This is a genomic window from Bacillus sp. GW821-FHT11D08 (assembly GCF_058808515.1).
In genome coordinates, this window is sequence record NZ_JBXARS010000003.1 from 112,004 (window position 1) to 226,460 (window position 114,457).

General features: G+C 45.6%; 115 protein-coding genes, 1 other RNA gene, 8 pseudogenes and 2 other annotated features (2 of these 126 cut by a window edge). Of the genes and pseudogenes, 25 read left to right on the forward strand and 99 right to left on the reverse strand.

The window, feature by feature from the left end:
• The 15 genes and pseudogenes from recO to rpsU form a co-directional block, all read right to left on the reverse strand.
• Positions 1-515: the 5' portion of a DNA repair protein RecO gene (recO, locus tag AC1RRX_RS07455; RefSeq protein WP_007408287.1), read on the reverse strand. It extends 253 nt beyond the left edge of the window; 515 of the gene's 768 nt are visible here — the first part of the coding sequence; it begins with the start codon at positions 513-515; its stop codon lies beyond the left edge, outside the window.
• A gap of 36 nt (positions 516-551) precedes the next feature.
• Complete coding sequence (locus AC1RRX_RS07460) at positions 552-695, reverse strand: YqzL family protein (RefSeq protein ID WP_007408286.1); 144 nt, start codon at positions 693-695, stop codon at positions 552-554.
• Between the two features lie 155 nt (positions 696-850).
• Positions 851-1,756, reverse strand: coding sequence for a GTPase Era (era, locus tag AC1RRX_RS07465; RefSeq protein ID WP_007408285.1), 906 nt, complete (start codon positions 1,754-1,756; stop codon positions 851-853).
• A complete protein-coding gene (locus AC1RRX_RS07470; protein WP_003152976.1) occupies positions 1,737-2,147 on the reverse strand; it encodes a cytidine deaminase in 411 nt (136 codons plus the stop codon). The genes era and AC1RRX_RS07470 overlap by 20 nt, the downstream gene beginning before the upstream one ends.
• A 123-nt stretch (positions 2,148-2,270) precedes the next feature.
• Entirely contained in the window at positions 2,271-2,645 is a 375-nt protein-coding gene (locus AC1RRX_RS07475; RefSeq protein ID WP_003152974.1) for a diacylglycerol kinase family protein, read from the reverse strand.
• Positions 2,626-3,099 (reverse strand): rRNA maturation RNase YbeY, encoded by a 474-nt coding sequence (gene ybeY / locus AC1RRX_RS07480; RefSeq protein WP_003152973.1) that lies wholly within the window; start codon positions 3,097-3,099, stop codon positions 2,626-2,628. The genes AC1RRX_RS07475 and ybeY overlap by 20 nt, the downstream gene beginning before the upstream one ends.
• The gene (locus AC1RRX_RS07485) at positions 3,100-5,232 is read right to left on the reverse strand and encodes an HD family phosphohydrolase (protein ID WP_007408284.1); all 2,133 of its coding nucleotides are present in this window, start codon (positions 5,230-5,232) and stop codon (positions 3,100-3,102) included.
• Between the two features lie 80 nt (positions 5,233-5,312).
• A complete protein-coding gene (locus AC1RRX_RS07490; RefSeq protein WP_007408283.1) occupies positions 5,313-6,272 on the reverse strand; it encodes a PhoH family protein in 960 nt (319 codons plus the stop codon).
• Positions 6,236-7,460, reverse strand: a pseudogene (gene yqfD, locus AC1RRX_RS07495) (sporulation protein YqfD). Before yqfD ends, AC1RRX_RS07490 begins: the two are co-directional and overlap by 37 nt.
• 17 nt (positions 7,461-7,477) lie before the next feature.
• Positions 7,478-7,759 (reverse strand): sporulation protein YqfC, encoded by a 282-nt coding sequence (gene yqfC, locus AC1RRX_RS07500; RefSeq protein WP_003152966.1) that lies wholly within the window; start codon positions 7,757-7,759, stop codon positions 7,478-7,480.
• A 56-nt stretch (positions 7,760-7,815) separates the two neighbouring features.
• Entirely contained in the window at positions 7,816-8,250 is a 435-nt protein-coding gene (locus AC1RRX_RS07505; protein WP_007408281.1) for a YqfB family membrane protein, read from the reverse strand.
• Between the two features lie 27 nt (positions 8,251-8,277).
• On the reverse strand, positions 8,278-9,270 hold the full coding sequence (floA, locus tag AC1RRX_RS07510) for a flotillin-like protein FloA (protein WP_144464146.1): 993 nt from the start codon (positions 9,268-9,270) through the stop codon (positions 8,278-8,280).
• A 24-nt stretch (positions 9,271-9,294) separates the two neighbouring features.
• Complete coding sequence (locus tag AC1RRX_RS07515) at positions 9,295-10,611, reverse strand: NfeD family protein (protein WP_040237908.1); 1,317 nt, start codon at positions 10,609-10,611, stop codon at positions 9,295-9,297.
• A gap of 122 nt (positions 10,612-10,733) precedes the next feature.
• A complete protein-coding gene (locus AC1RRX_RS07520) occupies positions 10,734-11,180 on the reverse strand; it encodes a GatB/YqeY domain-containing protein (protein WP_007408278.1) in 447 nt (148 codons plus the stop codon).
• A 14-nt stretch (positions 11,181-11,194) separates the two neighbouring features.
• Entirely contained in the window at positions 11,195-11,368 is a 174-nt protein-coding gene (gene rpsU / locus AC1RRX_RS07525) for a 30S ribosomal protein S21 (protein WP_003152957.1), read from the reverse strand.
• Positions 11,369-11,539: 171 nt separating this feature from the next.
• Between rpsU and AC1RRX_RS07530 the strand changes: the two genes are divergently transcribed.
• The gene (locus AC1RRX_RS07530; protein WP_007408277.1) at positions 11,540-12,466 is read left to right on the forward strand and encodes a Na/Pi symporter; all 927 of its coding nucleotides are present in this window, start codon (positions 11,540-11,542) and stop codon (positions 12,464-12,466) included.
• A 37-nt stretch (positions 12,467-12,503) separates the two neighbouring features.
• Here the strand turns inward: AC1RRX_RS07530 and mtaB are convergent, their stop codons facing one another.
• From mtaB to gpr, 12 genes are all read right to left on the reverse strand, one after another.
• Positions 12,504-13,859, reverse strand: a complete 1,356-nt coding sequence (gene mtaB, locus AC1RRX_RS07535; RefSeq protein ID WP_014305444.1) for a tRNA (N(6)-L-threonylcarbamoyladenosine(37)-C(2))-methylthiotransferase MtaB — start codon at positions 13,857-13,859, stop codon at positions 12,504-12,506.
• On the reverse strand, positions 13,859-14,629 hold the full coding sequence (locus AC1RRX_RS07540; protein WP_015417848.1) for a 16S rRNA (uracil(1498)-N(3))-methyltransferase: 771 nt from the start codon (positions 14,627-14,629) through the stop codon (positions 13,859-13,861). Before AC1RRX_RS07540 ends, mtaB begins: the two co-directional genes overlap by 1 nt.
• A 22-nt stretch (positions 14,630-14,651) precedes the next feature.
• Entirely contained in the window at positions 14,652-15,587 is a 936-nt protein-coding gene (gene prmA, locus AC1RRX_RS07545; RefSeq protein ID WP_012118021.1) for a 50S ribosomal protein L11 methyltransferase, read from the reverse strand.
• 23 nt (positions 15,588-15,610) lie between these two features.
• Positions 15,611-16,738 (reverse strand): molecular chaperone DnaJ, encoded by a 1,128-nt coding sequence (dnaJ, locus tag AC1RRX_RS07550; protein WP_003152895.1) that lies wholly within the window; start codon positions 16,736-16,738, stop codon positions 15,611-15,613.
• A gap of 186 nt (positions 16,739-16,924) precedes the next feature.
• Complete coding sequence (gene dnaK, locus AC1RRX_RS07555) at positions 16,925-18,763, reverse strand: molecular chaperone DnaK (protein WP_064107155.1); 1,839 nt, start codon at positions 18,761-18,763, stop codon at positions 16,925-16,927.
• A gap of 24 nt (positions 18,764-18,787) precedes the next feature.
• Positions 18,788-19,363, reverse strand: coding sequence for a nucleotide exchange factor GrpE (grpE, locus tag AC1RRX_RS07560; RefSeq protein ID WP_003152892.1), 576 nt, complete (start codon positions 19,361-19,363; stop codon positions 18,788-18,790).
• A gap of 59 nt (positions 19,364-19,422) precedes the next feature.
• A complete protein-coding gene (gene hrcA, locus AC1RRX_RS07565) occupies positions 19,423-20,454 on the reverse strand; it encodes a heat-inducible transcriptional repressor HrcA (RefSeq protein ID WP_003152889.1) in 1,032 nt (343 codons plus the stop codon).
• A gap of 80 nt (positions 20,455-20,534) precedes the next feature.
• Positions 20,535-21,674 (reverse strand): radical SAM family heme chaperone HemW, encoded by a 1,140-nt coding sequence (gene hemW, locus AC1RRX_RS07570; RefSeq protein ID WP_053103973.1) that lies wholly within the window; start codon positions 21,672-21,674, stop codon positions 20,535-20,537.
• Between the two features lie 59 nt (positions 21,675-21,733).
• Positions 21,734-23,569, reverse strand: a complete 1,836-nt coding sequence (gene lepA, locus AC1RRX_RS07575) for a translation elongation factor 4 (protein ID WP_007408271.1) — start codon at positions 23,567-23,569, stop codon at positions 21,734-21,736.
• Between the two features lie 132 nt (positions 23,570-23,701).
• Positions 23,702-24,040 (reverse strand): YqxA family protein, encoded by a 339-nt coding sequence (locus AC1RRX_RS07580; RefSeq protein WP_020956096.1) that lies wholly within the window; start codon positions 24,038-24,040, stop codon positions 23,702-23,704.
• A gap of 16 nt (positions 24,041-24,056) precedes the next feature.
• Complete coding sequence (gene spoIIP / locus AC1RRX_RS07585) at positions 24,057-25,250, reverse strand: stage II sporulation protein P (protein ID WP_007612673.1); 1,194 nt, start codon at positions 25,248-25,250, stop codon at positions 24,057-24,059.
• A gap of 67 nt (positions 25,251-25,317) precedes the next feature.
• Positions 25,318-26,424, reverse strand: a complete 1,107-nt coding sequence (gene gpr / locus AC1RRX_RS07590; RefSeq protein ID WP_007408268.1) for a GPR endopeptidase — start codon at positions 26,422-26,424, stop codon at positions 25,318-25,320.
• A gap of 202 nt (positions 26,425-26,626) precedes the next feature.
• Here gpr and rpsT point away from each other — a divergent pair, with 202 nt between their 5' ends.
• Complete coding sequence (rpsT, locus tag AC1RRX_RS07595) at positions 26,627-26,893, forward strand: 30S ribosomal protein S20 (protein WP_003152876.1); 267 nt, start codon at positions 26,627-26,629, stop codon at positions 26,891-26,893.
• A 16-nt stretch (positions 26,894-26,909) separates the two neighbouring features.
• On the opposite strand, the pseudogene holA reads toward rpsT, so the two are convergent.
• Positions 26,910-27,951, reverse strand: a pseudogene (holA, locus tag AC1RRX_RS07600) (DNA polymerase III subunit delta).
• 34 nt (positions 27,952-27,985) lie between these two features.
• A pseudogene (locus tag AC1RRX_RS07605) lies at positions 27,986-28,142 on the reverse strand (hypothetical protein).
• 40 nt (positions 28,143-28,182) lie between these two features.
• Here AC1RRX_RS07605 and AC1RRX_RS07610 point away from each other — a divergent pair.
• Positions 28,183-28,317, forward strand: a complete 135-nt coding sequence (locus AC1RRX_RS07610; RefSeq protein ID WP_003152870.1) for a YqzM family protein — start codon at positions 28,183-28,185, stop codon at positions 28,315-28,317.
• Between the two features lie 18 nt (positions 28,318-28,335).
• On the opposite strand, the gene AC1RRX_RS07615 is transcribed toward AC1RRX_RS07610, so the two are convergent.
• The 3 genes from AC1RRX_RS07615 to AC1RRX_RS07625 all read right to left on the reverse strand — a co-directional run bounded on the left by AC1RRX_RS07615 (position 28,336) and on the right by AC1RRX_RS07625 (position 31,938).
• Positions 28,336-30,687: a DNA internalization-related competence protein ComEC/Rec2 gene (locus AC1RRX_RS07615; RefSeq protein ID WP_144464148.1), complete on the reverse strand. Its 2,352-nt coding sequence runs from the start codon at positions 30,685-30,687 to the stop codon at positions 28,336-28,338.
• Positions 30,688-31,257: a ComE operon protein 2 gene (locus AC1RRX_RS07620; RefSeq protein WP_003152868.1), complete on the reverse strand. Its 570-nt coding sequence runs from the start codon at positions 31,255-31,257 to the stop codon at positions 30,688-30,690. It abuts the gene before it with no gap.
• Positions 31,258-31,323: 66 nt separating this feature from the next.
• Positions 31,324-31,938, reverse strand: coding sequence for a helix-hairpin-helix domain-containing protein (locus AC1RRX_RS07625; RefSeq protein WP_144464150.1), 615 nt, complete (start codon positions 31,936-31,938; stop codon positions 31,324-31,326).
• Between the two features lie 58 nt (positions 31,939-31,996).
• On the opposite strand from AC1RRX_RS07625, the gene comER reads away from it, so the two are divergent.
• On the forward strand, positions 31,997-32,818 hold the full coding sequence (gene comER / locus AC1RRX_RS07630; protein ID WP_015240246.1) for a late competence protein ComER: 822 nt from the start codon (positions 31,997-31,999) through the stop codon (positions 32,816-32,818).
• 68 nt (positions 32,819-32,886) lie between these two features.
• On the opposite strand, the gene AC1RRX_RS07635 is transcribed toward comER, so the two are convergent.
• From AC1RRX_RS07635 to AC1RRX_RS07670, 8 genes are read right to left on the reverse strand one after another with little or no spacing between them, the layout of a single operon-like run.
• Positions 32,887-33,624, reverse strand: a complete 738-nt coding sequence (locus tag AC1RRX_RS07635; RefSeq protein ID WP_015417856.1) for a class I SAM-dependent DNA methyltransferase — start codon at positions 33,622-33,624, stop codon at positions 32,887-32,889.
• Positions 33,621-33,977, reverse strand: coding sequence for a ribosome silencing factor (gene rsfS, locus AC1RRX_RS07640; protein WP_007408260.1), 357 nt, complete (start codon positions 33,975-33,977; stop codon positions 33,621-33,623). Before rsfS ends, AC1RRX_RS07635 begins: the two co-directional genes overlap by 4 nt.
• Positions 33,978-33,994: 17 nt before the next feature.
• On the reverse strand, positions 33,995-34,555 hold the full coding sequence (yqeK, locus tag AC1RRX_RS07645) for a bis(5'-nucleosyl)-tetraphosphatase (symmetrical) YqeK (RefSeq protein ID WP_014418422.1): 561 nt from the start codon (positions 34,553-34,555) through the stop codon (positions 33,995-33,997).
• Positions 34,545-35,114: a nicotinate-nucleotide adenylyltransferase gene (locus AC1RRX_RS07650; RefSeq protein WP_032866687.1), complete on the reverse strand. Its 570-nt coding sequence runs from the start codon at positions 35,112-35,114 to the stop codon at positions 34,545-34,547. Before AC1RRX_RS07650 ends, yqeK begins: the two co-directional genes overlap by 11 nt.
• Positions 35,115-35,124: 10 nt before the next feature.
• The gene (gene yhbY, locus AC1RRX_RS07655) at positions 35,125-35,415 is read right to left on the reverse strand and encodes a ribosome assembly RNA-binding protein YhbY (RefSeq protein WP_003152858.1); all 291 of its coding nucleotides are present in this window, start codon (positions 35,413-35,415) and stop codon (positions 35,125-35,127) included.
• Positions 35,409-36,251: a shikimate dehydrogenase gene (gene aroE / locus AC1RRX_RS07660; protein WP_025285019.1), complete on the reverse strand. Its 843-nt coding sequence runs from the start codon at positions 36,249-36,251 to the stop codon at positions 35,409-35,411. Before aroE ends, yhbY begins: the two co-directional genes overlap by 7 nt.
• A 19-nt stretch (positions 36,252-36,270) precedes the next feature.
• Positions 36,271-37,371 (reverse strand): ribosome biogenesis GTPase YqeH, encoded by a 1,101-nt coding sequence (gene yqeH / locus AC1RRX_RS07665; RefSeq protein ID WP_032866684.1) that lies wholly within the window; start codon positions 37,369-37,371, stop codon positions 36,271-36,273.
• 2 nt (positions 37,372-37,373) lie between these two features.
• Positions 37,374-37,892 (reverse strand): YqeG family HAD IIIA-type phosphatase, encoded by a 519-nt coding sequence (locus AC1RRX_RS07670; RefSeq protein ID WP_007408254.1) that lies wholly within the window; start codon positions 37,890-37,892, stop codon positions 37,374-37,376.
• Between the two features lie 357 nt (positions 37,893-38,249).
• Between AC1RRX_RS07670 and AC1RRX_RS07675 the strand changes: the two genes are divergently transcribed.
• The gene (locus AC1RRX_RS07675; RefSeq protein ID WP_003152850.1) at positions 38,250-38,390 is read left to right on the forward strand and encodes a sporulation histidine kinase inhibitor Sda; all 141 of its coding nucleotides are present in this window, start codon (positions 38,250-38,252) and stop codon (positions 38,388-38,390) included.
• Positions 38,391-38,522: 132 nt separating this feature from the next.
• Here the strand turns inward: AC1RRX_RS07675 and AC1RRX_RS07680 are convergent, their stop codons facing one another.
• The 3 genes from AC1RRX_RS07680 to AC1RRX_RS07690 form a co-directional block, all read right to left on the reverse strand.
• On the reverse strand, positions 38,523-38,657 hold the full coding sequence (locus tag AC1RRX_RS07680) for a hypothetical protein (RefSeq protein ID WP_003152848.1): 135 nt from the start codon (positions 38,655-38,657) through the stop codon (positions 38,523-38,525).
• A gap of 75 nt (positions 38,658-38,732) precedes the next feature.
• Entirely contained in the window at positions 38,733-39,464 is a 732-nt protein-coding gene (locus AC1RRX_RS07685; protein ID WP_007408253.1) for an SGNH/GDSL hydrolase family protein, read from the reverse strand.
• Between the two features lie 69 nt (positions 39,465-39,533).
• Positions 39,534-40,268: a polysaccharide deacetylase family protein gene (locus AC1RRX_RS07690; protein ID WP_007408252.1), complete on the reverse strand. Its 735-nt coding sequence runs from the start codon at positions 40,266-40,268 to the stop codon at positions 39,534-39,536.
• Between the two features lie 228 nt (positions 40,269-40,496).
• Between AC1RRX_RS07690 and AC1RRX_RS07695 the strand changes: the two genes are divergently transcribed.
• Positions 40,497-41,123, forward strand: coding sequence for a TVP38/TMEM64 family protein (locus AC1RRX_RS07695; RefSeq protein WP_007408251.1), 627 nt, complete (start codon positions 40,497-40,499; stop codon positions 41,121-41,123).
• A 15-nt stretch (positions 41,124-41,138) separates the two neighbouring features.
• Here the strand turns inward: AC1RRX_RS07695 and AC1RRX_RS07700 are convergent, their stop codons facing one another.
• Together AC1RRX_RS07700 and AC1RRX_RS07705 are read right to left on the reverse strand one after the other, a co-directional pair.
• The gene (locus AC1RRX_RS07700) at positions 41,139-41,609 is read right to left on the reverse strand and encodes a GNAT family N-acetyltransferase (protein WP_129003672.1); all 471 of its coding nucleotides are present in this window, start codon (positions 41,607-41,609) and stop codon (positions 41,139-41,141) included.
• Entirely contained in the window at positions 41,575-42,831 is a 1,257-nt protein-coding gene (locus tag AC1RRX_RS07705) for an MFS transporter (protein WP_108724808.1), read from the reverse strand. Before AC1RRX_RS07705 ends, AC1RRX_RS07700 begins: the two co-directional genes overlap by 35 nt.
• Before the next feature lie 458 nt (positions 42,832-43,289).
• Between AC1RRX_RS07705 and sigK the strand changes: the two genes are divergently transcribed.
• The 3 genes from sigK (at position 43,290) to AC1RRX_RS07720 (ending at position 45,853) form a co-directional block, all read left to right on the forward strand.
• Complete coding sequence (sigK, locus tag AC1RRX_RS07710; RefSeq protein ID WP_007408248.1) at positions 43,290-44,012, forward strand: RNA polymerase sporulation sigma factor SigK; 723 nt, start codon at positions 43,290-43,292, stop codon at positions 44,010-44,012.
• 474 nt (positions 44,013-44,486) lie between these two features.
• Positions 44,487-45,329: a sialate O-acetylesterase gene (locus AC1RRX_RS07715; RefSeq protein ID WP_144464152.1), complete on the forward strand. Its 843-nt coding sequence runs from the start codon at positions 44,487-44,489 to the stop codon at positions 45,327-45,329.
• Positions 45,326-45,853: a PadR family transcriptional regulator gene (locus tag AC1RRX_RS07720; protein ID WP_099566964.1), complete on the forward strand. Its 528-nt coding sequence runs from the start codon at positions 45,326-45,328 to the stop codon at positions 45,851-45,853. Before AC1RRX_RS07715 ends, AC1RRX_RS07720 begins: the two co-directional genes overlap by 4 nt.
• Positions 45,854-46,135: 282 nt before the next feature.
• Here the strand turns inward: AC1RRX_RS07720 and AC1RRX_RS07725 are convergent.
• Positions 46,136-46,255 (reverse strand): annotated as a pseudogene (locus tag AC1RRX_RS07725) (endonuclease); the annotation flags it as partial.
• 146 nt (positions 46,256-46,401) lie between these two features.
• Between AC1RRX_RS07725 and AC1RRX_RS07730 the strand changes: the two are divergent.
• The 5 genes and pseudogenes from AC1RRX_RS07730 (at position 46,402) to AC1RRX_RS07750 (ending at position 51,013) form a co-directional block, all read left to right on the forward strand.
• Entirely contained in the window at positions 46,402-48,255 is a 1,854-nt protein-coding gene (locus tag AC1RRX_RS07730) for a T7SS effector LXG polymorphic toxin (RefSeq protein WP_042635368.1), read from the forward strand.
• 11 nt (positions 48,256-48,266) lie between these two features.
• Positions 48,267-48,722 (forward strand): SMI1/KNR4 family protein, encoded by a 456-nt coding sequence (locus AC1RRX_RS07735; RefSeq protein ID WP_003152829.1) that lies wholly within the window; start codon positions 48,267-48,269, stop codon positions 48,720-48,722.
• Positions 48,723-48,853: 131 nt separating this feature from the next.
• A complete protein-coding gene (locus AC1RRX_RS07740; RefSeq protein WP_039063334.1) occupies positions 48,854-49,696 on the forward strand; it encodes a hypothetical protein in 843 nt (280 codons plus the stop codon).
• Positions 49,697-49,796: 100 nt separating this feature from the next.
• A pseudogene (locus AC1RRX_RS07745) lies at positions 49,797-49,913 on the forward strand (sigma factor-like helix-turn-helix DNA-binding protein); the annotation flags it as partial.
• Positions 49,914-50,140: 227 nt separating this feature from the next.
• Complete coding sequence (locus tag AC1RRX_RS07750; protein WP_144464154.1) at positions 50,141-51,013, forward strand: AraC family transcriptional regulator; 873 nt, start codon at positions 50,141-50,143, stop codon at positions 51,011-51,013.
• Positions 51,014-51,223: 210 nt separating this feature from the next.
• Here the strand turns inward: AC1RRX_RS07750 and AC1RRX_RS07755 are convergent.
• From AC1RRX_RS07755 to AC1RRX_RS07795, 9 genes and pseudogenes are all read right to left on the reverse strand, one after another.
• A pseudogene (locus AC1RRX_RS07755) lies at positions 51,224-51,847 on the reverse strand (isocitrate/isopropylmalate family dehydrogenase); the annotation flags it as partial.
• Positions 51,848-52,111: 264 nt separating this feature from the next.
• Positions 52,112-52,648 carry an ATP-binding protein gene (locus AC1RRX_RS07760; protein ID WP_007408244.1) on the reverse strand — a complete coding sequence of 179 codons (537 nt, stop codon included), beginning with the start codon at positions 52,646-52,648 and terminating at the stop codon, positions 52,112-52,114.
• A 323-nt stretch (positions 52,649-52,971) separates the two neighbouring features.
• A pseudogene (tet, locus tag AC1RRX_RS07765) lies at positions 52,972-54,347 on the reverse strand (Tet(L)/Tet(K)/Tet(45) family tetracycline efflux MFS transporter).
• 33 nt (positions 54,348-54,380) lie between these two features.
• On the reverse strand, positions 54,381-54,443 hold the full coding sequence (locus tag AC1RRX_RS07770) for a tetracycline resistance efflux system leader peptide (protein WP_134816631.1): 63 nt from the start codon (positions 54,441-54,443) through the stop codon (positions 54,381-54,383).
• A gap of 112 nt (positions 54,444-54,555) precedes the next feature.
• Positions 54,556-55,077, reverse strand: a complete 522-nt coding sequence (gene satA / locus AC1RRX_RS07775; protein ID WP_032870506.1) for a streptothricin N-acetyltransferase SatA — start codon at positions 55,075-55,077, stop codon at positions 54,556-54,558.
• 161 nt (positions 55,078-55,238) lie between these two features.
• Positions 55,239-55,739: a DinB family protein gene (locus AC1RRX_RS07780; protein ID WP_007408241.1), complete on the reverse strand. Its 501-nt coding sequence runs from the start codon at positions 55,737-55,739 to the stop codon at positions 55,239-55,241.
• A gap of 217 nt (positions 55,740-55,956) precedes the next feature.
• Positions 55,957-56,310 (reverse strand): DUF2651 family protein, encoded by a 354-nt coding sequence (locus AC1RRX_RS07785; RefSeq protein WP_306461081.1) that lies wholly within the window; start codon positions 56,308-56,310, stop codon positions 55,957-55,959.
• A 152-nt stretch (positions 56,311-56,462) separates the two neighbouring features.
• The gene (locus tag AC1RRX_RS07790) at positions 56,463-57,266 is read right to left on the reverse strand and encodes an HAD-IIB family hydrolase (RefSeq protein WP_042635371.1); all 804 of its coding nucleotides are present in this window, start codon (positions 57,264-57,266) and stop codon (positions 56,463-56,465) included.
• A gap of 32 nt (positions 57,267-57,298) precedes the next feature.
• Positions 57,299-58,111, reverse strand: a complete 813-nt coding sequence (locus AC1RRX_RS07795; protein ID WP_042635372.1) for a Cof-type HAD-IIB family hydrolase — start codon at positions 58,109-58,111, stop codon at positions 57,299-57,301.
• 236 nt (positions 58,112-58,347) lie between these two features.
• On the opposite strand from AC1RRX_RS07795, the pseudogene AC1RRX_RS07800 reads away from it, so the two are divergent.
• Positions 58,348-59,072: pseudogene (locus AC1RRX_RS07800) on the forward strand (MurR/RpiR family transcriptional regulator).
• Between the two features lie 94 nt (positions 59,073-59,166).
• On the opposite strand, the gene manA reads toward AC1RRX_RS07800, so the two are convergent.
• The 6 genes from manA to AC1RRX_RS07830 form a co-directional block, all read right to left on the reverse strand.
• Positions 59,167-60,114: a mannose-6-phosphate isomerase, class I gene (manA, locus tag AC1RRX_RS07805; protein WP_129003660.1), complete on the reverse strand. Its 948-nt coding sequence runs from the start codon at positions 60,112-60,114 to the stop codon at positions 59,167-59,169.
• A 14-nt stretch (positions 60,115-60,128) separates the two neighbouring features.
• The gene (locus AC1RRX_RS07810) at positions 60,129-62,087 is read right to left on the reverse strand and encodes a fructose-specific PTS transporter subunit EIIC (protein ID WP_020956128.1); all 1,959 of its coding nucleotides are present in this window, start codon (positions 62,085-62,087) and stop codon (positions 60,129-60,131) included.
• A 152-nt stretch (positions 62,088-62,239) separates the two neighbouring features.
• Positions 62,240-64,192 carry a mannose transport/utilization transcriptional regulator ManR gene (manR, locus tag AC1RRX_RS07815; protein ID WP_053103966.1) on the reverse strand — a complete coding sequence of 651 codons (1,953 nt, stop codon included), beginning with the start codon at positions 64,190-64,192 and terminating at the stop codon, positions 62,240-62,242.
• Positions 64,193-64,421: 229 nt separating this feature from the next.
• Complete coding sequence (locus tag AC1RRX_RS07820) at positions 64,422-65,339, reverse strand: MBL fold metallo-hydrolase (RefSeq protein WP_144464156.1); 918 nt, start codon at positions 65,337-65,339, stop codon at positions 64,422-64,424.
• 44 nt (positions 65,340-65,383) lie between these two features.
• Entirely contained in the window at positions 65,384-65,866 is a 483-nt protein-coding gene (gene ybaK / locus AC1RRX_RS07825; RefSeq protein ID WP_012118054.1) for a Cys-tRNA(Pro) deacylase, read from the reverse strand.
• 67 nt (positions 65,867-65,933) lie between these two features.
• Entirely contained in the window at positions 65,934-66,818 is an 885-nt protein-coding gene (locus AC1RRX_RS07830) for a LysR family transcriptional regulator (RefSeq protein WP_015240269.1), read from the reverse strand.
• A gap of 124 nt (positions 66,819-66,942) precedes the next feature.
• On the opposite strand from AC1RRX_RS07830, the gene AC1RRX_RS07835 reads away from it, so the two are divergent.
• Complete coding sequence (locus AC1RRX_RS07835) at positions 66,943-68,151, forward strand: MFS transporter (RefSeq protein ID WP_007408230.1); 1,209 nt, start codon at positions 66,943-66,945, stop codon at positions 68,149-68,151.
• 149 nt (positions 68,152-68,300) lie between these two features.
• Here the strand turns inward: AC1RRX_RS07835 and AC1RRX_RS07840 are convergent, their stop codons facing one another.
• The 7 genes from AC1RRX_RS07840 to AC1RRX_RS07870 all read right to left on the reverse strand — a co-directional run bounded on the left by AC1RRX_RS07840 (position 68,301) and on the right by AC1RRX_RS07870 (position 75,271).
• Positions 68,301-71,462 (reverse strand): bifunctional cytochrome P450/NADPH--P450 reductase, encoded by a 3,162-nt coding sequence (locus AC1RRX_RS07840; protein WP_042635378.1) that lies wholly within the window; start codon positions 71,460-71,462, stop codon positions 68,301-68,303.
• Between the two features lie 27 nt (positions 71,463-71,489).
• Positions 71,490-72,056: a TetR/AcrR family transcriptional regulator gene (locus tag AC1RRX_RS07845; RefSeq protein WP_039063345.1), complete on the reverse strand. Its 567-nt coding sequence runs from the start codon at positions 72,054-72,056 to the stop codon at positions 71,490-71,492.
• 209 nt (positions 72,057-72,265) lie between these two features.
• Positions 72,266-72,805 carry a class I SAM-dependent methyltransferase gene (locus tag AC1RRX_RS07850; protein WP_007408228.1) on the reverse strand — a complete coding sequence of 180 codons (540 nt, stop codon included), beginning with the start codon at positions 72,803-72,805 and terminating at the stop codon, positions 72,266-72,268.
• A 172-nt stretch (positions 72,806-72,977) separates the two neighbouring features.
• On the reverse strand, positions 72,978-73,133 hold the full coding sequence (locus AC1RRX_RS07855; RefSeq protein WP_007408227.1) for a hypothetical protein: 156 nt from the start codon (positions 73,131-73,133) through the stop codon (positions 72,978-72,980).
• Positions 73,134-73,305: 172 nt separating this feature from the next.
• Entirely contained in the window at positions 73,306-73,446 is a 141-nt protein-coding gene (locus AC1RRX_RS07860) for a YrzI family small protein (protein WP_003152787.1), read from the reverse strand.
• Between the two features lie 389 nt (positions 73,447-73,835).
• Positions 73,836-74,636, reverse strand: a complete 801-nt coding sequence (locus tag AC1RRX_RS07865; RefSeq protein ID WP_007408225.1) for a formate/nitrite transporter family protein — start codon at positions 74,634-74,636, stop codon at positions 73,836-73,838.
• 266 nt (positions 74,637-74,902) lie between these two features.
• On the reverse strand, positions 74,903-75,271 hold the full coding sequence (locus AC1RRX_RS07870) for a Na-translocating system protein MpsC family protein (protein WP_007408224.1): 369 nt from the start codon (positions 75,269-75,271) through the stop codon (positions 74,903-74,905).
• 305 nt (positions 75,272-75,576) lie between these two features.
• Here AC1RRX_RS07870 and fdhF point away from each other — a divergent pair, with 305 nt between their 5' ends.
• Complete coding sequence (gene fdhF, locus AC1RRX_RS07875) at positions 75,577-78,519, forward strand: formate dehydrogenase subunit alpha (protein WP_144464158.1); 2,943 nt, start codon at positions 75,577-75,579, stop codon at positions 78,517-78,519.
• A gap of 17 nt (positions 78,520-78,536) precedes the next feature.
• Positions 78,537-79,028, forward strand: a complete 492-nt coding sequence (locus tag AC1RRX_RS07880) for a helical membrane plugin domain-containing protein (protein WP_144464160.1) — start codon at positions 78,537-78,539, stop codon at positions 79,026-79,028.
• A gap of 39 nt (positions 79,029-79,067) precedes the next feature.
• On the opposite strand, the gene AC1RRX_RS07885 is transcribed toward AC1RRX_RS07880, so the two are convergent.
• The 5 genes from AC1RRX_RS07885 to AC1RRX_RS07905 form a co-directional block, all read right to left on the reverse strand.
• Positions 79,068-79,298: a YrhC family protein gene (locus tag AC1RRX_RS07885; RefSeq protein ID WP_007408222.1), complete on the reverse strand. Its 231-nt coding sequence runs from the start codon at positions 79,296-79,298 to the stop codon at positions 79,068-79,070.
• 83 nt (positions 79,299-79,381) lie between these two features.
• Positions 79,382-80,524 (reverse strand): bifunctional cystathionine gamma-lyase/homocysteine desulfhydrase, encoded by a 1,143-nt coding sequence (locus tag AC1RRX_RS07890; protein WP_007408221.1) that lies wholly within the window; start codon positions 80,522-80,524, stop codon positions 79,382-79,384.
• 1 nt (position 80,525) lies between these two features.
• Positions 80,526-81,449, reverse strand: coding sequence for an O-acetylserine dependent cystathionine beta-synthase (locus AC1RRX_RS07895; RefSeq protein ID WP_007408220.1), 924 nt, complete (start codon positions 81,447-81,449; stop codon positions 80,526-80,528).
• Between the two features lie 47 nt (positions 81,450-81,496).
• Positions 81,497-82,192 (reverse strand): 5'-methylthioadenosine/S-adenosylhomocysteine nucleosidase, encoded by a 696-nt coding sequence (mtnN, locus tag AC1RRX_RS07900; RefSeq protein WP_003152774.1) that lies wholly within the window; start codon positions 82,190-82,192, stop codon positions 81,497-81,499.
• A gap of 20 nt (positions 82,193-82,212) precedes the next feature.
• Positions 82,213-82,854, reverse strand: a complete 642-nt coding sequence (locus AC1RRX_RS07905) for a class I SAM-dependent methyltransferase (RefSeq protein ID WP_015240278.1) — start codon at positions 82,852-82,854, stop codon at positions 82,213-82,215.
• 183 nt (positions 82,855-83,037) lie between these two features.
• On the opposite strand from AC1RRX_RS07905, the gene AC1RRX_RS07910 reads away from it, so the two are divergent.
• A complete protein-coding gene (locus tag AC1RRX_RS07910) occupies positions 83,038-83,241 on the forward strand; it encodes a YrzA family protein (protein ID WP_003152771.1) in 204 nt (67 codons plus the stop codon).
• Positions 83,242-83,280: 39 nt separating this feature from the next.
• Here the strand turns inward: AC1RRX_RS07910 and AC1RRX_RS07915 are convergent, their stop codons facing one another.
• From AC1RRX_RS07915 to AC1RRX_RS07975, 13 genes are all read right to left on the reverse strand, one after another.
• Complete coding sequence (locus AC1RRX_RS07915) at positions 83,281-83,997, reverse strand: YrrS family protein (RefSeq protein WP_015240279.1); 717 nt, start codon at positions 83,995-83,997, stop codon at positions 83,281-83,283.
• A 63-nt stretch (positions 83,998-84,060) separates the two neighbouring features.
• Entirely contained in the window at positions 84,061-85,815 is a 1,755-nt protein-coding gene (locus AC1RRX_RS07920) for a peptidoglycan D,D-transpeptidase FtsI family protein (RefSeq protein ID WP_015240280.1), read from the reverse strand.
• Between the two features lie 53 nt (positions 85,816-85,868).
• Positions 85,869-86,342, reverse strand: coding sequence for a transcription elongation factor GreA (gene greA, locus AC1RRX_RS07925; RefSeq protein ID WP_003152766.1), 474 nt, complete (start codon positions 86,340-86,342; stop codon positions 85,869-85,871).
• Positions 86,343-86,595: 253 nt separating this feature from the next.
• Positions 86,596-87,231, reverse strand: coding sequence for a uridine kinase (gene udk / locus AC1RRX_RS07930; protein ID WP_003152763.1), 636 nt, complete (start codon positions 87,229-87,231; stop codon positions 86,596-86,598).
• A gap of 6 nt (positions 87,232-87,237) precedes the next feature.
• Positions 87,238-88,506 (reverse strand): peptidase U32 family protein, encoded by a 1,269-nt coding sequence (locus AC1RRX_RS07935; RefSeq protein ID WP_003152759.1) that lies wholly within the window; start codon positions 88,504-88,506, stop codon positions 87,238-87,240.
• 17 nt (positions 88,507-88,523) lie between these two features.
• Positions 88,524-89,453 carry a peptidase U32 family protein gene (locus AC1RRX_RS07940; protein WP_007408214.1) on the reverse strand — a complete coding sequence of 310 codons (930 nt, stop codon included), beginning with the start codon at positions 89,451-89,453 and terminating at the stop codon, positions 88,524-88,526.
• A 6-nt stretch (positions 89,454-89,459) separates the two neighbouring features.
• On the reverse strand, positions 89,460-90,113 hold the full coding sequence (locus AC1RRX_RS07945; RefSeq protein WP_007408213.1) for an O-methyltransferase: 654 nt from the start codon (positions 90,111-90,113) through the stop codon (positions 89,460-89,462).
• Between the two features lie 151 nt (positions 90,114-90,264).
• The gene (mltG, locus tag AC1RRX_RS07950) at positions 90,265-91,356 is read right to left on the reverse strand and encodes an endolytic transglycosylase MltG (protein ID WP_015240281.1); all 1,092 of its coding nucleotides are present in this window, start codon (positions 91,354-91,356) and stop codon (positions 90,265-90,267) included.
• A 110-nt stretch (positions 91,357-91,466) separates the two neighbouring features.
• Complete coding sequence (locus AC1RRX_RS07955) at positions 91,467-91,748, reverse strand: DUF1292 domain-containing protein (RefSeq protein WP_003152751.1); 282 nt, start codon at positions 91,746-91,748, stop codon at positions 91,467-91,469.
• A 12-nt stretch (positions 91,749-91,760) separates the two neighbouring features.
• The gene (gene ruvX, locus AC1RRX_RS07960; RefSeq protein ID WP_003152750.1) at positions 91,761-92,177 is read right to left on the reverse strand and encodes a Holliday junction resolvase RuvX; all 417 of its coding nucleotides are present in this window, start codon (positions 92,175-92,177) and stop codon (positions 91,761-91,763) included.
• Between the two features lie 8 nt (positions 92,178-92,185).
• Entirely contained in the window at positions 92,186-92,452 is a 267-nt protein-coding gene (locus tag AC1RRX_RS07965; RefSeq protein WP_012118070.1) for an IreB family regulatory phosphoprotein, read from the reverse strand.
• A gap of 84 nt (positions 92,453-92,536) precedes the next feature.
• A complete protein-coding gene (gene alaS, locus AC1RRX_RS07970; RefSeq protein ID WP_007408211.1) occupies positions 92,537-95,173 on the reverse strand; it encodes an alanine--tRNA ligase in 2,637 nt (878 codons plus the stop codon).
• A gap of 80 nt (positions 95,174-95,253) precedes the next feature.
• Positions 95,254-95,461, reverse strand: a binding site (T-box leader).
• Between the two features lie 43 nt (positions 95,462-95,504).
• Positions 95,505-96,566: an AI-2E family transporter gene (locus AC1RRX_RS07975; protein WP_007408210.1), complete on the reverse strand. Its 1,062-nt coding sequence runs from the start codon at positions 96,564-96,566 to the stop codon at positions 95,505-95,507.
• 219 nt (positions 96,567-96,785) lie between these two features.
• Between AC1RRX_RS07975 and AC1RRX_RS07980 the strand changes: the two genes are divergently transcribed.
• From AC1RRX_RS07980 to AC1RRX_RS07995, 4 genes are read left to right on the forward strand one after another with little or no spacing between them, the layout of a single operon-like run.
• Positions 96,786-97,514 carry an amino acid ABC transporter ATP-binding protein gene (locus AC1RRX_RS07980; RefSeq protein ID WP_007408209.1) on the forward strand — a complete coding sequence of 243 codons (729 nt, stop codon included), beginning with the start codon at positions 96,786-96,788 and terminating at the stop codon, positions 97,512-97,514.
• A gap of 20 nt (positions 97,515-97,534) precedes the next feature.
• Entirely contained in the window at positions 97,535-98,362 is an 828-nt protein-coding gene (locus tag AC1RRX_RS07985; RefSeq protein ID WP_007408208.1) for a transporter substrate-binding domain-containing protein, read from the forward strand.
• A 56-nt stretch (positions 98,363-98,418) separates the two neighbouring features.
• A complete protein-coding gene (locus AC1RRX_RS07990) occupies positions 98,419-99,069 on the forward strand; it encodes an amino acid ABC transporter permease (RefSeq protein WP_015240286.1) in 651 nt (216 codons plus the stop codon).
• Positions 99,070-99,087: 18 nt separating this feature from the next.
• Positions 99,088-99,744, forward strand: a complete 657-nt coding sequence (locus tag AC1RRX_RS07995) for an amino acid ABC transporter permease (RefSeq protein WP_053103958.1) — start codon at positions 99,088-99,090, stop codon at positions 99,742-99,744.
• Positions 99,745-99,779: 35 nt separating this feature from the next.
• Here AC1RRX_RS07995 and AC1RRX_RS08000 read toward each other — a convergent pair whose 3' ends face one another.
• From AC1RRX_RS08000 to cymR, 8 genes are all read right to left on the reverse strand, one after another.
• Entirely contained in the window at positions 99,780-99,911 is a 132-nt protein-coding gene (locus tag AC1RRX_RS08000) for a YrzQ family protein (protein ID WP_003152741.1), read from the reverse strand.
• Between the two features lie 21 nt (positions 99,912-99,932).
• Positions 99,933-100,124, reverse strand: coding sequence for a YrzR-like zinc ribbon domain (locus AC1RRX_RS08005; RefSeq protein ID WP_003152738.1), 192 nt, complete (start codon positions 100,122-100,124; stop codon positions 99,933-99,935).
• Between the two features lie 12 nt (positions 100,125-100,136).
• Entirely contained in the window at positions 100,137-100,595 is a 459-nt protein-coding gene (locus AC1RRX_RS08010) for a PRC-barrel domain-containing protein (RefSeq protein ID WP_007408205.1), read from the reverse strand.
• 118 nt (positions 100,596-100,713) lie between these two features.
• On the reverse strand, positions 100,714-103,092 hold the full coding sequence (recD2, locus tag AC1RRX_RS08015) for an SF1B family DNA helicase RecD2 (protein WP_007408204.1): 2,379 nt from the start codon (positions 103,090-103,092) through the stop codon (positions 100,714-100,716).
• Between the two features lie 18 nt (positions 103,093-103,110).
• The gene (locus AC1RRX_RS08020) at positions 103,111-103,731 is read right to left on the reverse strand and encodes a tetratricopeptide repeat protein (protein ID WP_088461189.1); all 621 of its coding nucleotides are present in this window, start codon (positions 103,729-103,731) and stop codon (positions 103,111-103,113) included.
• An 87-nt stretch (positions 103,732-103,818) separates the two neighbouring features.
• Complete coding sequence (gene mnmA, locus AC1RRX_RS08025; RefSeq protein ID WP_015417906.1) at positions 103,819-104,934, reverse strand: tRNA 2-thiouridine(34) synthase MnmA; 1,116 nt, start codon at positions 104,932-104,934, stop codon at positions 103,819-103,821.
• Between the two features lie 36 nt (positions 104,935-104,970).
• Positions 104,971-106,110 carry a cysteine desulfurase family protein gene (locus AC1RRX_RS08030; RefSeq protein ID WP_007408201.1) on the reverse strand — a complete coding sequence of 380 codons (1,140 nt, stop codon included), beginning with the start codon at positions 106,108-106,110 and terminating at the stop codon, positions 104,971-104,973.
• Positions 106,111-106,128: 18 nt separating this feature from the next.
• Positions 106,129-106,545, reverse strand: coding sequence for a cysteine metabolism transcriptional regulator CymR (gene cymR / locus AC1RRX_RS08035; protein WP_003152730.1), 417 nt, complete (start codon positions 106,543-106,545; stop codon positions 106,129-106,131).
• A 194-nt stretch (positions 106,546-106,739) separates the two neighbouring features.
• Between cymR and AC1RRX_RS08040 the strand changes: the two genes are divergently transcribed.
• A complete protein-coding gene (locus AC1RRX_RS08040; RefSeq protein ID WP_015240288.1) occupies positions 106,740-108,008 on the forward strand; it encodes a replication-associated recombination protein A in 1,269 nt (422 codons plus the stop codon).
• A 115-nt stretch (positions 108,009-108,123) separates the two neighbouring features.
• Here AC1RRX_RS08040 and AC1RRX_RS08045 read toward each other — a convergent pair whose 3' ends face one another.
• From AC1RRX_RS08045 to AC1RRX_RS08065, 5 genes are all read right to left on the reverse strand, one after another.
• Positions 108,124-108,888 (reverse strand): tRNA threonylcarbamoyladenosine dehydratase, encoded by a 765-nt coding sequence (locus AC1RRX_RS08045; RefSeq protein ID WP_015240289.1) that lies wholly within the window; start codon positions 108,886-108,888, stop codon positions 108,124-108,126.
• Positions 108,889-108,959: 71 nt separating this feature from the next.
• Positions 108,960-109,151: non-coding RNA, 6S RNA (ssrS, locus tag AC1RRX_RS08050), on the reverse strand.
• 62 nt (positions 109,152-109,213) lie between these two features.
• Positions 109,214-110,992, reverse strand: a complete 1,779-nt coding sequence (gene aspS / locus AC1RRX_RS08055; RefSeq protein WP_020956140.1) for an aspartate--tRNA ligase — start codon at positions 110,990-110,992, stop codon at positions 109,214-109,216.
• A gap of 14 nt (positions 110,993-111,006) precedes the next feature.
• Positions 111,007-112,281, reverse strand: coding sequence for a histidine--tRNA ligase (hisS, locus tag AC1RRX_RS08060; RefSeq protein ID WP_007408198.1), 1,275 nt, complete (start codon positions 112,279-112,281; stop codon positions 111,007-111,009).
• Between the two features lie 63 nt (positions 112,282-112,344).
• Positions 112,345-112,577: a binding site (T-box leader), on the reverse strand.
• 60 nt (positions 112,578-112,637) lie between these two features.
• Positions 112,638-112,808, reverse strand: a complete 171-nt coding sequence (locus AC1RRX_RS08065; RefSeq protein ID WP_012118083.1) for a YrzK family protein — start codon at positions 112,806-112,808, stop codon at positions 112,638-112,640.
• Positions 112,809-112,938: 130 nt separating this feature from the next.
• On the opposite strand from AC1RRX_RS08065, the gene AC1RRX_RS08070 reads away from it, so the two are divergent.
• Positions 112,939-114,457: the 5' portion of an N-acetylmuramoyl-L-alanine amidase family protein gene (locus AC1RRX_RS08070; protein WP_015240291.1), read on the forward strand. It continues 44 nt past the right edge of the window; 1,519 of the gene's 1,563 nt are visible here — the first part of the coding sequence; its start codon is at positions 112,939-112,941; the stop codon falls past the right edge of the window.

Genomic DNA, 114,457 nt, shown 5'->3' on the forward strand with positions numbered 1-114,457 from the left:
ATAAACCCGTTATCTCTTATCGAAAAATGAAACGTTCCTTCCCCGCTTTTGCAGTGGACACAATGATTCAGCTCCGGATACAGCCCCATGACGCCGAGCATTTTCATCTGCACGATGAAGGTGATCACGTCCGGGTCAGTCCCGTCATTCAGCCTCTTAAAGGATTCGAGAATCAATTCGAATAAATAGGGGTTCGGTTTCTTCTCTTCCGTTCCTTTGTCAGTGAGTTCAGCGATAAAAGCGGCATACGCCGTCAAAAATAAATCTTCTCTGATCGTTCTCATGCTGAGAATCATTTCACCCTGCTGGAGCGTGCCGAGTCCGGATGTTCTTTGCATTAAAAATGACCCGTACAAAAACGGCTGGCTGACTGCTGACAGCCGGCTGGCTGACTTCCTGGCGCCCCTTGCCATGACGCCGATTTTGCCGTGTTCCCTCGTCAGCAATGTCACGATTTTATTCGTCTCCCCGTAGTCATTCGTACGGAGCACGATTCCTTCACATTTAGTCAGCATTTCCGCACCTTCCAACAATGGGAGGGGCCAAGAGGTTTACAAAATTGGAAAATCAATTCGGGCTAGCTCATCTTCCGGTTCTTCGGGTCTTTCCAGGTTCTCTTTTTCCAGTTCTTTAAAAAGAAGGTACGTATCAACACTTCCTGTTTGAGAAAATACGTTCCAGGTAAAATTCAACACAAAAAACCCACCTTTCATCATTAAACTAGCTTGCAAATCCAAATTCTTACCCTTATCTTGACCTGATGTCCTCCTTTTCATGTTAAACAAATTTTGCTAACGAATCCCTGCTTCTGTGAGGTAATCTCACACCTCAGGCATGCGCCTTAGATGAATTAATATTCATCCTCTTTGAAGCCGAAATCACGCAGCTGAGACATTTTATTCCGCCAGTCCTTCTGCACCTTCACCCATAATTCCAGGTAAACGCGTGAGCCCAAAAGAGCTTCAATATCAGCCCGCGCTCTTTTGCCGACTTCTTTCAGAAGCGCTCCTTTTTTGCCGATGACGATGCCTTTTTGAGAATCCCGCTCGACCACAATGGTGGCAGCGACATGGACGGAGCCGTTTTCCTGCCCTTTAATGGACTCGATAGCGACAGCGATGCTGTGCGGCACTTCTTCCCTTGTCAGATGGAGCACCTTTTCTCTGATCAGTTCAGAAATAATGAACCGCTCGGGGTGGTCAGTCACCTGATCGCTCGGATAGAACTGAGGCCCTTCCGGTAAATACGCTTCAATCTGCGCGAGAAGGGTTTCGACGTTGTTCCCTTCCAAAGCTGAGATCGGCACGATTTCTTTAAACGGATAGCGCGTACGGTACTCATCAATTAAAAGAAGCAGCTGGTCAGGGTGGATCTTATCAATTTTGTTTACGATCAGAAAGACCGGTGTAGACGTCTGTCCGAGCTTTTCAATGATAAACTCGTCGCCTTTTCCGTACCCTTCTTCGGCGTTAATCATAAATAACACCAAGTCAACTTCTTTCAGCGTATTCTGCGCCACTTTCATCATAAAGTCGCCAAGCTTGTGCTTTGGTTTGTGAATGCCCGGTGTATCAATAAAAATGGTCTGCGACGTGCCGGTTGTCAGCACCCCTTGGACTTTATTTCTTGTCGTCTGGGGTTTGTCGCTCATGATGGCGATCTTTTGACCGATGACCCTGTTTAAAAAGGTAGACTTTCCTACATTCGGCCTTCCGATGATAGATACAAATCCTGATTTAAAGCTTTCGTTCGTCATGTAAATCCTCCGATGAAAATGCGCCTGGTAATAATTCTTCCGCAGTCATTTCTTTTATTTGTCCTTGTAAGTTGGTCAGAATAACAAGCATATCCTTTGAGCACAGCTCGGAAATTACTTGTCTGCAGGCTCCGCACGGCGAAACCGGTCCCGGAGTATCCGCAGCCACGGCGAGCATCGCAAATTCCGTATCCCCCTCGGAAACAGCTTTGAATATCGCCGTGCGTTCAGCACAGTTGCACATGCTGTATGCCGCATTTTCGATGTTGCAGCCTCTGTACACTTTTCCGTCTTTGGTAAGAAGAGCGGCTCCCACTCTGAAATTTGAATACGGCACATACGCTGTGTCCCGCGCTTTTAATGCTTCTGCAATCAATTCTTGTCTGTTCATGTGTACTTAATTCCTCTCTTACCTTTATCCTGTATGATACCGCTGTCACTTTTATTTTACATAATTATGATTGGTTTTTCACGCCCATTTTTGGCAATGTAAAATAATTGTAAGAATCTTCTGCTAACATATCTTCGGCAAGAAGATGAGTAAACCAATGATACACGATATCACGGCAAAGACGCAAACGGCTCCGGCGGCCGCGTCCTTTGCCGCTTTTGCGAGCGGGTGATACTGATCGGTAACTAAATCCACAACATGCTCTATCGCCGTATTTAAAAGCTCCAAAGCAAGCATTCCTCCGATCAGCACCAAAACAACGGCCCATTCGGCTGTGCTCAGCCCGGTGAGAAAACCGCAAACGATAACGGCGCAGGCCGCGGTAATATGAAATTGAAAATTCCGCTCTGACCGCGCCGTTTTCCAGATTCCCCTCCATGCATGGACAAAGCTCTTCAGGAACCTGCTCCACTCGTTTTTATGATCTCGTGAGTCCATACTCATCCAGCAAATCCTTTTGCTTTGAAAACATTTCTTCCTCTTCTTCTTTTGTCATGTGATCATAGCCAAGCAAATGCAAAAAGCCGTGCACGGCCAGAAAACCGAGCTCCCTCATAAACGAATGGCCGTACTCTTCCGCCTGCTCTTTCGTTCTGTCTGCGCTGATGATAATATCTCCTAAAACAGGCGGCATGTCGGCGCCTACGATTTCAACCTCGTCTTCGCCTTCTTCTTCAAGCGCAAACGAAATGACGTCAGTCGGAGTGTCTTTTCCCCGGTAGTCTCTGTTGATTTCTCTGATTTCCTCATTTGTCACAATCGTGACCGATACTTCAGCCTGGTCCTGAACGCCTTCTTTTTCCGCCGCGAATTGGAGCAGCTTCTCCACTTCTTGGAGCGCATCAGCTGAGACGCTGTTCGTTTCATCAACAATATCTATGAGTAAACCCATTTATTTCACCTTCTTCGTAGCCTCCGGATATTCAATCCGGGAGTGGAAAATTCCTTTTAAAGTCGCACATAGTGTTTTTGCGATCGTATCCAGTTCTCGGAACGTGAGATCACATTCTGAGAATTGTCCGTCCTGAAGCTTATCGGATATAATTCCCCGCACCAGTTTTTCGATCCGCTCGGGATTGGGATTATGCATGGAACGGACGGCGGCTTCAACGCTGTCGGCCACTGAGATAATAGCCGCTTCTTTCGATTGCGGCTTCGGCCCCGGGTAGCGGAACTCTTTCTCTGTAATCTGGTCGCCCTTTTCTTTCGCTTTATAATAAAAGAATTTTAAAAGGGACGTTCCGTGATGCTGCTCCGCGATATCCACAAGCTCTTTCGGAAACTTATAGCTTCTGAGCATATTCGCACCGTCTGTCGTATGTGCGATAATGATATTTTTGCTGAGCTGAGGAGACAGCTTGTCATGCGGATTATCCATATTCATCTGATTTTCAATAAAATATTGCGGACGTTTCGTTTTGCCGAGATCGTGATAATACGCTCCGACCCGTGCTAAAAGACCGTTTGCCCCTACGGCTTCACAAGCCGCTTCCGACAGATTTGCCACCATGACGCTGTGATGATATGTACCGGGTGTTTCCGTTAAAATCTTTCGAAGCAGGGGATGATTCGGATTAGACAGTTCAATCAGCCTCATTGTTGAAAGAATGCCGAATCCCGTCTCAAAAAACGGCATCAGACCGATAATCAAAACGGATGAAGCAAGTCCCGAGACGACCCCCATCAGCATCAGCGTTCCGATTTCAACCGGTGACAGCGCCGTATTTTGTATTAATAAAAGCGACAGCACGATAATCATATTAATAAATGAGACGAACAGTCCCGTCTGCAATATTTTTGATCTCGCATTATGTTTTCCCAAAAACAGAATGCCTGAAATGCTGCTGATTAAATAGTAAATGCCGATGACGTAATTAAATGTTCCCGTCACACCCTGATTAAACATCATACTGCCGCAGATCGCCAGAATGATGCTTCCTAAAATGGCGAGCCTTTCATTGAGCAGCAGCCTGATTAAAATCGCGCCGGCGGCGATCGGCACAAGATAGCCGATATTGGTGTATTCAATCTTCTGAAAGAGACTGACGACTTCCATAATGACGAGAATAAGCGTTGTAATGATAGAAAACAGCAAAAGAGATTTATTTTTCAGCTTAAGCTCCTGCTGCTGTTTCTCAAAATAGTAGACAAGCGTGGCAATAAACAGGCCGATCATCAGAAGGAGACCGCTGATCGGTTTTAACAGGTTGGAATTATTCAAAAGACCCGTCAGTTCAAGCTTCCTGTATACTTCCCGGTCAATCAGATCATTCTCTTCCACGAGAACCTGTCCCTGTTTGATCTGTACCGGCTGGACGCTGTCTGACGCTTCCTGGCGTTTTTCATCGGTCGCTTTCGGATCAAAAACGTAATTCGGGATGACCGCGTATTTTCCGATTTCAGTCGCAGCCGCTAAATATTTTGACGGCACAGAAGCGCTTTTCAGCTCTTTTGCGACCTTATCCTTCGCTTCAGCAAGCTTTTCAGAAGGAATTTCACTGCTCATCACCGTATTCACCGCGGTAATGACGGAATCCCTCACAAATGAGAAATCTTCATTGTTTGCATGGAGAAGCGATTTAATGGCATCTTCCGAGACGGATTCATTGACATCCTGTGTCAGCTTGTTTTTCACCGATTTTACCAGTGATTTTTCCGAAGGTGACTTTTTGTCTTTTTCCGCATCTTTTTTCACTTCGCCGATACTGTCAAAAATGGAAGTGATCAGGTCAAGCCGGTTGTCGGTATAGCCTTTTTTCAGAGTGTATTGATCTTCCACCGCATCTTCGGCCGCCTGTTTTTTCGATTCCGTCGCCTGCTGATCTTCCACTGTGGCGGGCGCGTAAATCGTTTTATCACTGACTGCAAACAAATCCAAATTAAGTGATTCAGGTTTTACATGAATAAAGAGCAAACCAAACATGATCGCTGAAAGCAGCAGGTACAGCAGCACATGGGCTGAGCGGGCATGTCTGAAACTGCGGAACCGTTCCCGGGCGCTTTTGCCCTTTCCCTTCTTTTTCAAAACAAGAACCTCCTCCCTGAAACATCAGGAACACATCATATAAAAATGACCCGATAACGGGAGATCGGGTCATTTTTGCATTACTTTTGCTTATCATAAGCTTCAATAATTTTTGCAACAAGCGGATGCCTGACCACATCTGTCTGGTCAAGTTCAATCACGGAGATGCCGTTTACGTCCTTCAGCATGTCCTTCGCTACTGCAAGTCCCGATGTGACGCCTTTCGGCAGGTCAATTTGGCTTACGTCGCCCGTAATGATCATTTTAGAGCCAAAACCCAATCTCGTCAAAAACATTTTCATTTGAGCGGGAGTGGTATTCTGGGCTTCATCAAGAATCACATACGCGTCGTCAAGCGTCCGCCCTCTCATATAGGCAAGCGGGGCGATTTCGATAACCCCTCTTTCCATAAGACGCTCCGTATGGTCGCTTCCGAGCACATCATGGAGCGCATCATACAGCGGGCGCAGATAAGGATCTACTTTTTCCTTTAAATCTCCGGGCAGAAAACCGAGGCTCTCGCCGGCTTCCACAGCGGGTCTTGTTAAAATGATTTTTTTAATGTGGCCGTTTTTTAAAGCATGCACCGCTTTTACGACCGCCAAATAAGTTTTGCCGGTTCCCGCCGGCCCGATGCCGAACACCATGTCGTTTTTCTTCATCGCCGCCACATATTCTCTTTGGCCGATGGTTTTGACACGGATCGGTTTGCCTTTTGCCGTTTTCGTTATTTCCTCTTCATACATGCTTTCAAAATAGTCCAGTTCATCTTTTTTTGCCATTTTCACGGCATACAGCACATCACGTTCCGAAATCTCGATCCCCTTGCGAATTAAAGTAAGGAGCGAGCCCAATAATCTGTCAGCGATCTCAAATGTTTCATCATTCCCGGAAACGTAAATGGTTTCACCGCGTGTGATGAGGCTAATGCCCAGATCCTTCTCCATTAAATGTAAAAAGGCATCTTGGCTGCCGAACAAAGAAAGTGCTTCGTCCGGGCTTTTCAGTTTGTGATTAATCGCAAGTAAATGTTCTGCCATTCTTTAGTCTCCCTGAACAATAGGTGTGGTTTGAACGATATCTTCTATAACTTGGTAGAGAATAATCAACTTTACTTTACCATTCTCAACGGATTGGTGCAAAACTTTTTCACTTTCCACCTCTCCGCTGCCGTTTAATCGCTTTTCTACATCTTGTCTTCCCATTTTGATACCGGCCTGAACCGCTTCGCCTTTCGTATAAGTCCGCACGGATGTTTCACTTTCTCTTGTCTGTTCTTGAACGTAAGAAACCGGAAGCTTCATCCCCAGAAATTGAAACGGATGCTTTTCTTCCTCTGTTTTCGGATGTTTCAGCGGCTTCTCATTAAATTCAAAGCCCCAAAAAGGAACGCCCCATGATCCGAAAGACAGCTTGTGCTTCGTCCTTACTTTACCCGTATATAGCGTAAATGATGTTTCAAGAGGCACGGTTACTTCTGACTTGTACCATGTTTCTCCGTAAATTTCCGCTTTTGAGGCGACTTTCCGGTCTTCATTTCCGATCAGTCCTGAGACGAGGAGCTGTCCTTTGTCAACATGATCGTTCACAAAAGCCATCGGCTGCCCCTTTTGCACGAACATCCTTTTGATGACCGCCTTCTTTTTGGCAACGATATGGCGGGGGCTTACGTACTTTTCTTTTGTCGGTTCGTTCTTTTCGACCACTTTCATATGAAGGGCTGTCCCGTTCAATTCCACACCGACCCACGTAATATTATCGATGCCGTTTGTTAATGATTTTTGAATTTTTTCCGGCGTCATCATTAAAAATTGCAAACGGCCTTTTTTCACACCGATTTCTTCAAGGTGCTTTACCATCTGATGCTCGGTTTCTGGCTTGGCCCCTTTAATATCAATTTCCCAAATCATGTTGGACAAAAGAAACAATATAACAAAAAATATCACAAATCCCGCAGTGAAGCCCAGATTTAACTTTGATTTGAGAAGCAGAAAGGGAAGACCCTTTCTTTTTGTAAAGCTTGCTTTGCATTCATGTTTTCTGATGACTCTTCTGAAAGCATGTACATCTTGAAGCTGAATCATCAGCAGAACACAGTCTTGCTTTTTTTTCACCGCAAAGATGGCGATTCCGTTTCTCGTGCATTCATTCAGCAGCCGTTCAATCCCTTTTCCTTTGACTTCCATTTGGACTTTACCCGAAAAAAATGACAGCCATTTGTTTTTCACATTATTTCCCCCCGGCTTTATGAATCGACATATCGTACGTGATCTATCGTGCCTTCCAAAAGGATTTCCTCAGGAAGGATTGCCTTAATGACCAAGTTTTTTCCTGATATGATACACTGCCCCTGCTTGAGCATCAGCCTGACTTCTTCTTCACTGAACAGCAGGAGGCCTCTGTGATTCTCTATGTAGATATGAAGTCTGCCGACCATCGTAATACGAGGCAGATCCATCATAACGTCCGGGGGAATTTCCAATGCTCTTGTCAGCCATGCCTTTACACGATTCTTTCTTTGCCCCATAAAAAAAGAACCCCCTTTCATCTCATATGTATGATTTGAAAAGGGGTTCTAACACTTTATTTTTTACCGATGTTCCGCATGGTCCGGTGCGGTTTTTTTGCACGGGGCGGACCCAAAACCTCACTGAATATAATGCCTTGGACCGCAGTTTCTTTATTTATTTTGAGGGCTGATTTCTTCAGAGACGCGTTTCGTGCGCGTGCGGATGTCAGCTTATGTTCGAGCCCGTTAAACATCTGCTCCGTCTCCGCTAGGCGCTTTTCAGCTTCCCTTCTTTTTTGCTCAAAAGGGTTCTCTTCTGAAACGGCAGGCAATTCTTCCGCTTCCGGCTTATGCTCTTTCTGCGGCTGTTTTTGATCCTGCTTTTTTGCCTGATTTCCGGGACGTGTACCCGGCGGACGTTTTTCATCTTTGTTTTTCTTGCCGAATATTGCCGATATAATGCCGATGACGGCGGCAATGACGAGCGGATTTGTCAGAATCTCGTGCATATAGCGGCTCCCTCCTTAATAGAGAGGTTATTGTTGGTCTTCATCTTGCTGGTCATTCGTCAGCTTGCCGATAGAATCCCTCATGTCCGTATCCGCGTCGATATTTTTTATGTTCATATAGTCCATGACGCCGATGTTTCCTTCACGCAACGCTTCTGCCATCGCAAGCGGCACTTCGGCTTCTGCTTCTACGACTTTCGCACGCATTTCTTCTACGCGAGCGCGCATTTCCTGCTCTTGGGCGACCGCCATGGCGCGGCGCTCTTCGGCTTTGGCCTGCGCAATGTTTTTGTCTGCTTCTGCCTGATCCGTCTGAAGAATCGCTCCGATGTTTTTGCCGATATCAACGTCGGCGATGTCAATCGAAAGAATTTCAAATGCGGTGCCTGAATCCAGCCCTTTGCCAAGTACGGTCTGAGAAATCATATCAGGGTTTTCAAGCACTTTTTTATGATTGTGTGAAGAACCGATTGTCGAGACAATCCCTTCTCCGACACGGGCGACAACCGTCTCTTCTCCCGCTCCTCCGACAAGGCGCTCAATATTGGCTCTTACCGTGATTCTGGCTTTTGCTTTTACTTCAATTCCGTCCATGGCGACACCCGCGATAAACGGTGTTTCAATGACCTTCGGATTGACGCTCATCTGTACGGCTTCCAATACGTCACGCCCGGCCAGGTCAATGGCTGCGCAGCGTTCAAATGACAGCTCAATATTGGCGCGCTGTGCCGCAATCAGGGCATTGACCACCCTGTCGACATTACCTCCGGCCAGATAATGGCTTTCGAGCTGATTTGTTGTTGCGGACAGGCCGGCTTTGTGCGCTTTAATTAACGGATTGACAACGCGGCTTGGTATGACGCGCCGCAGCCTCATCCCGACCAAAGTGAAAATGCTGATTCTGACTCCTGCCGCAAGCGCCGAAATCCATAGCATCACCGGTACAAAGGTGAAGAATATGACTAACACAATAATGGCAGCAGCAACTAATGCTAAAATCGCCAAACTTGACAGTTCCATCTAATTCCTCCTCAAGGTTATCATCTATATTTCTCTCACGACAATGCGTGAGCCTTCCGCTTTCACTACTTTCACCTGTCTGTCTTTTTCAGTGAATGATCCTTCCGAGACGACATCCAGACGTTCATCATCAATTATGACGGTGCCTGACGGTCTGAGGGCTGTAGCGGTAACGCCGACTTTTCCCAACAGCTCCGTCCGGTTCTGATTTGAAACATAACCGCTCTCCGTGCTTGTTGAATCAGTTAATATTAATTTTTTAAAGAATTTCATTCGTTTCCCCAACACCCTTGTTAATATGATAAAGGCTGTAATAGACACAGCAATGGCGATCAAGAGAGAAACCGCCATTACGGTAAAGCTGCCCGCAGCGAGAAAGAGGCTCGCGATGACGCCTGCAATACCGATAAGACCGATTATGCCTCCGGGCAGAAATATCTCTAAAAGGATAAAAACCAAGCCCGCGCAAAATAAGAATACGCTGTCATAGCCGGCGAATCCGGCAGCGATATGCCCGGTGAAAAACAGCAGCATGGCTGTCAGTCCGACGGCACCCGGTATCCCGAGGCCCGGCGAGAACAATTCAATGGTCAAACCAAGCAAAGCAAGCGTTAATAAGACGGGGACAACAAACGGATTTGTCAGCCATCTGCCCAGTTTGCCGACGAAACCTTCTTCTGCATGGTGAACATCCGCTTTGTCAAAACCGAGCTTTGTATATAAAGCATCAAGGTCTGAAACCGTGCCCTCCGAATATCCGACTTCCTTGGCTTTTTCAGCTGTCAGTGTCAGCAGTTTTCCCTTTGGGGCGCCCGCTTCCTTTGCATTAATGGCGGGATCTGCCATGGCCAGGGCGTATTTCGGATTTCGGTTGTTTTTAACCGCTGCGTCCTCCATTTCTGCATGCCACAGTGATTGGGCCTTTTTGTCTGCCGCGTTTCCCTTTCCGTCGATGATGGCTGCGGCACCCATTTTTCCGCCCGGCGCCATATAGATTTCATCTGCCTGGAGCGCTATATACGCTCCGGCAGAAAGCGCCCGTTTATTAACGTAAGCGGTAACAGGCACATCCGCGCGGCCGATGATATCCGCAATATCCAAGGCTGATTGAACGGCGCCTCCCGGTGTATTGATGTCAAGAATAATGTGTGACGCGCCGGACTCTTTCGCTTCTTTGAAAGAACGCGATAAAAACGAGGCGAGCCCCTGTTCGACATTTTTCTCAACCGGGATGACATAAACCGATGGGTGATCAGCTTTCGCGTTCAATTGAACCCCTAATAAAGATAATACAAATAAGCCCAATAGAGCAACAGCAATTCCGGTTTTTTTTCGGAACAAGGCAAATATACCCTCCTTCCCGTTTCGTTCTTCTTTATATACGTAACAAATGTACTTTAGTTTCATTTTTTTATGTATAAAAAAAGACATCTCTCAAGGAAAGATGTCTTTTTTCTTGTCAATTAAGATAATTGACTGCTGACAAGTCTGTTAATTACGCTGCCGTCAGCTTTACCTTTTACTTTAGGCATAATAGCACTCATCACTTTGCCCATGTCCGCTTTGGAGCTCGCACCGACTTCAGCGATGGTTTCATTTACGATTGTCTGCAGCTCTTCTTCAGAAAGCTGCTTCGGTAAATAAACTTCTAAAATGTCCAGCTCTTTTTGAACTTTATCTACTAAATCTAAACGATTAGCGTTTGAAAATTCATGGAGGGAGTCTTTACGTTGCTTAAGTTCACGAGATAGGACAGTAAGTTCCTCATCCTCGGTCAAACTGTCTTTCTTAAGCTTAATTGCTTCGTTTTGAAGTGAAGCTTTCACCATTCGAACGACAGTCAGTTTGTCTTTCTCACGGCTTTTCATATACAGCTTCATATCTTGGTTAAGTCGCTCAAGAAGACTCATAAATCCACCCTCTTTTAGAATTTGCGTTTTCTAGCAGCTTCTGACTTTTTCTTGCGCTTTACGCTAGGTTTTTCATAAAATTCGCGCTTTCTTGCTTCTTGCAAAGTACCTGTCTTTGATACACTGCGTTTGAAGCGACGAAGAGCATCTTCAAGCGATTCGTTTTTTCTAACGACCGTTTTTGACATTCTCTTTCCCTCCCTCCGAATACACCAATCGACTACCTTTAAAAAGATACATATATAAACATGTACTTTGACATTATAATATAAGCCATCAGTCAGGTCAACTAAGCGAGCTCACTTTTCCGTCATGAATAAGGCTGCTTGTCTATATAATGATGGAAAGGGGTGTTTCGTTTGATGATACTGATTCTCTTTACCGCACTTATCCTGGTTTTTTTACTCGGAATGAGCCTGCTCAGGCAGGGGCTGATCGCATTAACGTATTCAAAAATTGAGAAAAGCCTGCTCTTATTTACCGACCACCCTTTGAAAGCTTTTCTCATAAGCATCGTGTTCACCGGTTTTCTTCAGAGCAGCTCAGCCTTCATGGTCATTGTCATCGGCTTTGTCAGCGCAGGCGCTTTATCTTTTAAACGGACCATTCCGATGATTCTCGGTACGAATGTCGGTTCCACGTTTACGACGGAGTTTTTAGCCATAAAGATGGATGTGCTCATTTGGGTGCTTTTTATCGGAGGCCTTGTGTTTATCCTCCTCCGTAAATATCCGTTCAGGCAGATCGGCATAAGCTTCCTCGGTCTCGGCATCATCTTTTTTTGCATCACATGCTTCAGCCGGCTCGCCGTTCCGCTGACAGAAATGAAGGCGGGGGCGGAGGTTTTGCGGCATGTGAATGATTCGAGCTGGTCCGCTCTTTTTATCGGCATGATATTGACGGCAATCATTCATTCAAGCTCCGTCTGCATCGGCATTTTGATGAGTTTTATGAACGAAGGGGTGATCGGCATTGAACAAGCGGTCAGCGTCGTTCTGGGATCTAATATCGGGACATGCGTCACGGCCGTCATGGCTGCTGTTTCAGGCGGTTATGCCGCCAGACAGACCGCCGGTGCTCACGTTGTGTTTAATATTCTCGGCGTGCTGCTCGTATTTCCCTTCCTGTCCGCATCAGCAGGTTTTACGGAGCGCCTGTCTGATGATCCCGCGCAGATGATTGCGCATTTCAGCCTGTTATTTAACGTAGTCACCGCCTTATTGTTTCTGCCGTTCACACATTTGTTTTACCGGCTGATTGACAGGCTGATTCCTCCGAAACCGTAAAAAAACCGATGCGGGAAGGCACCGGTTTTTTTATCTGTTATGAAGACATGCGCATGTTCCGGGTCATTTCATCCTCAACGACGCGGACGAATTGCCCTTCATTATACGGATAGCCCGCTTTTTGAATTTTGACTTTGACAAGTTTGCCGATTACATCTTCCGTGCCTTTGAAGACGACTTTCATGTAATTGTCCGTATAGCCGACGAACATGCCGTCTTCATCAGACTCTTTAAACGCCTCTTCCGGAATGATTTCCAGAACCTCTCCTTCATAATCGGAGGCGTATTCTTTTGCAAGCTGGTCAGACAGCGCGATCAGCTTATGCACCCGTTCGTTTTTCACGTTCTCGTCAACCTGGTCTTCCATTCTGGCCGCAGGTGTTCCGGTGCGTTTGCTGTAAGGGAATACGTGAAGCTCTGAAAACTTATGTTCTTTAATGAACCGGTATGTTTCCATAAATTCTTCTTCCGTTTCTCCCGGGAAACCGACGATGACATCAGATGTGACGGCAAGACCCGGCAGCGCTTCTTTCAGCTTATTTAAACGGTCCGCGAAAAATTCCATCGTATATTTGCGTCTCATCCGTTTCAGAACGGTGTTTGATCCTGACTGAATCGGGATATGAAGGTGACGGACGATTTTATCAGACGCATCCAGCACTTCAATCACTTCATCAGTGATTTGGCTTGCTTCAATAGATGAAATTCTGATCCGCTTCAGTCCTTCTACACGTGTATCAAGCTCGCGGAGAAGCTTGGCGAAATTATAATCTTTCATATCTTCGCCGTAGCCGCCCGTATGAATCCCCGTCAGGACGATTTCTTTATAGCCGGCATCCACCAGCTGCTGCGCCTGTTTAATGACTTCTTCCGGATCGCGGGAACGAAGCAGGCCGCGCGCCCAAGGGATAATGCAGAACGTACAGAAGTTGTTGCAGCCCTCTTGGATTTTTAACGACGCTCTTGTACGGTCAGTAAAAGCGGGAACATCCAGCTCTTCAAACACGCGTGCTTTCATAATATTGCCGACGCCGTTGATCGGCTGGCGCTCTTCCCTGTACTGCTCAATGTAACCGAGCATTTTTTCACGATCCTGCGTGCCGACGACGATGTCAACACCCGGGATGGCCATAATTTCCGCCGGAGAGGTTTGCGCATAGCACCCTGTTACGCAGATGACGCCGTCAGGATTTTGGCGGATCGCCCGTCTGATGACTTGACGGCTTTTTTTATCTCCCGTGTTTGTTACCGTACATGTATTAATGACATATACATCTGCTGTCTGTTCGAATTCTTTTCGTTCATAACCCGCATCTTTAAACAGCTGCCAGATTGCTTCTGTTTCATAATGGTTGACCTTGCAGCCAAGGGTATGAAAAGCAACAGTTGCCATTACTGATCACCTCTTAATAACTCTGTATGATAGGAAACTGCGCTTAACGCGTAAAGAGGCGCAGTTTCAGTCCGTAAAATTCTCGGTCCGAGGCCGCATAAGACGGCGCCTTTTTCTGAAAGCTGATGAACTTCAGACTCAGTCAGACCGCCTTCAGGGCCGAATACGATTAAAAGAGACGAACCTTGCGGAAGGCTTTTGAGCTCCGCAGCGAAAGCGCCCGTTTCTCCCTGCTTTGATGACTCCTCGTATGCAACGACACATTTATCGACATTCTCCGCCATTTCAAGCAGCTGCCGGAACGTATGAACGGTTTTCACTTCGGGAATTTCATTGCGGTACGATTGCTCCGCCGCTTCCTTCGCGATTTTCGCCCATCTCTCCCGCTTTTTCTTTGCCTTTTTGTCGTCTAGCTTAACGACGGATCTGGCGCCCTGAAAGGGGATGAACATACTAGCCCCCAGCTCGGTCCCTTTTTGGATAATCCATTCAAGCTTATCGCCTTTCGGGAGGCCGCTTGCGATCCTGATCTTCAGCGGCAGTTCACGGTTTTCACCCGTCCACTCAGCAATGCTGCATGATATATGATCTTTAGAAACCTCTTTAAGCAGGCATAACGCTTCATGGCCGTCTTTCGAACAGCAGATAATCCGGCCGCCCGCACTCATTCTCATGACGTTCGCTATATGGTGGACGTCTTCCCCCGTGATTTGAAAATCGGGAGTTTCGTCCATCTCCTGCTTCGTGAGCTCGATAAAATATCGTTGCATACGCTGTGACACCTACTAACTGTTATTTTTTCGCGATGATGCTGACCCAATCTTCCATAGACAGAATTTCTATGATGGTAAAGCCGGCTTTTTCCAACGCTTCTTTTACTTCCTGTTTTTTCTGGCCGATAATGCCTGAAGTAATAAAATGGCCTCCGTCTTTGAGCAGGTCGTACGCCTGTGATGTAAAGCGGAGAATCACTTCCGCCAAAATATTTGCGACAATGACATCATGTTCGCCCGTGATGCCGTCTAACAAATTGTTCTGCTTCACTTCGGCCGTATCACTCACTTTGTTCAATTTTACATTCAGACGCGCGCTTTCAACAGCGACCGGATCAAGGTCATACGCATGAACCGATTCGGCCTCAAGCATGGCGGCCGCGATGCTTAAAATTCCTGAACCGGTGCCGACATCAATGACACGGTCGCCTTTTTGAACGATACGCTCAAGCGCCTGAATGCACAGAACGGTTGTCGGATGCGTTCCCGTACCGAATGCCATACCCGGATCCATTTCGATAATCAGTTCATCTGTATGAACAGGTGTGTACGTTTCCCAAGTGGGAACGATCGTGAACTTTTCAGAAATTTTCACAGGATGATAATACTTTTTCCAAGCTGTCGCCCATTCTTCTTCATTAACTTCAGAAATGGTGATTGTGTTTCTGCCCAAATCAATGTCGTACAAAAGCAGATTATTAATCGTCTCTTTAATGCCGTCCACCGTTTCGCCGAGGAAACTGTTGATCGGCAGATACGCTTTGACAATGACACCCTCATCGGGGTAATCATTGGGGTCGAGCTGGTAGATTTCCCCGTAAACATTCTCACGCTCTTTCATTAAATCAAGCGGATCTTCGATGACAACCCCGCTCGCACCAGCTTCATGCAAAATATTTGAGATGGGTTCGACCGCTTCATGTGTTGTGTGAATGCTGATTTCGGACCATTTCAAAACTACCAACTCCTATCCAATCATTACTCGCCTTTAAATGCGCGTTTTACTTTGTCAAAGAAACTCATTTCTTGTTCATCCGGCAGGTTTCCGCTGACTTCAGCGAACTCGCGGATGATGTCTTTTTGTTTGTCTGTCAGATTCGTCGGTGTGACGACGCGGACGACAATGTGCTGGTCGCCTTGTCCGTAGCCCCGGACGTTCTGAACGCCTTTGCCTCTTAATCTGAATTTCGTGCCTGTTTGTGTGCCGGCAGGTATTTTCAATTTCACTTTTCCGTGAAGCGTCGGCACTTCCACTTCGTCTCCGAGTGCCGCTTGGGCAAACGTTAACGGCATTTCGCAATAAATATCGTCTCCGTCGCGCTCAAAGAACTCGTGGGCGCGCACATGGAATACGACAAACAGATCTCCCGCCGGCCCTCCGTTTACGCCCGGTTCACCTTGGCCCGGAACGCGCAGCTGCTGTCCGTCATCCACACCGGCAGGAATCGTGACATTGATTTTTTTCCGTTTTTTCACTTTGCCCGTGCCGCCGCAGTCAGAACACTTGTTTTTGATGATTTTTCCTGTTCCTTCACAGTGGTGGCAGACTCTTCGGTTAACCACTTTGCCAAACGGCGTGTTCTGTTCGACGTTCAGCTGGCCAGAACCTCCGCAGTGCGAGCACGTATCCGGCTTTGTTCCCGGCTTCGCGCCAGACCCTTTACATGTTTCGCAATTCTCTTCGCGCGGAATTTCAATGATCGTTTCTTTCCCGAAAGCCGCGTCTTCAAATGACAGGGTCATTGTATACTGCAGATCCGCGCCTTGCCGCGGCGCATTCGGGTCACGGCGTCTCGTGCCGCCTCCGAAGATGCTTGAGAAGATGTCATCGAAACCGAAGCCGCCGAAGTCTCCGCCGCCTCCGAAACCGCCGCCGAATCCCTGGTTAGGGTCTGTATGGCCGAATTGGTCATATTGAGCGCGTTTTTGGTCGTCTGAGAGCGCTTCGTACGCTTCTTTTACCTCTTTGAATTTTTCATCTGCTCCGGATTCTTTATTGATATCAGGATGATATTTTTTTGAAAGCTTCCGATAGGCTTTTTTGATTTCATCCTTTGAAGCGCTCTTACTTACCCCAAGCACTTCATAGTAATCACGCTTACTCATCTCGCTTCACTCTCCCGAATTTCTCACATAAATTAGATTGTATCATTTTGAATTATGTTTTTTCAATTCCTTTTATCCCGGGCAAGAAAAAAAGTCAAAGCCAAGAGATGCCTGACTTTGACTTTCTGTCTGTTGAATCAGAATATGCTGTGTGTTCTTCCGCCTATAGTCTGTGCGGGAAAGAACTTATTTTTTCGTTTCGTCGTCTTTTACTTCTTCGTATTCCGCATCGACAACGTTGTCATCCGCTTTTTGGCCTTCAGCGTTTGCTCCGCCTTCAGCCTGCTGCGCTTTCGCCGCTTCTTCGTAAAGCTTCATAGAAAGCTCTTGAACGATTGTTTGAAGCTCATCTTTTTTCGCTTTGATGTCTTCAATTTCGTTTTTCTCGATAGCGGCTTTCAGCGCGTCTTTCGCGTCGTTTGCTTTTTTCACTTGCTCTTCGTCCACTTTGCCTTCCAGATCTTTTAATGTTTTTTCCGTTTGGAACACAAGCTGGTCAGCTTCGTTGCGGACTTCGATTTCTTCTTTTCTCTTCGCATCAGCGTCAGCGTTTTCTTCCGCTTCTTTTACCATGCGTTCGATTTCATCATCAGAAAGACCTGAAGAAGATTTGATTGTAATGTTTTGTTCTTTTCCTGTGCCTAAGTCTTTCGCTCTTACGTTTACGATACCGTTTTTGTCAATATCGAAAGAAACTTCGATTTGCGGTACGCCGCGCGGTGCAGGCGGGATATCAGTAAGCTGGAAGCGGCCGAGCGTTTTGTTGTCGGCAGACATCGGGCGCTCACCTTGAAGCACGTGAATGTCAACAGCCGTTTGGTTGTCAGCTGCAGTTGAGAATACTTGAGACTTGCTCGTCGGAATTGTCGTGTTGCGGTCGATCAGTTTTGTGAACACGCCGCCCATTGTTTCAATACCGAGAGAAAGCGGTGTAACGTCAAGAAGAACAACGTCTTTTACGTCTCCCGTGATGACGCCGCCTTGAATCGCTGCACCCAGCGCTACAACTTCATCAGGGTTTACGCCTTTATGCGCTTCTTTACCCGTTTCTTTTTTGATTGCTTCCTGTACGGCAGGAATACGTGTTGATCCGCCGACAAGGATAACTTTATCGATTTCGCTTGCAGAAAGATCCGCATCTTGAAGAGCCTGACGGACAGGAGCCATTGTGCGCTCAACAAGGTGAGCGGAAAGCTCTTCGAATTTAGCGCGGGTCAGTGTCAGCTCAAGGTGAAGAGGACCTGCTTCTCCCGCCGTGATAAATGGTAAAGAAATTTGTGTGGATGATACGCCGGAAAGATCTTTTTTCGCTTTCTCAGCTGCATCTTTCAAACGCTGAAGCGCCATTTTGTCTTTTGAAAGATCAATGCCGTTTTCTTTTTTGAATTCTGCTACGAGATGATCGATGATGACTTGGTCAAAGTCGTCTCCGCCAAGACGGTTGTCACCGGCAGTTGAACGGACTTCAAACACGCCGTCGCCAAGTTCAAGAACAGATACGTCAAACGTACCGCCGCCAAGGTCGTAAACAAGAATTGTTTGGTCTTCGTCCGTTTTATCAAGTCCGTATGCAAGCGCTGCTGCAGTCGGCTCGTTGATAATACGCTCTACTTCAAGACCGGCGATTTTACCGGCATCTTTTGTCGCTTGGCGCTCTGCATCGTTGAAGTATGCAGGAACCGTGATAACGGCTTTTGAAACTGTTTCGCCGAGGTAGCTTTCAGCATATGCTTTCAGATGCTGAAGGATAATAGCTGACACCTCTTGAGGCGTGTAGTCTTTTCCTTCGATTTCCACTTTATAGTCAGTACCCATATGGCGTTTGACAGACATGATTGTGTTAGGGTTTGTGATGGATTGGCGTTTTGCCACTTCCCCTACTTGGCGCTCGCCGTTTTTAAATGCAACGACTGACGGAGTCGTACGGTTTCCTTCAGCGTTGGCGATGACTGTAGGCTCTCCGCCTTCAAGCACTGCCACACATGAGTTTGTCGTACCCAAGTCAATTCCGATTACTTTACTCACTTTGAATTACCTCCTGCTATGTAGTTATTGATTCACTTTTACCATTGAAGGACGAATGACGCGATCCTTCAGTTTGTAGCCTTTTTGCAGTTCTTCGATAACAATATTGCTGCCGAAGTTTTCATCTTCCACCTGCATGACGGCTTGGTGAAGGTTCGGATCAAATTCCTGACCGACAGCTTCGATGGCTTCAACGCCTTCTTTTTCAAGTGCGTCCATCAGCTGGCGGCGGACCATTTCCATACCTTGCAGCAAGCTTTTTGTCTGCTCGCTTTCAGCTTCTACCTGTAACGCCCGTTCAAAGTTGTCGAGCGCCGGAAGGATTTCCGTTACGACGTTTTGAGAACGGTATTTCTGAGCAGCTTCCATTTCAAGGCGGCTGCGTCGTTTATAGTTTTCAAAGTCTGCTTGAACACGCAAAAGCTTGTTTTCTTTTTCATCAAGCAAACCCTGCAATTCATCAATTTGGTGCTGAAGGGCTTCTTCCTGACCTGCCGTTTCTTCATGCTGCTCTTGTGAAGCGGCTTGTTCTGCCTGTTCTGTCACTTCTTCTTGTTCTGCTGCTTCAACCTGTTCTGCGGTTTGTTTTTCTTCTGACATTGTGTTCACCTCCCTCAAATGCTGTAAAAAGATGACTGAAAATGATTGCCAAAATTCCCTTATTCATCATACAAACTTGTGAATGCTTTTGACAAGTCCGAAGTCACGTGCTGCAGCAGGCTGACGACTCTTGAATAATTCATACGCGTCGGCCCGATAATGGCGATTGATCCGATCTGTTTCGTATCAACTGTATAGGTGGCCGTGATTAAACTGCAGTTTTCCATTTCTTCGTAGTCATTTTCTTTCCCGATTTTGATTGAAATCCCGGCTTTTGATGACTGAAACAGCTTCAGAACATCCTGCTCTTTTTCAATTAAAGATAAGAGCGAGCGGACCCTTTCAATATCATGGAACTCCGGCTGATTCAGCATGTTGATCTTTCCGCCGAAAAACAATTTCTCAACGTGGGCCGCCGGATGGAATGTGGAGCGGAGCGATTCAAGTATGCTGTCATAGTTGGCGATATGCTGCCTTAAATATGTGACAACCTCTTTGAAAATGCGCTCATTCAGTTCGTCCATCGGCACGCCCGCTAATCGATCGTTTAGTATATTGACCAGTTTTTCAATATCGGCCAAATCCACTTTAGCCGGGAAATTGATGGTGCGGTTTTCGACATGCCCCGTGTTCGTGACGAGAATGGCGACCGCCTTATCCGGCTGGATCGGTACGATTTGAATCTGTTTAAGATAGTTCTCGCTCAGCGTCGGCCCGAGGACAATCGATGTGTAGTTTGTCAGGTCGGACAGGATTTGCGCTGATTTTTGGACTGTTTTTTCCAGCTCGAAGATTTTTTCTTTAAATATCGAGTGAATTAAATCCAGATCGGTTTTTGTCAGCTTGACGGGTGACAGCAAATGATCGACATAATACCTGTACCCTTTTTCCGACGGAATCCGTCCTGAGGATGAATGGGTTTTTTCAATAAAGCCCAATTCCTCCAAGTCAGCCATCTCGTTTCTGATCGTTGCAGAGCTGAATGTAATCTCGTCTTTTTTTGAAAGAGTTCTTGATCCTACAGGCTGCGCTGATTGTATAAAATCATTAATAATCACTTGCAGGATCAACAGCTGACGATTTGTTAACATCATCATCACCCCTGTTAGCACTCAAGGTCAGCGAGTGCTAATTCTATATCAAAAGTAACAAACCAAAAGAAAAATGTCAATTATAACTCACCCAAAAAAGCGCCAAAAACCTCATTTCCTAATAATTTGCCCTCATGCGTTAATGCAACCGATTCTTTCGTGTCACAAATCAGGCCTTTTTCGGTTAAATCTTTGAGAACATCGGGAAACAGTTCGTCGACCGAGCGTCCGAATTTATCGAGAAAAGCTTGCTTTTGTACGCCGGACATTTTTCTGAGACCGAGGAACATTTCTTCTTCAATCTGCTCCTCACGTGTCACCTCGTGCGTGTCACGGTAAGGCAGCCCCTTTTCTTCGATGAGCTGCATGTAATGTTTCACAGGCCCGGCGTTGACGGTGCGCGTGCCGCTGATATATCCGTGAGCGCCTGCGCCAAAACCGAAATACTCTTCATTGCTCCAATACGTCAGATTATGCTGCGACTCGTATCCGGGCTTTGCAAAGTTACTGATCTCGTATTGACGGATGCCCGCTTCACTCATCTGCCTCATGACCGTTTCATACATCTCGGCCTCTTGTTCTTGCGCGGGGAGATGCAGGCGGCCTTTTTGCATTAAATTATAAAACACCGTTTTCGGCTCTACGATCAGCGAGTAAACGGAATAGTGCTCCGCATCAAGAGACAAAGCCGTTTTGACGGAATTGTCAAGATCGGCCAGCGTCTGACCCGGCAGGCCGAACATCAAATCGAGACTGATGTTGTCGAAGCCGAGAGCCCTCGCACGTTCAAAGGAAGTGAATACGTCCTTTTGTTTATGCACTCTGCCGATTTTTTGTAAAAGCTCATCTTCAAAGGTTTGAACACCGAAGCTCAGCCGGTTGACACCGGCATTTTTCAGGATTTTTAATTTTTCCGGGGACAAATCATCCGGATTCGCTTCCGCGGCAAATTCTATGAGTCCGTCAGAAGGCTTCAGCACGCGGTGAATGGAATCCATCAATTTTTCCAGCTGGACGGGTGAGAGCGATGTCGGCGTGCCTCCCCCGATAAAAATCGTGCGGAGATCAGGGCGTCCCGTCCGTTCTATTGTATTTATCATTTCCTTTTCGAGTGAGTTTAAGTACTCATCGACAGGCTGGCTCTGAATAAAATATTTATTGAAATCGCAATAGTGGCAGATATGCTCACAAAACGGAATATGAATATAAGCTGATTTCATTATGAAACACCTTCTTCTTTACAGAAAGAAGCCGCAGCGCGGGACTGCGGCGGCTTCCGTTATTTTTTCGGGCTGTCATCCATTTTAAGAACGGCCATAAACGCTTCCTGCGGCACTTCTACTGAGCCGACCTGCTTCATCCGGCGTTTTCCTTCTTTTTGTTTTTCAAGAAGCTTCCGTTTCCGCGAGATGTCTCCTCCGTAACATTTTGCAAGGACGTTTTTCCGCATGGCCTTAATGGTTGAGCGGGCCACGATTTTCTGTCCGATCGCCGCTTGAATCGGTACTTCAAAGTGCTGACGCGGAATAAGCTCTTTCAGTTTTTCCACAATTACTTTTCCGCGTTCGTACGCGTAATCGCGATGCACAATAAATGAAAGGGCGTCGATTTTTTCTCCGTTCAGCATAATGTCCATCTTGACAAGTTTAGACGGTTTGTAGCCGATCAGCTCGTAATCGAAAGAGGCGTATCCTTTCGTGCTGGATTTCAGCTGATCAAAAAATTCATATACGATTTCCGCAAGAGGCATCTCATATACAATGCTGACCCGGTTGGCGTCTAAGTACTGCATATCGATAAAGTTGCCCCGTTTCCCCTGACAAAGCTCCATAACCGCTCCGACGTAATCGTTCGGAACCATCATTGTCGCTTTTACATACGGCTCCTCGATTCTTTCGATCTTTTGTGGGTCAGGCATGTTGGACGGGTTGTCGACAACAACCTTTTCGCCGTCTGTCATATACACATCATAGATAACACTCGGTGCCGTTGTGATCAGGTCGATTTTAAACTCACGCTCAATCCGCTCCTGAATGATTTCCATGTGAAGCATACCTAAAAATCCGCAGCGGAAACCGAATCCGAGCGCTTGGGATGTCTCTGCTTCATATTGAAGCGATGAGTCATTCAGTTCAAGCTTCTCAAGAGCTTCCCTTAAATCATTGTATTTGGCCGTATCGATCGGATACAAACCGCAATACACCATCGGGTTCAGCTTGCGATACCCAGGCAATGCTTCGGCAGCCTGATTGGCCGCACTTGTTATCGTGTCACCGACGCGTGTGTCACCGACATTTTTGATCGCAGCAGTTAAAAAGCCTACATCGCCGACAGTCAGTTCATCTGTCGGAGTTGCTTTCGGCGTGAACACACCGACTTCTGTCACTTCAAACTCTTTTCCGGTTGCCATCATTTTAATTTTCTGGCCCGGTTTGACCGTTCCTTCTACGACTCTGATATACGCGACGACTCCGCGGTACGCGTCATAAAGCGAGTCAAAGATGAGCGCTTTCAGCGGAGCTTCCGGATCTCCCGCGGGAGCCGGCACTTTTTCTACGATCTGTTCTAAAATGTCTTCGATGCCGATGCCCGCTTTCGCTGAAGCGAGGACGGCGTCTGAAGCGTCAAGGCCGATAACGTCCTCAACCTCTTGACGCACACGTTCTGGCTCTGCGCTCGGGAGATCGATTTTATTAATGACAGGAAGAATCTCAAGATCATTATCAAGCGCCAGATAGACGTTCGCCAATGTCTGCGCTTCTATTCCCTGAGCCGCATCAACAACGAGAATCGCGCCTTCACAGGCAGCCAGGCTTCGCGAAACTTCATATGTAAAGTCGACGTGTCCGGGCGTGTCGATGAGATGGAATATATATTCTTCTCCGTCTTTTGCTTTGTATTTCAGCTGAACGGAATTTAATTTGATGGTAATTCCCCGTTCGCGTTCAAGGTCCATTGAATCAAGCAATTGTTCTTTCATTTCCCGCTGGGTGATCGCCGATGTTTTTTCTAAAATCCGATCCGCCAAGGTCGATTTGCCGTGGTCTATGTGGGCGATGATGGAGAAATTCCGGATTCTTGACTGCCTCTCTAAACGCTTTTCTTTATCTGTCACAATCTATCACTCCTACTATTAAACGCAAAATACACTAGCTTAGATTATATCAATAGGATTGTAAACATTCAATTAAAACAAGAAAGAGAAAAGCTTCCTTTAAGGAATCATCCGCTTTTCTCTTCATCAATGCTAACGGTTCAGTTTCGAAACCCACTCATACATCGCCTGCGCCGAGTCCGTCACGGTATTTGAAAGGGTTTCTCCGGCTTTTGAAAACAGGTTGAAGGTTTCCGCCTGTTCCAGCTGTTTTTGTTTTTCTTCCAGATCTTTCGCCGTAACGGTTTGCCCCAAAATGGAAGCTTCTTTTTCCTGTCGTTCTCCGCCGCCGAGCGTGAATGCTCCTTTTAAGGAGGGATCTTTGTATCCTTTCATATCAAGCATTCCGCTGTTTGCCTGCTGCATGCCGAACAAAACGCCGAAAAACATGACAATGGCGATCAGCAGGCATTTGCCGGTAAAACGGATCATTCGAATCACCTGATTTCTATTGTTTTTTCTTCTCTCCTGATTGCGAGCTGACCTTTTCTGCATCCCAGTACAGTTCGCTGAACACATCGGCCACGGCATCTGATGCGCGCCTCAGTTCTTCAAGATTGTTATCCACGCCCCCGAATTCCAGCAGAAGCGACCGGTCGTTTAAATCCTGGTTGTATACTCCATTATCTCCCGGAGAGCCTTTTGATAAAACACCGACGCTTAAGCCGGGGTATTTTTTCTCCATGAGCTTATGAAGTTCACTTGCGAGTTTATAGTTTTCTTCAAAGTTAGCGCTTTTTTTGCCGACGACGATGGCGACTCTGGCATAGCTTTTTCCTTTGATGTCGGCTGTCGTATTTTTCTTGCGGCGGGAATCCCGGTGAATGTCTATGGTATATTGCAGGTTTTTATTTTTGGCGAGCGCGCTTTTTACGACCGGCCTTGATTCGTCGTAGCTTCGCGCATAATTTAAGCCGTCTTTGTTCAGGCGGGCCTGAATGTCGGTTTTATCTACGGTCGCTCCTACACCTTGCGCTTCAAGCGCTTTTCCGAACATATCTCCGACAAGCGTGACATTGGCCTTCGAATGGCGGGCGTTATCCGGATTTGTTTCCCCCTTTAACAGAGGAAGATAGGATTCGGTATTATGAGTGTGGTAAATAAAAACGACTTTTTTGCTGCCTGTTGAATGTTTCGGCGGCGCCGTTTCTTCTTTTTTCGTTTTGTTTTCGATTTCTGCCAGGTTCACTTCTTTTTCTTTTTCCATCACCTTTGACGGCGGCGGAGATTCAGCCGGCATATTCGTATAATCCGTCCCCTGCCCCGCCAGAAGGATCTCCGTATCGTATTGGGCAAATCCCGGCAGCTCACGTCCCAAGAAACTCCGCGGGTCTTCCATATTAATGCTTGTCGCCAGTTTTAAGGAAAGCCGGGACAGCTGAAAAGAGTCTTTTTCAGGAAGCTCTGAGGCGAAATAATGATTTTCCATGCCGAGGAGGTGTGCAAACGCGTCACCCGGAAGTTCTCCGGCAATCCCGTGAAGAGAATCCGAAGAAAGCCTCAGTTCAGGGCGAAGCGATGTGAGCACACCCGATAATACGAAAATAACGATAAGGCTTGTCATAAACAAAAACATGCCCTTGAGCGCATTTCCACCGTTTACTGCAACGACAATTTGACGGTTTCTGCGTTTTTTTCTCATGATTTGAATCCCTCCAGCGCTTGTCTAGTAATTACTCTATGAACAAGCTAGAGGAGGTAGAACCATTTTAATGATTATAAGAACCTTTGTTATCTTGTGACACTTTTTCATGAAGGGCGGTGTTTAACCCGTTTGCAAGTACGTTCGCCATATCATCAATAAAGGTGTCAATCTCCTTCGGCGTGACCATCAGATTATGGCCGAGCGGAGAAAGCACCTCGTGAATCAGCTGGCGTTTTTCGTTTTCGTCCAGCGTGCCGACAATACCGAGAAAGGATTGGCGTTCTTTTTCTCCCGGAAGGTCTTCGTCTGTCAGCACCTTCTTTTTGCCGAAGTTCATTCCGGCGGGCACCAGAGATCTTGACGGGCTGTCATCTTTCATCTCTCTTCCGAAATGTTTTAATATATAATCCACCGTATCGCTTGCGATCGTAACCGCGTCAACAACAGTCGGTACCCCGATTGCGATGACGGGAATGCCGAGCGTTTCCTTGCTTAATTCTTTTCTCTTATTGCCGACGCCTGATCCCGGGTGAATGCCAGTATCAGAAAATTGGATGGTCGTGTTCACCCTTTCAACGGCTCTTGCCGCAAGAGCGTCTACCGCGATCACAAAATCCGGCTTTGATTCTTTGATCACACCTTGAATAATATCGCTCGTTTCAATTCCCGTTAATCCCATCACACCGGGAGCAAGCGCGCTGACCGGCCTGTACCCTTCCTGCACGTTTTCCGGCTGAAGCCTGAACAGATGCCTTGTCACAAGAAGGTTTTCGGTCACGAGAGGGCCGAGCGCATCCGGCGTCACATTCCAGTTGCCCAGACCGACGATCAAACAGCTTGCATCCTTTGGAATCTTTAATGCCGACAGATAGGCGGAAAATTCCTCGGCAAACACTTCCGTTACTTTTTCCTGCATGTCAGAGTCGTGTTCCCGGACCCCTTGAGCCTCGATCGTGACATAGCGTCCCTGCTTTTTCCCCGATAGCTCGGCGCCTTCTTTGGTAATATCGACGGTTCTGACTTTAATGCCGCCCTTGTCGCGTTCTTTTTCAATAAACCCGTTTATTTCTTTTTTCTGACCGGCTTGTCCGTCTTTTACCGCCTGTTTCGTTTCTACCGCTAAATCCGTCCGTATCAGAAATTGATTGACATCCAGTTCGTTGTTTTTCACAGGGAAGACCTCCTTCAATCATCGTGGTACATAGTGTGGCCATTTACAAAACGAATCATGCGAATTTACCCATCAACGAAAAATACTTTACATTTATATTGCAATCTAAAGTTCTGTTTGATAGAATACAATTTGTTCTATTGTGAAGAAGATTTAACCTTAAGACACTGTGCTACAGGTTGTATCTTAGGAGGTGAAACACATGCCAAACATTAAATCAGCGATTAAACGTACAAAAACAAACAACGAACGCCGCGCTCATAACGCGACAATCAAATCTGCTATGCGTACTGCAATCAAACAAGTTGAAGCTTCTGTTGCTAACAACGAAGCGGATAAAGCGAAAACTGCTCTTTCTGAAGCAGCGAAACGCATTGATAAAGCAGTGAAAACAGGTCTTGTACACAAAAATGCCGCAGCTCGATACAAATCTAGACTTGCGAAACAAGTGAACGGACTTTCTGCATAATACAAAAACGATCCCTTTAACGGGGATCGTTTTTTTCATTCAGTCCGGAGAAGCTCAAGGAGAAAGAGCTCCAGCAAGAGCTGCTTGTCCTTTTTCCCCGTTTTCATTTCATAGTCCATCACTGCGAGTCTTTCTATAATACGCCGCAGCTCTTCTTCTGAAAAAAGCCTCGCCTGATCCATCGCCAGCTTTACCCGGAAGGGGTGCACCTTTAAGTTGGAAGCGATTTGCTTTTGGCCGTATCCTTGTCCCGCAAAATACTTCGTCTGCATAATCAGACGGAATTGGTTGGCGATCAGCGCCATAATTTTGATCGGTTCTTCGTTTTGTTTTAAAAGATCATAAAATATTTGAAGACTTTCCGTCCGTTTTCGGTTCACGATTTTGTTGATCAGCTCAAAAATATTCTGCTCCAAACTTCTTGCGACAAGCTCCCGGACATCTTCAAGCGTGATCTCATGTCTGTCACCGGTGTAGGCGGAGAGTTTTTGTATTTCCTGATATATGGAAGACAGATGACCGTTTGCAAGCAGAACCAAATGCTCGGCAGCTTCTGTATCCATCGTTTTATTTTCGGATTTCGCCAGATTAATCGTAAAATCAGTCGTCTCCTTTGCATTCAGCTCCTTAGCTTCAATCATAAGGGCTTTTTGCTTCAGCGCTTTCGTCAGCTTTTTCCGTTCGTCCAGCTTCTCATACGGAGCCACAATCACAAAGACCGTATAAGGCGCAGGCTCCTTCAGATAAGTCTCCAGAGCGGCTGTATTATGCTCTATTTTTTCTTTCTTTTTTTCCCCTGTTAAAAAAGACGGATTTTTTACGATGACCAGCCGCTTCTCTCCCATAAACGGAAACGTTTCCGCATCGGTTACGGCCTGGTCAAGCGGATCTTCTTCAAGATCAAAAACAGACAGGTTAAAATCCTTTGTCTCCTCATCAACGACAGCTTGTCTGATCCGGCTGACAGTCTCTTGGAGCAGATACGTTTCTTTTCCGTATAAGCAATAAACGGAGCGGACATCCCCTTTTTTCAGGGCTTTCCAAACATCAAATACCATGATCGTATGACTTCCTCTCTTTCTTGATCCCCTTCTATCCTAAATTGAGTTCGGCAATTAGTAAAGAGGAAGCTTTAAGGACAGCTTCCTCATTTATAATAAACGCCTGATTCACAAGCTCCCGGGTCTGCTTGTAAAAAGGCGATAATCACAAGAACAGAAAACGTTACCATCACTTCTAGATTTTTCAAAACAATTCCAGTATACTTAGGGAAGTCAGGAGGGATGAAATTGAATGATTTTGAAAAAAACGTTCAAAGCAAACGAAATGATGCTGTTGACTCAGCTGTCGGTTTTGTCGTGTCCTTCGGATTTTTCGCCTTTTTGTTCGTGATGGCAACAGCCATCCATCTTATCGGCTCTTAGCCGCATTCCGGGCTGCTGTCAATCGGCAGTCTTTTTTACTTCTTGCGCCCTGGTTTCTTCTATATCATATGGAGGGAAGACGGAAAACGTTCCGGCGCCTTTTTTAAATCTGTATTGAATCGTTCCGCTGATATCGGTGCGAAGCACATTTACAGAGTACGCCTTCAAACGATCCAGCACTTCTTCATGCGGATGATGGTATCGATTCTCTTTTCCTGCTGAAATCAGCGCTGCTTCCGGCTGAAGCTGCTTCAAAAAGGCTTCACTCGTTGAGCTTTTGCTGCCGTGATGACCCGCCTTCAATATATCAGCCTTCAGATTCGGATACGTTTTCAGCACTTCTGTTTCGCCGTCCGATTCTAAATCTCCCGTCAAAAGCCAGCTCACTCCGCCAAAAACCGTCCAAAGCACCAGTGACGAATCATTTTTACTCCTTCCGTCAGACGACTCCGGAGACAGCACCTGAAACTGAAGATCACCGGTTGTAATGGTGTCGCCCCGCTTTGCTTCGGCAACGGGAATGTTGTTTTCTTTCGCCATATTTAATATGTTCTGATCCTTCGGTTCTTTTACGAATCCTACGGGGACAATTAACCGTTTGACTCTATGATTTTTGATTAACACTCCGGCTTCCCCGATGTGATCTTGATCCGCATGGGTTAAAATCAGCGCATCCAGCTTTTTCACCCCTTTTCCGTTTAAAAACGGAATCAAAACCTTCTCGCCGATAGAATACGGGTGGCGTTTTTCTTTCCATGATTCTCCGGGATAAGCAATCACTCCCCCTGTATCAACCATTACGGTCCCTTTGCGGTGCGGCGCGCTTATAAACAGTGAGTCTCCCTGCCCGATATCAAGCATATCCGCTTCTCCCCATGGACTGAAATACGGACGGCATATTAAATAAGCCAAAACCGCGCAGAAAAAAAGAGCCGATTTCCTGAGTTTTAAAAAACCTCCCTTTTCCAAAGCCGCAAAAAGCGTAAAAACGGAAACCGCAAGCAGAAGAAGGGAAAGAAAGTCAGGCTTTGACACAATCATAGTAAATAAATCAACGGATGCCGCATATGTAATGAAATCATGCACAGGCTTCATCACAAGGTCAAACATACCAAACAAACATTCTCCCATCTGCCTTGAGAGTAAAAGAAGAAGGAAACCGATGACAGAAACCGGAATGACAAATAACGTATAAAATGGCACCATCACCATATTCATCGAAAAACTGACAAGTGAAATCTGCTGAAAATGATAGAGAAGAAACGGAAGTGAGCTGAGCTCTGCAATCAATGAAGCCATCGCAAGCCCGGCAAGTCTGCTTTTCCCTGCTTTCTTTAAAATGGAGGATGACAGAATTAAAGAGGCGCTTACCGCAAAGGAAAGCTGGAAGCCCGCCTGCCAAAGGAAGTAAGGATTAAACAGCAGAAGCAGCAGATAAGACAGGGACAATGCAGCAGAGGAATGAATGCCGCGTTTAACAAGAGTTCCGGCGATATAAAATCCCAGCATGAGGGATGCGCGCAATACGGATGGGGCGGCACCGCTCAGCAGCGTATACACCGGCAAAAACAGCAGCAGCAAAATTCCCGCCTTTTCTCTTGTCAGCCCGATTCTGATCAGAGCATAAAATAATCCCGCCGTAATAAGACCGACATGCATTCCGGAAATCGCCATTAAATGAACGACTCCCAAATTTTGATATGCACTCAGTATATCGTCCTCTATAGAAAATCTTTCACCTAAGGTCAGCGCTTCAACAATTCCGGCGGAAGATTCAGGCACGTGATTCCGAATGATCGAAATCAAATTTTTTCTGATGTTCAGCAGTTTAAACAGCGGCTGTTTGGATTTTTCACACTGCTCAATGGAAGTCACGGAAAATAACCAGTGAATCTGCTGAGAGTAAAGATATTCCTTATAATCAAAACCTCCGGGAACCGTCGCATGTGCAGGCTGTTCCAGAGAGCCTGTAAACGTGCAGCGCATCCCCGGTTCAAGCTGTTCAATGAGTCTTTTTTCCTCAAGAGAACGGATTTTGTACGAAGCCGCCCATTTTTCCTTGTCATGTGTACGGATAACAGCTGACATTTTCGCTCCGTCAACCTTCGGAATGTTAGTGATGACGGCCTGTTCAGTATAACTGCCGGCCTGATAGCGCGTTACATTCGCAGCGTCACAAACCGTATAAAGAAAGAAATAAAGACAGAAAGAAACGAGGCAGACGATAACCGGAGCATGGTGCTTTGTTTTTACAATAATAAAGAGAAGATACAGAAGAAAAAGGAGCAGAACCCAGAAGACATGAGCAGCGGCAATTCCCGCAGTTGCAGAAACCGCCGCCAGAGGCAGAAGAAGGTATTTATATTTCATTTATACGTAACTGGTAAACAGCTCATTGGCCTGTTCATGAATTTTTTTCAGTTCATCTGCCTTAACTCCCGCATCAGATAATTGCTGAATCAGACCTGCGACAAAAGACAATTTTTCGCGGTTTTTCAGATCGATGATCATTTCATCAAGTTCGACCTGCTCCACCTTGACTCCGGCTTGGCTGAACAGCTCTTTTGCATAAGGCTGTGTTTTGTAATCTTCGGCATAATAGACCGTTTTGATGCCTGCCTGGATAATTGATTTGCAGCATTGAATACAAGGATAATGCGTCACATAAATTTCGGCGCCCTCCGTCGGAACACCGAACTTAGAACATTGCAGAATCGCATTCATCTCTGCATGTATGGTCCTCTGGCAATGATTATCTATTAAAAGGCATCCTTCATCAGCGCAATGGACGCCGCCGGCGATTGAGCCGTTGTATCCGCCGGCAATCATCCGCTTATCTCTGACTACGGTTGCCCCGACTGACAGTCTCGGACATGTGCTTCTCAGCGCCAGCAAATGGCTTTGCGCCATAAAATATTGATTCCATGAGATTCGTTCCACAAGTGTTCCCTCCAAAAAGTCTTGTTGCTTTTCTAAGTTTACATAGATTTAAGCAAAACCGTCAATTCACTTTACCGTAATGGAAGTTTTTATCCGCTCAAATGACTTTTCTCCAAAGCCTGATACACTCATCAAATCTTCAGCAGTCTGAAACCGTCCGTTTTCTTCTCGGTAGGCGATAATCGCTTCCGCTTTTTTCTGCCCCACCCCGGAAATCGCCTGAAGTTCGTCCAGAGATGCCGTATTGATATTGACAGCTGCATTCTCCTTTTCACCCGCCGCTGTTTTCGGGCGATTCTCCTCTTCGCCTTCACTCGGAATATAAACAATCGTCCCGTCCTGCAGCTGCTCTGCTAAATTAACATTCAATTCATCCGCCTTTTTCTTCAGGCCGCCGGCTTTTTCAATGGCTTGCGTCACTCTGTCTCCCGCTTTCATTTCATACACGCCGGGATTTCGGACCGCACCTTTCACATCAATCATAATCTTATCGTCTGCGGTGTCTTTTTTGTCCGCAACGGATGCTGAGGCTGTTTGGCCGAGCACGGACTGCTGTTTGACCGGCTCTTCCTTTTCAGAACGAAACAGCCAAATACAGATAAAAACCGCCCCTGCCGCAAGACAAGCGCTCAGAATTTTCAGGTTCCGCCGCAGCCGCTCCGTCATCATCGCTTTCGTCATATTGCATTGCCTCCCCGCATAAGGTTTAGAGGATTAAGGGAAAAAGGAGGGGAATTCATTGAAAATAGGCTTTATCGGCACCGGAAACATGGGAACGATCCTGATTGAATCTTTTATCGAATCAAACGCTGCCGATCCCTCACATATCACCATCACAAACAGAACAATCGAAAAAGCATTAAAACTAAAAGAACGTTTCAGCGGCATCCATGTCACCGAGGATCAGGAAAAGCTCGTACAGGATAATGAAATAATATTCATTTGTGTAAAACCGCTGGATATATATCCTTTGCTGAAAAAACTCACACCGCATTTACGGAAAGATCACATTTTAATCTCCATTACCAGCCCCGTTCAGACGGATCAGATTGAACATACGGTTCCGTGTCAGACGGCCCGCGTCATTCCGAGCATTACGAACCGCGCCTTGGCCGGCGTCTCGCTTGTTACGTTCGGCAAAAGCTGCAGCGAGGCTGCAAAAGCGGATATTCAAACGCTGTTCACTCATATTTCAAAACCTGTGGAAATCAGCAGCGGCATTACAAGAGCGGCGTCAGACATTGTCAGCTGCGGGCCCGCTTTTATGAGTTATCTCGTTCAGCGCTTTATTGACGCGGCAGTGGAAGAAACGGACATCACCAAAGAAGAAGCCGTGATAATGTCGACGGAAATGCTTGTCGGTCTCGGAAAGCTTCTGGAAACAGGGCATTACACGCTTCCCGCCTTGCAGGAAAAAGTATGCGTAAAAGGCGGCGTCACCGGAGAAGGACTGAAGGCTCTCGAAAGCGGTGTTCAGGATATGTTCAACCGTGTCTTTCAGCGTACACATGACAAATACGATGAAGATATATCGTTAGTGAAGAAGCAATTTCACGTGTAACTGAGTATGCCATAAAGTGCTTTATCGCGCCAATCGCAAAAAATGCATTTTAAAAACCATCGTTCCGTTTAAACGATGGTTTTTGGTTTGCCTGCCGTAAAGAAAAGACGTTCAGACTCTGTTGAAGGAGGCCGGTCTGTAAAATCGGCCGTCACTTTCTTCAGTTCAAATCCGGTCTCTGCAAGCATTTGTTCATATTCTTCAATGTAAAATGTTTTTTGCTCATGCGTCTCGTCATAACGGTCATAAGATTGTCCGTTCCATACAAAAAAGGACATATCATGGATGACAGAAAGCTCTTCATCGCCGGCAAAGCTTTGCCAGATATAGCTGATCTGCTCATCCTGATCCGCATGGGTGCTGTCCGGAAAAAGCTCCGTCATTTTAAATGGGGAATGGACGTCAAACAGAAGCAGGCCGCCCTCCTTCAAAACTTGAAAAACACTTTTGAAGGTGCTTAAGACATCATTTTTCGTTTTTAAGTAATTTAGGGAATCACAGCAGATGACAACGGCATCAAACTGTTCTTCAAAACCGGAAAGCTCTCTCATATCCTGTTGGAGAAAAAGAATCGGCTTTCCCGTTTTTTTCTGCTGGGCACAGCTCAGCATATCTTCACTCAAATCAATCCCCGTGACTTCGCAGCCTTTTTCAGCAAGCCTGATGGATATTTCTCCGGTTCCGCAGGCAAGATCAAGCACCCTTCCCTTTTCCGGAAGAGACGCTTCGATCCAGCCCGCCCATTCATCATACGGCGCATGTGACATTAACTCGTCATATACGCCGGCGAAGCCTTGGTAAATCATGAGTTCAAGCCGAGCTCAAGCTCTGCGAGCGGTGCGTCGCCCCATAGCTTTTCAAGATTGTAGTAGCTTCTTTCATCTTTATGGAAAACGTGGACAATGACGTCGCCGAGATCAACTAAAATCCAGCGGGCCTCATCAAACCCTTCCATCTTTTTGACATCAATGCCGTTTTCTTCTGCCTGATCTTTAATTTCACGCGCAATTGCCTGAACCTGCTTATCAGAATTCCCGTGGCAGATTAAAAAGTAATCCGCTATAAGTGAGATTCCTTCCATGTCCAGCGCTAAAATATCTTCTGCACGTTTATCGTCGCATGCTTTTGCCGCGATTTTTAATACGGAAGCTTGATTCATTCTTTAAATTCCTCCTGTCAATTTTGAGACACCAGCCAATTATAGGTTGCAAACGTCTCCGGAAAGACCGGCTGGTTTTTTTTCATCAGAAATATCATTGTATTTTTCATTGCTTGTATGAGCGCTTCGTTCAGATCTGTTTCCGCCAGACGGCGCACCTCTTCCACTCCGGGGAAATGGCGTCCGGGTTCAATGTAATCCGCAACGTAAATGACTTTGTCTAAAAGGGTCATTCCGGGACGCCCTGACGTGTGATAGCGGATTGCATCCAAGATCTCAGGATCAGTGATCCCCGCTTCTTTCTCAGCCAAATACGCTCCCACAGGGGCATGCCACAGCTCGGCATTGTAATCCAAGAGCTCAGCCGGCATTTTTTCCCGCACGATGATCTGCTTCATTTCTTCTTTCGGCCGGAATTTCGCATAATCATGAAAAATAGCCGCCATTTCCGCTTTTTTCGGGTCTGCTCCGAACCGGCCTGCGAGAATAACCGCCGTATCTGTCACGCCGATTGTGTGGATGTAGCGATGCTCGGTCAGCTGCTCTTTGACGCAGGCAAGTGCTTCCTCACGATTCATATAAATCATTCTCCTCTATATACTGCCTCACTTTATCCGGCATTAAGTATTGCGTCGGCTTTTTTGCTTTGAGACGTTCTCTCAGCATCGTTGACGAAATGTCAAATTCCGGAACGTCGGCAAAAAGCAGCGGGTACGGGGTCTCAATATGATACCCCGGGCGCCGCACTCCGATAAATTGAATGAGCGTGAGCAGTTCGTCCAGTTTGTACCATTTCGGCAGATATTCAATCATATCCGCCCCGATAATAAAGAAAAGCTTGTCGTTCGGGTGCCGCTCCTTCAGTAAACGGACGGTATCATAGGTATAAGAAGGGCCTTTCCGGTCCATTTCCGCAAGCTCAAGCTTAAAGCCGGAATTAGAGCTGATGGCAAGCTTCAGCATCTCCACCCGGTGCCGGCTGTCTGTAAAGTCTTCATTCTGCTTATGCGGAGGGATTTTATTGGGCATAAACCAAATCTCATCGAGCTCCGCCTGATGAAGGACTTCATTAGCCATCAGAAGATGTCCGTTGTGCGGAGGGTCAAATGTGCCCCCGAATATTCCGATTTTCTTCATGTCAACCACCTTACGGAAGCTCGATTTGTTTATTTTCCTTTGATTCCTTATACAGTACGATCGTATTTCCGATCGTCTGCACCAATTGTGAGCGGCTGCCTTTCACAAGGGCTTCTGCGACATCATTTTTATCGTCTTCGCAGTTTTGAAGCACGCTGACTTTAATCAGCTCTCTTGCTTCTAAAGCCTCAGCAATCTGTTTCACCATGTTTTCGTTGACTCCGCCTTTTCCCACTTGAAAAATAGGCGTTAAGTGATGCGCTTTTGAACGCAAAAACCGTTTTTGTTTTCCTGTTAACATTGTGTTCCTCCTAGTTTTCCTTCAACAATTGCTCTCATTAAGCCGCTGTCAGGCTCTTGTCCCGTCCACAGCTTGAAAGACAGTGCAGCCTGTTCCACAAACATGCCGACACCGTCAAGGGTTGTTAAACCTCTTTTTTCAGCTTCTTTTAAGAACGCCGTTTGAATCGGATTGTATACGATATCACAAACGATGGCGCCCGTTTTGGCCCGTTCCAATGAGAGCGGCACGGCATCCGTTTTCGGATACATGCCGACAGATGTTGTATGAATAATGACGTCATATTGTTCAAGCTGATTTTCAGCTTCTTTTAAAGTAAGGGCGCGTTTCTGCTGAAAAGAGGGAGCAGCCGCAATCAGGCTTTCCGCTTTTTCCGGCGTGCGGTTGCAAACGTCAAATTGTTTCGGCTCTCCGCGGACGATCGTCGTAAAAATCGCTCTTGCCGCTCCTCCCGCCCCAATCATGAGGATAGAGAGCTCTGATATCGGTTTGTCCAATACTTTGACTAAGGATTTATAAAACCCATCTCCGTCAGTATTATACCCGATGAGCCTGTCTCCCTCTCTTTTGACGGTATTTACGGCCCCAAGTACTTTCGCGCTTTCATGTATTTCATCCAGATGCTCCATGATCGCGACTTTATGCGGGACTGTGACGTTCACTCCGCAGATGCCAAGCGCCTTGATTCCGTTAACGGCGTCCTTGAGATGATGAGGTTCCACCTGAAACGCAAAATACTGCCCGTTGATGTTCTTATCTTGCAAAGCCGCGTTATGAATATCGGGTGACATTGAATGCCCGATCGGATTTCCGATTACTCCGTACAATTGTTTCATGCTCCCTCTCCCCTTCTCTCTATATTAATGAACGGCGGACAAATACGTGTACGCCTTTCGGAGCGTATGCCGTTATTTTTTTATCTTCTTGCTGCACCGTGACCCAGCCGAGACCGGAAAAAACGATATCCGTCTTTCCTTCTTTAATCGTAAACGTGTGGGGCGTAAGCTCCGGAAATTCATCCAAATGATCTTTTCCGGGCGGGGTAAGCAGTTCTCCCGCATGCTTTTCGTATAAGGCATCAGCATTTTCAAGCTTTGTTCTGTGAATCATCAATTCATTCGGCATATAGCAGACAAACGCCGTTTTATCGCCTGATACATAGTCAAACCGGGCAAGCCCGCCGAAATAAAGCGTTTGTTTTTCATTCAGCTGAAAAGTGCGCGGCTTCAGTTCTTTTTTCGGTGTCAGCACCTTTAAGTCACGCTTGTCCACGTAATGCGCCATCTGGTGATGGTTAATGATTCCCGGCGTATCATAAAGCGCAGATCCGTCATCGAGCGGGATTTCAATCGCGTCAAGCGTCGTGCCCGGAAATTGAGAGGTGGTAATAATATTCTCTTCCCCTGAGACCTCTTTAATAATCCGGTTGATAAATGTGGATTTGCCGACATTGGTACAGCCCACCACATACACATCGCGCCCTTCGCGGTAATGTTCAATGGCGTCAATGACTTCCTTCATCCCTTGTCCGCGGGAAGCGCTGATTAAAAAGACATCAAGGGGTTTTAAGCCGTATTCTTTCGCTTCGCGTTTCATCCATTGAACGAGCCGTTCCCGTTTTACGGATTTCGGCAGGATATCGGCCTTATTACCGACAAGAATGATCGGATTACCGCCGACAAAGCGGTTCAGCCCGTTTATCCAGCTTCCGTTAAAATCAAAAATATCAACGACTTTGACAATAAGAGAGTCAGTATCGCCGATTGTGTGCAAGATATTTAAAAAGTCATCATCCGTTAATGAAACATCTTGAATTTCATTGTAATTTTTCAGTCTGAAGCAGCGCTGGCAGATGACATTCTCTTTCGTGAGCGATGCCTTTGGCGCGTATCCGAGACCTTGTTTATCCTCGGTCTGGATCGTTACTCCGCAGCCGATGCAAACAACCTTTTCCATTTCTAATCCTCCCACTGAATATGGCCTTTACGTTTCAAAGAACTCAATATTCTCCGTTCAATCCGGCGGTTAAAGCGCGTCATGACTCCGTCAGAGGAAGCGACAGGCACGACGAGGATCGTATGATACCCGTTTCTGTTTCCGCCGAGAACATCAGTAAGCAGCTGATCGCCGATGACCACACAGTCTTCTTTTTTCAGATCCATGCTGCTGACGGCTCTTTTAAAGGCGCGTCCCATCGGTTTTCTTGCCTTATAAATAAACGGTATGCCAAGCGGCTCCGAGAATAATTTCACTCTTCGTTCATTATTATTGGAGACGATCGTGACTTTAATGCCGTGCTCCTTCATTTCTTCAAACCACTCGATTAATCGAGGTGTCGCACTCGGTCTGTCCCACTCCACAAGCGTGTTGTCAAGGTCTGTAATAATCCCTTTCACATTGCGTTCTTTGAGCTTTTCCGGTGTGATATGAAATATATTTTTCACAAATTCGTCAGGTAAAAAAAACTTTTTTAACAAAACCCGCACCCTTCCTTTTCTTTCTACCATCTATATGTCGAAACCTGTCAGATTTAAAAACAAAGTCGGACTCAGTAAAAAAATTTCGACAAAAATTGGGTTTCTTCACCAGTTGTGGATAAAATTACACACATTATCCACTCTTATTACATCCGGATTTATCCAGATTATAAACAAGATACTAACAGGTTATCCACTTACGAGTGTGGATAACAGAACGATTGTTCTTATTTGTATTTCATGGTAGATTAAAGATAACCTCACCATGATTGAAACGCAACCTTCCATCATATGCTTGCGTCTGATGATTGATTACAATTGTAAGGAGGTGCCACTCCCATTAATTGGGTCCCCGGCATGAGAAAGCTTTCTGATGAATTACTAATAGAATCTTATTTCAAAGCCAATGAAATGAATTTGAGCCGTGAATTTATCGAGTTAATTGAAAACGAAATTAAAAGAAGATCGCTCGGACACATTATTTCCGTTTCTTCTTAAACAGAAAAAAGTTCCCGGGCGAATTTCCTTTTTTTACTCAGATGACTGATATTATATCACTTCGGTTATGCGCATTACTACCACTTTCAACAAAAAACACCCCTAAAATAGAGGTGTTTAAGAGGACAGCTGCTATATATTGAACCAATACAGACCGCCCAGGACGAGAATGACGACGAGCAGCACAACAAAAAATGCGTACCAGTACCCCGCATTCACCCGAGGAGGCGGGCATACAGGATATTGCGGAGGGAAACCGCGGTTCATAGCAATCGCCTCCAAAAAGATGTTTTTTCTACAGCCTATGAAGCAGAAGCAAAACGGTTTAGGCAGCTGACGGCGTCAGCGTTCCAAAACCCGCCCATTTTTTATGCCTTCAATTAAGATTCTGGCGCCTTTTGGCGTCATATGATTTCCGGAGGGATCTATCAGTCCGGATTGAATCAGCGCCCGGTCTGTATCTTTGCCGCCGTCCGCGCGTATAAAGTGTTTCCAGTTATCCACCAGCGGCACTTTCAACTCAGCTGCAACCTGCCTCGTAACGCCGTTATAGGAATTATGCCATTTTCTCGCGCCGCCTTTTTCTTTAAAGGCTGAGGCTTTATATCTCGAATAGTAATAGAGATGATGCGTTCCGTTTCCTTCTATAACCGGGATGCACGTCATTAAAATCGGCTTTATGCCGTGATTTCTGCTTTCGTTTATGAAATAAGTCAGGTTTTCTTTAAACCGTTTCTTTGATACCCGCGGCTGATCGCCCGTCAAAATGCCCGCATCATTTGTTCCGAACATGATAAATAAATATTGGGGCTTACGGTCCAGCACGTCGCTTTGAAAACGCAGGCGCGCATCCTCAGTCGTCTGGCCGCCTATTCCCGCATTTATAACCGTAAGACGGCCGCGTTCCGCTGTTTTTAAAATGTTTACCCACTGCTGCGCCTTCGGATAATCACGATAATCCCAGTTGGAACCGCGCGTATTGCTGTCGCCGAACGCGACAACACTTTTTTCTTTGCCCGCGGCGCATCCTGATAACAGACAGATTATCGTAATAAAAAGAACAGCAAACTTCATTTTCTCTCCCCCCAAACCTTACCTCCTATGGTACACATCTCTTTGGCGGCTTTCAACGCGGCGCTCTCTTTACTGGATATGAAAAGGACCGGAATCCTGTCCGATCAAATCCGAAACCTTAACAAACGTGTAGCCCTGCTTTTTCAGCTTTGGAATGATTTCTTTCAAAGCCTCAACCGTCTGGCGCCGGTTTCCTCCGCCGTCATGCAGAAGAACGATATCTCCATCTCTGGCATGTGAAACAACGTGCCTGACGATTTTTCCTTTCCCTGGCCTTTTCCAGTCCCTCGGATCTTGGTTCCATGACCACATGATGATATGATAGCCCTCTTTTAAGATGCTTTTGAAAGCCGTATGATTCAGCGACCCTCCCGGCGGGCGGAATAACTTGTCCCCTTCCGGCTGCAGCGATGTGATATGATGCGCTGAGCTGTGAAGCTCTTGTAAAATGTCTTTGCGTTTCAGTCGGTGAAAATAAACATGGTTCATCGTATGGTTGCCGATTTCATGCCCTTCTTCAACGATGCGTTTTGCCGTTATGGGGTATTTGTCTATACGGCTCCCGACACAAAAAAAGGTTGCTTTAACATTGTGCTGTTTCAGCACGTCTAACACAGCCTCCGTATAGACAGGATGGGGGCCGTCATCGAAGGTTAAAGATAGTTTCTTTTTTTCAGACCTTTTATCCCAGTACACGTTTCCCGTTTTCTCCATGTCACTTCTTTTTAAAGATTTCGCATCGGCGGACACGGCAGTGAGACTCGTGAGGACGCATATCATGATGATCAGATGAAAGCATCTCAACGTTTACACCTCCAGTAAACACTACTGTTAACGTGTCCCCTTTTATAAAAAATCATTCTCTGCATCAAATGATGCACATCACCCGCTTGTTTTTGTCCAAATCCGGGTGCAGCCGTTTCTCATCAAACGGCAAATGCTGATAAATCAAATACGCTTATCGGACAGCTTATTTTAATAGAAGGAGATAGATTTGTGCTGTATACTAATTGAAAAGAGGTGAACGTGCAGATGATAAAAAAGGGATTCAGTCTTGCCGTCATCATTGCTGTCGTGATGATCGGCTTTTTGCAAAAAGACGTCTGGCTCAGCATGATTCGCGCGGGCGGCATGTACGCCGTGCTTATGAGTATCCTTCTGGTCGCAGCTGACGTATTTTTTCCGATTGTTCCATTCGCCATTATCGCGGCCTTAAACGGAGCGGTTTTCGGGATTGTAAACGGGGTGTGGATTACATTGTCAGGCGCGATGCTCGGAACAATGGCGTTGTTTTTTCTCGTTCGGTACGGATTCAGAGACTGGGCCAGAAAAAAGCTGCTGGCTTACCCGGCAGCGGCCCAATATGAAGATTCATTTCATCAGCACGCGTTTACGGCGGTGCTTTTCGGGCGGCTGATTCCGATTATACCGTCGCTTGCCATGAATACCGTCTGCGGGCTGAGTAATATCCGATGGCCGATCTTTTTTTCTGCGTCGGTGCTCGGCAAAATTCCGAACATTGTGATCGTGACCGTCGCAGGCGCTTCATTTACAAGCAACAAACTGCTGTCTTTCGGGATTTACGGAATGTATATGCTCGTCTTAATGGCGGTCATTTATAAGAAGTTTCCCGGCCTTTTAAAAACAACGAAAAAATGAAGCGCGTACCGCCCCCTATTCCGGCGGTACGGCTCCTCTCATTCTGAGAACTTTTCCGTTACATTCTGAACCGATCACTTCCATGTTTTTCTTTCTGTAAAATGACAGAGCCGCTTCATTGCCCGGCGAAACTCTCAGGTGATATTCCGAAACACCGTTCGCTCTGAAAAACTGATTCGCGTATTGATGCGGTTTCGTTCCGCACCCCCTTCCCCTCTGCTTCTCAGTCATATAGTAAAGGTGCACATAACCGATTTTTTGGCTGCGGTAAAATTTGATGGAAGCTTCTAGCTGTCCGATCGGCTGTCCGTTATGAAAAAGCAGCATAAAACCGTCGGGAAAGCATTTGATTTGGGATGACAGCCACCTGAGATATTCATCCCTATTAAAATGATCCGCCGTGCCAAAGCTGACGAAAAACGAATCCTCACCAAACGAAACGGCCGTCTCTTTATGTTTGTTTAAATTGATCCGCTTGAAATACATCAGGAGTCCTCCTTCTTGCGGCCGCAAATAAGAACGAGCATAAAACGGCTGCCAACGCCAGCATAACAGCAGCGCCTGCGATGACGATGCCGCGGACGGAAGAACTGACAGAAGCCGCTCCGAAAACCGCCGTTACTACTATAATGAAGACGGCTTCGACTAATGAATAAAAGCTCCCCACTCTCCCCATGATGTCCACCGGAACATTCTTTTGATAAAACGTCAGAAAGCCTGTATTGGCAAACGCCAGAAAAAAAGCGAGAAGGAAAAATCCGAAAGCAGCCGTCCAAAAAACGTCAGAAAACGCATAAATCATATATCCGGCCGCTGTGAATAAAGAGCCCATTCCCATCAATAAAGAAGCCGGCATTTTTTTATTAAAGAACACATTGACAAGCGCTCCCGCAATAATGCCTGCCCCTGAGACACTGACGAGAAAACCATAATCGGCATCAGTCAGCTGAAGAACTTCTTTTGCAAAAGCGGCTTCAAGCGAATCAAGCGCGGATGGCATAACGGTCATGACCAGACTGAATAAAAAATAAATGATCATGACGTTTCGCGCCGTTCGGCTGAAGCGATAGACGAGCTTCCAATCTTCTTTGCACACTGCCAAAGAAAGCTTCTGTCTGGGAGAATGTACGTGAGGCTCATTTTCAAGGTTCGGCAGCATCATCGTGATGAAACCGGACAGCACTAAAGCCGCCGCATTCACCCAAATCGCAAAAATCGGCGTGCCGGCGATAAAAAGCAGTCCGGCCGCAGCCGGCCCGAGGAGAAAAGCCCCTGATTCCGACAAAGCCCTTAGTGAATTGAATCGTTTTCTCCTTTCAGCCGGGATAAGCATCGTCACATACGCCATGGAACACGGACGAAACATCGCATTGGCCATATGAATCAAAAACACGATACAATAAACGGAAAATAAAGACCGTGCAGTAACCATCAGCGGCAGAACGGCAATGAATGCAGCCCGGGTGAAATCAAGCGACATCATCATATTCCGTTTGTTACACCGGTCGATGATGCTGCCCGCCCAGCCATTTGTCATCAAAACAGCCGCAGGCCTGATTAAATAAAGGATGGAAACCGCAAAAGCAGACCCCGTTTCTTTTAAGACAATAAGATTAAGAGACAAAAAATAGATCCATTCACCAATATTTGCTATCCCGATTCCGGTTAACAGAAGCAACGGGTACCGCCAAGACTTCAGGTTTTTCATCTTATCCCTCCCTTAGAAATAAAAAACGCCCTCAAGACAATAAAGTCTTGAGGACGGGAAACAGCCCGCTATGCCACCTCAATTCGGTTTGGTGCCGGCCTTGCCGGGTACAAAGCTTATTCGGTAACAGGAGTATCCGCCGCATCATCGTCGGGTTGCATGATTCCGATGCGAAGCTAAGAGGTTTGTTTCAACACATCCATTCATACTCCTTCACAGCTCCCGGAGCTCTCTGTCATGAATGATATCTGTCTACTCGTCTCTTCAGCGCTTTTCGGTTATATTGTTTTCACCCTTACTTTTTTAAAAAATATACAGGCTCAATCATCAAAAATCAAGAGGCTGTAAGAAATAAAACCCGATTTTGATTAATTTCCCTGTACAGACACAAACAGCCCTACCTCCACATACAGTTACATATAGGCGATTGCCTACATAACTTTGTGGAGGTGAGGACGGTGACAGGTGTTTTTGCAGCGCTCGGGTTTATTGTGAAAGAACTTGTGTTTTTAGTATCATACGTGAAAAATAATGCCTTTCCACAACCGCTCTCAAATAATGAGGAGAAAAAATACTTAGACCTTATGGCTGAAGGAGATGAACACGCCCGCAACATGCTGATCGAACATAATCTCCGTTTAGTCGCCCATATTGTGAAAAAATTCGAAAACACGGGAGAGGACGCAGAAGATCTGATCTCCATCGGTACAATCGGGCTGATTAAAGGAATTGAAAGCTACTCAGCCGGAAAAGGAACGAAGCTTGCCACATATGCCGCACGATGTATCGAAAATGAGATTTTAATGCATCTGCGCGCATTGAAAAAAACGAAAAAAGACGTCTCCCTTCATGATCCGATCGGCCAGGATAAAGAAGGGAATGAAATAAGCCTGATCGATGTTCTCAAGTCGGAAAGCGAAGATGTGATCGACACCATTCAGCTCAACATGGAACTTGAAAAGGTCAAAAAATATATCGACATTTTAGACGACCGCGAAAAAGAAGTCATCGTCGGCCGCTTCGGGCTTGATTTAAAAAAAGAAAAAACGCAGCGCGAGATCGCAAAGGAGCTCGGCATTTCAAGGAGTTATGTGTCGCGGATTGAAAAACGCGCATTGATGAAGATGTTCCATGAGTTTTATCGGGCGGAGAAGGAGAAGCGGAAGAAGAAGGGAAAGTGAGCGAAAAGCCGGATCTGACATCCCGGCTTTTTCTGCATTTTAGGACATTGCTCTTCAAGTATAACTTCAGGATTTAAAAATAAAACATAACAAATGAATAGAATTGGTACAATTGTTAACCTTTTTAATAATTTTTCATTGATATTTAACCCCTTCAACATAGCCCTCTTTTTTTAACAATCCGTTTCTTTTGGGCTACACCCCCATCATTGAATGTATTTCCTATGAAAAATGATTTTGAACCTCATAGGAACTCTTACATGACAGGGTTTTTGTTGTTTTTTCATTGTTTATCAAGACCTAAAGCAAAAGAACTTGCTAATTCTCAAATACATCCACCAAATGTTCAATGTTAGTTTGTTTTTCATACATACTAATAATAAAAATAAAACCTAGTTAAAACTTTACAAGACAAGCTGAATTGACTATAGTCTAATTAGACTAAAATATTGATGTAAAGAAGTGAAAAATTAGATGATAAAGTCTTTTTTAATGTTGGGGCAGTCGAATATGGCGGGCCGTGGATTTTTGAATGAAGTAGACCCTATCTATAATGAAAAAATAAAAATGCTGCGCAATGGACAGTGGCAGATGATGACAGAGCCGATTCATTATGATCGTCCGGTTTCCGGCGTTGGCCTGGCGGCATCTTTTGCAGATGCATGGTCGAAAGCTCATCCCGATGAAGAAATTGGCTTGATCCCGTGTGCGGAAGGTGGCAGTTCATTGAATGACTGGCATCCGGAAGGCATCCTTTTTCAGCATGCTTTGTCCGAAGCCCGCTTCGCCCTCCGATCCAGTCAAATTTGCGGAATCCTTTGGCATCAAGGTGAGAGTGACAGTTATCGTTCGCTGCATGAAACTTATTACGAGAAATTAACTCTTATCATCGGGACGCTAAGAAACGAGTTGGAATTAGATGAGGTACCGTTGATTATTGGAGGGCTTGGTGACTTTCTTGGGAAGACTGGTTTTGGACAGCACGCGACTGAATTTCGACAGGTTAATGAACAATTGCTGCGTTTTGCTGATGAACAACAGAATTGTTATTTTGTTACTGCAGCAGGTTTGACTGCGAATCCTGATGGCATTCATTTAGACGCAGCTTCACAACGCAAATTCGGTTACCGCTATTTCGAGGCTTTTTCGAAAAAGTACCATATCCTGAAACCCATTTCGGGAGAGGAGCAATCACTGAAAGTGAATGGTGACTATTCTAAAACAGAACAGATTTACCTTCATAGTATGGATTTGGCTTCGGGTAAAATCACGTACGCGGAATTTGAAGCGCGGATGGCGAAGGTGATGAAACCATGATTCCCTTACTTATCCTTGGCTTGCTCATCCAAAACCCCGGAGCTCACGGCTATGAACTTCTGGCCTTAATGGAAAAACGTCATTACAAGTACATCGTTAACTTCACGAAAGGTTCATTTTATTACAATCTGCAGCAACTTGAAGAAAAGTGTTTGATTGAACAGATTCAGCAGAAACCCTCAACCGGCGGGCGTGAAATCCGTAACTTTAAAGTCACAGATTCGGGAAGGGCAGAATTCGAAAAATTAATGATCAAATACGGCACCAAATCGGAATATGTGAACCTGCAATTTTATGGGGCGTTACTCTTTGCTGATGAATTCGACAAAAATAAATTACTGGATCTGATCCAATCACAAATCGATCAGACTAAAACTCGAATCGAGCTCCTTGATGAATACCTGTCCATCACTCAAGAAATTCCCAGCACAATCAATTACTTTCGCCGCATGAATGAAAATTCCCGTTCACATCACTTGGTTAATTTAGAGTGGTTCGAAAAATTGAAAGCAGAAATAGAGTGAACTATTGCATAATAAAAATGCAATGTTACATATATCAGAATATTAGTTACCTGCATATAAAACCTGTGTCGCAGATATCGAGTAACACCATTGATACAGGTTTTATACCCCTTCTTTTAATTAAACCAGCAATGGGGTTGTCAACACTTGCCCCAAACAAGAGCACGTGAGTCTGCTGCGTGTTCTTCTTTTTCAATCCTTCGTATTAATAACCACTTTTTACACCTATTTATTATTCAAGGAAGTCAACTGATTCTTCTCCTTCTTCCGCTAAACTGCTGCTTGCCCTGTTGTTTTAGCTTTATCTGAATCTGTTTTATCTGTAGAAGCAGAATCAGACCCACATGCAGCCAAAGAAAAGCTTAGAGATAATGCACCAATGCCTAATAACCATTTCTTCAATTTTTCATCAACTGAATTAATCCTATTTTAAGATTTTGTTAAAGTTCAAATCTCCTAAGAAAGTATCTTTAACAAAAGGAAGAAGCTTCTTACATGTAATATAATGTGGTAAAATTTAGATAAGATTAAGTGGGAAGGAGACAGATATGAAAGTATTTGAAGCATCCTCGTTAATCTCAGCAGCGGAAAAGCGAGCAAAAGAATATGATCAGATTAGAGAACAATTTATCAACCTCAGAAAAGCTTTTCAGGGAATGGCTGACTTAGATGACAGTGAGTTTTCAGGTAAAGGTGCTGATAACATCAAAGCATTCTTTCAAGACCATGCAAGTGTTACTGACAGCTGGCTTGATTTGATCGATATGAAGATTGCGTTTCTTAACAGTATTTCAGGAAAAGTAGCTGATGCCGGATTGGCCGCTTCGTTTGTGGAAGAGTCATTTTTAGAACATGAGTTGATTCATGCGAAGAATAAATCAACAGCTATCATGCAGGAGCAGCGCAATGAAATGAAAGGTATCCTTGATGAAATCAGCGATATCATTCATCTTGATGTTTTCTCTATAGAAGATGTCGATCAAAAGCTTAAGTCAGCAGATAAAAAAAGGAACGATACCATACATAAACTCGGCAAGCTTGATCACGATCTAACGAAAGAATACGCAGAAACCGAAGCAAACGAACAGTTCATCCAAGCCGACTTTCAGCAGCTCCAAAACGCCACAGGCAAAGGAAAAAGCGCCACGCCGCTTCACTACAACGCCAAAGCGTACCGTGAAAGCGACATCCATAAGAAAAAAGGCGATATCGCAAGACATTCGGATGCTTATTTGACGATTAAAAAGGAAGAAGCGAAAGAGCGGGAAATCAAGGATCTGAAGAAAAAGCTCGCTGACGGTGTGACCGATCCGGATGAATATTTGGAAATTGCGAAGAAGATCGGCTATGAAAACCTTGAACCTTCCCAGCAGCAATATGTGATTCAGCTTGAACAAGCACAACAGCTCGAAGAAGTTGGTGAAACCACATGGGAAGTCCTGAAAGGAGTTGGAGTCGGTCTCTACGATGTCGCTAAGGATACTGTGACTGGCGTTAAAGATTTAGCTGTCGGGACTTGGGAGTTTTCCCAGCTCTCCGAAGAACAAAAATTAGCCAAAACAATTTCAGCTGTATTGAAGACACCTTCCTATGCAAAAATCATATGGACAAACATAGCGGATTCATGGAATGATAAAATGGTTAACGGAGATGCATACTCACGATCTCATTATATTACCTATGTGGTCGGGAGCCTTGTTGGACTAAAGGGCGTTGGCTCTGCTGTGAAAGTAACAAGCAAACTTGGTAAAGCCGGTGCTGCCAAAGTAGATAAAGTGATTGGAGCTGGAGAAAAAGCAGCTACTAGACATGTAAACAAAGGGATTACCGTAGGGAAAAACTACATAAATTCTTTATCTAGAAATAAAGATGATCTAGCACTTGTAGGTATAGCACAAGATATTGAGAATACGCATAATGTAAAGAATACGTCTATATTAAAAAAAGCAATACAATCCAAACATGATCAATTTGTTAAAGCTGCACCATACACGTACGAAAACAGTGCGGGCAAAACAACGACCATTAACTTAAGAATGGGTCATTTGAAAAATGATGTCCATCCAGTAACAAAAGTTCCCTATGATAAAGACGGATTTCCAATATTCGAATCAAAACATACACTCACACTTGATAAAGCCGACTTTAAAAAAAGTAGAGACCAGCATTTTGATAAATTAAATAAACAATTATATAAGCAGACTGAAGAAGATCCATCATTGATTAAGAAGCTTGATTTGAACGAAGATGATTTACTTGATCTTCAAGATGGAATAACACCAGAGAAATACACATGGCACCACCATCAAACTCCTGGAAAAATGGAGCTAGTAGATCGAGTCATTCATGCTAAAACTGGTCACACTGGCGGATATAAAATTTGGGGAAAAGATGAGAAATAGGAGGTTAATCAATGCAAAGTATTAAATGGAGAAAACGAAGCACTTTTAAAGAGGCGACAAACAGTCAGATCGAAGAGGTAGAAGAAAAATTAAAAATCAAGTTCCCGACAGATTACAGAGAGTTCATTAAAGACCATAATGGATGCTCTCCTATAGATAAAAAGGTTGTTTCATTCCAAAATTCTCGAGAATCAATAAACAATTTACTGAGTATAGGAGATCCAACTCGACCAATTGATCTCCTTAGTACACTTGATAATGTTAAAGATCGGTTAGTTGATAAGATCATACCTTTTGCTACAGATGCAGGGGGAAACCTCTTTTGTTTTGATTATAGATTGTCTTCTCAAGAACCCGTAATTGTTTTTTGGGATCATGAGATCGCTAATGAAGATAAGGGAAGTTCCATTAGCTATGTTTGTGATTCATTTACAGACTTAATGGACAAGCTTGAAGAACAACATTAAGTTTTTTGACTATAGTTCTGAAATTTTCGAACATAACTCTGAGTGTCCTTGGCATTCAAGGTTCTAAAAATAGCAGAGGAATATTGATTAATGTTTAATAATTCATTTTTAGAACAGAAGGAGTTTAACTATTGATTGATCTTACAAATACCGGTCTAAGTATTATTGCATCATTGTTAACCATCATAACAATAATTATAGGGTTTGCCGCTACCAAAGAAACTCCTACTAAAATAATTCAACGAGGCAATAACAACTCTGTGCATATTGGAAAAAAGAAAATCAATATAATAAACATTTTCATGCCTAGTCAAAATCAAATAGATAAAGTCACCAATGCAAAAAGGGAGCCCGGCTCAGATAACTATTTTATGATTGTTCTTTTTTATATAGCTATCATTATCTTTGGTGCATTTTATACTAGTTACTATTATTGGTTTGTTGCAATTCTGTTGGCTGTCTTTATAATCCGGTTTATTAAGTGTATTCGTTTTTCAATTGCCATAAAGCTTACATCAAACTTATATGACAAAAGTAAATTCTTCATCAATTTTATCCAGCAAATAATTTTATGTTGCATTCTTCTAAGTCTGCTGTTTTTTTCAGTACCACAGGAATTACAAATAGTTGCTAATCATATAAAAGTAAATTTTGAAGGAGGCACCTCCTTTAAAATTTGGCTTATAGACTTATTTAAATACACATTCAGTATATGGAATACTACTACTTTTTATTTTTTCATTTTTAGAAGCGTAGGGATGCTGATTCTTACTCTTTTTGTATTCTATACAACAGGCAAGAATGCATTACCAATTTATAAACACAAGTCTTTCACCAGAAGAAAAGTGTTGTTTAATGAACTTTCTTCTTATATTTTTGTTATTATTCTTATTTTTTTCTCCCTCTACCCATGGATATTCATAGACCTAAAAAACAGCTTAGAACCTTTGTGGAATGAATGGGCACGCAAATAAAAAATGTCAAATTTATTAGTGTTAAGGCCCCTATAGAGGGTCTTCTCTTATTTTAATAAAGTTTTAAGTTGCTCTTTCAGTCTATAAATACCATCTCGATAAGCTCGGCATTTCAAGGAGTTATGTGTCGCGGATTGAAAAACGCGCATTGATGAAAATGTTCCATGAGTTTTACCGGGCGGAGAAAGAGAAGCGGAAAAAGTCGAAGGGGAAATGAGCGAAAAGCCGGATCTGACATCCCGGCTTTTTCTATTCAATATAAAACAATGATAACTTTCTTTCATCTTATGAAACCCAAGCAGTTATTAGGTGTTTTCTTTATCTGTACAAATACAGGTGAATCACTTAATTTATTACATATAAGTTATCCTGCAAAACTGTGCACGAAATGTCGGGCAGATACATTTCGCTCCTGTTATTCTTTTGTTAAAGGAGGTCAAATAAATGGATTCGCTTAAAAGGATGAACAGCGCATTAACGTATATTGAAGAAAACCTCACGAACGATATTGATTTCAAAGAAGCAGCAAGGCTTGCTTTCTGCTCTGAATATCATTTTAAAAGGATGTTTTCCTTCCTTACAGGTATTTCATTATCGGAATATATTCGTCGACGACGTCTTACTCTTGCAGCTTTTGAACTTAAAGACAGCCGCGTAAAGGTGATTGATCTTGCAATAAAATACGGTTATCACTCACCAGATTCTTTTGCACGAGCATTTCAAAATCTGCATGGCATAAGCCCATCAGCAGCTAAACATAATGGCCATTCACTTAAAGCTTATCCGCGAATGACCTTCCAGTTATCAATCAAAGGAGGAAATGAAATGAACTATCGTATTGAAGAAAAAGAGGCATTTCGCATCGTCGGCATTAAAAAAAGAGTTCCTATTTTGTTCAAAGGCGTGAATCCTGACATTGCATCGATTTGGGAAAGTTTAGATGAAGCAGCAATCAATCAACTAAAAGAGCTTTCTAATGTAGCGCCTGTAGGACTCATTAGTGCATCCACGAACTTTTCTGAAGGCCGGACAGAGGAAAACGGAGAGCTTGATCACTATATTGGCGCAGCCACAACGAAACATTGCCCAAATCACCTATCACAGCTTGAAGTCCCTGCCTCAACGTGGGCTGTATTCGAAGCAGCCGGATCATTTCCGAATGCACTGCAGGAAGTATGGGGGCGGATTTATTCCGAATGGTTTCCATCGTCACATTATGAACAAATTGAAGGCCCAGAAATCCTGTGGAATGAGCATAAAGATGTAACATCGCCATCTTTTAAAAGTGAAATTTGGATACCCATTTCAAAAAAGTAATATATCTTACAATGAAATTAGAGGAATTGAAGGTTTTAAGGAAGGGGTCTCATCCCTTCACTTTATGTCACTAACCCGATCTGCGGCAATATTGATGCCACTAATCTACGAATTGAGTTTTTTAATGAGCAGAGCCGTTCTTACTGAAAATCTAAATTGAGGTGTCCTATTGCGTTTTGATGATCTGCTTCTCACCTCTTATTTTCCGCCTTAACGTCCGATCCTTTCTGCAATTGCTTCTGCAAAGTCGGACGTTGATGATTGACCGCCAAGATCTCCCATTTTGATTCCTGCCTTCACGGTTTCCCGAAGTGAGTTTTCTATTAATTCCGCTGCTTCTTTCAGCTTTTTATCACGATACTGTGTACTGAGCCATTCAAACAACATAGCAGTTGAAAGTATAATACCGATAGGATTCGCAATATTTTCCCTGCAATGTCAGGTGCCGAACCTTGAGCAGCCTGGGCCATTGCCTGCTTTCCCATTTGTATTAATTGACAGTGCAAGCCCCAAGCTGCCGACGAACTAAATATACCGTCATTGCATCGATATGATAATCATCCACTTCAGGGTATTGTCCGCCACTTCTCGGCACGTATTCAAAAAGAGTCCCGAGCCATGTAACCTTCTTACGGCGTTCCATCGCACTTTGAAAGGCTGCATGCGCAATACGTATAATCGCCTTTTTAGTGAAAACTCCAGTCAATACAGCCACTTCCGGGGTTACCTGCCATACATATTTCGGCCAGCGTAAAAGCCTTCCGTATTTTCACGGAAAATGACCAAATTAGCTTTCCCTGCAATACTTTTCATTCCAGGTATTGTCTTTGCCGGCGGCAATGGCTTTTCACTCAATCGTAACCAGCTTAAACGCTGGCTGGACAGGTTTCAGGGTGTATCTATTCATTGGAGTTCCGTCTCTTGCAACTTAACCAAAATTTCCTCACGAAGAACAAATCACTTCTCTATTGTGGGATACTGCCGAAAATAAATCACTTCACAACAGACAAACTGATAGCGGTATAAAAAAACAGCTCCGTTAAAATGGCCGGAACTGTCTTTGACTTTTGGATTTTGCAGTTATCTCCATCCGTTAGTTTAATTAGAATTCAGATAATCCAAGACACGATCAACTCTTTCATTGACTGAGTAATCTCCTTCAATTTTTAACAATGGACAAGATAAATCTGCCATCCAATGTTCGTGTAAAGCTTTGCTTCTAACTTCCATTCCGGCATGATCATATAAAGAAGCCCACTCTAAAAATGTTTTTGATTGTTCATATTTACTGCCGCCGGCTAACACTTCGTTTCCATAACGCTGAAATTCCCTATGCCTTAATCTCTCGAGCCGTATATCCTGCGGAATCCATAAGAAGATGACAAGGTCAAAATAACTTTTTAAATCATCGCCCCAGCCGCACACTGCGCCAGAAAGAATCCATTTCTCATTTATTGTCAAGTCTTTTTCAAGCAACTTTCTTCTTTCAGGAATTTCTCTTTTCTTAGTGAATTTATCTGTCCAATAGTAATCATCAGTATCAAGATGCGTATGAGGCAAATGCTTTGATAATGCAACACCCAATGTTGAAGTTCCGACTCCGGAGGCTCCCAGTATGTGAATCTTATTTTTCATCGTTCCCCCTCCTTATAAAGCAACGAAACTCCCTGTCCGCTGCACAAAGTTCTTACTATTATTTTAACATAAATCCCCAAAAACCTTTACTTTGCCAGGGGAATCCAGATGCGTGTTAAAACCATACTGCTTACGAACTTCATGGTCATTTTCAAACAGAATGATTAACTTTCTCTCCGGCCTATTTTAATATCCTCATACACTTTCTCAAAAGTCCCGATTGGCAGTGAACTCCCCTTTCATTGATCGACAAAAGCTTCCGGAATAAGGAATCTCCTCAAAAAAGGATCAAAACTTTTATCAAGTTTGATCCTTTTCCCTTTTTAGTCATTTCTTTGCGAACGTTTATAGACATTCATGGTTACCAGCCAGCTCATAACGATGATTCCTGCAAAAAGAATGAGCATATTACTGTACAAATAAGCGGAATGATCAGCGTTAACAGGCAGTAGCCTTTGATCCAGCAAGCGGGTCGATACTAAACCGCCTGCAATCGAAATACCCGTTCCCTCTGATAAAAAGCTCGTAAAATTAAGCAGACTCATTCCGGCGCCGGCTTCCTTTTGTTTCAAACTGCCAGATACCATTGTAGATATAACCGTTTTTGTGAAGGAGAGCCCCCCAAAAACAAAAACGATGATAACGGTCATGAGCCAAGGTGCCGCATCTATAAAAAAGGCAGCAATTAAAAAACTGGAAGACATCAATGCAATCCCAATGGTCAGCACATATAAAGACCTTTCCGATCAACAAGCCACCCTCCAATGTAACCGAAGATGATGACGCTCATCGTTCCGGGAAACATAATCCCGCTTCCAATTGCCGCAGTACTTAAATGGTGAACATCTTTCATCATATAAGGAACCATAGACACAAATCCTGCAGCAGTGCCGAATATCAGGCCTCCGCAAAGGACGCCCATCATAAACAAGACATTTTTCCCCAGTGCAGGGTCAACAAAAGGATCTTGAGTTTTCCTAATATGTTTCACAAATATCAGGAAAGCTAGAATACTGATGATCAGAAAAGATAGTCTATATGACGTTGTAAACAGCAGAAAAAATACGATGCCTGCAGACATTAATATAATCCCCGCCATATCAAAGCGCCCGCTGATTCTTTCTTCCTTTTCCAGCAGTTTCATCAGGAATGGAACGGTGATAACTGTTGCTGTCGGAATAAGCAGCAAATATGACCAGTGAATATAATGAGCGATCATTCCGCCAATAGCTGGTCCGGCACCTTCCCCCATTGCCACCAGCGACCCGATCAGACCAAATGCTTTACCCCTGTTTTCTTTCGGAATATAGCGTACTACTGCAACCATCACAAGAGCCGGGAATGCGGCTGCACCAGCCCCTTGAATAAATCGGGCCAGAATGAGTACAGGAAAGACAGAGTGTCCGACAAATCCAATGATCGACCCGAAGCCATTTACCATAATTCCAAATAGGAGCAGCTTTTTGATCCCCAGCTGATCTGATAACTTTCCATACAGAGCAGTTCCGATGGAAAAGGTTAACATAAAGGCCGTGTTCACCCAGTTTGCACTCGCTGGCAGTTTATGAAAATCGTTGGCGATATCAGGTAATGATACGTTCAAAACCATTTCATTTAATGCGCTGAAAAATGACAGAACACAAAGCCAAATGAACACTTGGTTGTGCCGTAAAGCTGACTGTGAATAAGGCGTATTCACAAATTTCCCTCCATTAATGAGGGCAGACGCAGTTTATAGGGCCATTGATACGCTTCCCTCTTTTAATTGGACCCTGTTCATTTTTTTGCACTTCATACATAACTCCCCCTGCATTGATTGATATACCTTATTATAAATCCTCAAGCCGATGTTTTGAATGCTTTGCGACACACACCCGCAAATGACGAAACATCAAATACTGTTATATTTAAAATTTACAGTACCAAAAAACCGCAATTTCATTTGCTGTTGAAAAATTGGAATAAAGCATTGTATCGACCGCTCCTATGACAAAGTTATTTTTGGCATAAAAATGACAAGCTGAAACATTAATATCTTGTGTTTCAAGCATAAGACCGCATAAATGATTCTCCTTTGCCCACTCAATCACTTTATGCAATAAAGCCGTCCCGACACCATTTTTTCTATAATCTTTTGCAACGGCAATGTCTTCAATCAGTGCGTATCCATTCCAATTAGAACGAAGCTTACTCCGGCCGACACAGTCGTTCTCTGCGTAATAAAAAAAGACAACTTTATCCTCTTCTTCAATATAACTGACATCAATGTCTTCATCGTCATATTTTTTGACATAAGGTTCAGCAAATTTCTCCTCTGTATATGTCCAAACATTGTCCTCAAATGAAGGGATGATTCTCCCTGAAACTACGAAAGGTTCGTTTGGTTTATTGAAGTCTTTCATATTGAATCGCGTCATTTTAGTTATCATCATAATCACCTTTCTGCATTTATTGACCTTAATTTACATCTATTGAACTGTTGATTCGTCTGCATGTCATGGATACCGGTTTAATCACTCTAAGACTAAAACAAAAAAGATACCAACATCGATTGGTATCATCTATTCATTCGAGCCCTTACAACAATATCCTATTTCGGAGCTTCCAAACCGAATTTAATCCATTCCTCTTTTGCCGGACCGTAAATACCCGGAACAGGTAAACCTGCTTGTCTCATAAGGACAGTCATTTGTCCTCGATGATGGTTTTGATGTTGAATTAAAAACATCAAAAGTGAACCATTTGGCAATTGCTGACCAATAAAGTTGACACATTCTTGAAGTGTATCGTCAGTCCATTGCGTTTTTAACGCCTGTACAAATGCATTACTGGCTTGATGATAACTCTCAGCAATAAACCGCGCCGATGCAGGAACAGGATAATCTTCGGCCGGAGCGTGAAACGTTAAATCTGTGTTTGAGGTAATGATGTGAATGGCAGCGACAGTATGCCAAGCAATACGGCCTAAAGTCCAATGTTCTGAAGTGATTTCTTGTTTAAGTGATTCATCAGTCAGATGATTCAGCAGTTTTTGTGTCGCATCGGCTTCGAATTCCCAAGATTTCAAAAAATGGTCTAAAGTTTGAAACATAAAAATCCTCCTTATCCTTTTTTGTTTATCTATATATCTGCAGTTCAATTATAGTGCTCCGTTTAGTTAAAAAAGAACAAAACGATAGACAGACATTTTTAACAGAAAGCCCGAACTGACAACAACAGACAAAATATAAGAACATAACGGATACCTCTATACTTCTTTTTCTTCAATCGACAAAAAAAGGATAGCTGTTCAAACAGGATTCTTCTGTCTAATATTTTCTCTTTGCAAAAGTCCATATCGTCTTAGTGATTGAACCGGAGACAAAACAGCTCCCCGTCATCATAGCCACCCAAATGAAAAATGTCGGCTCGGCACCTATTACAATAAACATAAATATCAAGGACAAAATGAATACAATAGCAACCATCATCCATACTTTTTTGAAAATGAAATATCCTAAAATCCCTAACAGAAAAGAAGCTGCCGGAAGAAAAATAAGAATGATATACGCGGGGCTCAACAGCGGGCTAATACAAACACCTCCCAATTTCAAAACGAGGCAGTTCCTACTTTTTGTCTGATATGAAGTGATTTTTTTCATCTTGATATTACACCGCTTCATTCATTTTATACATATTATACCAATACCATCGAGTCAAATATAGATATTTATTCATTTTTAACATACTTTAGGAAAATCAGGAGTGAATTAAAGTCTGAGGATAGCCCGCTTTTTCTATCCCTAGTAAGTCATGCCGCATTGATTTTAGCCCATCATTGTTTTTGCAGCGCTAATATTCTCATAATCGTGTGCATGACGCTGCTTTCCTCATTTGATTTGATGACAAAGTGCGCCGCATCTTTTATTTCGTCAATGGCATTCTTAACCGCAAAGCTGTAGGATGCCGCTTCCATCAATTCTTTGTCATTGCGGCCGTCTCCGAACGCCATTGTTTCATCAGCCGAAACCCCTAATAATCGCTGCAGTTCTTGTACTGTTGATCCTTTATGTATTCCGATATTTGATATGTCCATCCAGGTATCCTCTGATGCTACGATATATAATTGGTGAAAAAATTCATGCAGCTTTTCTCTCGTTTCCGGACAGTTGGCGTCGGGGTCATGAACCGTAATCTTGATAAAATCGTCTTTTATCTCAGTAAAATCAGTTATTTTCGTTACATGTGCATAAGAAGCATTTACATATTTCATTTCACTTTCAGACAGATTTTCTTTTACGATCGCGCCATTTTTTGTGCATGCGATAATGCTATGCCCGCAGCTGATTTTTTCTAAAGCGCCTATAATTGACAGTCCCGCTTCATTGCTGATCAAAGATTCATATACGAATTTGCCGTTCTTTTTTATACGTGCGGCACTGTCTCCTAAAATCCAAAAATCTTTCGCATCTTCTCCGAATAAAGCTTCCACCCTTTCACACTGCTTCCCGGTGCAGATGGCGAAAGCGACATGCTGTTCCTCCATTACTCGTTTTGTTTTTTCAAATAACGTTCTGTCAAAATCGCCTTGATTATTTAAAAATGTACCGTCTAAATCCGTAATCACTAATTTAATCACCGTTCAGCACCTCCGCAGTTAAAACGTCTTTTTCAGACAAAGGGTTTTTCACATTTGAGGATGGAATCAATCGCATTTAAGACCCCTTCTTCATTGTTTGATTGCGTGATATGCGCGGCAGCCTGTTTAATGCTTTCCTGCGCATTATCCATGGCGACCCCGTATTTCACGGCGGACACCATCTCCAGATCATTGCCGCTGTCTCCGAAGGCCGCACACTCTTCATCACCCATCCCCCATTGTTTCTGGAGGAGCTTAATCCCGCTTGCTTTATGAAGCCCCGGTATGATCAGATCTATGTCACCGTGCCCGCTTGATACAGGCGTGACGAAAGACCCGATGGCGTTTTTCAAATAGCTCAGAAGTGCGGAACAATGTTCGGCGGGAAAGCTGATGGAAAATTTTAAAATGTCATCATCGATGTTTTCAAAATGCGGCACCCTTTTTAACACATAATAATACTTACTGGCATGCAGATATTCATCTTCACCGGCATTTTCATGAATATACGCGCTTTTTTTTCCGCAGGCAATGACGTTTTTCACCTCATACTGCTCTAAAGCACGGATCACTGCATTTATAGTGTCTTCAGACATCCTGCCCGCGAATAATTCTTCTCCGGCATTCACGACGAAAGCGCCATTCTCGGCAACGAAAGCGATTTCACTTTTGATTTCCGGAAAGAAGGATGTAAGCTGCGCATACTGGTTTCCGCTTGCTACGGCAAATTTAATCCCCCGCGATTTTAATTCACGATACTGATTCATAAAACGCTCTTTGTTATATGCCATTTCATCATTCAAAAACGTTCCGTCCATATCAACCGCTATCAGTTTGATACTCATATTGTCCTCCTTTTTTCGGCCGCTTTTGTCAGAGACCCTTGAAGAGATCATGCATAAAGCGTATGAACGAATTATATCCGCAGTTGTTTTGCGCCGTAAATCATTGGCTGACGTCTTGTTTTGAATGACACAAAAAGTGATTTGTCACATAAATATAACACTATGTTTCTTTTAAAAATGATATGTTACGATTAGATGTACATTCACCATTCTCATAAAAAGGAGAATCCCCCTGCATGTTCACACACGAAATGATTGCTTCATTTAACGAGCTTGAAACTTCTTTATACAACTACATCTCCCAAAACAGCGAGAAAGTCGTCTATATGCGAATCCGTGAATTGGCAAATGAAACCCATGTATCTACGGCTTCTATTTTACGTTTCTGCAAAAAAATAAACTGTGAAGGGTTTTCGGAGTTTAAGGTGAAGCTGAAATGTATACGGAGGCAAATAAAAAAACGATTTTAAAGAGTCCCCATCATTCCGTTGCCGAGTTTTTTGAAAGAACAGTGAGCGGAGGGATGGAAGAAAAGCTGAAGGAAGCAGCAGCCCTTGCGGCCGATGCAGAAAGCGTTATTTTTATCGGAGTGGGAAGTTCAGGAATTCTCGCCGAATACGGAGCCAGATATTTTTCGTGCTTAGGGAAACTTTCAATGTATATTAAAGATCCTTACTTTCCGGCCCATTCCCATTTCCGCCATAACAGCATCACGATCGCATTATCGGTTTCAGGTGAAGGAGATTCTACGGTGACTCATCTGAATCAGCTGAAACAAGAAGGCAGCCGGGTCATCAGTATTACAAATCATAAACATTCAACCATTGCCAAAATGTCCGATGTGAATATTTCATATTACGTGACGGAAGAATGGGTTGAAAATGCGAATGTCACCACCCAAATCCCCGCTATGTACATACTTGAATCAATGGCTCGGGAGATATACAAATTGAGAGAATAAATTCAGGAACGAAAACACTGATACACTGGAAATTTCGTCCTTTTTGTAGAAAAATGAAAAACCCTTCTCTGATGCTAGAGAAGGGTTTTGAGGATCACAGATGAGACACAATACAATTTGCATGGCCTGCCAGTTTATATTCTCCCAAACCGGAAGGCAGGAGAATATGATCTCCTTTTCTAAAGGGATATTCATGCCCGCCTGCAATCATTATTCCGTCTCCTTCGATCACGCTGACAAGAAGGAAGGGATGATGCTGGAATAGATTTGCTTCACCTTTTACAACCCACTTTTCGACTGAAAAATAAGGACATTCTATTAAAACAGCTGCCAGCAGATCATCTGTTTGTTTATATTGAACGGTCGGCCGTTCACGGACAGATGGAATGTCTATCACTTCTATACTTTTTTCCAAATGGAGCTCGCGCATCCTGCCGTCCGCATCTTTTCTTCCGTAGTCATACAATCTGTAAGTCGTATCTGAATTTTGCTGCGTCTCTAAAATAAGTGTGCTCTTTCCAATCGCGTGTACGGTGCCGCTTGGGACAAAGAAGAAATCTCCCGGCTTTACCTTAACTCTGTTCAGGAGCCCGTCCCATTCTCCGCGCTCAATCATGGACATCAGTTCTTCTTTTGTTGTTGCGTTGTGGCCGAAAATGATCTCCGCATCTTTTTCACAATCAATGATATACCAGCATTCGGTTTTTCCAAGTTCCCCGTTTTCATGCATTTTGGCAAAGTCATCATTCGGATGCACCTGAACGGACAGGTCTTGGTCCGCATCCAAAATTTTTGTAAGAAGAGGAAAACGGTCTCCTTCAAGGTTTCCGAATAAATCTCTGTGATGCTCCCACAATTCACCGAGCGTACATCCTTTATACATGCCGTTTCGAACTGTGCTCTGTCCATTTTGATGAGCGGCGAAGGCCCAGCACTCCCCTGTCCGCTCGGACGGAATATTATAGTGAAAATCACGCAGGGCGGCGCCTCCCCAGATTCTTTCTTTGAAAACCGGATTGAAAAATATCGGTTCAGTAGACATGATCATCCCCCGCTTTATTCGATTTCTTCCAGAAGCTCATACGCCTCTTCTTTTGTCTGAACGGAGAGCAGCCTTTCCCGATAGCTGTCATCCATCAGTTTTCGGGATAACATCTGCAATATTTTTAGATGCTGATTTCCGCCGCTTTCCTTCGGTACGGCAATCATAAAAATCAGTTTTGCATCAGAACCATCAAGGCTGTTCCAGTCAACACCCGAACGTCTTATTCCGAATGCGACACCCGGCGTTTTGACGGCTTCAGACTTTCCGTGCGGAATGGCGATATTCATACCTATCGCCGTGGTTCCCTGCTGTTCCCGGCTCAAAATGGCCTGCTTAAATCCGCTGTCAGACAGCAGCATACCTTTACGGGACATTTTCTCGATCATTTCGTCGATAATGTCATCCCTCGTTTCGCCGGATAAATGCGGTTCAATCAAGTCCGTACTGATAATGTCAGTCAGTTTTTTGATTTCGGTCATCCCGGCTTTTCGGCTGTCAGCCTGAGATGGTTCCTTTGTTTCTTTTGCCGCTGCAGCTTCATTTGGTGCGGCAGACGGCAGCACCTCGCCGGGCGCGGGGGATTTCGCCATATCTTTCTTCAGTACATTAACCAACAGAGCGGTGACAAGAGAGCCTGCTGTTACAGCGATAAAAAACATCAGTACATGATCTACTGCTCCAAGTACAGCAACGATGGGGCCGCCGTGTGCCACTCTGTCCCCCACATGGCCGATCATCGCTATCACCGAGCCGGTCATAGAACCCGCCATAATACTCGGGATCACACGAAGGGGGTCTTGGGCCGCAAATGGAATGGCTCCTTCCGTGATACCGAAAAGGCCCATCGTAAATGATGCTTTTCCCATTTCTCTTTCTGCGGCTGCGAATTTTCTTTTTCCTAAAAACGTTGCAATCCCAAGCCCTATCGGCGGTATACAAATGGAAACGGCAATCGGGCCCATAATTTCATAATTTCCTTCTCCGATCATTGCCGATCCGAAAAGAAAGGCCACCTTGTTTACGGGTCCTCCCATATCAAAGGAGATCATCGCTCCTAAAATCAATGCCAGGAGAATTGAGCTCGAACCTTTCATTCCCGCAAGCCAAACCGTTAATGATGCGAAAATATGAGCGACGGGGGCGCCGATCAGAAATACAAACGCCAAACCGACGATCAGTGAGGCAAACACCGGAATAATAATAATCGGCATAATCGGCTGTATTGCTTTAGGAACTTTACATTTTTTGATTCCAAGCGCCGCATATCCCGCCAAAAATCCCGCAATGATTCCTCCAAGAAATCCTGCGCCGCTTGCACTGTCGTAAAAGCTGCCGGATGCCGCAATATATCCGCCGATCATTCCGGGGACAAGACCCGGCTTATCAGCGATGCTGAACGCGATGTACCCGGCTAAAATCGGGATCATGAATGAAAAAGAAGCACTGCCGATCTGTTCAATCGTTTTCCAAAAAGACTCGTCCGGAATGACTAACCCCTTTGGTGTTTTTTCTCCTCCAAGCGTCAATGCAACCGCTATCAATAATCCGCCGACGACAATGAAAGGAACCATAAAAGAAACGCCGTTCATTAAATGACGGTAAATCGGGTTTTGTTTTTTGCCCTGCTGACTTGCGGATTCAGCTTTTGAAGCAGATTGATAGACCGGCACTTCACCGCTAAGCGCTTTTTGAATTAATTCTTCCGGTTTGCGGATGCCTTCCTGAACCCCGACGGCCAGCAGCTTTTTTCCCGCGAATCGGTCTTTGTTCACCGAGCGGTCCGCCGCGATAATGATTGCGTCTGCTTCCCGGATTTCCTCTTCGGTCAGCCTATTTTCCACCCCGATTCCGCCTTGGGTTTCCACTTTGATCTCAACGCCTAATCTGCCGGCTGCTTTTTGTAAATTTTCAGCAGCCATATACGTATGGGCAATGCCGTTCGGACATGATGTAATCGCTAACAGTTTCATATAAATCCTCCTTTGCAGTCTGAATTTCAAGATCTTGTCTCAACTTTATACTGAAATCAGCCTGTGATAAGCGCGTTTTTTTACCATAAGTTCCGGAAATAACGGCATTTTTCCCTATAAACAGAAAAAAAGCAGGGAGATATTCCCTGCTTTTAATAGTTTAAATACGATAAAAACGTCATCACATTTTTTTCTTCCGTCAGTTTTTGAATAAATACCGGCTGCTCGCTAAGATAGGAAAGCTCACTGAATAATTGCTTTACCTTGTTTTGATCTTCGTGTTTAACGGCAAGCATAAAAACGAGCGACACCTTTTCTGTCCCCCATTCAATCGGCTCTTTTAAGGTGGCGATTGCAATGGCTGATTGTTTGATATATTTAGAGTTCGCGTGAGGGATGGCAATACCCGCCCCGATATTTGTCGCCGACATTTTTTCTCTCATTACTGCATGAATGCCATACTCTTTTTCTACATAGCCTTTTTCATACAAAGCCTGCGCCAGCTTTTCAATGACCTGATAACGGTGCTCTGTCTCTTGCTGTAAAAAAACGAGAAACGGAGTCGTATCGTTCAGCATTTTAAACGTTTTTTGCTCCCGGCGGTGTGATGTATCAAGCTGTTGCAGAAATGCGCTGAGCTTCTTTTCATCAGCAGACTCCAAAAGCGGTGATACGACAATATGAGGGATCGTTACATTTCCAAGCCCTATCGTAGAAATGACGAAATCTATATCTTTATGCTTTTTGATATACTCTGTCAGCTCCGCTTTTGCGATACAGTCTTTTACCGTAATGTGATGAAATTTGCGTTCAATTTTAGTCCGCAGCAATTGCGACATGCCAATGCCCATATGGCAGACGATGATCGTCCTTTTAGGGTTATGACTGTTTCGGCGCAGCCGTTCGATCGCTGCCTGAAAATGCAGCGTCAAATAGGCCGCCTCTTCTTCAGGAATATAAAGATCAAATGTTTGATTGATGTCTTCTAAAACGTCTATGATAAGATGAAACAAATAAGGGTACATTTTCTTGATGTCGTGAAGCATGGGGTTTGAAACAGAGAGATCATAGCTCAGCCGCTTCAACACCGGATCGAGATGAATGTTCAATCCGTTGATCAGTTCCTGGTCTTTATAAAAATCCAGCATTTGCAGTTCTGAAACACGATTGATCAAATGCCTGACGACTTTGGAAAGCTCAGAATCTTCAAGATCAAGCTTCTTTTCTTGCTGCGATGGATAGCGGACTTTCCCGCCTATTATATGTAAAGTTAAATAGACGGCTTCTTCCTCAGGAAACCGGATGGCAAATACCGGCTCAAGCCGTTTTAAACAAGCCAGTGTCCATTCATATTCTTTCTTCTTTTTTACCGCGTCCAGCTGTCTTGCAGAAATGGCGACCGGCTGTTTCATTTTGATACGGCGGATAGTCAGCAATGTATGCAGCAACAAACTTTCAAATGTTTCATCCGTAAAATAGATAGAATGTTTTTTTTGTAATAACTTGATTTCTTTTCTCACAAAGTCCGCTTCATAACTTAAAAACTTACTTTTTATAAATTGGCTTGTAAATTCCGCATTATCAATCAAATCTGAAATTCGCGCCAATGCTTTTCTTTTGTTTTTTTCGTCCCCTTCAATCTTTAAGCCGAGCCGCTGTTTAGAAACCAGCGTGAGATCAAATCGCTTCAGCCACTCTTCAACCGCACTTACATCCTTTTTAATGGAAGCTCTGTTTACAAAATGCTGTGCGGCAATTTCTTTTGCGGAAACGGGCTTTGAATTCATTAATAAATCATAAGCGATGTGAAGTATTCTTTCTTCATCGGTCTTGTGCCTGCACGTAAAGTGCTCATTATAAATTTGCCGGATTAACCGTGACCTTTCCTGTTCAGATATATGTAAATAGACGCCTAATCCCGGTTTGCGGATCAGCTGAGCTTGAGCATGTTCATTCAGGAAATCTTCAATCGTTTTCAAATCATTCCTGATCGTTTTTTCAGAACAGCGGACCCTGTCTGCGAAATCTTGCACAACTAAGTAGTCATCAGGTTCAGATAACAACAGATACAAAATCTTTTTCTGCCTTGAATTCATGTATTTCATCTGTTTTTCTATCCTTCCTGTCCGTTTCTGCTGGAGCAATTGTGATAGGTTAAATATACTACACATACGAAACCGTTTTCATTTTATAATGAAACAAAAGAGTAAAAAGTTTTGTTTTTTACCGCAGATTCCGGAAAAATCATGTTTTATACTAAAGCTGTTCACCTTTGGTTGACAACAAAACACCAACCGTTTTTAAACGATTGGTGTCGGCAGCGAAAACCTGCTGTTACAGCCAAAATGTTTCGCCAAGCGCTAATGCTTTCAGGTTTTCAGGAGGTAATGCAAGCCGATCCCACTCGCCGTGCAGTCTGCTTAGTGCTTCCGGGCCTGTATCATCAGCAAGCCGGAATGCCCCGTAATGCATGGGAATGAAGCTGTCAGCCTTCAGCTCCAAAAACGCTTTCACGGCGTCTTCCGGATTGATATGTGACACTTGCATAAACCATTCCGGTTCGTATGCTCCGATCGGCATCAGAGCCGCCTTAATACGAAACCTCTCTCCGATTTCTTTAAAGCCTTCAAAATAGCCTGTATCTCCTGCAAAATAGATGGACTCGCCGTTTTTGCTTTCTATGACCCAGCCTCCCCAATGAGAGGTATCGGTATCCCAAAGCGTTCTCCGTGTCCAGTGCTGGGCCGGAACAAATGATATGTTCACCCCCCGCATCTCAAAACGATCCCACCAATTCATTTCATGGACCTTTTTGCGGTCTTTTTTGTTGAACAGCTTTTTCAATCCCGCAGGCACGTAAAAATCCGGGTTTCCTCTCAGTTTATTTATACTCGGAAAATCAAGATGGTCATAATGCCCATGTGAGATGAGCACAGCATCAATGTCAGGCAGTTCGCTCAACTCATATCCCGGCTCTGTCAGCCGTTTTTGAAAACCCATCCTCCGCGCCCATACAGGGTCGGTCATTATGTTAAGCCCCTGTATTTGGATCAGAAATGAAGAATGGCCGATCCATGTTATGGCGGTTTCCGTCCGATTGACAGCAACATCACGGACATCCCTTGTGACCGCTTTCGGAATGTTCTCGCTTAAATCTTTACTTTTTTCTCTTCGTTCTTTCATCCATTTCCACATGTCCCTGAATCCATGTTCATTCTTCACGCCATTCAAGTTTTCATATCTTTTTTTCATTATCATTCTCCCTTGACACGTGTTCCATTAGATTCATCGGACATTTATACAATGTCTGTAAATACCGCCCCGCTTGCTTCGGCTAAATCTTGAGGCGCTGCTTTCAGCTGCATTCCGATTTTCCCCGCACTGACAATCATAAACTCCAGTGTTTCAGCGGATCTATCAATAAAAGTCGGAAACCTTTTTTTCATGCCGATCGGAGAGCAGCCGCCGCGCATATAGCCGGTTACTCCCAAAAGGTCCTTCATAGCAATCATTTCTATTTTCTTCTCACCTGCCGCCTTCGCAGCTTTTTTCAGATTCAGTTCTTTTGCAACGGGAACGACAAAGACGTAATAACGATCAGTTCCTGCAGATGCCACTAAGGTTTTATAAACATATTCGGCAGCGTATCCGATTTTTTGTGAAACGGAAAGACCGTCTGCGGGCTGTCCCCCTTCTGTTTTGTAACCTAATAGCTCATAGGGAATGTTTTGCTGCTCAATGATACGGACAGCATTTGTTTTCACTGTTTTTTTCGCCATGGTTTTCCTCCGTTTTCTGTATTTCTTTCTGCTTTATTTTCAACTTCGATTTTAATAAAATGACCGCTCAGTTGCGTGCTTTGTAATACTCAAGTGCAAACTGTTTAAAACGCTCAGCAGCGGGAGAGAGAGCATGGTTTTTCAGCTGGGCTAACGCTATGGTGCGTTCGCATTGGTAATCTGCAACCGGAAGAAAAACGACCGGAAAGTATGAATGCTCCGCGGTTTTCGGCAGCACTGCAGCCCCCAGACCCGCGGCGGTCAGTCCTAATATGGTTGACACTTCCTCTCCTTCAAATGCGAGATGCGGGTGTATATTCAAATCCCGGCACATCAGATCAAACATATACCTCAGCCCGTATCCCGGTTTAAAACCCACAAAATCCTCGTCCTGCATCTCTTTCATTTGAATGCTTTTATTTCCTGCAAGCGGGTGGTTCTCAGGTAGCACCGCATAAAGAGGCTCTTTCTCCAGCACTGTCCATTGTAAAAGCTCGCTGGGAAGCGGCGGAGAGCTGAGACAGATATCCGCATCTCCCGTTTCCACCATTTTGCGAAGCGTTTCATTTGCGCCTTGATAAAGCCGGAAGGTCACGTTTGGGTATAGCTTTTTAAATTCGGCAATCAGCTGAGGCATTAAGCGCAGCCCGAGTGTATGAAGAAATGATACAGATATTTCGCCGTGCTCCAGGCTCATATTCTTTTTCACTTGTTCAACGCCTTCATTTAAAGCTCTTCTCGCTTGTTTTGCTTTTATTAAGAACTGCTCTCCGTGTCTTGTCAGCCGGACGGCTTTTGTCTCTCTGTAAAATAACGGCGCGCCTAATTCTTCTTCGAGCCTGATAATCGATCGGCTTAATGCCGGCTGAGAAATCATTCTTTCTTTTGCCGCATTTGTGAAATGCTGATGAGCTGCCGCCGCAATGAAGTTGTCAATTTGATGAAGCTCCATTTTCTCCTTCTCCCCTTTCTTCATAACCTACACGCATTAATTCTATAGTTATTATAAATTAGACACATTGAAATGAAAAGCGTACGATACATATATAACCAACAGTGAGAAAAGAGGGACATTCATGACGTTTATTCAGCCTCATACAAAGGCTTACAGAAAGGCCAGCTTGGCTCTGTTTATCAGCGGCTTTGTGACCTTCGCCACGCTTTACACGACACAGCCGCTTATGCCTTTGTTTTCGGAAGAGTTTCATATTTCCGCTGCGGCTGCCAGCTTAACTTTATCCATCTCAACAGCCGTTTTGGCATTTTCATTATTGGCCGCCGCTTCGTTGTCTGACGGATTCGGCAGAAAAAAATTAATGGTGCTGTCGTTAACAGCTACTTCTGTTTTAGGTCTATTAACAGCGTTCAGTCCGGCTTTTCCCGCGCTTTTGGCGATGAGGGCGCTGCTCGGTATTTTCCTGGCAGGAGTTCCGGCTGTCGCTATGACATATGTAGGCGAGGAGTTTGATCCGAAGGGCCTCGGGAAAATGATGGGCTTGTATATCAGCGGCACAAGCATCGGGGGAATGAGCGGCAGGCTGTTAACGGGGCTTCTGACCGATGTATTCGGCTGGCGGCCGGCGCTTGCCATCATCGGCATTCTTTCTATTGTATTAAGCTATTTGTTTTGGCGTTTTCTTCCGGCTCCGCGCCATTCATCTCAGCGGCATGCGGGCGTAAAAGCGGCATGTAAGGAATACGGAGCGGTCCTGCACCGCAAACGGCTGCTTTTGTTAATATCTCTGGGATTTATATTAATGGGGAGTTTTGTGACATTATATAATTATATCGGCTTTCATTTAATGGCGGCTCCTTATCATTTGTCGCAGACTGTGATCGGTTTTATTTTTATTGTCTATCTCGCGGGAACGTTCAGCTCGGTCTATATGGGGAAAAAAGCAGATCTTTTCGGAAGCGGAAAAATGATTAAGATTGCGATTTTTGTTATGCTTGCCGGCGCAGCGGTGACACTTTTGCCCCAGCTTGCGCTCAAAATCGCGGGGATTGCCGTCTTTACCTTCGGCTTTTTCGGCGCGCATTCGATCGCAAGCGCCTGGGTCGGCCGCGCAGCCGGTGATCAGCGCGCGCAAGCCTCTTCATTATATCTGCTTGCATACTATATCGGTTCAAGCGTGGCCGGGTCTTGCGGCGGTTTCTTTTGGACGCATTTTCATTGGATCGGTATCATTTCATTTATTTCGGTTTTGCTATTGCTGTCTTATCCGGTTTTATTTCTGGCGGAATTCAGAAAAAAGGGACATAGCCGCCTGCATGTAAATCAATAAAAACATTAAAGATTTGTGCCTTTTGTCCGATACTAAAGATAAGGCCGGCACGATACTCCCTATAACTATTCCTTTTGATTCAGTAGATTTCAAATATCGTGCCGGCTTTCTTCAATTAAAAAACATTCTTCAGTTGTCTCACTCTTCTGTTACATACCTGCCCAAACATCTTTCGCATATCTTCCTTCCGCCTGCAGCTGTTCAAGCCACTCCAAGGAAACTTTTGAATCGGTGTTATGCACCTTTTCATACGCCTGAAGCAGTACATTTTCGACAGCCGGAGCCATTTTGCTTCCGTCACCGCATATATAGAGATGGCCGCCTTGGTCAAGAAGGGCAATAATTTGTGCAGCCTCGCGAAGCAGAACATCCTGTACATATACTTTACAGTCCTGATCTAACCTGGAATACGCCCGATGCACGGTGACAAGGCCGTTTTTCTCCGCATGGTCGAATTCATCTTTGTACAGATCGTCTTCTTCAGGATGCCGGCAGCCGAAGTATAAATGAGCTTCACCCAGGCTGTTACCGGACATTTTTTCGGCAGCCCGCGCCTGGATAAATCCCCTGAACGGCGCAATTCCTGTGCCTGCTCCGACCATAATGAGAGGCGTTTTCGGATTTTCAGGCAATGCGAAACCCGACTGCGGCGAGCGGATGAAACAGACGGCAGAATCGCCTTTTTGTAATCCGGCTAAATAGTTCGAAGCCACGCCCCGGTATTCCCCACGGCCGCTCCATGCCGGAGCCGTCACAACGCCGACCGTGATACTGAGCTCCCCGCTGGTTGCCTTCGGTGAGCTTGAGATTGAATAATAGCGCGCCTTTAAGGACGGCAGAAGTTCTAAAAAGCGCTCAAACGGCAGTTCACATGCAGGATAATCTTCCAGCAGGTCCAGCATGGTCATTCGTTTTTTCAGCACGTTTTCTTTATATGCCGCATCATCAGAATAAAGATGCTCCAATTCTTTTTGGTGCGGCGGGCACACGGTATGTGCGGCAAGTTCGCGAAGCTGGGCTCTCGTTGCCGGCTCCTGCAGCTCTACATAGGACGCCAAAAGCTCCGGCGCATTAACCGGCCGGTCCATCGGCAGATGAGGCAGCTGCCGGCCCTTGATCTTAAAGTGCTGGTTCGGATCAAGACCGAATCGGCGAATGACACGGCTGATCAGTTCCCCGCTGTTTTGCGGAAGCACCCCGAGATGATCTCCTTCCTGATACGTTTCTGTTTCGGGGAGACGCAGCTCAATATGCCGGACTGAGCGCTTGCTGCTTTCGGTATGAAGCTCTTTGTTCGTGATGACCTCCGCCTCAAATGCTTTGTACGTTTTGGCAATCGGCGTCTCGGCTGCTTCACTTACGTATTCGATTGATAACTGTGATTTGTTTGTCTGTTTTGGAGCGGCCTCTATATGAAAAGCCTTCATGATGTCCTTCCAGAATGAGTCTTCCCAGGCTTCCTGACTGTACTCAAAATCATCGGCATTGTCGCCCTCCCCGATAGAGGTCAGCCGTTTTGCCCCTTTTTCTTCAAGCACTTTGTCTATCAGGCGGGGGATCCTTTGGTAAGTGGCGGCCCAGTTGCGGTCTCCGCAGCCGAAGACGGCGTAAGAAACACCCTTTAATTCCTGATCTTCAAGGGTTTCCATCCATTTCACAAAACCCGCTGCATTATCAGGCGGCGCCCCGTTATAAGAAGCCGTAACAATAACGACCGCGCCTTTTACAGGCAGTTTCCCGGCATAATCATCGAGCGGGCCGGTTTCAGTTGAAAATCCTTTGCTTCTTCCGATATCAGCCAGCTCTTCCGCGATTCCTTCCGCAGTTCCCAAATTTGAACCGTAAAGAATGAGAAGCGGCGTTCCGTGGGACGGGATTTCTTTCGTTTCTTCTTTGTGACCGCTGCCTTCAGCTTTATGGTTTTGTACGGGCTGATGATTGGACACGTCCTTGTTTTTCACACGGATTTTAAAATCACCGGGCTTAATGGTTAGAGCTTCTTTAATCGTAAGCTCATAATCAGTATGATCAATCAGTTCAAAATGTTTCAGGACAAGGCCGAGCACCATTGTCGCTTCCTGCAGGGCAAACTGCATCCCGATGCATGCGCGCTGTCCGTTTCCGAACGGCTTATACGCGTCAGCCGGAATTGCCGCGGGATCGCTGAACCTTTCCGGGCGGAATAACTCGGCATCTTCTCCCCACGCGCTTTTATCCCGATGCAGCTGCGGAGTCAGAATCGTCACCGGCTGTCCCTTCGCAATCGGATATTTCCCGCCGAGAACCGTATCTTCTTTCGCGTACAGAGAAAATGCCGGGGCAGTCGGATACAGCCGCAAAGTCTCGTTTAGCACCATGCGGATATATGTCAGCTGCTGAATCTGCTTATATTCAGGGGTCTCTCCCGTCAGCACCCGCTCGGCTTCCTGAACGGCTTTTTTCAATTTATCTTTATTTTTCAGCAGGCAGTATATCGCAAAAGAAAGCAGCCCGCTTGTGGTTTCATGCCCAGCGATCAAAAAAGTAATGATTTGATAACGGATATTTTCATCATCCAGCCTTTCCCCCGTTACGGGGTCTTTCGCTTCAAGCATCAATGCTAAAAGGTCAGACAGATTCTCATCCGGATTTTCCCTCCGTTCAGCGATGATCCGGTCTACAAGCGAATTCATCTCTTCAATATCCTGCTGGAACTGATGTCTCGTTTTGATCATCAGCTTGTCCTGCAGGCTGTGTCTTTGTGATTGGCGCATTGCCTCCTGCAGCGCACGAAGCATACTTGTGATAAAAGGATGCTGTGTGTCGCGGTAAAAGCTGTTAAAGCGGTAATGAAATCCGCACAGGCCGATTGTATCCAGCGTCAGGCGCGTCATATCTTCGGCAACATCAATTTCTTCATTCGGATTTAATCTGCTCCACTTCTGCACGAGCTGCATGGCAATATCCAGCATCATTGAATGATAGCCTTTCATCGCCTTCTGGCTGAAGCTCGGCAATAAAATCCGATGCGCTTTCTGCCAATTCTTTTCGTGAGTCCAGCTCGTAAATAGTCCGTCACCGCCAAACTCACGGACTTTCAGCAGGGCTTTGCTGAGATTTTTGTCAAATCGCTTTTCATCACAGACTTCTGCCGCGAGCTCGCGGCCTGATACGAAGACCCCGACAGAGCTCGGAAATTCAAAACGAAAGATCGGGCCGTATTCTTCGGCAATTTTCCAGAGCGATTGTGACAGTTTTTCTTTTTCCAAGTGAGGGAGATTTTTCAGAGGTCCGTATGTTTTCGGCTGCGGTATAGCGCTTAGCTGTTTCATATCGATCTTCCTTCCTTCGGCGAATAATTAATGAGTTCTGATGGCATCCCAAGAACATTGTTCCAATTCTTTCAGAAACGGTTTTGTTATTTCGACGCTTCCCGTCCGGACAAGCTGATAGAGTTTGAGATATGCCCCGAGCAGCAGCGCTATCAGCACATTGGACGGCAGATTGCGGAGCACGCCTTCAGACTTGCCGCGCTGAAAAAAGACGTCAAGCATCTGTGTTATTTCATCAAGAAGCTTACGGCTCGTTTCATTCAGAAAGTAGGCGTCCTTATTCGTTTCAAGAAAAAACAATGCATACTCACTTTCCTTCGTAAAATCAATCAGACAATAAAACAGGTGATGAAACCCTTCTCTTACAGATATCCCCTGAAAGTCCGTTTTGACTTTTTTCATAAAACGCTGCGCACTTTCCTGATACAGTACGTTCACAAGTGTCTCTTTACTGTCAAAGTAACGGTAAATTGTGCCGGTTCCGACATCGGCCTGAGCGGCAATCATCGGAATCGTCGTGGCGTCAAATCCTCTATCTGTAAACAAAGTAAGCGACGCTTTCATAATGAGTTCAACCTTATTTGAAGCTGTCATTTCATCCCCCTTTCTAAACGCGGAATGAATATTCATTCCGTTTGTTCAAAATATTTAAAATGTACGGTCATCTGATTACCATTGTATAAGAAAAAAACTTTTTTTAATATAAAATATATGTGAAATAACCAAAAATAAGGAAATATGCCCAATTTCACAAAAAGAGCTGCAGTGACTTAAGCAGCTCTTTTTATTTCCCAAGAAATATTCTATTTAATGGCAGTAATAAAATGGAATGAATCTCTGCTGACAACTGAAATGTCTCTGAAATGCTGATCATAGAGCACCTCAATCACATCCTTTTCACTCATCCGCGAAGGTTTCAAAACCATATAGAAACACCCGTCAATTTGAAGAACGCGGTACACTTCTTTACATGCCGTCCGGTAATCGCTGACTGTTTCAGCAGTATGTAATGAGAAGACTTTATGAAAGCTGCGGTCGCGGAACGGTATGCTTTCCGGCCTCCCCTGCTGAATGTTTCCGAGCCCGGCTTTTATAACCGAACGGTTTGCGCGCTGTGTTTTCCGTATTTTACGTTTCGATGTTTCTATGCTTTTAAGACTGCCCTTTTCAAGCTGTCCGATGATTTGTTTAAACATTGAGCCGTTTCCGGTCCCGATTTCCAAAATGCGGTCGTATTCCTGTATGTCCATCAAGATTTGCTGAATGACTGACTCTGCCGGTTCTGATGCAGCAAAGTATTTCGCGCGCATTCGTTTTAATGCTGAAGATGTATGTTGCAACATTGTATAACACCCGCTTTTCCATTCCTGTGATTTATTATTCAGAAATAATATTACCTCGTATTAGTATGAGGTACTAACTAGACGCACTTCTCTTCATGAACGTTTCGATTTATTTGAAATTTATATTTGTTTTCATAAAAAAAAGACGGAAAACGTAGGTTTTCCGCCTGCTCTAGTACCAATAATACGGTGCTATATATCTTGTCTGCCGGGAAAGCGCCGCCATTCTCTGCCGGCGATACGGGTTGCCGTAGCCGTGCTTAAATGAATGGGGCATTGACGCATACCCGTGCCCGATGGATGGAATTCTGTTCTGACCGCCTTGCATGCTATCACCCGCTTACCAATTTTTCTTTCTTTACCATGGTATGCAGGCCGTCTGCGACGTGACAGCAACATCCTCGCTAAACCTGGTCCTTCTCCATTGTGTAATGATTCAGCAGTTCAATTCTGAACATGATAATCTCCTCCTTCTCCTCCGTTTTGGCCCTTCGTGTCCGTTAGTTCATATAAAAGTGTTTCAGCTGGCGTTCTTTCGCTTCATTATAAAACTCTTCGACCTGCTGTTCTCGTTCATACTCTTCCGCACTTTTAAAACGCTTTGAAATGGTCAGTGTTAAAAAGAAAAGATTAATGGTCATTATCGCTCACCCCCTTTCAATATCCGCACAAGCGAAAATAACCCGCAGCAAAGTTCATATGCGCTGCGGGCAGACTAAATCCGCAGACAAAAGAAGACTGTGCTTCTTTCCCTGCGGGGAGCTGCGAATGTCCTGATACTCCGAAATTAACGTGCTTGACAGGCAGAGGTTAAGGAAGGACACGAACTCTTCCACAGGCTGAATCGGTTCAATTGTAGATTTTGATTGCCGTTTAACGTCGTCATGTGATTCAACCTCCCTTTGCTTTTTTCTTACTTTGTAAGTATATCCATCAGCTTCCATTTTGTAAACATTTTTTTCAAGATTTGGACGGAAAATGTGCTGGCATTCCGCTTCAATTGTCCGTGTTTTCCGGCATCTTTCTTACCTCAGGAAACTCTTTTCATCCCTTGCTTTTTCTGATCTTTTTTTGAATATGCAATAAAATAAATAAGGCCGACAAACACTGCCCCGCCGATGACATTGCCGATAAAGGCCGGAATGAGATTGCCAATCAGATCACCCCACGAAAAAGAGCCTGCAAATATCGCAGCCGGGATGATAAACATATTGGCTACAACGTGCTGAAAACCAATTGCGACAAACGCCATAATAGGAAACCATATACCCGCGATTTTTCCGGCTCCGTCTTCTGCGCCGAAAGAAAGCCAGACGGCCAAACAGACAAGCCAGTTACAGCCGATCGCCGAAACAATGACTTTTCCAAACGGCATATCCAATTTGCCTTGTGCGACCGCAATTGTTTTTTCCAAGTAAGGTCCTGTTTCGGTTAATCCGACAACATGTCCGAAAAAGTAAGCGACAAACAGTGCGCCGACAAGATTCATCAACGTCACGATCACCCAATTTTTCACCAATGCACCGGCGGATATTCTTCTGGAAAACAGCGCCATGGATACCGACATCATATTTCCCGTAATCAGCTCCGCGCCGGCAAGAACGACGAGCACCAATCCGATGGGAAACACGGACGCCCCGATTAAACTCGACAGGCTTCCCCATTCTTTCGGAAGGTCGCCGATGACACGGATATCAAGCAAATAACCGAGTGCGATAAACGCTCCTCCCAAAAATCCTAATACAATCAGTGCTGAAAGCGGTGAATGCACCTTTTTTACCCCTGATTCGACCGCAAGCTCCGCTATTTCGTCCGGTTTACGAAAAGCCATAATAACCCCTCCATTTATCATTTCAGCCCGCAGTTTCCAAAGACGCCTAACAAAAAAGGCAGCATTCAACTAACCCGTCTGAAAAAACGGGGTTTGAATGCTGCCTAACTTGTATGCATACCCATACAACAATATCAAGCAGAATGAAAATATGCGGTATAGAATATGTACAGATCATGCACACATTCCATAAAAAATCGTCCTTAGGCCACTGCTGGCAGTTCATATCATATCAAATGTGACAATTTCGTGTCAATTGAATATTGTCAGCTTTTGATTTCTTCTTTATGCTCTTCAATTGAGCGGTCAAAGACAAACACCGATACAGCAATATTTTCCTCTATTTTAATATCTGAAAACAGATGTACAAGCTTTGCTCCGATGAGCTCTTCCATTCCGTCAGGCGTTTGTTTTGAATACAGCTCCTGAATTAAGCTGGTTCGCGCCGCATGAACCATTTCTCTTCCTTCAGGCGTGCGTGCGATAAACTGCTCACTTGCGCTTAGATTTCCGTAAAGCGTAGATACCGCCATGTTATCCACAAAAACGGTGTGAATTCGTTCAGGCCCCTTTCCAAATAATTCTTTGCGCAATTTCCGGATAATATCGTTAAATTCATGAATTTTTTTAGACATATTGACCCCTCCGATTTTAGCCTATGAAAGACATTCCCGGTTCCCCTTTGTGACATTTCACTTGGTTAAAGTTTTCCTTTCGTATTGTATTATAATAAATATCACCTTATAATAAAAGCAGTGAAGATGGATTTGTAATAGGAAACGTGTTATGAGTCTATCGTTTTATACAAATAGGATTGGTCTGTTAGTAAGACTTGCTAGTGAACTATTCCGCCATGCGTATTTATACCGTTCTCCGGACAGGAGGCCGGTATCTATGTGCATGGCTTTTTTCGAGTTTAAAAGATGGAGGGGAATTGGAAGTGACAGACGTTCAGTCTATCCGTGTCAAAATTGACGGCACGGAGTATGAAGCACCAGAGGGGTCTAAGATTTTAGATATTTTAAACCAAAACGGAATTGAGATTCCGCAAATATGCCATGTACCGGAAGTGGATCCGATTCAAACATGTGACACCTGTATTGTTGAAGTAAACGGGAAATTGCAGCGCTCTTGTTCCACGGCTGCAGAAAACGGGATGTCCATCTCGCTTACGTCGGGAAGGGTAAAAGAGGCTCAGACAGAGGCCATGGACCGCCTGCTCGAGAATCACCTGCTTTACTGTACGGTATGCGATAACAACAACGGCAACTGCACACTGCATAATACAGCGGAAATGATGGGAATTGAGCATCAGAAATATCCGTATACGCCGAAAGATGATTCAAAGTGCGCGGTTGATATGTCTCACCCGTTTTACCGCTATGATCCGAACCAATGCATCGCCTGCGGCCAATGTGTGGAAGTGTGTCAAAACCTTCAGGTGAATGAGACCCTTTCAATTGATTGGGAGCGCGACCGCCCGCGGGTCATTTGGGATGAAGGCGTCGCCATTAATGAATCTTCCTGCGTCAGCTGCGGCCAGTGTGTCACTGTCTGTCCTTGTAACGCACTGATGGAAAAATCAATGCTCGGCCAAGCCGGATTTATGACAGGAATAAAAGAAGATGTCATGGAACCGATGATTGATTTAGTGAAAAATGTTGAACCCGACTATACAAGCATCTTCGCCGTGTCTGAAGTGGAAGCGGCTATGCGCGATAAACGGACGAAAAAAACAAAAACAGTCTGCACGTTCTGCGGCGTCGGATGCTCTTTTGAAGTATGGACAAAAGGCCGTGACATCCTTAAAATTCAGCCTGTTTCCGATGCTCCGGTTAACGCGATTTCCACTTGTGTGAAAGGGAAATTCGGCTGGGACTTCGTGAATTCGGAAGAACGGATTACAAAACCGCTTATCCGGAAAAACGGCGCATTTGTTGAAGCGTCATGGGAAGAAGCTCTTGATCTTGTCGCTTCAAGACTCGGTTCGATCAAGGCCGAACACGGAAATGGTTCTGTCGGTTTTATTTCTTCTTCTAAAATTACGAATGAAGACAACTACGTCATTCAAAAATTGGCACGTCAAGTATTTGAAACCAACAACGTGGATAACTGCTCACGCTACTGCCAGTCACCGGCAACGGACGGCTTATTCCGCACCGTCGGTATGGGCGGAGACGCCGGCACAATTAAAGATATCGCAAAAGCGGGCCTCGTGCTCATCGTCGGCGCCAATCCGGCGGAAGGACATCCGGTTCTGGCCACACGCGTGAAACGCGCCCATAAACTGCACGGCCAAAAACTGATTGTTGCCGATCTGCGCAGAAATGAAATGGCTGAACGGTCCGACCTCTTTATCAGCCCGAAACAAGGGACTGACCAGGTCTGGCTCATGGCAGTAACGAAATATATGATTGACCAAGGCTGGCACGATCAAGCGTTTATTGATGAAAATGTCAACTACTTTGATGATTATAAAGAAACGCTGGAAAAATACACATTGGAATATGCGGAGCGCATCACCGGACTTTCTCAGGATACGATCATCCGCATTGCCGAAATGATTCGTGATGCAGACGGCACTTGTGTTCTTTGGGGCATGGGCGTTACTCAAAATACAGGCGGCTCTGATACATCAGCGGCGATTTCCAACCTGCTGCTTGCCACAGGAAACTACCGCCGTCCGGGCGCCGGAGCCTATCCGCTGCGGGGACATAACAACGTTCAAGGCGCTTGCGATATGGGAACTCTTCCAGGCTGGCTTCCGGGGTATCAGCATATTACCGATGATGCGGCACGCGCTAAATTCGAAAAAGCTTACGGTGTTGAAATTGACGGCAAGCCGGGTCTTGATAATATCGAAATGCTCCATGCGATTGAAGAAGGAAACATGAAAGCCATGTATCTCGTCGGTGAAGATATGGCGCTCGTCGATTCAAACGCCAACCATGTTCATAACATTTTATCCAGCCTTGATTTCTTTGTTGTGCAGGATATTTTCCTTTCAAGAACGGCGCAATACGCGGATGTCATCCTGCCTGCGGTTCCATCTCTTGAAAAAGACGGAACATTTACAAACACAGAGCGGCGTGTGCAAAGATTGTATCAGGCGCTTCCGACACTCGGCGATGCAAAACCCGACTGGTGGATTATTCAGGAAGTCGCCAATCGTTTAGGCGCTGATTGGAATTACACGCATCCTAGCGACATTTTCTCAGAAATGGCGAGCCTTTCTCCGCTGTTCGGAAAAGCAAGCTACGACGTTCTTAGCGGCTGGAACAGCTTCTTGTGGGGAAGCTTTACGGGAGAAAGCACTCCGCTTCTTTATGAAGACGGCTTTAACTTCCCGGACAAAAAAGCCCGTTTTGCGCTGAGCGATTGGGTGGAGCCTGCTGTATTCCCTGAAGAATATGACCTGCATATTAACAACGGACGGATGCTTGAACATTTCCACGAAGGAAACATGACAAACAAGTCAAAAGGCATTCAGTCTAAAGTTCCGGATGTATTTGTTGAAGTATCGCCGGAGCTCGCGGCTGAACGCGGAATTTGCGACGGGACAATGATCCGGCTCGTCTCTCCTTTTGGGGCGGTTAAATTGAACGCGCTTGTGACAGACCGCGTCCGCGCGAATGAGCTTTATCTGCCGATGAACTCTACAGATAAAGATTCTGCGATTAATTTCCTGACCGGGCCTGCGTATGATTCACGGACACATACACCTGCCTATAAGCAGACAAAAGTCCGCATGGAAGTGCTTGGTTCCTGTGATACTCCGCCGCTTCCGAAAACGAATCCGCGGAACAAAAAACGTCATCCGCAAAACGGTGTGGAAGCTCAGCGAAAATGGAACCGTCCGGGCTATGTGCACTTAACTGATTAAGGAAAGGAGGAAACATTATGGCAAGCCCAATTACTGAAATTCAAAAAGAAACGAAAACAGAGGAACAGCTGAAAGCTGAAAAACTGGAAGAGCTGAAGACGCTTCTCGCAGAAAATGAAGAAGCCGTCGCGAAAACGATGTCCATCATGGCAGAGCTGAATGGCTTGGGCATTTTTGATGCCGCCGGCTATATGCTCCAGGCAAAAGAGGAGATTGCCAAAATCGCACTCGGACTGATTTCCCGGGAACCTGTCACCAATCTCCTGAATACGATGATGGCCGCGGGAGGCGCGCTGTCAAAAGCTGATCCCGAATTTATGGGCAGACTTTTAGAAAGCGCCATGGCCGGGACGAGTCAGGCGCAAAGATTTTTAAAAGAGGACAGGAAAGTCAGTATGTTTGAACTGATGAAAGCCGTCGGTGATCCTGATATTAACCGCGCGCTCGGCTTCGGGCTGCAGTTTTTAAAAGGAATGGGAAAAGAATTACGCGAAACCCCGTCTGAATAAGAAACGAAAAAGCCATTGTCAAAAGACAATGGCTTTTTTTTATTCTTCGGCCTCTTCCAGCCTCTTTTTATAAATAAGTGAACGGTCAACGCAGAAATAAGCGCCCGCTAAAAATACACAATCCGTTACAAACATCAGCATTTTCTGGCCCGCGGTCAGCCCTTGTCCGGGAAGAACCGCGCCGATATAAATGAAGGTGCTGACTGCAAGCAGAATAAATGCGTAATGCTTAAAATCTTCTATTAATGATTTCAGTCTTTTCTTCTCCATATAAGGTCACCTGCCAGTTTTATAGTCTACCAACATTATAATACAAGCTGACAGCCGACAGAGAATGTAAATCTATCCATTCTTTATAAAAGTGAATCAAGCGCCTGTTTCACATCCGCCGTTAAATCCTCAGTATCCTCAATACCGACCGAGATCCGCACGAGCCCGTCGGTAATGCCAAGCGCAAGCCGGCGGTCGCGCGGGATCGATGCGTGCGTCATTCTGGACGGCACGGAGATTAAGCTTTCAACCGCTCCTAAACTTTCCGCGATCGTAAACAGGTTCAATTTTTCTAAAAACGCGTCGACGCGTTCGCTGCTGCCGACATCAAAGGAAATCATTCCGCCGAAACCGGAGCTTTGCGCTTTTGTCAGCTCATGGCCCGGGTGTTTCGCTGATCCGGGATAGTAGAGCGTCTGAACGGCATCATGTGCTTCAAGCAGCCCGGCGATTTTTCCGGCGCTGTGATTGATGGCATCCATTCTGAGTCCCAGCGTTTTAATGCCTCTCATCAAAAGCCATGAATCCTGCGGTCCTAAAACGCCGCCCGTTGAGTTTTGCACATAATGAAGCTTTTCGCCCAGTTCTTTATCAGCCGTGACGACTAAGCCGCCGACGACATCGCTGTGGCCGCCGAGATATTTTGTCGCGCTGTGAAGCACGATGTCCGCGCCGAAGCTGAGCGGCTGTTGGAAATACGGCGTGTAAAACGTATTATCGACGATAAGCAATACACCCGCTTCTTTTGCGATGTCAGACATCAGTTTGAGGTCAGTCACTTTCAATAGCGGGTTTGTCGGTGTTTCGATATAAATGGCTTTCGTATTCGGGCGAATGGCCTTTTTGACTTTTTCTTCACTGCTCGTATCGACAAAGTCCGCTTCAATGCCGAAGCGGTTCAGCACGCCTGTCATCACCCGGTAAGTGCCGCCGTATACATCATCCGTCAAAATAACATGATCGCCGCTGTCAAACAGCATCATGACGGCAGTAATCGCAGCCATGCCTGAGCCGAACGCATATCCCGCCGCGCCGCCTTCAAGCTCCGCAATTAAGCTTTCAAGCGCCGTCCGCGTCGGATTGGCCGTTCTTGAATATTCATAACCCGTGTGCTCGCCCGCTTTCGGCTGCCGGTACGTGCTTACTTGATAAATCGGTACGGAAACCGCTCCTGTTTTTTCATCTCCCGTAATTCCTCCGTGCACCATCAGCGTTTTTTTCTTCATCTTACTGGCCTCCTTGAAAAATGTTTTTGCTTATATATCGATCGCTGCCGTCAGGGAAAATAGTGACGATATTTGATCCGGCGGGCGCTTTTTTCGCTTCTTCAAGCGCTGCATAAAGAGCCGCCCCTGAAGAGCTTCCGATTAAGAGGCCTTCTTTCTCGGCCGCTTCTCTGACAAGCGAAAACGCCGTATCGTCCTCCACCGTGTAAATGGCGTCAAAATGGTTCTCGTCCATATAATCCGGGATAAACTCCATGCCGATGCCTTCCGTTTTATGGGCATGCGGCTCTCCTCCGTTCAGGATCGAGCCTTCCGGTTCAACGATCACCGTTTTGACGGCAGGATTTTTCTCCTTTAAATAAGCTGCCGTACCGGCAAAGGTGCCGCCGGAACCCGCTCCTGCGACAAAAGCGTGGATATCCCCGCCGAGCGCGTTCCATATTTCAGGTCCGATCGTTTTGTAGTAAGTCAATGGATTTACTCGGTTTTTAAATTGCAGAACGGCATAAGAATTATTAATCTCTCTCTCCAGTTCAAGCGCTTTTCGGATGGCTCCCTGCATGCCTTCTTCTCTCGGCGTATGCACGATGTCCGCTCCGAGAGCTTTCATAATTTGCTGCTTTTCTCTGCTGAAATGCTCCGGGACGCAAAAAACGGCGCGAAGCTGATGCTTTCTGGCGCACAGAGCGAGTCCGATCCCGGTGTTTCCGGCAGTCGCCTCAATGATAACGCCGCCCGGTTTCACCTTTCCCGTGCGAAGCGCATCTTCAATGAGCATCCCGCCCAGCCTGTCTTTAATGCTTCCGCCCGGATTCATCATCTCAAGCTTAGCATAAACCGCTGTTCCCTCCGGTAGATCAAAATGCTTGAGACGGAGCAGCGGTGTATTTCCGATCAGTTCTGTAATATCTGTTATCACGTTCAATATATGTCCTCCTCCTGGAAAAGCGGAGGAGAACGAGAATCCCCCGCTTAGTGAATTCGTTTGATGACATTCAGGACAAGCTCAGTTGAATGAACGGCAGCCTGTTCTAAAAATTTATCAAATGAAACGTCAGATTCTTTTCCGGCAATATCAGATAAAGCTCTGATGACAACAAAAGGCGTTTTGAACTGGTGGCACACCTGTGCGACAGCCGCAGCTTCCATTTCAACCGCGTACAAATCCGCAAATTTGGCGCGTACGTCTTCAACCCGCTTCGGATCATTCATAAAAGAATCTCCCGTAGCGATTGTGCCTTTGGCGACTTGAATGCCGTTCAGTTCAGAAACCGCTTCCTCAGTAATACTGATCAGCTTTTCATCAGCTTTGTATGCTGCCGGAAGACCCGGCACCTGTCCGTATTCATAGTCAAACGCCGTCACATCTACGTCATGATGGCGGACATCTGTTGAGATGACGACGTCGCCTACATTCAATGTATGATGAAAACCGCCCGCTGAGCCTGTGTTAATCACATAATCAGGTTTGAAACGGTCAAGCAGAAGCGTCGTGCTGATCGCCGCGTTGACTTTCCCGATACCTGATTTCAGCAAGATGACTTCGACGCCTTCATAGCTGCCAGTTGTAAACTCACAGTGAGCGATCATCTCTTGTTTTGCGTCTTTCAGTTTGCTTCTTAAAATCGTAACTTCCTCTTCCATTGCTCCGATGACTGCCAGTTTCATTTATACACAATCCCTTCGATTTACCGTTTAATCGCCTCCATTATCCAGACAAAGTCATTTTGCTGCGTAAACCGCGCGGCAAATCCCTCTTCTGAAAAGATGTTTTTCATTGTCCCGAGTGTCGGATAATGTTCCGTCTTTAAATCGTCCGCTAATTGATGATAGCCGTTTCGGATTGCTTTTTTAATGGCTACATCATAAGCTTCATGATCTTTAAAGACTGTATCGGCAAACACTATTTTATCATGCTTCTGAAGGATTGCGCCATACTGCTTTACAGCCGTTCGCTTTTCTTCATCGGTTAAATGATGAAAGGCGTACGAGCTGACGATGGTATCTATTTGAAAAGGCGGAGCGGGAAACTCCAGAAAATCTCCGTCACTGAACACGGCTTTGTCAGAAAGCTTGTCAGCCGCCAGTTTTCTCATTGACGGAGACGGTTCTACACCAAACACCTTTTTGTTCGCGGCGGCTAATTTCGCCGTTAAATTCCCCGTTCCCGGTCCGAACTCTAAAACGTTTGAACCTGAAAGTGCGACAATGCTGTCAAGAATGTTGTCATATCCTTTAAAAACAGCGGCATATTGTTTGTCAGCCCCGTGCACTGTGGCATCATAAGTCGCTGCCCAATCTTCAAATAAAGGAATAAATTCACGGCCCATATTTTTCACTCTCCATAATTTATAATTCCTATGAGTATAGTATGGATTAATCGTGGAACAGTTCCTATCCTATCACAAAAAAGAATGGAAGGGTACTAAAATACTTTGGGATTATTGCGCAATTACGGCAGAAAGGCTTATACTTTCATTGACTCAGAAGAAAAATCAGGAGGATCTGTACTGATGAATTTTCAATTGGATTTAATCAAAGATAAAGTAGAATTTTTCGAAGCGGCATCTTTGCAGGAGCTTGAAAAGAAAATAAACGTTCAGATTGAAAACAACCAGGCGATTATGCTTCGCGTCCGTTCCGTATCCCATCAGGTGACGGCCGTTGACGGCAGAATCCTTTACAGCGCGTCGGTGCATTTTTCAGCTGACGTATGACAGAAAAAAGCAGCTGAATAATCAGCTGCTTTTTTGCGGTTATTTTAAGGTTTCTACTTTTGTCGGCTTCCAGCCTTTTTTGTCTTTCCAAGTGATGGTGACCTGATACTTTTTGCCGTTCGTTTTGTCTAAAACTTTCCCCTTCGCATCTTGCGGGCTTCCATTGTTTCCGAGCCACAGCACTGTCATATGATCTTTTGACACGCCTGTTGCGTAAGAGATGGCGTCAAGCATTTCGGACCAGTCTTCAGAGCTTGAGTCATACGTCGCCGTATGTTCTCCCGTCTGCTTTGTGCCGACCGCTTTCCATTTTGGGTTAACAATTGTTTTCTCGACATCGCTTGATGAGCCGCCCTCTGTTATTTTTGCGCCTTTAAAAGGATCGCTTGAATCAGAGTCTTTTTTGCTGCTGTCATCACTTTTCGATGAATCATCTTCTTTTTTGCTGTCAGAGTCTGAAGATGAATCAGATGTGTCCTTATCCTGTTTATCTTTTTTGTCATCGTCTGATGCCGTATCTTTTTTGCTGTCTTTTATGTCTTCATCGGATGTCTGCTTCGTCTTGCCTGATGCAGGTGTTTCCTGCTTCTGGCTCGTGTCCGCTTTTTCGCTCACGTCGCTCGACGGACTGTTAATGAAGAGGCTGACGGCAACGACGACAATAAGAATAGATACGATAGCAATTAAAATGTTAAGCACCATATTTGCTTTTCTGCGCTTATCACGGTTTTCAAAACGAGATTGTTTATTGCTCAATCATTCTGCACTCCTTTATCCCTCTTGCTCAGCATATATTTTAACATGGGCTGAGCGGTTGTTCTATGTCTGATTTATTTCATTTTCATGTACCTTTTTAACAATATCATAAAACACTGTATTTGTCAGAGCCTTATCCCCCGGCGTGTCCATGTGCAGCACCACGAGAGCGTATTTCGGCTTGTCCGCGGGAAAGTATCCCGCAAACCATTTGTGGTAAAGCGTCTGTTTTTCTTTTGTGAACATTCCCGTCTGGGCCGTTCCCGATTTGCCTGCTATCTCATACGGCAGGTCCTGAAACCTTCGGCCGGTTCCTTTCGGTGAGGTGACGACTTCTCTGAGAATTTTTTGAAGCTGCTGCGCCGTATATTTGTCGATGTTTTCCCCTTTTAACGGCTGATCTTTGAATGACGCCATTGTCGTTTTGTTTTTGTATTCAATTTTGTCCGCGATTTTGACTTGTTTTTTTTCACCGCCGCGCGCGATCGCCGCCATCATATTGGCGACTTCAAGAGGCGTGACTTTCACGTTTTTTTGCCCGATCGCCGTCTGTGCGACGGCTTTTTTTACGGTTTTGTCTTTGTCATCTCCCCAAATGACCCCGCTTTTTTCATTATACAGCTGCCTGAATCCGTCTTCCCGGTACAGCTTGCCTTCCCACCCCGCCCGCTGGGTGAGACCGAGTTTTTCCGCCATGTTTTCAATAACGGAATCATCTTTTTTGATCAATTTTTCCGCAAGGCTTGTAAACGTATAATTGCAGCTTTGGGCAAAGCTTTCTCCAAAACTGAGCGTGCCTTTGTCATCCCCCGGCTCTCCGTACAGGTTGAGATTGCAGTTAAAGGATGTGCCCGGCTTCACTTCGTTTTGTTCTATTGCGGCTGCGGCGATCACCGTTTTAAATACTGATCCCGGATAAATCGGCGTCAGCATGTAATTTTGCAGTGTCTGCTGCTTTGACATGTCGGCGTCCGGCTTTGATACCATTCCGAGCACACTGCTTTTTTCAATGTCTAAAAGGACGGCTCCCCCCTTTTTTAACCCGCGGTCTTTCAATACATCTTCCATTGCTTTTTGAATATTGCGGTCGATGGAGGTTTTGACTTGCAGCGGATAAAACGCGTTTGCTTCAGCCGTATATTTGACGTCCATTCCGAATAAAGGGTTTCCCCTTCCGTCGACATGATACAAAAGTTTTGTGTCCTGATCCGCCAGTAAAAACTCATCAAACGTCCGCTCCATCCCGCTTGTCCCGATCTTTGCCGTGATCGGCAGTTCCTTCCTGCCGGGGTATTTCTTTTTCAAAAGCTCAGGGTCCTGGTTTGTCGCGCCCAACAGATGAGCGGCTATGTTTGTTTCTTTGCTGTCTTTCATATATACGCCGTAAATGCCGGGATATTTCAAAGAATTGATATTTGACACGGATTGTTTCGTCAAATGTTTTATTTTTCTGCTGTTCAGGACCACCGGTTTTTTCGCTTCCGTGAGCAGCTGCCTGAGCTCCCCCTGTTTCATTCCGAGAATGTCTGATACCCGGTCAACCGGCCAATCCTGCGTCACGAGAAAGGGAAACAGTATGACGGCAGGCTGCTTTTTTCCGGTCAGTTCTTTGCCGTTCCGATCAAGAAAAGAGCCGCGTCCGTCTGAAATAAGGACTTCTTCCGTCCGCTGCTTGACGCTTTCCTGAATCAGATTAATATTGGATTTTGAAAAAGATTCTGTGAAAAACAGCTGAATTTCAGCCAGCCTCGCAAGCAGAAAGAAAAACACGAGCAGAAAACAAATCACGGCCGCTTTCAGCCTTTTTGATACGATCATAAAAAAACACCTCATCCACATTTTGGACGAGGTGTTTCAATGTTAAACGGATCTTATGAAATTTTCACAATTTTCACGAGCATTTCTCCGCCCGGCGTCTGAACTGTCACTTCTTCGTCCACTTTTCTGCCGAGCAGGCTTTTGGCGATTGGCGAGTCGTTTGAAATTTTCCCTTCAAACGGATCAGCTTCAGCGCTTCCGACAATCGTGTAAGATTCTTCTTCACCGTCCGGCAATTCGATGAATGATACGGTTTTTCCCAAACCGACTACATTTGAACCGCCGTCGTCCTCGATGATTTTCGCATTGCGGATCATGTTTTCAAGCGTCGTGATGCGCCCTTCCACAAATGCCTGTTCTTCTTTTGCAGAATCATACTCAGAGTTCTCTGACAGATCTCCGAAGCTTCTTGCGATTTTAATGCGTTCTACTACTTCTTTACGTTTAACCGTTTTCAATTGCTCTAATTCTTGTTCAAGTTTTTGTTTTCCTTCGTGAGTCATCGGAAAAACTTTTTCTTGTGCCATGTTCCTTCACTCCTTGGTGGTTGTCCCTCAACAATAACGTGTGATTATGTATGAGAGCATAAACGAAAAAATCAAGAATGAGAACACAGGGCAGTCCTCGTTCTTCTCTCCCATATAGGTACTGTTTATCTTAAACTGAATGTGTGTTTTCTGCAAATGTTTCGGTTTATAAACAGGGAAAGAAGGGAACTGTCTCATTCCCTTCCAGCCTATACATAATATGGTCTGAGTTATTTATGTCTATGCTATGGTATTACAAAATTGCATTTTGTTCAAGGATCGTTTGAATCTTCGTGACCATCAGATCAATCGCGACGTGGTTTTGCCCGCCTTCCGGAATAATGATGTCCGCGTAGCGTTTCGTCGGTTCAACAAACTGATTGTGCATCGGTCTGACGACGGACACATACTGCTCAATGACAGAATCGATTGAACGGCCTCTTTCGTTAATATCTCTCATAATCCGTCTGATGATACGGAGGTCCGCGTCCGTGTCGACATAAAGTTTCATATCCATGAGGTCGCGAAGCCTTTTATCTTCGAGAACGAGAATGCCTTCCAGAATGATGACATCCTTCGGCTCAACCGGAATGGTTTCCTCAGAACGCGTATGCAGTTTATAATCATAAATCGGCTTTTCTATCGGCCGGTAATTCAAAAGCTCTTGAATATGCTCGATTAAATAGTCATTATCAAATGCGAGCGGGTGATCATAGTTTGTGTTCAGCCTTTCTTCAAACGGAAGATGGCTTTGGTCTTTATAATAAAGGTCTTGCTGGATCATTAAAATCGAGTGTCCTTTAAACTGTTCATAGATGGAACGGGTGACGCTTGTTTTTCCTGATCCGGAACCTCCTGCGATGCCTATAACTACAGGACTCTTACCCATTGGTGATTACTTCCCCTTTCTCATCATGTTGCTCGGATAAATCTTTTTGTCTACTTTAAATGTAACGATTTGCAGGGGATGGCGGGCAGCATCAAGCTCGTTTCCGTCTTCGTCCCAAATAGTGCCGATTGTGAATGTGAAATTGTCGATTTCAGGACCGAAAAATTCCACTTCGTCACCTTGTTTAAAGAAATTGCGCTGCTGGAGCGTCACCATTTGAGTTTCCTCGTTATACGCGAGCACGAGACCGGCAAAATCAAATGTTGTTTTCTTTCCGTGTTCGCCGAACATCTGCTCTTCATACCCGGGCGTGCCTTCAAAGAAAGCAGGCGCGGTATCCCGGTTTGCACATTTGTCCAGCTCATCCAGCCATTCTTTTTGAATGACAAAGTTTTCAGGATCAGCGCAGTATGCGTCGATGACTTTGCGATACACGCTGACAACCGTCGCAACGTAATGAATCGATTTCATCCGGCCTTCAATTTTCAGGCTGTCGATGCCCATCTCGATCATTTGCGGGATGGATTCAATCAATTTTAAATCTTTCGGGCTCATCGCAAACGGAGCGTCTTCTTCGTCATAGAGCGCGACCGCGTTTGCACCGTCTGTCTGATACAGGTCATAATCCCAGCGGCAGGACTGACAGCAGCCGCCGCGATTGGAATCCCGGGCCGTCATGTGATTGCTCAGCACGCATCGGCCTGAATAAGCGATACACATGGCGCCGTGGATAAAGGTTTCAATTTCAATATCCACCTTTTCCTTCATTTCTTTAATTTCCAGTCCGCTCGTTTCACGGGCAAGCACCACGCGGTCAAGCCCTTCTTCTTTCCAGAACTGCACCGCTTTCCAGTTGGAAAGGGACTGCTGTGTGCTGAGGTGAATTTCTACGTCCGGGGCCACTCTCCGGCATGTTTCAATAATCAGCGGATCAGCGACGATAATTCCGGCAACTTTTGCGTCTCCCAACGCTTTTAAGTATTCTTCCAGACCGTCCATATTTTCATTATGGGCGAAAATGTTTGTTGTCACATATATTTTTGCCCCGTATTTTTTGGCAAATTCTACGCCCTCTGCAATTTCTTCTATTGAGAAGTTATCCGCATTTGAGCGGAGTCCGTATTCCTGTCCTCCGATAAAAACCGCGTCCGCTCCGTAATGAACGGCAATTTTTAATTTTTCAAGGTTTCCTGCCGGAGCAAGGAGTTCAGGTTTTTTCGTAATGACGCGTTTTCCGTTTACGACTTTGGAAATGGTTTGATTTACGGCTGTCATCCGTTGCACCCTCCTTTTTAATAGACCGTTTCTTTAAAGAAGAATCCTGTGTCGATGCTTCTGTTCACAGGCTGAATGCTTTCAATCCGCTCTATCCAGCTCTCTTTTTTCTCTTCGTATGTCTCTCGGCTTTCGAAGCACAAATCGATTGCTTCTCTGTACATGCGGGTCACTTCAGTTAAGTATTCAGGAGACTTCAAAACTCCGTCGATTTTGAAAGAATCGATGCCGGCGTCCATCAGGTCCTCTAATTCATCAATCATGCACACATCGTTCGGGCTCATGATGTGCGTGCCGTTTTCATCTTCAAAAATCGGGTATTTATTGCCCCGTTCCTTGTCATGCAGAAACATCCCCGCTTCTTTTTTCTTCTGTTCGATGTCCATGACTTTACCCTGGTATTCGAAGTAATGGCCCACTAAAGAACGCTTCGATTGGAACATGCACGTCATGCCGTGGATTTGAATTTCAATTTCCACTTCGGCGTTTTCTTTTATGTCAATGATGCTGTCCATATTTAATTCCTTAGCCAGCACTGCCCGCCGTGCGCCTTTGCGTCCCCAGTAATTGCAGGAATAGTAGTTGGTTCCCGTTGTTTCCGTGCTCCAATGCAGTTTAAGCTCGGGAGCCGCTTCACGCGCCGCCATTAAAACGGCCGGGTCACCGAAAACAGCCGCATCAACGCCGGCCTCCTGCAAAAAGGCAAGATAGCCGTTCAGCTCGTCCACTTTTTCGTTGTGAAAAATAGCATTGACGGCGGCGTACACTTTCGCGCCTTCCTGATGAGCTGTCTTTACGGCTTCTTTTATATCTTCTCTTGAAAATTCACCGGCCAGTCTCAGGCCGTATCTCTGTTCTCCGACCAACAGGGCCGTTGCGCCCGCTTGAATGAGCGGAAGAATATCCTGTACAGAAGTCGGAGTCACCAAAAGTTCAGGTTTTTTCATGATCCTTCACCTCTTCTTTTTACTGATGGCGATGCCGTCTCCGACCGGCAGTATGACCGTTTGATAGTCAGGCCGGTCCATCAGCCATTGGTTATATTGATCAATTTTTTCAACAAGCTTCCGTCTTCTTTTCGGCTCAATGTCCGAGTGATTTTGTGCCACCAGCCCTTTAAACAGAACATTGTCCGTAAAAATGACTCCATCCGGCGCAAGCATCGGTTCATAGAGCTCAAAAAAGTTCGTGTACTGGCCTTTGGCCGCGTCGATAAAAATGGCATCATAAGGAGCCGTGACACGGACAGACTCAGAAAGATCCAGCGCATCCCCGTGCATTACGTGAATCCGGTTTTCCATTTCAAAGTCTTTTATATTGTTCACAGCTTCTTCATAGCGTTTGTCGTCCCGTTCAATCGTGTAAATATTCGCATCCGGAAGCTCAAGCGCCATCCGGATGGCGGAATATCCGATTGCCGCGCCGATTTCCAAAATGTTTTTCGCCTGTTGAATCGACAGCATTTGAAGCAGCACTTCAATGCCCGCTTCTTCCATAATCGGAACATGGTGCTCTTTTGCATAGGCTTCAAGCTTTTTCACTTTATCAGGCCGAGGCTTCAGCATCGCGTTTATATACTCGTTTATTTGTTCATACCGATCATTCACGGCAAACAGCCTCCGTTCTAAAAAGGAGTGCCCCTGACGAATCCGCGGGGACACTCTCTTAAGACACTTCTTTATCCATAAGTAAACAACCCGATATATTTTATCATAAAACCTTTCAGAATGGAATAAAAGGAGAGCTTTTGCCCTCCTTTTATTCGCTGTCTTTTTTGGAAATATACTTTTCCTTCGCTTTATTATGGTCTTTTAATGTTTTGGTGAAAACAACCTCGCCGTTTGATTTTGCAAGGAAATAGAGATAATCCGTTTTGTCAGGGCGGAGAGCCGCTTCCCATGATGAATCACCGGCATTTGCAATCGGTCCCGGCGGCAGCCCCTTATGTTTATACGTATTAAACGGAGAATCAATTTTCAGGTCTTTGTAGTAGACCCGGCTTTTATGCTTACCGGCCGCATATAATACCGTCGGGTCAGTCTGCAGCGGCATTTTTTCTGCAAGCCTGTTGTAAAAAACGCTGGCGATTTTGTGACGGTCGGCTTTGGCGGTGGCTTCTTCTTCAATAAGTGATGCCATCGTCAGCGCGTTATGGACGGAAAGTTTCTTTTTTTCCAGTTCAGATTTATACGTTTCGATACGGGTGTTTGTTTCCTGAACCATTGCCGTCAAAATCGTGTCAAGCGATGCATCCGGATCATTAAACGGATATGTGGCCGGATACAGATAGCCTTCGAGCGGATGCTTGAGCTTCTTGTTTGAAAGTGCGTCCGTTATCGTATCAGGAAACTGTTTCTTCAGTTTGCCGATGAATGTTTTGTCATCCAGTTTCGCCATGATCTCTTCTTTTGAATATGATGTTTCTTTTGCGATCGCATCCGCAATCTGTGTAAGCTGTTTTCCTTCAGGAACGGAGATCTGAAAGGCATATCCCGTTGATCCCGCGGTCAGTTTTTTGATAATCGCATCCGCATCCATTCCTTTATTCAGGTGGTAAAATCCCGCCTGAAACCCGGAAGCGCCTTTATACTTCACATACAGCTGAAATGCTTTTTTGCTTTTGATGACATGCTGATCCTCAAGAATTTCAGCGATTGCCGAAACGGAAGAACCGCTCGGAATATTAATATTGACTGCCGTTTTGCTGCCTTTGTCAACCGGGGACAGCAGAGATTTTCCATAGAAAAAAGCACCGCAAATGATGATAAGCAGAGCGATCACGGAGGACAGTATTATCGTCGTTTTTTTGTTTTTACGCGGAAATGAATGTTTAGTCTGATTGATATTCATACAAGTATTTTCCTCCCAACAGCTCTTATACTACATGATTCATGTGCATTCGGCAATTTATTACAAAAAAAAGCCGAAGCGCATATGCGCTCCGGCTTTTTCCGTTCATTTTATTCTTCGTCTTCTTCCGCTAAAAACGTGTTCAGCGTTTCTTCGATCATTTCCCACTCTTCATCGGTTTCAATCGGCATCAGTTCGCCGTCTTCACCGTTTTCGTTCGGTTCGAAGCTTGAAGCGTGAATTTCGATTTCATCATCGTCTTGAGCATCAATCGGATAATAAAGTACGTAAGATTTGTTGAATGTGTCGTTTTCAAATGTGAACAGCACTTCGCAAAGCTGTTCGTTGCCTTGATCATCGACAATTGTAATGTGTTTTTCGCCGTGTTCCATTTTTTTCACCTCTTAGTTTAAACTGTCCAGATATCCTTGAAGGATCATGACAGCCGCCATTTTATCAATGACTTTTTTTCGTTTTTGCCTGCTGACGTCAGCCGCGATCAGCATTTTTTCAGCCGCCATCGTCGTCAGACGCTCGTCCCACAGCACAACAGGGACATTGTACGCTGTTTCAAGCAGTTTCGCAAATGTTTGGCTGGCTTCGCCTCTCGGACCGATCGTCCCGTTCATGTTTTTCGGAAAACCGAGCACGATCTTCTCTACATTATAGTCTTTCATCAGCTCGGATAAACGGTCCAGACCGTAATCTCCTTCAGCCTCGTTTATTTTTATCGTCTCAATGCCTTGAGCGGTCCAGCCCATTTCATCGCTTAAAGCTACGCCGAGTGTTTTCGTTCCAAGATCAAGTCCCAATATTCTCATGAATGTATTTACGCCTCTTTATGCTGTTCTAGATAGGATTTTACCAATTCCTCGATTAATTCGTCACGTTCCAGTTTGCGAATTAAGTTCCGGGCGTCGCGATGCCTAGGAATGTATGCAGGATCTCCAGACAGCAAGTATCCGACAATCTGGTTGATAGGATTGTACCCCTTTTCCTGAAGCGCATCATATACCGTATTCAGCACTTCTTCGACGTTTGTTTCAGCAGAATCATCGGAGAAATTAAATTTCATCGTTTTATCAAACGAGCTCACCGTTTTGCACCTCTTTCCCAAATTCGCAGGCAAAGTTCAGCCTGAGGTCCTCATCTTATCATCATTCTACACTACTTGAAAGGATTATAAAACGGATTTTATCCAATCTTCCGCAGATGCCAGCGCCTCTTCCAATTTTTCAGGCTGCTTTCCGCCGGCCTGCGCCATGTCCGGACGGCCTCCGCCTCCGCCTCCGCAGACTTCAGCCGCTTGTTTGACCATTTTGCCGGCATGAAGGCCTTTTTCGATCAGGTCTTTCGTCACGCCTGCTGAAAGGTTGACTTTCTCATTTTGCACGGCGCCGAGAATGATGACCGCAGAACCGAGCTTCGCTTTCAGATCATCCACCATAGTGCGAAGGTGGTTCATGTCTTTCGCATTTACTTTTTCAGCCAGCACTTTTACGCCGCCGATGTCTTTTACTTTAGACAGAATGGCTCCGGCTTCCACATTGCCAAGTTTGCTGAGCAATGATTCATTTTCTCTTTGCGCTTCCTTCAGCTCCGCTTGAAGAGACTGAATTCGCTTCGGTACGTCTTTTACGTTTGATTTCAGCTCGTCCGCAGCGTGCTGCAGAAGGCTGAGCTGGCTGTTCATTTCCTGATAAGCGCCTTTTCCTGTTACGGCTTCAATTCTTCGCGTCCCTGCGCCGATCCCTGATTCGGATACGATTTTAAACAGGCCGATTTCAGCCGTATTCGTGACATGGCATCCGCCGCAAAGCTCAAGGCTGTAATCTCCGACTTGTACGACGCGGACAATATCGCCGTATTTCTCGCCGAACAGGGCCATCGCGCCCATTTCTTTCGCTTCATTGATCGGTTTCAAATCAATCGCTACCGGAATGCTCTCCCAGATTTTTTCGTTGACGATTCCTTCAATGCGTTCAAGTTCTTCTTTCGTCACTTGACCGAAATGAGAGAAGTCAAAACGCAGGCGATTTTCGGTAACGAGTGAACCCGCTTGGTTGACATGTGTGCCGAGAACGTCTTTCAGCGCCTGGTGCAGGAGGTGGGTTGCCGTATGGTTTTTCACCACGCCGCTTCTCATTTGATCTTCAACTTCAGCCGTCACGCTTGCGCCTTTTTGAATCGTGCCGCTAGCCACCGTGCCTTCGTGTACATGCTGACCGTTCGGAGCTTTTTTCACGTCTTTAATGGTTACGACAGCCTGCTCGCTTCTCAGCACTCCTCTGTCACCGATCTGTCCGCCGCTTTCAGCATAGAAAGGCGTTTTGTCAAGAAGGATTTGGACGGTATCCCCTTCATGCGCCTCACTGATTAATTGCCCGTCATGAAGAAGCTCGATCACCTTCGCTTCAGCTTTTACAGCACTGTAGCCGACAAATGTGCTTTCTGCGGTAATGTCGCGCAATGCGCCGCCCTGAACCTGCATGCTTCCTACATCTTGGCGCGCATTTCTCGCCCGTTCACGCTGTTTTTCCATTTCGGCTTCAAAGCCTTTATGGTCAACCGTCATTTGCTCATCTTCCGCGTATTCCTCCGTCAATTCAACCGGGAATCCGTACGTATCGTACAGTTTGAATACGTCTTTTCCGGAGATGATGCCGCTGCCTTTTTCCTTCTCTTTCTTTATCACGTCGGATAAAATGGCCAGACCTTCGTTTAATGTTTCGTGGAAGCGCTCTTCCTCCGTTTTGATGACTTTGGCGATAAACTCTTGCTTTTCTTTCACCTCCGGATAGAAAGCGTCCATAATTCCTGCAACAGTCGGTACTAGCTCATACATAAACGGACGGCTGATACCGATGGTTTTCGCGTATCGCACTGCCCGGCGCAAGAGGCGTCTCAGTACATACCCGCGCCCTTCATTCGACGGCAGAGCTCCGTCGCTTACCGCAAATGCGACCGTTCTGATATGATCGGCGATCACTTTAAAGGCCGTATCCTTCACTGCGTCCTTTCCGTAAGCATCTCCGGAAATGCGCTCTGTTGCTTCAATAATCGGCATAAACAAATCAGTGTCAAAGTTTGTCGGGACATCCTGAATCACGGAGACCATCCGTTCAAGCCCCATGCCCGTATCAATGTTTTTCTTCGGAAGCGGTGTGTACGTGCCGTCCGGGTTGTGGTTGAACTCTGAGAATACCAGGTTCCATACTTCAAGATAGCGATCATTTTCGCCGCCCGGATACAATTCAGAATCTGACGGGTCATTGCCGTATTTCTCGCCGCGGTCATAGAAAATTTCCGTATTCGGTCCGCTCGGGCCTTCGCCGATATCCCAGAAGTTCCCTTCCAGACGGATGATTCTTTCTTCCGGAACGCCGATTTTTTCCGCCCATAGCGTATAAGCTTCTTCATCCTCAGGGTGAACCGTTACAGACAGCAGCTCCGGATCAAAGCCGATCCACTTTTCGCTCGTTAAAAACTCCCATGCCCACGTGATCGCTTCTTCTTTAAAATAATCACCGATGGAAAAGTTTCCGAGCATCTCAAAGAACGTGTGGTGGCGCGCCGTTTTCCCCACATTTTCAATATCATTTGTTCGGATTGATTTTTGCGCGTTTACAATTCTCGGATTCTCCGGCACAACGCGGCCGTCAAAGTATTTTTTCAGCGTCGCAACGCCGCTGTTGATCCATAATAAAGACGGATCTTCATGCGGAACCAATGAGGCGCTCGGTTCAACGGCATGGCCTTTTTCTTTAAAGAAATCTAAAAACATTTGACGCACTTCAGCAGAAGTTAAGTGTTTCATCTATATTCCTCCTTATCACTACCCGAAATTCTCTTTTGCGACAGCAAAAAAGCTCTCTCCCTATGCAAACCATGCGTTCACACAGGGACGAGAGCTGTCTCGCGGTACCACCCTGATTACAGGCCGAAAAAGGCCTGTCACCTTTCATCCCGTAACGCAGGACTGCGGCAGCCTTTAACTGCACTCAGGATTAGCTTCGGCCGATCTTCTGCTGAAGCTCCTTTCAGCGTATCGGAGCTTCTCTCTTAAACAGGGCTTCGGCGTACTCATATCCGTCACTCGAGATTCGTATGTATTCTACTCGAAATTATAGACAAGCAGAACCCGAATGTCAATGTTCCGTCCTGATCCGCAAAAAGTGTATGGCCGTCACTTTTAAAACGGCTGCCGCCGGAACAGCGAGAATCATGCCGGGAATGCCCGCGAGCTCTCCTCCGGCAAGGAGCGCCAGCATGATCACGACGGGATGCATTCTGAGACTGCGCCCGACAATAAGCGGGCTCAAAATGTTTCCTTCTATAAATTGCAGAATAAAAATCGTGACGATTACGATGATCACAGCTTTAGCAGAAATCGCCAACGCAAGGAGCAACGCCGGTACAGCGCCGATAAACGGACCGAAATACGGGATGACATTCGTAATCCCGATGGCAAGGCCCAAAATCAGCGGGTAAGGAAGCCCGAACAGCCAAAATGAAACGCCGGCTATTAGCCCGAGCAAAAAACAAACGAGAAGCTGACCGCGGATGTAATCACCGAGAGAGTCGTCTACATCCCGCAGAAATTCACTCCCCCTTTTTCTCCAGGACTTCGGCGTCAAATACCAGACTGTCTTTTTCATGACGTCTATATCCTTCACCATATAGAACACGAGAAAAGGAATCGTCGCCGCGATCAGGATATAATCAAGCACGAAACGGATGCTTCTGATCGTGCTTTCAATCGTGCCGGCAAGAAACGTTTCTGTCTGCTGAATCATTTTGTCCATTCGATGGTGCATGCCGTCAGGCCAATGATCCGTGTGATTATGCAGATGCTTCAGCATGCTGTTGTAGTTTTTGGCAAGACCGGGAATGCTCTCAGAAAGATCCTGCAGCTGTTCAATTAAAACAGGAACCCCTTTATAAACCCCCCAGCCGATTCCGCCGAAAAACAGGCAATAAATCAGAAGCAGGCTTAAAGTTCTAGGCATCCCTTTTCTATGAAGCCATTCAGTAATCGGAAGTAAAAGATAAGCAATAAATACTGCGATGAATATAGGAATAAAGAGAGATTTTATAACAAGCCAAATGGGAGACCATAACATATCGAGCATGCAAAAGACATACACTGTTAACAAAACGAGCAGACATACAGCCGTCCACATTAAGAGCTGCAGCGGTTTTTGAAGCATGACGTTTCACCTCTTGCTTTATCTTTTGACAGAAAGCCGGAATTATTCCCGTTTCGTAAACTCCGCCTTATGACGCAGACCTCTTGACGGAAATAATTATCAGAAATTACTAAATAATCTAAATAATATTCATAAAAATCTGTATAACCATCGTAATGTGTTAAAGGATTTCAAAAACTGTCCAGTCAATATGACTCATGTTTTTTAAGGAGGATGGCCATGATTTCATTTCAGGATGTAAATAAGCACTACGGACATTTCCACGTGCTGAAAAACATTAATCTGCACATTAAAAAAGGGGAAGTCGTCGTTATCATCGGACCTTCAGGATCGGGAAAAAGCACGCTTCTCCGCTGCATTAATCAGCTGGAAACAGTTGATGGAGGCGCCTTAACGGTAAACGGCGTCTCCATCCATGACAAGAAAACGGATATAAATAAGGTCCGCCGCAATATCGGCATGGTGTTCCAGCATTTTCATCTGTACCCGCACAAAACCGTTCTGCAAAACATCATGCTCGCACCGATCAAAGTGCTTAAGCAATCAAAAGAAGAAGCAAAAGAAACGGCCTTATACTATTTGAAAAAAGTCGGTATACCGGAAAAAGCGGACGCTTATCCTTCACAGCTTTCGGGCGGCCAGCAGCAGCGTGTCGCCATCGCCAGGGGGCTTGCGATGAAGCCCGAAATTATGCTGTTTGATGAACCCACATCCGCGCTTGACCCGGAAATGATCGGGGAAGTGCTGGATGTCATGAAAACACTCGCAAAGGAAGGCATGACCATGGCAGTCGTCACACATGAAATGGGATTCGCAAAAGAAGTGGCGGACCGCATCGTGTTTATCGACGGCGGAGCCATCTTAGAAGAAGCTGCACCGGCTGAATTTTACGAAAGCCCCCGTGAAGAGAGGGCGCGTTTATTCTTAAGCCGTATTTTAAATCACTGAAAAGAAACGGAGGAGTGCTTATGTCACGTGTAACAAAATGGCTGTCATTCGGATTGATATCACTGCTGGCCGTCTTTATGCTGGCCGCCTGCGGAGGGAAAGAAACGTCCGGAGATTCAAAAGGAACGGGAAAAGACACGTTAGCCTCTATTAAAGACAGAGACAAAATCATCTTCGGCGTCAAAACCGACACGAGGTTATTCGGGCTGAAAAACCCAAGCTCCGGTGATATTGAAGGCTTCGATATTGATATCTCAAAACAGCTCGCAAAAGATATTCTGGGGGATGAGAAGAAAGCGGAATTTAAAGAAGTGACGTCAAAAACGAGAATTCCGATGCTGCAAAACGGCGATATCGATGCCATCACCGCCACGATGACGATAACGGATGAGCGGAAAAAAGAAGTTGATTTCTCAGATGTTTATTTTGAAGCCGGGCAATCCCTGCTCGTCAAAAAAGGAAGCAGCATCAAAAGCACCGAAGACCTGGGAAAAGGCTCAAAAGTATTGGCGGTAAAAGGCTCTACTTCCTCACAAAACATCAGAGAAAAAGCGCCTGACGCCTCAGTGCTGGAATTTGAAAATTACGCCGAAGCGTTCACTGCGCTTAAAGCGGGACAGGGAGATGCGCTCACAACCGATAATGCGATTTTATACGGCATGGCAGATGAAAATAAACAATATCAGCTGACAGGCGAAACCTTCACCGATGAACCTTACGGAATCGCCGTCAAAAAAGGCCAATCCGGACTCATCAAGGAAATCAACGCCTCTTTGAAAAAAATGAAAGCCGACGGCAGGTACGAAAAAATCTATAAAAAATGGATTAAAGAAGAACCGGCAAAATAGAAAGGACCGCGGGATGAGCAGGCATGCTCATCCCCGTTTTATAAGGAGTGACATAGATGAACTTTTCAATTTTAACGGAAAACTTCGATATGTATATGGACGGTTTCCTGCACACATTGCTTGCGAGCTTCATCGCGCTGGCAGGCAGCTTTGCGCTGGGCGTTCTGATCGCAGTCATGAGAATCACGGCTTTCAAACCCCTTCAATGGATCGGCACTGCGTATGTGGAATTTATCCGCAACATCCCGCTTCTCCTCATCACATTCGTTTTTTATTTCGGACTTCCGAACGCCGGGCTGAGATTGGACGGCTTTCAGGCGGGAACGATTGCGCTTACGATATACACGTCGGCCTTTATCGCAGAAGCCATCAGAGCCGGAATTCAGACTGTCTCCAAAGGGCAGATGGAAGCGGCCAGATCGTCAGGCTTCACCTACAGTCAGGCGATGAGATACGTCATTCTTCCTCAGGCCGTAAAAATCGTGATTCCCCCGCTCGGAAACCAATTTCTCAACCTTGTCAAAAACTCATCAATACTCGGAGTGGTGGCGGGACTCGATTTGATGTATCAGGCGGATCTCGTTTCCTCAAGCACTCTTGTCGTGTTTGATGTCTATATTTTCGTCGCGCTTTTTTATTTGATAGTAACGATCCCGCTCAGCATCGGGGTTCACTATTTGGAAAGACATCTCGGAAAGAGTTATTAGAGAAGGAGAGTGAAAAACATGGATTTTAGCGGCGCCTATACACCTGACCATCTGCTGTTTTTATGGGACGGCTTTTTGGTCACACTTTATGTTGCGCTGATCTCCATTGTCCTGAGTTTTATTTTCGGGCTTGCCGCCGGCACTTTGCGCTATGCGAAAATTCCTATCGTCTCGGGCATTATAGCGGCCATTGTGGAAACCATCCGCAACCTGCCGCTGTTATTAATCATTTTCTTTACGTTTTTTGCCCTACCGGAAATCGGGATCAAACTGGAAATTACCGCGGCCGCCATTACGGCGCTGACGATTTTTGAATCGGCCATGCTGTCAGAAATCATCAGAAGCGGTTTGCAATCCGTTGACAAAGGACAGATTGAAGCGGCGCGTTCTTCAGGACTGACGTACACGCAGACTCTTTTTCTCGTCGTCATGCCGCAGGCGCTCAGGCGTATGGTTCCTCCGATTGTGAGCCAGTTTATCTCCTTATTAAAGGATACGTCACTTGCGGTCGTCATCGCTCTGCCCGAACTGATTCATAACGCGCAGATCTTAAACGGACAAAGCGCTGACGGAGGATATTTTTTCCCGATCTTTCTGCTGGCAGCCCTGATGTATTTCGCGGTCAATTACAGCCTGTCTCTCGCAGCCAGCCGGCTGGAAGCGAGACAAACGTAAAAAGGATACTTCCGGAGAAGTATCCTTTTTTCTGCTTAAAACATTTTCATGACTCGTCTTCTCATCCGTTTCATACCTTTTTTATTCAGCATATCGGACTGAGAAGCCATACGATACATAACGGCTCCAGCTCCTAAAGCCAACAGAGAGGTCATTGTTCTGCCCATCGCGCGTATCTCCTTTCAACTTTAAAAATTGATACTGCGTTCGTCTTCAGAAAACAAATCATCAAGACTGCTTAACGTGCCGTCTTCCTCTACTTGATGTGTCGCAATTTTGCCTTTGGCTACCGTCAGCTCAATGAAGCAGCCCCAGCAATAGTATTGGTTTACGCCGATTTTGCCGATATCTTTACTTTTGCAGTTCGGACATACAAGCACAGACTACACCTCTTATCCGTTCAGGACGATGCCTTCTTTCCCCGCTTCAATAAGCGTATCGGCGGCGCGGCGCACTTGGCGTCTGCCAGCCAGATCTGAAAAGAAGCCGTCCGAGAGTTCATATGCTACGATTATGCCCCTGTCCAAACAAAAGTATACATCTTCCAGCAAACCGAACATTTCACCATCAGGCGATTTCACCGGCTGCATCTTAATCTGTTCAAAGGTGAAACAGCTCTTCGGCAAAGGCTGCAAATGAGCATGACCGGCAGCTACGGCTTCTTGATCCATCTCTTTTATATCACTTGCCTCTAAAAAAAGATGGCGGTTATGAAACAGGCGTTTCTGCTCCAGCACGAAACCGAGAAACCGGCCGTCCAGAGAGAAACATACATCCGATATCATCCCGAGACTGCGCCCGGTGTTTTCGTCATATACTGTTCGTCCTTCAGCTGCATGGCATGTTCTCAAAGTGTGATCAACCACCTTTTGTTGAACACGTATAGGTTTTGCCAAGAAGCCGGGCAGCATACTTTGAAATGACTTCCACAGGCGAAAACCCGGCGCTTGTTTATGCTCCGGGTTTTATTTACGCTTTTTCTTCCATAAAGTCAAACGGCGTGATGCCTTCCATTCCGATGTTCGCATCATATACACTGAACGGCAGCTCTTTTTGCAGGGCGGCCAGTTCTGCATCCATCTCTTCAGTCTGCTCTGTGAGCCTGTTTTTAAGCGATGTCTGTCTGACGGTGGCATCATTGTTTTTGACGCCCCATTCAAGCGCTTCTTCTTCTCCGCAAAGAATCAGAAATTTTTTCGCCCTTGTAATGGCGGTATAAAGCAGATTTCTCCTGAGCATTCGATAGTAGCCTTTGACGACAGGCAGGACGACAATCGGGAATTCGCTTCCCTGCGACTTATGAATCGAACAGCAGTACGCGTGGGTAAACTGGCTGAAATCCTTTTTCGTAAAGGTGATTTCGTTGCCGTCAAATGAGACGACGACCATGTCTTCTTTTTCCGTATTTTCTTTGGCATAAAAAATGGATACGATTTCGCCGATATCGCCGTTAAACACATTGTTTTCCGGCTGGTTGACAAGCTGCAATATTTTATCGCCCGTCCTGTAGACGACATCTCCGAATTTCAGCTCCCGCCTTTTTTCTTTCGGCGGATTCATGATGTCTTGAAGAAGCATATTCAGCTCGTTAATTCCCGCTTTTCCCCTGTACATCGGGGCAAGCACTTGAATATCCCTGGAGGTATACCCCTTTTTTAACGCGTTCGAGACGACCTGATCCACGACTTCTTTAATCTGTGAAGAATTACAGCGGATAAATGAGCGGTCCTTTGTCGGCGCGGTCAGCCCCTTTGGAAGCAGTCCTTTTTTCATATCATGCGCAAGTTCCACAATGGATGATCCTTCAGCCTGACGGTAAATATCTGTCAGGCGCACGGTCGGCAGCACCTCAGAAGCCAAAAGGTCTCTGAGCACCTGCCCCGGTCCTACTGAAGGAAGCTGGTCTTCATCACCGACGACAATGAGCTGAATGTGCTTAGGAAGCGCCTTAAACAAATGGCTGGCGAGCCAGATATCGAGCATACTCGCTTCGTCTATAATGATCAGTTTCCCTTCTATCGGCTGATCTTCATTGTAGGTAAAGCCTTCAGCGCCATTCCAGCCGAGCAGCCTGTGTATCGTAACAGCCGGCAGACCCGTAGATTCGCTCATCCGTTTTGCGGCTCTTCCGGTCGGCGCGGCAAGCAGCACCGGGAACGCCTCGTCTTTTTTATAATCACCGGGGTCAAGCGATACTCCGTGCAGTTCACTGTATAATTCCACGATTCCTTTAATAACGGTCGTTTTCCCCGTCCCAGGTCCTCCGGTCAGTAAAAGCATCGGTGAAGACAGCGCTTTTTGAATGGCATCCTTTTGGCTTGGTGCGTATTGAACATTCATCCGTTCTTCCAGTTCACCGAGTGCAAGCAGAAATTCCGATTCAGGAAATTGATCGGCATACTCCGTTTGAGCCGCAATGTCGAGCACGCGTTTTGCGACATTTTGTTCGGCGTAAAACAAGGACGGAAAATAGCAGCGTTCTCCTTCTATGACGATATCCTTACTCTCCCCGAGGGCGATGATGCCGTCAGCCGCATCCATTTCCGTGACGCGGCCGCCTTCAGCTGACTGATTCAGGAGCGTTTGCGTATTGATTATCAGCTGCTTTGTTTCTATGTACGTATGGCCCTCTGAAAGACAGGTCGATTCAATTGTATATAAGATAGCCGCTTTGATCCGCTCCGGGTGGTTTCCTGACAGACCCATTTTTCCGCCCAGCTCGTCAGCTTTCACAAAGCCGATGCCTTCAACGTCTTTTACAAGCTGATAAGGATTTTCCTGAATTTTCTCCAGTGTTTCCGTTTCGTAGGCCTGATATATTTTCATGGATAGCTGGGGCCCGAAACCGTATTGGTTCAGAGAGATCATAATCTGCTCAAGCCCCTGATGCCGCTGCAGCTCTCCGGCAAGCTTATCCGCTTTCTTTTTCGACATTTTCGGCACATCGTAAAGCACCGACGCATCCGTCAGAATTTTATTGAGCGCGCCGTCTCCGAGCTTTTTGACGATTTCTTCCGCCGTTTTTTTTCCGATTCCTTCAAACAGATCACTTGATAAATAGTGAATGATCCCTTCTTTTGTGGTCGGAATTTCTTTTTTAAAGTGCTCAGCCTGAAATTGCAGGCCGAACTTAGGATGCGTGGCGGTTTTTCCGTAAAATGTGTAGGTCTCATCTTCTTGCAGCAGAGGGAAGTAGCCCGTTACGGATACGACCTTGTCTTCGATCGCCTCAGACGTTTCTGCAACCTTGACTTTCAGCACTGTATACAGGTTGGTGTCATTGTGATAAATGACCGTATGAATGACGCCTTTTACATACGGCTGTTCTTCGATGTTCAGCTGATCCACGAGCCTTCCCTCCTTTTGTTATGACTGGGTGATAAGCTGTTTCGCATGAAGCGCAAGCATATGATCAGGCTGTATGCCGATTGCGCCTTCCAGCATCTCAAGCGCCTTTTCACGATTTTCTTTGTACGCGTAAGCGACCCCGGCATTATAAAATGCGTCCGCGTGGCTTGGGTCCTGCTCGATCACCGTCTCAAACTGCGCCAGAGCTTCATCCAGCATTTCTTCGTTTGCGAGGCACATTCCGAACTGGAAGCGTGCTTCCGTGTCATTTTCATTTAATTCAACGGCACGCTGCAAATATGGCAGTGCAAGCTTCGGCCGCTCTAATTTAACGAGAACGGTCCCCAGCATATAAAACAAATCTCCGTTTTCCATTCCGGAGCGAAGCGCTTTTTCAAACATATCCTTCGCTTCGGAAAACGATTCTTTCATCACATATACGTTTCCCGCACCGTAATAAGCGGCTGCCGCCGAATTGTCCAATTCGAGGGCTCTGTTATAGAATGCAAGCGCCCGTTCGAGTTCGTTCACAGAAGAAAGCAGATTTGCGAAGTTGATATACGGCACCGGATCTTGACCGTTTTCCTCAATCGCTTTCGTAAAAGCCTCCGCCGCTTTTTCAAAATCGCCCTCCTGCATGGCGTCAATCCCGATTTTATTATAATCCATTTTTAACTTCCTTTCGCTAAAAAACCCCAACATGCGAGTTGAGGTTTTTTACATGTATTATACGTACCACAGTTTTGTTCCGTCTTTATAAACGTCATCTATCGTTCCGCCGCCGAGGCACTCTTCTCCGTCATAAAAAACGACGGCTTGTCCCGGCGTAACGGCGCGTACCTGCCCGTCAAAAATGACTTCCGCTTCATCATCACCCGTCATTTTCACCGTTACTTTGTGATCTTCCTGACGGTAGCGGAATTTCGCCGTGCATGTCATTTCGCCGCCGTCCATCAGACCGGAACGCGTCCAGCTGACATTTGTCGCCGTGATCTTATCGGAATACAGAAGCGGATTATGGAATCCTTGATCAACATACAGAATGTTTTTTTCAAGATCTTTACCGACGGCGAACCACGGCTCGCCGCTTCCGCCGATTCCAAGACCGTGGCGCTGTCCGATAGTATAATACATCAGACCGTCATGACGCCCTTTTACTTCTCCGTCCATTGTCATCATATCGCCCGGCTGAGCGGGGAGATATTGGCTGAGAAACGTTTTGAAGTTGCGTTCGCCGATAAAGCAGATTCCCGTGCTGTCTTTTTTCGCAGCTGTCGCAAGTTCCGCTTCTTTGGCGATTTCCCGCACGCGGCTTTTTTGCAGATCACCGATCGGGAACATGACTTTACTGAGCTGTTCCTGATTGAGCTGATTCAGAAAATAAGTCTGGTCCTTGTTTTCATCCAGACCGCGGAGCATGCGCACTGTACCTGCGCTTCTGTCCACGCGGGCGTAATGGCCCGTCGCAAGATAATCCGCGCCGAGTGACAGAGCATGATCCAAGAAAGCCTTAAACTTAATTTCTTTATTGCACATGACATCCGGATTGGGGGTTCTTCCGGCTTTATATTCATCAAGGAAATATTGAAATACCTTTTCCCAATATTGCTTCTCAAAATTGACGGCATAATACGGAATTCCGATTTGGTTGCAGACCCGGATGACGTCTTCATAATCTTCCGTCGCCGTGCAAAAACCGTTTTCGTCCGTATCATCCCAGTTTTTCATAAAGATTCCGATTACATCGTAGCCCTGCTCCTTCAGCAGAAGGGCCGCCACGGAAGAGTCCACGCCGCCGGACATGCCGACTACGACTCTTGTATCCTCCGGCCGTTTTTCCATTTGCATTCACTCCATTAAAAACGTAAGTCCGCCGTTTTAAGCAAGCCGTTTAACGACGGCGGCAAGCTTTTCGGCGGCTGTTTCGATTTGTTCCGCCGTATTGCCGAGGCCGAAGCTGAGGCGGATTGACGAAGTCAGCCTGCCGCTCTCACTTCCGAACATGGCCGTAAGCACATGGGACGGAAGAACGGATCCCGCTGTACAAGCAGATCCGCTGGAGACGGCAATGCCTTCCATGTCAAGATTGACCAGCAGCGCTTCCACCGGCACACCGGGAAAGTAAAGGTTTAAAATATGAGGCAGGCATTTCTCGGCATCTCCGTTCACCTCCGCTGTGACGCCGGATTTTTCCAGCGTGCTCATGATAATGTTCTTAAACTCCTTATACTTCGCTGTTTTCTCTTCCCTCTCACGGTTTGAAAGGACGACCGCTTCTTTTAAACCCGCGATGCCCGGTACATTTTCCGTCCCCGCGCGGCGCTTTCGTTCCTGCTCTCCCCCGAGAAGAATCGGTGACAGCTTCACCTCTTGATTTACATATAAAAAGCCTGTCCCTTTAGGCCCGTTAAGCTTGTGACCGGAAACAGACAGCATGTCAATTCTGCTTTTTTTCACGTCAATCGGCATATAACCGAATGCCTGGACGGCATCTGTGTGAAAATAGGCCTGATGCCCGCTTAACAGCTCTCCGATTTCGTCAATCGGCTGAATGGTACCGACTTCGTTATTGCCATACATGACGGTAACAAGGATTGTATCATCACGGAGCGCTTCTTTCACCTGATTTGCACTGATCCGTCCTGAAGGGCCGGGGATGAGGTATGTCACCTCAAAGCCGTCTTCTTCCAGCTTTTCGCAGGCGTGCAATACAGCATGATGCTCAATAGCGGTCGTAATGATATGCTTTCCTTCATTCTTCCGGGCGGCAGCCGTTCCGAAAATCGCTAAATTATCAGCCTCCGTGCCGCCGCTTGTGAAAATAATTTCCTGTTCTTTCGCACTGATTTCGCGCGCGATGTCCGCTCTCGCTTCATCGACCCATTTCCGGGATTCTCTTCCGAATGAATGAATGCTTGACGGGTTGCCGAAACTGCCGAAGAAATGGGGCTTCATCTCTTCGAGCACACGCTCATCCATCGGGGAAGTCGCGGCATGATCTAAATAAATCCGTTCCATTGTCTGTACACCTCTGGTTTAAATATAGAACATATAAGCTTCCTGCTCGCCGTCCGTATAGCTCGCAAGGTCTTCTAACGTCGTGCTGTCCAGCACGTCTTTTACAGCGTCGCGGATGCGGATCCATAACTCCCGCTTGGCAGGCTCTTCATCCTCAAGCACTTCTACCGGGCTGATCGGCCCTTCCAACACTCTGATAATATCTCCGGCCGTTATCTCTTCAGGCTGGCCCCCGAGCACGTAACCCCCGTAAGCGCCTCTGATGCTTTTTACGAGTCCGGCGTTTCTCAGCGGTGATACAAGCTGTTCCAAGTAATGCTCAGAAAGGCTGTTTGTTTGGGCGATGCTTTTGAGCGACGTCGGACCGTCTCCGTGCTTTTTCGCCAATTCAATCATAATGGTGAGCCCGTATCTTCCCTTTGTCGATATTTTCAATATGAACACCCCAGTCAATTCTAATTGTTAATTTATACAAGTAAATGGATATGAATAATCTGTTTAGTATCTTATAGACCAACTGTTATTATAACATAACTTATCCTAATTTTCATTGAAACACGGGGCCCGCCGCAATTCGCTTTTCTAATCGTCCGTTTTCCGTTACCCTGTATATGTAAGGAGAGATGTTCATGAAACCATTGGCGTATCGGATGCGGCCTGCCAATATCGAAGACATTATCGGCCAGGAACATTTGGTCAAAGAAGATAAAATCATCGGCAGAATGGTGCGTGCAAAGCACTTATCATCCATGATCCTGTACGGACCGCCGGGCATCGGAAAAACGTCCATCGCCACAGCGATCGCAGGATCGACAAGCATCGCATTCAGGAAATTGAATGCCGTCATTCATAATAAAAAAGACATGGAGATTGTCGTACAGGAAGCGAAAATGTCAGGCCAGGTCATTTTAATCCTTGACGAAGTGCACAGGCTTGATAAGGGAAAGCAGGATTTTCTGCTGCCCTATTTAGAAAACGGCATGATTATTTTAATCGGCGCGACGACCGCCAACCCTTATCATGCCATTAACCCGGCCATCAGAAGCCGGACCCAGATATTTGAGCTTGAACCGTTAACACCCGATCTGATCAAGCAGGCATTGGAAAGAGCGCTCACAGATGAACACCGGGGGCTCGGTTCCTACAGCGTTTCGGTGGACGACGACGCGATGGATCATTTCGCGCAAGGGTGCGGAGGAGACGTCCGCTCCGCTTTGAACGCACTTGAGCTTGCCGTACTCTCCACAAAGGAATCAAGCGACGGCACGATCCGGATTACACGGGAGACGGCGGAAGAATGTCTGCAGAAAAAAAGCTATACTCATGATAAAAACGGCGATGCGCATTATGACGTCTTATCTGCCTTCCAAAAATCGATCCGAGGCTCGGACGCAAACGCCGCCCTTCATTATCTGGCCCGTCTGATCGAAGCCGGCGACCTTGAAAGCATATCAAGAAGGCTTCTCGTGATCGCCTATGAAGATATCGGCCTCGCAAGCCCGCAGGCAGGCCCCCGGGTGCTGAGCGCGATTCAGACCGCAGAACGGATCGGCTTTCCGGAAGCGAGAATTCCGCTGGCCAATGCGGTAATCGAATTATGCCTCTCGCCAAAATCAAACTCCGCCATCTCAGCCGTTGATGAGGCGCTCAAAGACATCAGGACGGGTAAAATCGGCGATGTGCCGAAACATTTAAAAGACGCCCACTATAAAGGGGCCCAAGAGCTCGGACGCGGGATCGGATATCAATATCCTCATGATTTCGAGAACGGATGGGTCGAACAGCAATATTTACCTGATCCGTTAAAAAACAAGCAATACTATAAACCGAAACAAACGGGGAAATTTGAAGCCGCCATAAAGCAAGTGTATGAAAAACTGATGAAGCAGAAAAAATAACCGGACAAGGACACCCTATGTGTTCTTGTCTTTTTTGATACCGGCCAAAATCTTTCGTGTAAACGGCGGATTCAAATAAAAAAACAGCCTTTCCTGAAGAAGGCTGTTTTTCTTTTTATTTATCTTTAACCCGTTTAATGTCGATGTCCTTTAAGAGCTCCATAACAACATGTCCGCCCATAATCAGACCGGCCACTGACGGAACCCAGGCGTTGGAAGACGGCGGCATTTGCGCTTTGCGGATTTTCGCTTCATCATTCCCGACTTCTTTTCTGACGTCTTCACGGATGACGATCGGGCTTTCATCAGAAAAAATGACCTGTACGCCTTTTTTAATGCCCTCTTTGCGAAGCCTTGTGCGGACGACTTTGGCAATCGGATCGGTATGGGTTTTTGAAATATCAGCAATCTGAAAGCGTGTCGGGTCTGTTTTATTCGCCGCTCCCATGCTTGAAATCAGCGGAACATTCCGTTTCAGACATTCTTTCATCAGATGAATTTTATAATGAATCGTATCCGACGCGTCAATGACGTAATCGAGCGGATGCTCAAAGAACTGCTCATACGTCTCTTCCGTATAAAACATTTTTAAGGCGACGACATCGCAATCCGGATTAATATCCGCGATCCGCGCTTTCATCAAGTCTGTTTTCGGCTGTCCCACCGTCGACAAGAGCGCATGCAGCTGGCGGTTTACGTTTGTAATGTCAACATCATCTTTATCGACAAGCACGATCCGCCCCACTCCGGACCTCGCCAATGCTTCGGCTGCGAATGAACCGACTCCGCCGACGCCGAGAACGGCCACCGTGCTGTTTTTTAACGTGTCCAGCCCTTCTTTTCCAATCGCTAGCTCATTTCTGGAAAACTGATGTAACAAGAACCTCACTCCACATTCTGGTTTTATAAACTCGGCTTGTCAAAAAGCCGCTGGTTTTAGCGCACAAAAAATAAAGTCCCAATTGTGCCGTTGCAGCTTTCCTTCGTTTTGAACCCGCTCTCAGCAGGTGGGTGCCCTTTTTTAAATCTTGTAAGTCCTCTTAACGAATGAAAAGAGGCATGTACGCCATTTAAAAATGCGGGCTCCCAAATCAAAAAAATGTTCGGTCAAAACTAGGTGTACAACTAACACATCAGGACTTTATTTAACTTGTCAAAATCATATCACAGCAGATTTTGATTTTCAAGAAACAAACTGCTGATCTTTACTGTTTCACTTTTCTTTTGACAGAAAGGTGAAGTTCTTCAAGCTGGGCGTCGCTCACTTCGCCGGGCGCTTCCGTAAGAAGGCAGCTTGCGCTTGCCGTTTTCGGGAAAGCGATCGTATCTCTTAAGTTTGTGCGGCCTGCAAGAAGCATAACCAACCGGTCTAAGCCGAGCGCGATTCCGCCGTGCGGAGGGGCGCCGTATTCAAAGGCTTCAAGAAGGTATCCGAACTCCTCCTCCGCTTCTTCTTTTGTAAAGCCGAGAAGCCCGAACATTTTTTCCTGAACGTCTTTTTCAAAAATACGGATTGAGCCTCCGCCGAGTTCATAGCCGTTTAAGACAAGGTCGTAAGCCTGCGCTTTCATATCTTCAGGCGCCGTTTCAATCAGGTCAAGATCTTCACGGACAGGCATTGTAAACGGATGGTGAGCCGCATAGAAACGGCCTTCCTCCTCGTCATGCTCCAGTAACGGCCAGTCCACAACCCACAGGAAGTTGAAGAGGCTTTCGTCAATCAGGCCGCGTTCTTTGCCGAGCTTTAAGCGAAGCGCGCCGAGGGATTGGGCCACAACCTCAAACTTATCAGCGCCGAACAGGAGCAGATCGCCTTCAGAAGCATCAAGCGCTTCAGCCAGTTTTGCCTGCTTCTCTTCATCAAAGAATTTCGCAATCGGGCCTTTTACGCCGTCGGCTTCAACTTTCACCCAGGCGAGACCTTTCGCGCCGTAATTTCCGGCAAAAACGCCGAGCGCATCGATATCTTTTCTGGAATAGTCGCCGGCAGCGCCTTTGACATTGATCGCTTTTACAACGCCGCCGTTTGCCACGGCTGATGAGAACACCTTAAATTCAGTATCTTTCACTATGTCTGACACGTCCGTCAGCAGCATGCCGAAGCGGGTGTCAGGCTTGTCGGAACCGTAGCTGTTCATCGCTTCTTCATATGTCATTCGCGGAAGCGGAAGCGGTACTTCAACACCTTTTGTTTCAAGCATGACTTTCGCCATCATCTCTTCCGCCAGAGCCATGATGTCCTCTTGACTCATAAAGGACATTTCGATATCAATCTGCGTAAATTCCGGCTGGCGGTCGGCACGCAAGTCTTCATCGCGGAAGCAGCGGGCCACTTGATAATACCGTTCAAAGCCCGACACCATCAGAAGCTGTTTAAAAATCTGCGGGGATTGCGGAAGGGCGTAAAATTCTCCTTCATGCACCCGGCTCGGCACTAAGTAATCACGGGCGCCTTCGGGAGAGCTTTTTGTTAAAATCGGTGTTTCAATATCAAGAAATCCGTTTTCATCCAAGAAATGGCGGATGGATTTTGTGACTTGGTGACGCATTTGCAATGTTTGAAACATCGCCGGGCGGCGCAAATCCAAATAGCGGTGTTTTAACCGGACGTCTTCAGAAACCTCAGCCGCCTGGTCACTGATCGGAAACGGAGGCGTTTTCGCCGTACTGAGCACCGTCACCGCTTCAGCTTTGATTTCAATTTTACCGGTTTTCAGGTTGGGATTCACCGTGCCTTCTTCACGGGCAGAAACCGTGCCTTCGATATCAAGCACATATTCGTTTCTGATTGCTTCCGCTGCGGCAAGGGCTTCCTTCGATACGTCAGGGTTGAACACGACTTGCACAATACCCGAGCGGTCGCGCAAATCAATGAAAATCAAGCCGCCGAGATCGCGCCGCTTCTGCACCCACCCTTTCAGTTTGACGGTTTCGCCAATCGCTTTTTCAGTTATCTCGCCACAATAATATGTTCTTCCAAACATAGCGTTCCTCTCCTTCACTGCTTTTGATCTGCCTTTAACACTTGTATCAGCTCGTCTAACACCACTTCACGCTGCTCTCCTGTTTCCGCATCTTTTACATTGATTTTATTTTGGGCAAGCTCATCTTCCCCTAAAATCGCAATAAAACGTGCGCCGAGACGGTCAGCTGTTTTAAATTGGCCCTTCATCTTTTTATTTTCATAATCGATTTCACTTGAGATGCCCGCTTCTCTCAGTTTGTACACGAGGGAAACGGAATAATCCTTCGCTTTTTCTCCGAGCGTCACGATGTAGCAGTCAATCCCCTGATTGACGGGAAGCTCTGTTTTCTCAGCGTCAATGGCTGCCAGCAGACGTTCGATGCTCATCGCAAATCCGATACCCGGCGCTTCAGGTCCGCCGATCTGTTCAACAAGCCCGTCATAGCGGCCCCCGCCGGCAAGGGTTGTAATCGCTCCGAATCCTTCGGCATTGCTCATAATTTCAAAAGCGGTATGGTTATAATAATCAAGCCCTCTGACAAGGTTCGGATCTATTTCGAACGGGATGCCGAGATCGTTTAAGTATTGTTTTACTTTCTCAAAATAAGCGGCTGATTCTTCATTTAAGTAATCAAGAATGGACGGAGCCGTTTTCATCAGTTCATGCTCTCTGTCTTTCTTGCAGTCAAGAATTCTGAGCGGGTTTGTGTGCAGGCGCGACTGGCAGTCTGAGCAAAACTCTGCGATGCGCGGTTCAAAATGTTTGACGAGCGCTTCCCGGTAGGATTTGCGGCTCTCCTGGTCACCAAGGCTGTTCAGCACAAGCTTGACATGTTTCAAACCGGCTTTACGGTAAATACTCATCGCAAGCGCAATGACTTCTGCATCCACGGCCGGATCTTTGGAGCCGATCGCTTCAATTCCGAATTGATAGAATTGGCGGAAACGCCCTGTCTGCGGACGTTCGTAACGGAACATCGGTCCGACATAATAAAGCTTCGTCGGCTGCACCGGGTTCGCAAATAATTTATTTTCATTGAACGCGCGGACTGCGGCGGCTGTTCCTTCCGGCCGAAGCGTCAGGCTTCTCCCTTTACGGTCTTCAAACGTGTACATTTCTTTCTGCACGATATCTGTAGACTCACCGACGCCTCTTGCGAACAATTCCGTATGCTCGAAAATCGGCGTACGGATTTCTTTATATTGATAAGTGCGGCACGTCTCCCTCATAATTTGTTCGACGAACTGCCATCTGTCTGATTCACCCGGCAGTATGTCCTGTGTGCCTCTTGGAATGTGATATGCCATGTTACAGGCCTCCTTAATGTCTTTCTTCAAATAAAAAAACTCCCGCTCCTACTATACATGTATAGTAGGGACGAGAGTTATACCCGTGGTGCCACCCTAGTTGGAATGCCGAAGCATCCCCGCTCTGACCTTTAACGCAGGTTCACGTCCGCTGCCTAATGACTTGCAAAAGCGTTCAGCAGGGAACCTCCGGAGTGTTGTTTCGAGAAAGATGCAGTGCGGATCCGCTTTCAGCCCGGGACGGTTCCTCTCTTCTCCATGCATTCTGACCTACTCTTCTCCATTATCGGTTCAAAATCGTTATCATGACTTATGTACATCAATTTCTATTATAATAATGGGATTGCACTCCCCTGTCAAGTTTTATTCCGTCTGTTTTTCCTTGCGACCGCTTCTTTCGATAAGAGACCGAACTCCGTCGCCGTCTCTTCAAGAAAACCCGCCTTTTCGCTATCGCTCTGATCACTGAAGTGCAGATTTCCTTCCGCATCGTGCAGCGCGCGTCCCATTTTTGGTTGATATTTCATGATTTGCACACCTTTTCGCTGTATTTATGACTAGTATAAACAAACCATTTTATTTTTATTTAACATTCAGCAAGGAAAATACGATATTATACAAGAATGTATTTTAGTTAGTTCAGAAAGGAGGACAGCCATGAAGAAGAGAACTCTTGCTCTTATTTTATGCGGCGTCATCATCACAGCGCTTCTTCCGTCATTCCACACCGCAATCGCCGCAGAGGGAGAAGCGGTCATCGCGACAGACAAGATCAATGTCAGAGGCGGTCCCGGCCTGAGCTATGGAATTAAGGCTGAAGTAAAAAAAGGGGAAAGATACCCGATCGCTAAAGAAGAGGGAGACTGGGTGCAGCTTCAGCTGAGCCCCGGTAAAACCGGATGGGTCGTTTCCTGGCTGATATCAAAAACAGCCGGAGGAGCAGACCATTCATCCGCAACAAGCGGAACGGTCACTTCCACCGATCCTGACCTCCGCATCAGAAAAGGCCCGGGGACATCATATGAAGTCATCGGCAAACTTCCGCAAGGCGCACATGCATCCGTGCTGGACAAGAACAGCGGATGGGTGAACATTTCTTATCAAGGCACAACCGGATGGGTTTCTTCCGAATACGTCACCGCGGACAGCGGCGGATCGGATACGAAAGCCACTTCCGCCCGAAGCGGGTCAAAAAACGGGACTGTCGGCGTTTCTTCATTGAATGTCAGAAGTGCAGCGTCACATGATTCAGCGATTATGACTAAATTATCACGCGGAACAAAGGTTTCCATCTTAAGTGAAGACCACGGCTGGCTGAAAATTGAAGCAAACGGGCAAAAAGGCTGGGCAGCAAGCCACTACATCATAAAGGATTCTGACTCATCGGACAGCGCATCCGGCTCGGGGGACGGTTCTGCGGGCTCAGGCTCCTCGAAAAAAGCGTATATTGTTTACGGCGGCACCAACTTAAGGAGCTCGGCCTCGACTTCCGCTTCTATCGTAAAAAGAGCAGATAAAGGCGCAGCCTACCCGATTGTCGGCTCAAGCGGCAAATGGTATGAAGTCCGGCTTGAAAACGGACAAACCGCATATGTGGCAAACTGGGTCGTACAAACGTCAAAAAGCGGTGAGGAAACAGGTGAAGCACCTTCTCCCGACACGTCAGGCGGCAGCGGCTCACTTAAAAACAAAACGATCGTCGTTGATCCCGGACACGGAGGAAAAGACAGCGGAACGATCGGCTACTCCGGAAAGTTTGAGAAAAACGTAACCATTAAAACCGCTAAGCTGCTGGCCCAAAAATTGCGGGCGGCCGGTGCAAACGTGTATATCACCAGACAGGATGATACTTTTATCAGCCTGCAGGCTAGGGTTTCAACCTCTCATTACCGGAATGCGGATGCCTTTATCAGCATTCACTATGACAGCTATGCCGATACGTCAACACGGGGAAGCACGGCTTATTATTACAGTCCGTCTAAGGATCGCCAGCTTGCCTCAGACGTCCATTCTGAAGTAGTGAAGCGTTCCCCTATCCCGGATCGCGGCGTTCTGTTTGGCGATTATTACGTCCTGAGGGAAAATAAACGGCCTGCCATGCTGTATGAGCTCGGCTATCTCAGTCAACCGCAAGAAGAAACAATCATACATAGCGGCTCGTATCAGGAAAAAGTGA

What these genes read in the sequence shown, in the direction of transcription:
- AC1RRX_RS07540 (WP_015417848.1), bottom strand. Translation starts at nt 14,629, where the DNA reads ATGCAACGATATTTTATCGAGCTCACGAAGCAGGAGATGGACGAAACT.
- AC1RRX_RS07910 (WP_003152771.1), top strand. Translation starts at nt 83,038, where the DNA reads ATGAATTTTCAATTGGATTTAATCAAAGATAAAGTAGAATTTTTCGAA.
- AC1RRX_RS07940 (WP_007408214.1), bottom strand. Translation starts at nt 89,453, where the DNA reads ATGAAAAAACCTGAACTTTTGGTGACTCCGACTTCTGTACAGGATATT.
- AC1RRX_RS07685 (WP_007408253.1), bottom strand. Translation starts at nt 39,464, where the DNA reads ATGAAGTTTGCTGTTCTTTTTATTACGATAATCTGTCTGTTATCAGGA.
- AC1RRX_RS07680 (WP_003152848.1), bottom strand. Translation starts at nt 38,657, where the DNA reads ATGAACCGCGGTTTCCCTCCGCAATATCCTGTATGCCCGCCTCCTCGG.
- AC1RRX_RS07580 (WP_020956096.1), bottom strand. Translation starts at nt 24,040, where the DNA reads ATGATCCGTTTTACCGGCAAATGCCTGCTGATCGCCATTGTCATGTTT.
- AC1RRX_RS07505 (WP_007408281.1), bottom strand. Translation starts at nt 8,250, where the DNA reads ATGCACGAGATTCTGACAAATCCGCTCGTCATTGCCGCCGTCATCGGC.
- AC1RRX_RS07705 (WP_108724808.1), bottom strand. Translation starts at nt 42,831, where the DNA reads ATGAAAAACCTGAAGTCTTGGCGGTACCCGTTGCTTCTGTTAACCGGA.
- floA (WP_144464146.1), bottom strand. Translation starts at nt 9,270, where the DNA reads ATGGAACTGTCAAGTTTGGCGATTTTAGCATTAGTTGCTGCTGCCATT.
- aroE (WP_025285019.1), bottom strand. Translation starts at nt 36,251, where the DNA reads ATGAAACAATTGTACGGAGTAATCGGAAATCCGATCGGGCATTCAATG.
- AC1RRX_RS07785 (WP_306461081.1), bottom strand. Translation starts at nt 56,310, where the DNA reads ATGAAGCGGTGTAATATCAAGATGAAAAAAATCACTTCATATCAGACA.
- aspS (WP_020956140.1), bottom strand. Translation starts at nt 110,992, where the DNA reads ATGTTTGGAAGAACATATTATTGTGGCGAGATAACTGAAAAAGCGATT.
- yqeK (WP_014418422.1), bottom strand. Translation starts at nt 34,555, where the DNA reads ATGAATCGTGAGGAAGCACTTGCCTGCGTCAAAGAGCAGCTGACCGAG.
- AC1RRX_RS07990 (WP_015240286.1), top strand. Translation starts at nt 98,419, where the DNA reads ATGAACTTTTCAATTTTAACGGAAAACTTCGATATGTATATGGACGGT.
- yqfC (WP_003152966.1), bottom strand. Translation starts at nt 7,759, where the DNA reads ATGGGGCAAAGAAAGAATCGTGTAAAGGCATGGCTGACAAGAGCATTG.
- AC1RRX_RS07470 (WP_003152976.1), bottom strand. Translation starts at nt 2,147, where the DNA reads ATGAACAGACAAGAATTGATTGCAGAAGCATTAAAAGCGCGGGACACA.
- AC1RRX_RS08030 (WP_007408201.1), bottom strand. Translation starts at nt 106,110, where the DNA reads ATGGAACGGATTTATTTAGATCATGCCGCGACTTCCCCGATGGATGAG.
- hrcA (WP_003152889.1), bottom strand. Translation starts at nt 20,454, where the DNA reads ATGTTAACAAATCGTCAGCTGTTGATCCTGCAAGTGATTATTAATGAT.
- AC1RRX_RS07490 (WP_007408283.1), bottom strand. Translation starts at nt 6,272, where the DNA reads ATGGCAGAACATTTACTTGCGATTAATCACAAACTGAAAAGCCCGGAC.
- manR (WP_053103966.1), bottom strand. Translation starts at nt 64,192, where the DNA reads ATGAAATACATGAATTCAAGGCAGAAAAAGATTTTGTATCTGTTGTTA.
- AC1RRX_RS07885 (WP_007408222.1), bottom strand. Translation starts at nt 79,298, where the DNA reads ATGGAGAAGAAAAGACTGAAATCATTAATAGAAGATTTTAAGCATTAC.
- AC1RRX_RS07650 (WP_032866687.1), bottom strand. Translation starts at nt 35,114, where the DNA reads ATGAAGAAAATCGGAATATTCGGGGGCACATTTGACCCTCCGCACAAC.
- AC1RRX_RS08040 (WP_015240288.1), top strand. Translation starts at nt 106,740, where the DNA reads ATGAAACCATTGGCGTATCGGATGCGGCCTGCCAATATCGAAGACATT.
- AC1RRX_RS07880 (WP_144464160.1), top strand. Translation starts at nt 78,537, where the DNA reads ATGGCAAGCCCAATTACTGAAATTCAAAAAGAAACGAAAACAGAGGAA.
- AC1RRX_RS07715 (WP_144464152.1), top strand. Translation starts at nt 44,487, where the DNA reads ATGATAAAGTCTTTTTTAATGTTGGGGCAGTCGAATATGGCGGGCCGT.
- AC1RRX_RS07905 (WP_015240278.1), bottom strand. Translation starts at nt 82,854, where the DNA reads ATGGGCCGTGAATTTATTCCTTTATTTGAAGATTGGGCAGCGACTTAT.
- AC1RRX_RS07750 (WP_144464154.1), top strand. Translation starts at nt 50,141, where the DNA reads ATGGATTCGCTTAAAAGGATGAACAGCGCATTAACGTATATTGAAGAA.
- AC1RRX_RS07695 (WP_007408251.1), top strand. Translation starts at nt 40,497, where the DNA reads ATGATAAAAAAGGGATTCAGTCTTGCCGTCATCATTGCTGTCGTGATG.
- AC1RRX_RS07850 (WP_007408228.1), bottom strand. Translation starts at nt 72,805, where the DNA reads ATGTTGCAACATACATCTTCAGCATTAAAACGAATGCGCGCGAAATAC.
- AC1RRX_RS07835 (WP_007408230.1), top strand. Translation starts at nt 66,943, where the DNA reads ATGACGTTTATTCAGCCTCATACAAAGGCTTACAGAAAGGCCAGCTTG.
- mtaB (WP_014305444.1), bottom strand. Translation starts at nt 13,859, where the DNA reads ATGGCAACTGTTGCTTTTCATACCCTTGGCTGCAAGGTCAACCATTAT.
- AC1RRX_RS07635 (WP_015417856.1), bottom strand. Translation starts at nt 33,624, where the DNA reads ATGATTTACCAAGGCTTCGCCGGCGTATATGACGAGTTAATGTCACAT.
- hisS (WP_007408198.1), bottom strand. Translation starts at nt 112,281, where the DNA reads ATGGCATATCACATTCCAAGAGGCACACAGGACATACTGCCGGGTGAA.
- AC1RRX_RS07780 (WP_007408241.1), bottom strand. Translation starts at nt 55,739, where the DNA reads ATGTTTCAAACTTTAGACCATTTTTTGAAATCTTGGGAATTCGAAGCC.
- spoIIP (WP_007612673.1), bottom strand. Translation starts at nt 25,250, where the DNA reads ATGAGAAAAAAACGCAGAAACCGTCAAATTGTCGTTGCAGTAAACGGT.
- manA (WP_129003660.1), bottom strand. Translation starts at nt 60,114, where the DNA reads ATGTCTACTGAACCGATATTTTTCAATCCGGTTTTCAAAGAAAGAATC.
- AC1RRX_RS07475 (WP_003152974.1), bottom strand. Translation starts at nt 2,645, where the DNA reads ATGGACTCACGAGATCATAAAAACGAGTGGAGCAGGTTCCTGAAGAGC.
- satA (WP_032870506.1), bottom strand. Translation starts at nt 55,077, where the DNA reads ATGATAACTAAAATGACGCGATTCAATATGAAAGACTTCAATAAACCA.
- AC1RRX_RS07975 (WP_007408210.1), bottom strand. Translation starts at nt 96,566, where the DNA reads ATGCTTCAAAAACCGCTGCAGCTCTTAATGTGGACGGCTGTATGTCTG.
- ruvX (WP_003152750.1), bottom strand. Translation starts at nt 92,177, where the DNA reads ATGAGAATATTGGGACTTGATCTTGGAACGAAAACACTCGGCGTAGCT.
- greA (WP_003152766.1), bottom strand. Translation starts at nt 86,342, where the DNA reads ATGGCACAAGAAAAAGTTTTTCCGATGACTCACGAAGGAAAACAAAAA.
- AC1RRX_RS07845 (WP_039063345.1), bottom strand. Translation starts at nt 72,056, where the DNA reads ATGACAGCTTCAAATAAGGTTGAACTCATTATGAAAGCGTCGCTTACT.
- AC1RRX_RS07615 (WP_144464148.1), bottom strand. Translation starts at nt 30,687, where the DNA reads ATGAAATATAAATACCTTCTTCTGCCTCTGGCGGCGGTTTCTGCAACT.
- dnaJ (WP_003152895.1), bottom strand. Translation starts at nt 16,738, where the DNA reads ATGAGTAAGCGTGATTACTATGAAGTGCTTGGGGTAAGTAAGAGCGCT.
- AC1RRX_RS07935 (WP_003152759.1), bottom strand. Translation starts at nt 88,506, where the DNA reads ATGACAGCCGTAAATCAAACCATTTCCAAAGTCGTAAACGGAAAACGC.
- AC1RRX_RS07980 (WP_007408209.1), top strand. Translation starts at nt 96,786, where the DNA reads ATGATTTCATTTCAGGATGTAAATAAGCACTACGGACATTTCCACGTG.
- AC1RRX_RS07520 (WP_007408278.1), bottom strand. Translation starts at nt 11,180, where the DNA reads ATGAGTCTTCTTGAGCGACTTAACCAAGATATGAAGCTGTATATGAAA.
- AC1RRX_RS07840 (WP_042635378.1), bottom strand. Translation starts at nt 71,462, where the DNA reads ATGAAACAGCTAAGCGCTATACCGCAGCCGAAAACATACGGACCTCTG.
- yhbY (WP_003152858.1), bottom strand. Translation starts at nt 35,415, where the DNA reads ATGTTAACAGGAAAACAAAAACGGTTTTTGCGTTCAAAAGCGCATCAC.
- mnmA (WP_015417906.1), bottom strand. Translation starts at nt 104,934, where the DNA reads ATGGAAAAACGGCCGGAGGATACAAGAGTCGTAGTCGGCATGTCCGGC.
- rpsT (WP_003152876.1), top strand. Translation starts at nt 26,627, where the DNA reads ATGCCAAACATTAAATCAGCGATTAAACGTACAAAAACAAACAACGAA.
- AC1RRX_RS07920 (WP_015240280.1), bottom strand. Translation starts at nt 85,815, where the DNA reads ATGATCGTATCAAAAAGGCTGAAAGCGGCCGTGATTTGTTTTCTGCTC.
- hemW (WP_053103973.1), bottom strand. Translation starts at nt 21,674, where the DNA reads ATGAAATCAGCTTATATTCATATTCCGTTTTGTGAGCATATCTGCCAC.
- AC1RRX_RS07820 (WP_144464156.1), bottom strand. Translation starts at nt 65,339, where the DNA reads ATGAAAAAAAGATATGAAAACTTGAATGGCGTGAAGAATGAACATGGA.
- AC1RRX_RS07830 (WP_015240269.1), bottom strand. Translation starts at nt 66,818, where the DNA reads ATGGAGCTTCATCAAATTGACAACTTCATTGCGGCGGCAGCTCATCAG.
- AC1RRX_RS07735 (WP_003152829.1), top strand. Translation starts at nt 48,267, where the DNA reads ATGCAAAGTATTAAATGGAGAAAACGAAGCACTTTTAAAGAGGCGACA.
- AC1RRX_RS07795 (WP_042635372.1), bottom strand. Translation starts at nt 58,111, where the DNA reads ATGAGTATCAAACTGATAGCGGTTGATATGGACGGAACGTTTTTGAAT.
- AC1RRX_RS07865 (WP_007408225.1), bottom strand. Translation starts at nt 74,636, where the DNA reads ATGGCTTTTCGTAAACCGGACGAAATAGCGGAGCTTGCGGTCGAATCA.
- yqeH (WP_032866684.1), bottom strand. Translation starts at nt 37,371, where the DNA reads ATGGAAAAGGTTGTTTGCATCGGCTGCGGAGTAACGATCCAGACCGAG.
- era (WP_007408285.1), bottom strand. Translation starts at nt 1,756, where the DNA reads ATGACGAACGAAAGCTTTAAATCAGGATTTGTATCTATCATCGGAAGG.
- mtnN (WP_003152774.1), bottom strand. Translation starts at nt 82,192, where the DNA reads ATGAAACTGGCAGTCATCGGAGCAATGGAAGAGGAAGTTACGATTTTA.
- alaS (WP_007408211.1), bottom strand. Translation starts at nt 95,173, where the DNA reads ATGAAACACTTAACTTCTGCTGAAGTGCGTCAAATGTTTTTAGATTTC.
- rsfS (WP_007408260.1), bottom strand. Translation starts at nt 33,977, where the DNA reads ATGAATCAAGCTTCCGTATTAAAAATCGCGGCAAAAGCATGCGACGAT.
- ybaK (WP_012118054.1), bottom strand. Translation starts at nt 65,866, where the DNA reads ATGGCGAAAAAAACAGTGAAAACAAATGCTGTCCGTATCATTGAGCAG.
- AC1RRX_RS07870 (WP_007408224.1), bottom strand. Translation starts at nt 75,271, where the DNA reads ATGTCTAAAAAAATTCATGAATTTAACGATATTATCCGGAAATTGCGC.
- AC1RRX_RS07995 (WP_053103958.1), top strand. Translation starts at nt 99,088, where the DNA reads ATGGATTTTAGCGGCGCCTATACACCTGACCATCTGCTGTTTTTATGG.
- AC1RRX_RS07700 (WP_129003672.1), bottom strand. Translation starts at nt 41,609, where the DNA reads ATGTATTTCAAGCGGATCAATTTAAACAAACATAAAGAGACGGCCGTT.
- AC1RRX_RS07860 (WP_003152787.1), bottom strand. Translation starts at nt 73,446, where the DNA reads ATGACCATTAATCTTTTCTTTTTAACACTGACCATTTCAAAGCGTTTT.
- AC1RRX_RS07855 (WP_007408227.1), bottom strand. Translation starts at nt 73,133, where the DNA reads ATGCAAGGCGGTCAGAACAGAATTCCATCCATCGGGCACGGGTATGCG.
- udk (WP_003152763.1), bottom strand. Translation starts at nt 87,231, where the DNA reads ATGGGTAAGAGTCCTGTAGTTATAGGCATCGCAGGAGGTTCCGGATCA.
- AC1RRX_RS07625 (WP_144464150.1), bottom strand. Translation starts at nt 31,938, where the DNA reads ATGACGAAAGCGATGATGACGGAGCGGCTGCGGCGGAACCTGAAAATT.
- mltG (WP_015240281.1), bottom strand. Translation starts at nt 91,356, where the DNA reads ATGAATATCAATCAGACTAAACATTCATTTCCGCGTAAAAACAAAAAA.
- ybeY (WP_003152973.1), bottom strand. Translation starts at nt 3,099, where the DNA reads ATGGGTTTACTCATAGATATTGTTGATGAAACGAACAGCGTCTCAGCT.
- AC1RRX_RS08065 (WP_012118083.1), bottom strand. Translation starts at nt 112,808, where the DNA reads ATGAAATATCAACCAAAAATGGGACGCGCGCTGCACGATGCGGAAGGA.
- rpsU (WP_003152957.1), bottom strand. Translation starts at nt 11,368, where the DNA reads ATGTCAAAAACGGTCGTTAGAAAAAACGAATCGCTTGAAGATGCTCTT.
- AC1RRX_RS07720 (WP_099566964.1), top strand. Translation starts at nt 45,326, where the DNA reads ATGATTCCCTTACTTATCCTTGGCTTGCTCATCCAAAACCCCGGAGCT.
- AC1RRX_RS07955 (WP_003152751.1), bottom strand. Translation starts at nt 91,748, where the DNA reads ATGGAACACGGCGAAAAACACATTACAATTGTCGATGATCAAGGCAAC.
- AC1RRX_RS07985 (WP_007408208.1), top strand. Translation starts at nt 97,535, where the DNA reads ATGTCACGTGTAACAAAATGGCTGTCATTCGGATTGATATCACTGCTG.
- AC1RRX_RS08000 (WP_003152741.1), bottom strand. Translation starts at nt 99,911, where the DNA reads ATGGGCAGAACAATGACCTCTCTGTTGGCTTTAGGAGCTGGAGCCGTT.
- AC1RRX_RS07730 (WP_042635368.1), top strand. Translation starts at nt 46,402, where the DNA reads ATGAAAGTATTTGAAGCATCCTCGTTAATCTCAGCAGCGGAAAAGCGA.
- AC1RRX_RS07675 (WP_003152850.1), top strand. Translation starts at nt 38,250, where the DNA reads ATGAGAAAGCTTTCTGATGAATTACTAATAGAATCTTATTTCAAAGCC.
- grpE (WP_003152892.1), bottom strand. Translation starts at nt 19,363, where the DNA reads ATGTCAGAAGAAAAACAAACCGCAGAACAGGTTGAAGCAGCAGAACAA.
- AC1RRX_RS07810 (WP_020956128.1), bottom strand. Translation starts at nt 62,087, where the DNA reads ATGAAACTGTTAGCGATTACATCATGTCCGAACGGCATTGCCCATACG.
- AC1RRX_RS07760 (WP_007408244.1), bottom strand. Translation starts at nt 52,648, where the DNA reads ATGAAAAATAAGATTCACATACTGGGAGCCTCCGGAGTCGGAACTTCA.
- AC1RRX_RS08020 (WP_088461189.1), bottom strand. Translation starts at nt 103,731, where the DNA reads ATGCAGGAGGGCGATTTTGAAAAAGCGGCGGAGGCTTTTACGAAAGCG.
- AC1RRX_RS07890 (WP_007408221.1), bottom strand. Translation starts at nt 80,524, where the DNA reads ATGAAGAAAAAAACGCTGATGGTGCACGGAGGAATTACGGGAGATGAA.